Source organism: Neolewinella agarilytica (assembly GCF_900110645.1).
Lineage (GTDB): Bacteria > Bacteroidota > Bacteroidia > Chitinophagales > Saprospiraceae > Neolewinella > Neolewinella agarilytica.
Map to the genome: position 1 here is coordinate 1 of NZ_FOFB01000027.1, position 87,811 is coordinate 87,811.

The window sequence follows — 87,811 nt, forward strand, 5'->3', positions numbered from 1 at the left end:
TGAGCATGATTTGGAAGTTTGGTCGCTAACAAGTTAGCAACTCTGCTTCACTGCCATTTTGAGTAATACTTCACCCTTACATTTGATACACCGCCCAGACCATAGTATTGATGCCGAAGATAGTAACTGGCCAATTTTTTATGCGCTGAAAAAATCAGATAAAGCTTTTATAATTGTGAAAAGGTATTTACTAAATAGTAAGTATAAGTTCCCCCGATCCTTCGCTAAGGGACGTTGGTTTGGGGAGGCTGGCTGGCTGGTACGTGCGATATTCGATTCGATGGAAGAAGAAGAAATCAAACTTATTTCAGAAAAGAGGATGAAGTATTTTAATCAATTTATAGAATAAGCTCATGGGGAGGTTTAATCGAGCAATTTTGTAAATGTCCGGCTAGGATTGTGGCTACTTTGGACTGATATCAAAATCATGATGAATTTATTAAAAAAGAGCAGTATGTGTAGAGTGTTAATAACGATTTTGTTGGCCAGTACGTAGTCGTCGTCTGGGATTACGAAGAAACCCAAAACCGCGTTCTTTTTCGTGAAGACGGAATAATGATCGAAGACCGGGGTTTTCAGATTGACACCTGTACCTGGTTCTATGCTGCAGATCCTCCGACCTTAATTTTCGGAGACGATGCTGGAACTTTTATTTATGGTCCTGCCGGAATCTTTGCTAAAACGTTTGATGTGATAGAGAAGTCAGAAGGATATTATTTACTAGGAGCTGAAGCATTCATTCAGGATTCAATCGGTAGAGAAATTCACGTTGTTGAAAGGTGGGAGATGTTCGACTGAGTAAATGTCGGAGTAATAAGTGGTTTTATGGTCGCCTGAAACACCCTACCTTCGCGCCCCCATGCAAATCATCATCCAATCCCACGCCTCCGTCTCTGCGGCAGGCTCGACGAAAGAAGCCGCGCTGGCCTCCTATCGGGAGGGGCGGGTTTGCTGGTCAATAGACGAGGAAACGGGCTTACCGGTGTATCGGGTAAAAGACTTACCACATAGTCATAAAATTCAAGCGTTCGCCGAAGAACGAGGTGTAGACCGAACGACTCTGCTCGCCCTCCACGCCGCCGACCAAGCCGTAGCTGAAGCTGGTTGGCAAGACAAAGACTTCAGTATCCTGATGGGCTGTTCTCGTGGTCCGACGGGGAATTGGGAGGAAGCTTTTGCTGAATTCACGGAGACCGGTAAAGCGGGCCCTAAGACTTCCCCGAGCACTACTTTGGGGAGCATCGGCTTCGCGCTGGCGGATTACTTTGGTACCAGTGCACTGGCATCGAGCCTGAGTGTTACCTGCTCCTCGGGGATGCACGCCATCCTGCATGGGGTAGCTTTGCTGCGGGCAGGAATGGCCGAGCGGGTGCTGGTAGGCGGCGCGGAGGCGCCGCTGACGACCTTCACCCTCCGCCAGATGGAAGCTCTGCGGATATGTGCCCCCATTCCCCCCGCCGGCGAACACGCCTGCCGACCGATGTCTACCCCTGCCTCCGGCATGGTGGTAGGGGAGGGCGCCGCCTTCCTGGCCCTGAGCCTGGAGGACGATGCTGCGGGTAAACCCGTGATCGAAGGCATTGCCTTCGGCCGCGAGCGGGCGCGGTCATTGACGGGGATTAGCCGGCAAGGCGCAGCGCTCCATCATTGCATGAGGGAATTGATCGAGGCCAACGGCTACCCTGATCTCATCGTCGCCCACGCCCCCGGCACCCGCCGGGGAGATGCGGCGGAGCTGACGGCCATTCAGGCGCTCTCCGAGAACCAGCCGGAGGATCCGCTAGTGACGAGCTTCAAATGGGCGACGGGCCATACCTTCGGGGCGAGTGGTCCGCTGGCGGTCTGTGGGGCCTTGCTCGTTATGCCGGGTAAAAAGGTGTTGGTAAATGCAACTGGGTTTGGGGGGAATGGGGTCAGCTTGATGCTGGGGTAAAGGTTTATGAGTGGCGCTGCGCGCTTTTGCCGGAACGCTGGAAGGTTCCTGGAATGCCTACCTCGAAGCGTCCTGGAAGGACCTTCGAGCATAGACACTCCTAAAGGCCCTTCGGGTATAGATGCCCTCATGGATAGTTAGACCCTTCCACTACAGCTGTGCCCCGTTGCCCCATACTCCCTATATTAAAAACCATCCCGTACCTTTCCTGTCCTATTGATGAACTTAAAAAATTATCATGTCCCCAGACCAAAATTTTGCCGCCCTCGGCCTGACCCTTCCCCCAGCGCCCAAGCCACTGGGCGTGTACAAGCCCTTCCTGATCGTGGATAAGCTGGTCTACGTCTCCGGTCACGGGACGGTGCAGGAAGATGGCAGTCTCATCATCGGTCGGGTAGGGGAAGATATGGACATCGAGGCGGGTAAAGCCGCCGCTCAGCAAGTCGGCCTGGCGATACTGGCGACCCTAAAGGCCAACCTGGGATCTTTTGATCGCATCGAGCGGGTGGTTAAAGTCCTCGGTATGGTCAACGCTACCCTGGATTTTGAACGTCACCCCTACGTGATCAACGGCTGCAGCGAATTGTTTGCTAAGGTCTGGGGGCAGGAAAAAGGCGTTGGTGTCCGCTCCGCCGTAGGCATGGCCACGCTGCCCGATAATATCCCGGTGGAAATTGAAGCTTGTTTTTTGCTGAAAGATTGATGTTTGTACCGCCGACTTCAGTCGGCGGATGATCTTAATCCGCCGACTGAAGTCGGCGGTACAAAATACCCATATGAATTTTTCTCAGCTAGATACCCCCGCCCTCCTCATTGATCGGGATAAGGTCGAACACAACATCCATCTTGCCCTGGAGTACGCCGGTGCCCCGGACCGCTTCCGCCCCCACGTGAAGACCCATAAAATGCTGGAGGTGGCCCGTATGCAGGTAGCCGCCGGTATTTACAAATTCAAGTGCGCTACCATCGCTGAAGCCGAAATGCTGGGGATGGCGGGGGCGAAAGACGTCCTGATCGCCTATCCCTTACAGGGCCCTAAGGTGAATAGGCTACTGGTGCTGACGGATAAATATCCCGGGACAATGTTCTCCGCCCTGATCGATAATCCGGCTTCAGCGGAACACTTCAACTGTGTCTTTGCCGAAGCTGGTAAAACCGCCCGCGTTTACATCGACCTGAATAACGGACATTTCCGTACGGGCATTTCGGCTGCTTTGGCCTACGATCTGGCGCTGAGCTGTGAGCCGCTTGACCACGTCGAGCTGGTCGGCCTGCATTGCTACGACGGGCACATTCGGATGTCTTCGCTGGAGGAGCGAACTGCCGCTTCCCGGACAGCCTTTGAGGAAGTGACGGACCTCCGGGAACGACTGGCGGAAGCCTTACAGAAAAGACTCCCCATCGTTGCCGGTGGCAGCCCGTCCTTCAGCGTTCACCGGAAGCACCACGAAGTGGAATGCAGCCCGGGTACCTGGATTTTCTGGGACCAGCGCTACGGCGAAGTGTACCCCGAGCAGGCCTTCCAGAAGGCCGCCATGGTCGCTACCCGGGTGATTTCCAAAACGGACGCCCATACTTATTGCCTCGACTTAGGGCACAAGAGCATCGCCAGTGAAATGACCTTTCCCAGAGTCGCTCTGCAAACGCCTCATGAGCTGACGCAGATCGGTCATAGCGAAGAACACTTGGTGATCAAGACGGTGGAAGCTGATGTTTTCCAGCCCGGAGAGGTGTTGCTTGGTTACCCCTACCACGTTTGCCCTACCGTGGCACTCTACGAACGCGCCCATGTTTTTAGGGGTGGAGAGCTGGTGGATGAGTGGAAAGTTATCGCTCGTGACCGAAAAATAACGGTATGAAGCAACAGCCCTTAATCATTGATGGTCACCTTGACCTGAGCATGAATGCGATGGAGTGGAACCGCGACCTGCGGCAACCCGTTTCCCGAATTCGCGAGCTGGAAAAAGGAATGACGGACAAGCCCGATCGAGGTAACTCCACCGTGGCCTTCCCCGAGATGAGAGCCGGCAATGTAGGCCTGTGCTTCGGCACCCTGATCGCCCGCTACGCCAAACCGACGCATCCGCTCGGCGGATGGCGCTCCCCCGAACAGGCCTGGGGGATGGTCCAGGCCCAGCTGGCCTGGTACGAAGAAATGGACCGTCAGGGAGCATTGCGGATGATTAAAAACGAGCCAGACCTGAACGATCATCTTGGCCTTCACGGACAAGAGGATAGCGGCCCGATTGGCTTCCTCCTCTCGCTGGAAGGGGCGGATTCCATCGTAACCTTTGACCATTTACACCAGCTGCAGGCGCGCGGGCTCCGGGCCACCGGCCCGGCGCACTACGGCCCGGGTACTTATGCCTTTGGGACCAACAGCGAAGGAAGTATCGGCGAAAAGGGAAAGCAACTGCTGAAGGAAATGGAAAGTCTGGGCATGGCCCTGGACGTGACGCATCTCTGCGATACCAGCTTTTGGGAAGCGATGGCGTGCTTCCGGGGCGTCGTCTGGGCCAGCCACAGTAACTGCCGGGCGCTGGTGAACCATAACCGGCAGTTTTCCGACGAGCAGCTGAAGGCCCTCCTCGAACGAGACGCCGTGATCGGTATGCCACTGGACGCCTGGATGATGGTACCGGGATGGATACGGGGTAAATCTCATCCGTCCAACACAGTCGTCACCCTACAACAGATGATTGACCACATGGACCACATTTGCCAGCTGGCGGGCAATGCCAATCACGTGGCGATCGGCACGGATCTGGATGGAGGCTTCGGAACAGAGCAGGGACCGTCGGACCTTGATACCATTGCTGATTTGCAGAAGCTGACGGGGCTACTGGCCGAAAGAGGCTACTCGGCAACGGAGGTGGATGCGATCTTCCACGGGAATTGGTTACGGAAGATGCGGGAGGTGCTGCAGTGATGGCTTATTTAATGATCACTGGTATTTGTACATTGAACGACTGCCGAACCCCGTTCCCGTCCAGTGTGTCAGCAGCACAGACGAGCATCAACGGTTCGCCGTTTTCAACGTACAGCTGGGGGCGCTCAAGGTGGTCCACGTCGGTGATGGAGCCATCTTCCCAGAAAATCTGCGTGTCACTAAGGAGAGGTTTTTCGGAAAGCGTCCAGTCTAATCCGTCATCAGAATTGAATAAAGCCAGTGATCTTCCGGCCTCAGTGAAGATCCCCCTCATATCTTTTACAATGGCACGATAAGCACCCCGGTGGTGCCAGATGAAAGGGTCTTCAGCCGGAAAGTCATCTCCTTCAATGGTGAATACCTCTACGCCGGCTTGTTTGTAGAACGGTCCGGTTGGGGAATTACTAACGGCCACGCCATGGGCAACCGGACCGCCGAAAGGCATTCTCTTCTTTTTGGCTACTCCTTTATAGATGAGTAAATAGCTGCCGTCAATGAGCTGGGTGATGGAAGGATTACTGGTCATGAGCGCATCGATCGCGTTACTGTCCGGCGATACATCGATCAGTGGCTCATCAAACCTTTCCCAGGGGCCATTGGGGTTATCGGCTACGGCCACTCCAATCCGCTGCAGGTTACGGTGGCTCCAGTTCAGATGGGCGTTGGGATTCTCTGCACCGGGGATGGAAGTCACTCGTTGATCCCCCGTATTGCCCATGTAATAGAGATAGTACTTTCCGTTGTATCTCCTCACCGTAGGATTGTGGGTGCACCAACCGTCCCAATAGTCTGCTCCCCGGCGGGGTAGGGTGACGTCCTGAAAGGTGAAGGGGCCAAAGGCCGTAGGGGCCGTGGCGTGGGCAATCTCAGAATCGGTGACCCAGGCCCAGCCCAGTCGGCGTGGCCATCGGGAATAATACATATGATAAATGCCTGCATCATCTTTCACGACTGAGCCCCCCCAGATGCTCATGGAGTCGTTGCGGAAAATGGATTTCTTGGCCACTTTCCCCAGCGAAACGGTATAGACAGCCGGAGATGATGGCGGCGTATTTTGCGCGTGCCTACTCTTGCAGGTAACCAGCAACAGAGAAACAATTGCTAAAAGGAATAGGGCAAAATGTCTGGGCATATAATTGTGATTTAGGGAATAAGAAAATCCTGTATCAAATAGGCGTAAATGAAGTCGGGGTTTTGTGCTGCCTCCTCCAGGTTGTCACGGACTTCAGGGGGGAGTTGCCCACCGCTTTTCGCCAGCTGTTTCAGATAGATGAGTAGCTGATTCCTGCTCATTTCAATCAGGTGATCAGACAAAGGGGGCGCGGCCGCAGGTGCAAGGGGAAGTTTTTTTAGCAGCAGGGTTTTGCTGCCGTTGTCCAGATCCGGAAACATTTCGTAGAGCGGACCGTAGATATCAGACTGTTGCAGCAGGCTGTCGGGCAATTTCTTGAGGATATGTTTTCTGACCAGGGGGTTGCCCTCTTCAAAAACGTTCATCACCGGGGCGAAGTCCGCAAAGTCTGCTCCTTCCATTTGCCGGACGGCGTAGTAGCGGTAAGTGCTCTGGCCGGAGCGAAGAAACTGTCTCGCCAGCGTATCGGAGTAAATGGCAGGAAGGTTCTCCCGGATTTTCCGACTCGCATCACCGTGTGCGAGGTACCAAAGCCGGTAACAGGAATAAAGAGCCCCGCTGACGATGGAGGCCGTTATCTCCTTTTTCGTCGCACCGCTGATGCCATCAATCTCTACCCCGTTATAAGCGATCTTATCCTGACTTACGCCCCTCAGGTCGTAGAGGTCATCGAGCGACTTGCGGTCCAGAATTGAGTTGCGGTCCAGCAGCAGGCCGTGCAGCTTTTCGTGGTCTTCTGAGAGAAAAGGATCATGGTCGTATTTGGTCAGGGGTTGGTTGGGGTATTCTCCGTAACCAACGTAGTCGCCCAGCAGGTCCCAATACATCTCCACTAATACGGGCTTACAGATACCATCGATGCAAACCGGCGTATTAATGGCCGCGTAGTAAAGCAGTGGTTCCCCCTCCGACGAATAAAGCAGATTCATCTGATGAGTAATGGAGGTGTCCGGGTTGAGGAACAGAAACGCTCCTTCACTTTTGCTTACCGTTTCAAGTTTGAAGCCTGACCGCAGATGCGTTGGCTTATTTACCGGCAGGCCCGCCACCAGCATCCACCATGCCCCCAGCCCCCAGAGTAAAAAAGCGCTTAGGCAGGGCTTTCTATACCGTTCCGAAATAGACTCCAACAGATTCATCGTTTTTCGGGCAATTGGGTTTCCTGCTGATCTTCAATTAGCTGCATGTACTCTTTTAAATGAACTTCATAAATGGCCCGGGGGCCAACGCCGTATTTCTTGCACAGAGAAGCTGCGAAGCCAACGGCTGCTCCCATTTGTCCGCAGGTATTCATTACCCTGGGGCCGCCCAGGCCAATGTGGGAGCAACTGAAGTTGCGCCCCGCCATGAACAGATTACTGATGTTTTTAGAATACAGGCTCCGGTAGGGGATGAAGTAGACCCCGTTCCTGTAAAACAGAGCTTCGGAGAGAAAGTCCGGGGTGTCTTCCTCAAGCAGATTACGCTGGTAATGGACGTCAACTGCCCGGATCTCCTGCACTACAGAATCCGGAAAAGGTGTATTGTTTCTTACATCGTTGAAGGTGAAAATATGATCACCCACCAGGCGGCGGCTCTCGCGTTTACCCACGAGGTACCCAACCCAGTCAATGGCGTAGTTGGCGTTTTCGGGCAGTTTTTTAGCATTAGCATAAGAACCGTAAATGGCTCGTAGCAGATGATCCCGGATTTCTTCTGCATCATCGATCTGGTGAAGGTCGTCTCGGGTAAACTCCCAGTACCATTCTCCAGCCACTGCTGCGTGCTCACCGGCTACCGGTGCAGCCCAGGGAACCTCGGGAAAGGCTACCGGCTTCTCGGCTACCCGGGTCTGAAATAAAATGGAGGAACCCATCACGGCATTATCCGCTTCTTCGGGACTCCAGACTTCACCCCATTTATCCCATTCCTCGCCGTAGGTGTCCACACTTTCCCGGCCGTAAGAGAATTCTGCTCCGGCCCAATATCCGATCCACCCGTCGCCGGTGGCATCTACGTAGAGCGGTGCCGAAAAGCGGATACGCTCGTTTGTTCTGGTATGCCGGGCATCGACGTGCCGGATCTGATTGTCTGCAGAAACCGCGTCATAGGCACGCCAGTTGAGGTAAAGGTCTATGTTGGGGAAGCTGGCCATATTGTCGTCCCGCTTTTGCTGGTCTTTGATGGCATCCGGATGGCCATTGGGGTATTTCTCAGTGTCGATCAGTTTTAGCAGGCGGGCAAACTTCCCGTATATCCCCAGGGTGTGTACTCTGATTTCGCTACTGGCATTTCCACCCAACACGGGGCGATCGTGGATAAGGGCGACCCGTAAGCCACGCTCTGCGGCGGCCATCGCTGCGGCGCATCCGGAAATACCTCCTCCGGTTACCACCAGGTCATAGGCTTTGTTGGTTTCCGGGGCCTCGGGGCTTCCGTCTTTTTCTTTGCGCCATTCGGCCAGCGCTTCTCCGCCATCGGGTAGGACCGCTTCGCGGTCCTGGCTGAAGTAGATGGCGTCGCAGCGGCCATCAAAACCGGTGAGGTCACGTAAACTGATGCGCAATGTTTTGCCCCGGTTTTTTATACTACCGGCATACTCCCACCCCCATCCAGGGCTCAGCCCCAGTTCATTACTCAGGCTTTTTCCATTGATCTCAATGAGGAAGCGCCCCGGCGCTTCCCAATTTCCCGGAACCCAGTTTTTCGTCCGGGCCCAAACGTGATACAGACCTTTTTCGGAGAGTTTGATTTCCGCAGATGCATCCTGAACGGGCTGACCGGAGCCATGGGCAATTAGATAAGAAGAGCCCATTTGTTCCACGAATTGCTGGTCTGTCAGCCATCCCCCGGGAGTAGGGAAAGACTCCGCCTCCAGCAGGAAATCCTGCTGTCCGAAGACGGTAACGGGGAATAATGCCAGTAGGAATAAAAAGAGGAATTGATTCATGATCGGACAGTTATACGCTTAGTTCTTTAAAAGGGAAACTAAAACTAGGATGTCCTTAAGGCTGTGTGTAGACCTCATCGGTTAAATGGTAACACATACCTGTTTTTTCTTCTGTTCGGCGTGTAACCACCCCCGCTCACACAGTAGATCAATTGCACCTGCCCGATAATGTCGGTATGTCTGGGCTCCTAATAGTAATCTTGTCTTACTGCTCTTTCAGGCTGGCTTAAGCTAAAGTATTAAGTTGCTTCAACCGCTGATTTTTACCTTACCTTAAAGTCGGATTTAACCAACATCCTTACTAAGAAAGATCAACATGAAATTCAGCCGCTTTGCCACTTATACGGGGATCTTTTCTCTTGAGTATAAAATGATCTTACTAACGGTATTGTGTATTTCAATCTCACCATTCTGCGAGGTCTCTGCCCAGGAGATAGCCAAAGAACGCCTGATTGTTCTGACCGATATCGAAGCCGATCCCGACGATACTCAATCTTTGGTACGTTTATTTCTTTACGCCAATCAATTGGACATTAAGGGCCTCGTGGCCACAACCTCATGCTGGATGACCGCAACGATCAATCCCGCTTCCATTCAAAAGGTAATCGATGCCTACGGTAAAGTTCAGCCTAACCTCCTGAAGCATGAACCCGGATACCCGTCTGCGGAGCGTTTGTCAGCTCTCATTAAGCGTGGCCTGCCAAAATACGGCATGTCTGGCGTGGGCAAAGGAATGGATTCTGAAGGCTCTGATTGGATCATCAAAGTTCTCGAAGAGGACGACGAGCGCCCACTCTGGATATCCGTCTGGGGTGGCGTTAATACCCTGGCTCAGGCACTGCATAAAATCCGGGAGACGAAAAGTAAAGAAAAGGCTCAGGAGCTAATTGCCAAACTGCGGGTGTACACCATCTCCGATCAGGACGACAGCGGCATCTGGATCCGGAATAATTTCCCCGACCTCTTCTACATCGTCAGCCCTGGAGACTACTACGCTGACGCTACCTGGACCGGAATCAACGCCTTCATTAAGGGTAACGATAACGAGGAAATCAGCAATAGCTGGATTGCGGATAATATTCAGCAGGGGCACGGCGCCCTTGGCGCCGTTTATCCCGATGTTGCCTGGGGAGTAGAAGGAGATACGCCCGCTTTTTTATCTCTGATTCCTAATGGCCTCAATCAGGCAGAAAAGCCTGAGTGGGGAGGCTGGGGCGGACGCTACGAACTGTATCAGCCTGACTTCAGCAAGACCCGAAAAGGAGGCTCCATCGTGGAGATTTCTCCGGAGACGCGCCCCATTTGGACAAATGCAACTGACCATTACGTTCCATACCTTCCTAAGGAATACGGGCGGACGGTCTTGCCGGACACGGCAAGTTTTACCGGTTATCGGGAGACACTCTGGCGGTGGCGGGATGACTTCCAGAACGACTTTGCGGCGCGAATGGACTGGTGTTACCAATCTTTTGCTGCCGCCAATCACCCGCCGGTGCCCGTTCTCAGCCATCCGGAGAAGCTGACGGTTACCGCAGGAGAACAGTTTACCCTGGATGCATTCGATTCTACTGACCCGGATGGAGACAACCTTAGCTTCCTCTGGTTTCATTATCCGGAAGCCGGAAGCTATAAAGGTGACTTTAGCGTCGGAGCCGCTAATAATGTTCACCTGGTTCACCTGACGGCTCCCGAGCTGGAGCAAGAGGCCAGTCTGCATATTATTTTGAAGCTGACGGACAAAGGAGTACCTGCCCTTAGTCGCTATAAGCGGGTCATGGTGACGGTGAAGCCTAAGTAAGTGCTAAAGCCAAAGGGAATCTTTCCGTTCTGACCACTGTGCAGAGTACAGCCCTAACAACCATAGCCCGGCCAAACCAGCCACCCCCGTGAGGTTGGATGGATCCGGCCGGCCGGCGTATCTCCGGGGATTTGGGCTTTGTATCCACTCCAAAGCGCTTCGGGGAGATTGTCGTTGGGCAGGCCATTGGGGAACCAGGTGAGACGGGGCTCCCAGTGCGATCCGTCTTTTGTCCGATACATCTCATCTTTAGCGGAAATGACGTAGAGGTAATCTCCTCCGGTAAGGAGCTGAGCGAAAGCCCATTCGGGTTGCACATCAGACCAGCTGATGCCTTTGTCCGTCAAAATTCCAATACCGTTCTGCCTGGCCACGAAGAGTCGGTCATTGTGAAGAGACAGGGCATTGATCGGAGTCAGGTCGGTGCTGTGGCGTTTCCAACTATCGCCATTATCATAAGACTGCCAAAGGCCACTGTGGCTGGCGGCCAGTAGCAGGTCATCATTGAAAATGAAATCGCTTACGGTACTGTTGATGTTAAACATCGCCCGGCGCCAGTAAGCGCCGCCGTCTTTAGAAATGTACACGCCATGCTGGTAAGTACCCAGCAGAATAATCTTACCGTGTGCCGACAGTGCAGTAGGAAAAAAATCTTTGCTGCCAAGGGGAAGCCCTTTACTGCGGTTTTCCCAGGTACAGCCATCCGCTGTCAGTACGTAGATGCCTTTGGTGTTACTGGCCAGGAAGAGGTCGCCCTGATGATCCATCACGTTGCGAACCTGCAGTTTCTCCGGAAGGCCTTCGGCAAAATTATTCCAGTGCTGTCCATTGTCCGTACTTACGTAAAGGATGGGAGGAGGGGCGCTCGCCGCGGGTACAGGGGCTGTTGAAAACAGCAAAGTGAATAGCAGGGGAAACAGGTACATCGGACAATTATTTGGTTAGCCGCAAGGTAGGATCGGGGCTGCACCAAAGTTAATAACGAATGTAAAAGGATGTAAAAGCTGGCTGGCCCGGCGTACGCTGCTTCCAGCAGCGATCGGCCAAAGCTGCTTCCAGCCGCGCTACGCAATTACTGCACGAACGGAGTACGCTTCGGCGACCAGGCGCAGAGCAGCGCATATAGCGGTATTACCCCAGCAAAATGCGCAAGGCCAGTTCCACATCACCCCGCTCCAGAGAGTCCTTGGCCAGGGTATGGAGAGATTCCCGACCTTGTGACCTGGCCTGCGCTACGGCAGGGAGCTTAGCGGCTTTGGCGATTTCTGCTTCGGTTGGCAAGCGCTCGGCGTTGCCGAGCCGACCGAGGTTGTTGCCGGACAAGACAGTGCTGTTCCGGATGTGCGGAGGCAGGGCGTCAACGCCAATGCCCAGGCTGCGAACCGGCTTGGGAATTTCGAATAGTGATTCCGGGATGGCGCGCACGTAGTCATTGCCCCCCATGCGGCCCACCAGGTCGAGCAGGGTAGGGTCAAAGGTTCCGCCCGGGGCGAACTCGTCGCGGACGTGAATACAAACCACGCGAGCCAGCACCAGATTGCCGGCCATAGGGCCGTCACCCAATGGAATCACCCGGTCCACTACACACTCGAAGGAAACCGGTGATTCCCCCACCCGGGGCGGACGCACAGACTCACTTTGCACCTGCGTCAGCGCCGCCTTCTCAAACTCATTCACCTCCGGTGGATAAGCGGTCGAGGTAAGCGACATCTGCTCCACCATAGCATGATCAACGATATTAATGACCACCTCCGGCACCGCTAATACGTTATTGAGCGTATCCTTGGTCTTCCCATCCCGCCCACTGCGTAGGGGAGAAAAAGCCAGCATCGGCGGATCTCCACTAACCACATTAAAGAAGCTGTAGGGGCTCAGATTTACCTTGCCTTCAGCGTCTATCGTAGAGGCAAAGCAGATGGGGCGAGGCGCTACAGCCCCGGCAAGAAAGGAATAAGTCTCACGGGGAGAAAGGTCGGTGGCGGTCAGGATCATATGATTTGGGCAATACCCGCTCTTCGGAGGGGTTTTAGTGAGCTCAAAGGTAATCAAGCTACTGTGTTTTCACTATCTCTTGACCGTCAGATGGTTAATCAAAGATGTGCGAGTTGAAAATGAATAACCGTTTTTTTTGTGCCCGGGACGACCCGGACGGAAGACTAAATTTTCGCAAAAACTGGTTGACCAATTTTGCAGACCCACTTATTTGGGGTAATTTTCCTCCATGAAAAGAGGTTCACATGCAAAAATAAGGGATGAAGAAACATCCTTTCAGGACATATCCAATTTTGGGAACCTGAACAATCGTGCCTAAGTCAAAGTAGGTTTAACCATGCTGTTTCTTCGGAATGAAGAATGGTGTCGCACGGTTTACCCATTGATTGCAAACTTCCCATTGGTGGTTAGTAGTTAAGGGCGAGCAGTGCTATGAAACTTGAAAACTGCTTCGACTCAGGTATGCTTTCATCAAGACTAAATTTTTAATCGAGGGAGGGGGACTTTCCCCGCCTGGATTTCATCAAAACAACAATAACTAAACAAGACAAATTACATTTCATGAGTAACAATGGAAAAGTGGCTATAGTCACAGGTGCCACTGGCGGTATTGGTTTCGCAGTAGCCAAGAGACTAGGTGAAGACGGATATACTGTCGTACTAAACGGTATTGACGATGAAAAAGGAGCTGAAAGAATACAGGAGCTCACCGCTGCTGGAATTAAGGCCGAGTACTACGGCTTCGACGTAACGAAAGAAGATGCCGTAACTTCTAACATCAAGGCTATTGGTGAAAAGTACGGAAGGATTGACGTGCTGGTAAACAATGCCGGTGGGTTAGGAGGAAGATCCCGCTTTGAAGAAATGACTACGGAGTTTTACCGCTTTGTGATGGCACTGAATCTTGATTCTGTGTTTTTCGCTTCAAGAGCTGCCATCCCCTTCCTGAAAAAAGGAGATAACCCGACGATCATCAACTACACGTCCAACGCTGCCTGGAATGCAGGAGGGCCGGGAGCTGGTATTTACGGTACCTCAAAGGCAGGCGTACAGACCATTACCAGAGCTCTCGCCAAGGATTTGGCGGAGTACGGAATCCGCGTCAATGCGGTATCCCCCGGTACTATCGATACGCCTTTCCACAAGCAAATCAAGTCAACAAAGCCGGAGGTGTTCGCTTCATGGGCGAACAACATCATGCTCGGCAGACTGGGGCAACCGGACGACGTAGCCGGCGTAGTCTCTTTCCTGGCCAGCAAAGATGCGGCTTTCCTGACGGCAGAGACCATTCAGGTCGGTGGCGGACAGGCATTGGGCATCTAAGCCAATGGCTTAAGACCGAGGTCTTAAGTTGAATAGACTTCCTGCTAAAAACGCGAGAAGTAATCAGTGGACTAACCAGGTATATTTCCGGGTTAGTCCACTTGTTTTTATAAACCAAGCCACGGCAATATTTCCTGATAATGGCAATCACTAAAGATAAAGTACTCAAGGGTTTAGCGGCCTTTCTTCCGGGCATTTTCCTGCTGGGGTTTAATATCGGAACCGGAAGTGTAACTGCCATGGCGAAGGCAGGTGCCTCCTACGGAATGTCCTTACTCTGGACGATTGTCGCTTCCTGTCTGACGACCTATTTTATGATCAACCTCTACAGCCGCTATACCCTGGTGACGGGGGAGACAGCGCTGCAGGCCTTTCGTAAGCATATTCACCCGGCCGTTGGCATTTTCTTTATCGTGGCACTGACCGCCGGCGTCATGGGCAGTGTGATGGGCGTGATGGGGATTGTGGCGGACATCTGCTATGAATGGTCCAAAAGCTTTGTTGCGGGCGGGATTTCGCCCGTCGTTTTTGCGGCATTCTTTATATCACTGGTCTACTTTATTTTCTGGAAAGGGAAGACCCAATTCTTTGAGCGGGCCTTAGCGGTCATTGTGGCCATTATGTCGGTTTGCTTTGTGGCCAACTTCTTTATCCTTATGCCCCCGCCGGTAGAGATAATAAAGGGCTTGATTCCCAATATGCCACAACTACCCGTTGATGAAGGCCGCGGACCATTTTTAGTGATTGCCTCCCTGGTGGGGACGACCGTCTTTTCGGGCCTCTTCATCATCAGAACAACCCTGGTCAAGGAGGCCGGTTGGACGCTGAAGGATAGTAAAGCGCAGCGCAAAGACGCCATCGTCGCGGTGTCTCTGATGTTCATCATCAGTATGTCCATCATGGCCGCCGCCGCAGGAACGCTCTACCTGGAGGGCATCAGCCTGACCCGAGCTTCCCAGATGATCGAATTGCTGGAGCCCCTGGCGGGGCCATTGGCCACCGGAATTTTCGCCTGTGGCATCATTGCCGCGGGCGTGTCTTCTCAGATACCCAACGTCCTGATGCTCCCCTGGTTGCTCTGCGATTACAACCAGTCCGAGCGGGAAATGACACTGCCCAAGTACCGAATCATGGTTTTCCTGATTTCTTTACTGGGGCTTGTGGTTCCCATCTTTGATGCCCGGCCGGTATTCGTGATGATCGTCTCCCAGGCCTTTAATGCCGTGATCCTGCCGGCTACGGTGCTGTGCATTTTCTACCTGGGGAACCGGAAAGACCTGATGGGGGCTTACCGGAATGGTAAGGTCACCAATGGTATCCTGCTCCTGATTTTACTGTTCTCCATCTTTACCTCGGTGGTGGGGGTGAGAGGGGTTTGGCAGTTGATCGGCGGGTAGGGCAAAAGCAGGCGCGGCCGCAGGTGCGGACTATGCTTAGGGAGCAGTGTAGGCTGTAGGGCGGGCTAGTTATTCTGTTATCTGTCCGCTGACTGCCCCAAAGCCTATCCGGATGTCTCCTTTCTCCCCCCAACCCCGCATCACCACCGTATCCCCATCCTCCAGGAAAGTGCGAGGGGTACCATCCGCCAGGAGGAAGGGCTTTTTGCCGCCTTCAGAGATCTCGAGTAAGGAGCCGTAGGAAGCTGCATCCTTGCCCGAGATGGTGCCCGACGCCATCAGGTCGCCCACCCGGACGTTGCAACCATTGACGGTGTGGTGGGCCAGCTGCTGGGCCATGTTCCAGTACATGTAGCCGAAGTTGGAGTGGGAGACGATAGTCTCCGGGCCGCCTTTAGGGGTGATGCTGACTTCGAGCTTAATGTCGTAGTTGTTGAGGCCTTCGGTTTGCAGGTAGGGGAGTACTTCAGGGTCCTGCACGGGTCCTGCGATGCGGAAAGGTTCCAGGGCCTCCAGCGGGACGACCCAGGGCGACATTGAGGAAGCGAAGTTTTTACCGAGGAAGGGGCCGAGGGGGACGTACTCCCACTTCTGGATATCCCTTGCACTCCAGTCGTTGAAGAGAACGAGGCCGAAGATGTAGTCTTCGGCTTCAGCGGTGGAAATCGGCTCGCCGAGGGTGGAGTCTTTGCCAATGAGGAAGCCCATTTCGAGCTCGAAGTCGAGGTTCTGGGAAGCTCGGAACTCTGGAGTGTCCATGGCCTTGGTCTTGACCTGGCCTGAGGGGCGGCGGATGGGCGTTCCGCTGACGACAATCGAGCTCGCCCGCCCGTGGTAACCCACGGGCAGATGCCGCCAGTTGGGCAGCAGCGCATTGTCGGGGTCGCGGTAAAGTTTGCCGACGTTGGTGGCGTGCTCGATGCTGGAGTAGAAGTCGGTGTAATCACCGATCCGGACGGGGAGATGCATCGTGGCTGCCAGTCGGTCTTCGAAGAGATCGGGCCGGTTGGTCAGGGGGCCATCTTTGCTCCTTAACCACTCTTGCACCTGCGTCCGCGCCCCGTTTGTTACCTCCTTTCCGAGCGCCATAAAGGGGTTGAGAACGTCTTCGTAAAACACGCTCGTGTCGAAATCGAAGAGGCCCATCTCGCCAACTTTGGACATATCCAGAATCTGATCGCCAACGGCGATGCCGACGCGGGGCGATTCGCCGGGCATGGAGAAGATGCCCCAGGGGAGGTTGTGAAGGGTGAAGTCGGAGTTGGGGGGAATGGGGGACATATTGCTCACGCTTTGCGTTCGTGCTCCCCGGATTACGTCGCGACTTCGTCGGCGACTTCATCCGGGGCTAAGGATGTTTGACTTCCCCGGATTACGCCCGAGGCTACGCCTCTTGCTTCATCCGGGGCTAAGGATGTTTGACTTCCCCGGATTACGCCCGAGGCTACGCCTCTTGCTTCATCCGGGGCCAAGGATGTTTGACTCCTTCGGAGTCGGTGGTTAGATGGCTCCCCTCTCCTCCGGACCTCCGGAGGAAGCCGCGAAACGAAAGGGGTTGGGGGAGAGGTTTTTTATGGACTTCATCCGGGGCTAAGGATGTTTGACTTCCCCGGATTACGCCCGAGGCTACGCCTCTTGCTTCATCCGGGGCCAAGGATGTTTGACTCCTTCGGAGTCGGTGAGTTTTATAACCAGGACTGATGATAATCCCCCGTATCAATCTTCACGGCTTCTTCAGTGATCTGCAGTGGTGCGAAGGTATCAATCATCACGGCCAGCTCCTCGGTGCCGGTGTGGCCGATGCTGCCTTCGTATGTACCCGGGTGCGGCCCGTGCGGGATGCCGCCGGGATGAAGGCTGATGTAGCCCGGGCCAATGCCCGTGCGGCTCATGAAGTCACCGTCGACGTAGTAGAGCATCTCGTCCGAATCAATGTTCGAGTGATTGTAGGGCGCCGGGATGGACTGCGGGTGGTAATCGTAGAGCCGGGGCACAAAGGAGCAGACGACAAAACTCTTCGTTTCAAAGGTCTGGTGCACCGGTGGCGGCTGATGGACCCGCCCGGTGATGGGCTCGAAGTTATGAATGCTGAAACCGTAGGGGAAGTTGTAGCCGTCCCAACCGACGACGTCGAAGGGATGGGAAGCGTAGATCAGGGTATGCAGCACACCCTGTTTCTTGATCTTCAGCGTGAATTCTCCGGTTTCATCATGGGTTTCCAGCTCCTGCGGAAGCTTGAGGTCGCGCTCGCAGAAAGGGGAGTGCTCCAGCAGCTGCCCGAAGTGGTTGCGGTAACGCTTCGGGGTATAAATCGGGTCAGTGGACTCTGCGAAGAGCAGGCGGTTGTCTTCGGTGTCGAAGCTGATCTGGTAGATCATGCCCCGGGGAATAACGAGATAGTCGCCGTACTCGAAAGGGATGTTACCGACCAGCGTCCGCAGCGTGCCGCTGCCCCGGTGAACGAAGAGGAGTTCGTCCGCATCCGCATTTTTGTAGAAGTAATCGGTCAGGCTGTGGCGTGGCGCTGCCACGCCGATCTGGATGGTGGAGTTGACGAGCAAGGCCTTGCGGCTGTCGAGAAAATCATCCTCCGGAGCTACGTCAAAACTGACCAGCTTACGGCTCTTGATCGTTTTGGCGTCCGCAATCTTCGGGCTGACGTCGACGCTGCTGACAATGTCCCTTACCTGGGTCGGCCGCCGCAGGTGATAGAGTAAGGAAGACATGCCGTCAAAGCCGATCGTGCCGAACAATTGCTCGTGGTAGAGCGACCCGTCCGGCTTCCGGAATTGAGTGTGCCGTTTGGGCGGAATTTGGCCAAGTTGATGGTAAATGGGCATGATGGAAATATTTGTTGCAAATGTAATGGTTGTCGGGGCAATGTTGTTGTGGGGGGTAGGTTGCAAGTTGCAGGGTGCAGGTTGCAGGTTGCAGGTTGCAAGTTGCAAGTTGCAGGTTGCAGGGTGGGGAGTTGCAGGGTGCCAGGTTGCAGGTTGCGGCCGGCGACTGAAAGTTTGCGGGAGAACTCAGGAAGGCCGTAACTTCCACCCACCCCGAAAAGATACCATGCTTCGTCCTCTTCTTGCGCTGTTTTTATTGTTACTCCTTTGCGTTGGCTGCGATGATATCCCGCGGACGGGAGGGCAGGTGAACGGTCCTAAGCCTGTATTGGTGGGGCCGGCTTTCACGGAATTTAACAGTAATGGGCCGGAGGCCGGTCCTCTGTCTATCAGTGACAACTCCCGCCTGCACAGCTACCACGCGATGTTGGATCATCCGGATGATTTCGGCTGGGCGGTCAATGAAGATGGTCCGGCATTTGTAACGACAATCGAGCATGACACCGAAGTGTCCTTACACCAGCGTGGCTACTGTCTTTTTTTGGGCCGGAGCCGGGTGCAGGGGGCGCCTGCTGACGCCGAGCCGGATTTGCTGACGGCCATCGTCTTCGAATGGACGGACCGTTGGGAACTCAGGATGGCCGCGAATTTCTCTCCGCCGGATTATTACGTAGTGGAGGAACTACTAAAGCCACCGGTAAAGAGCGATCGGCAGGTACTTTTCGGCAGCCTCTCCCGCCGCCGGACGGGCAATGGCTATCGCCGTCAGGTAGATGTTTTTCTCTTCAACGGCACGCAACTACGGATGGCACTGATGGAATTCGGAGATGCCCGAAAGTCAAAGCCCTTGCTGGAGGGAGAAGGCGAGCTGCCACCGATATACGAGGTAGCTAATGAGTACGAGCATTATCTCATCATTGATGGTGATTCAACGAAAATCCTCCGGCACCTCAACATGGGCTTCTATGAAGCGGAAGCGGATGAACTCAGCCGGGAATCAAGCATACTGCGGGATTACCTCAACGACGTCCGGAAAGAAAGATGGGCCTTAATGATGACGGGATACGGCGAAGAAATTTTTGGATACAACGGAAGCGGCTCCATCAGCCGTGACTCCATGCTGAAAATTGACCGGGCCTTTGGCGATAGCCTGCAGGTGCTGCATCTGCGCTCGGGCAACGAACAACGTTCGGGTAGCCAGCAGGGCTACACGCAACGGTCGGGGCTGGTATACAGCATCGGGCGGCAGAAAGAAAGCGGACGCTTAACGGCTGGTATCTGGGACATTGGCCTGACGGTGGATAACAACAGTAAAATCCGGGAAATTCGCCGCCGGCTGATTAAACCGCTGCCGGTGGATCCCTTTTTTGCGGGAGTGGAGTAGGGTAGTGTACGGCTGTTCCTTTTTAGCGATGGGTTCCCTTGTCGGCTTCGCCGACTCCCTCAGCCATCGCTACCATAGACGCCCTTTCAGGGCTGGTGAGTAGGTGGTTTTTGGATGAATAATTTGCCCTCCCGCCCGAAAATCCCTCCTAACCTCTCCTCCTCTCTGCGCCCTCCGCGCGCAAAATCCCCGCAGCTGCGAAGCAGCCCCTCAGCAAAACTGACCGCTTAGGGCAAACGCATCAAATCTAAAACTGTAATCCAATAGTTGGTTTTTGTTCTGATCGAACGCAGTGAGCTGTCACTTGCGGTAGCAAATCAAGAATCAAATATCGAGAATCGCCAATCGCCAATCAAAAACGTAGCAAACGAAGTTTGATGCGTTTGCCCTTACTGACCGCTCAACTTAGTCGTACAGCAACCGCCCAATATCTTACCTTCGCCCCCATGACAAAGCTCCTCGTAACCCTCCTCTGCACCTGCGTCAGCGCCTTCCTGTTTGCCCAGCAAAGCGACACCTTATTATTGTATGATATCCCGACGACGACCGTTACCGCCTACGGTGCCAAGGCCATTGAGCCCATCGCGGCCCCGGTAAGTCGGCTGACGGAAACGGAGCTGGATCGTTACGACAATTCCTCTTTGCTCACCGGCCTCAACCGACTGCCCGGCGTTCGTTTTGAAGAGCGGGCTACGGCCAGTTACCGGATTGCGATCCGGGGCGCCTCGCTGCGGGCACCCTTTGGCGTGCGGAACACGCAGGTGTACTGGAATGGTCTTCCGTACGGAGAGCCAGGCGGCGACGTGCCCCTGAATTTTCTGGATGCAGTGAACGTGGATCAACTCGAAGTCATCCGTGGTCCGAGCGGCGGATTTTACGGTCCGGGCACCGCTGGCACGCTGCTGCTGAATACGAAACGGCTGACGAATGAGCAGAAAAAAACGGCCGTGGAAGCTGGCCTTGCGGCGGGGTCTTACGGCTATTTTCGCGGGGAATTGAAGCTGGAGTCTGCCAATGAATACGGCGGCTACCGCCAGTTTCGGATCGGCTATCAACGCACGGACGGCTACCGGGATCATAGCGCGATGGAGCGGACGACGATGCAGTATTCTTCACTACTGGGTAAGAGTAAGGAGGGCAGCGAGACCCGCCTGCATGCGCTCTACACCAAGCTTGATTATGAGTTACCGGGTGGGTTGAACGCCGGGCAATATGAGGAGAATCCCCGGCAGGCGCGGCCGGGAAGCGCGGAAACGAACGCTTCCATTCACTACCATAATATGCTCATTGGCGTGACGCACAACCAGCAGCTGGGAGGCTGGCGTTCGGAATTCTCGGCCTACGCCACGGGCTTTTATTTTGACCATCCGTTCAACTTCGATTACAAGCGGGAGGCCAACCTGGGCGGAGGAACCCGGGCAGCGTTTACCCGTGATTTTACGGATGATTTGGCGCTCACCGCAGGTGCAGAGGCGCGCTTTCAATACCGCAATGGGCAGAACTTCGGCAACGACGCCGGGCAGCCCGCCGACCTGAATTTCTCCGACGAAATATTTTCGGAGCAAAGCCTGCTGTTCGGCCAGCTCGTGTATAAACCGGGGGCATGGGACTTCACCCTCGGCCTCAGCTCCAGTGCGCTGGAGTATACCGTCGACCGCACCTTTTCCGCCAACGGCGGAGCGGGCAAAACCAGCTTCTCCGCCAACCGCCCCCTCTCCCTGCGCCTGGCCGCCGGCCGGCAATTGGGCAAGGGCCAATACCTCTACGCCAGCCGCGCTGACGGCTTCAGCCCGCCTACGCTCGATGAGTTCCGCACCAACGAGGGGAGCCTTAATGTGGACCTCGACCCCGAAGTAGGGACCAACTACGAAGTCGGCTACCGCTACGCGCAAGGCAAGGTCAAAGCGGAAGTCACCGCCTTCCACTTCGCCCTCGACGAAGCCATCACCAGCTTCACTGATGAGCGCGGCACTCAGCTTTTCCGTAACGCCGGCCAGACCCGCCAGCAGGGCCTCGAAATCGGCGCGGGCTACCGAGCCCTGGATGCTACCCAGGGACCGATGAGCCTCAACTTCTACGGCAGCTATACTTACTACAACTTCACTTACCAGGATTTTGAGCAGCGGGGCACCAACTTCAGCGGCAACAATATCCCCGGCGCCGCGCCGCATACCCTGAACCTGGAAATAAGTGCAGCGCTCACAAGCGGTCCCTACCTCAATGTCTTCCACACCTTTATGGACGCGATCCCCCTCAACGACGCCAACGATGTTTTTGCGGAGAGCTTCCAGCTGCTTCGCCTGCAGATTGGCTTCCGGCGCGGCCGCTACGACGTCTTCCTTACCGGGGCTAACCTGCTCGACGAGCAGATGAGCTTTGGGAACGATCTGAACCCTCAATTCGGGGGGCGGTACTTTCAGCCCGCGCCGGGGCGGAATTGGCAGGTTGGGGTGCGGTTTGTACCGCCGACTTCAGTCGGCGGGTATAAAAGATCCGCCGACTGAAGTCGGCGGTACAAACCGTAAATTTACTCCATGAAAAACCGCCCCCTCCTTCTCCTCCCGACGCTGTTTCTCCTCGCCTTCTGCCTGGAAACCTGCACTCCCAGTATCTATAGCCGCCTGGTAGCGGAGTCTCAATCCGCCTACGTAGGCGGCTACACCCGGGATGAAGGCTGGGTAAACGGTAAGGGCAAAGGCGTCTATCGCATTGAGCTGGATAAGAAAGGGCGGATCACCAATCAGGAAGTGGTGGCGGAGTTGATTAACCCTTCTTTCGTGAAGGAATCAGCTGACGGCCGGTACCTGCTGGCCACCAGCGAACTGTCTCAGCCGAAGGAGCGGACGGGCTTCATTCACGTGCTCGACGTGAGGGACGGTTACCGGGAAATCTCTAAACTCCCCAGCGGGGCGCAGGCTCCCTGCCACATCGAGCTGGTCGGCAACCAGATCCTGATGTCCAACTATAACGGAGGCGTAGCCAGCGTGTACGTCCAGTCTCCCAACGGAGAGATTACCCTGACGGACGAGTTCAAGGTGCCGGCGGATTTCGATGCGCGGGACAAGCCGCACCTGCATTCGGCCAATGCTTCTCCGTGGGGCAGCCTCATCGCCATCGCCGATCTTGGTAGCGACCGGATATGGTTATTCACGCTGGCGGGTGGCAAGCTGACGCCCTACGCCCAGCCCTTCGTTGAGCTGGCCGCCGGGGCCGGGCCCCGGCACGCGACCTGGTCAGCCGACGGACGCTTCCTCTACGTCATCAATGAACTCAACTCCACCATCAATGTACTGAGCAACGACGCGGCGGAGAAAAAAATGACTGTCCTCCAAACCATCTCCACCCTGCCCGAAGGCTGGGAAGGGAAGAACTCTACAGCCGACATCCACCTGAGCCGCAACGGGAACTTCCTCTACGGCTCTAACCGGGGGCACAACAGCATTGTGATCTACTCCGTAGATAAGGTCACGGGGAAAATAACCTTCGTTGATCACGAATCCACCCGCGGCAAAACACCCCGGAATTTCGCCATTGCCCCTACCGGCCGCCTTCTGCACGTGGCGAATCAGGACTCGGGCAACATCACCACCTTCACGCTCAACGAAAAGTCTGGCAAGCTGACGTTCACCGGGCAGGACTACCAGATCGGGACGCCTAGTTGTATTGAGTTTTAGTAGCCCCTTTCAAAAAAAAGGAGATTTACTTCGTGGCTGCTTCGCGGTAGGATTAATGGTGTTTCGATAGGATTAATAGAATTGATTACAAATTTGGTGGTTAATCTGTGCGATACCGCGCAGCAGTCTCCTTTATCTCCTCCACTCCTCTGCTCTGCGGGAAAACTTCCGAGCTGCGCAGCAGCTATAGGAAGAATCTGTACCTAAATCTGTGTTAATCCGTGATAATCTGTGGTGTATCCTATCTGCTGCGCAGCAGCCAGTTGCAACTATTCCCTCCCGCCGTATAGTTGACCTCAGCGTACCACTGTGTTGACCTCCGTGAACCTCCGTGGTTAAACGTCCTGCTCATGTCCAAAAAACTCCGCACCAAAGACTTAGTCAAACTTGGCTGGCCCAAGCGCGCTGCCGGTCTGGCGATCAACGTGCTGGCCACCCGGTTCAAGCGCGAAAGCGACGAGTGGCGCCACGCCACGCTGGGGAACCTGTTGGCGCACCCGGACAACTTCGTCAGCGACCAAAACTGGGGTGGGGTAGCCACCGCCCTCGGCGGGCGAGCCCCGGAGGAAGCGGGCAGCTACATCACGCCCGAGATACTAAAGTCTCCGGGAGACTTCAGCATCTTCGAGAGCAAAGCCGGCATCGCCCCTAAGGCCGTTCAGCAGCTGTACGACGCCATGCGCCTGCCCGTCGCTGCCGCGGGTGCACTGATGCCCGACGCCCACCACGGGTACGGACTGCCCATCGGTGGGGTACTGGCGACCGTTGGCTCAGTCATTCCCTACGGCGTAGGGGTAGACATTGGTTGCCGGATGTGCCTGTCGGTCTTCGACCTGCCGGGGGAGCTGGCGGACAATGACCAGTCCCGCCTGGCCAGCATCCTCCAGCGGGAGACCGCCTTCGGGCTGCAGACCCACGACCGGGCCAACGACCACCCCGTGCTGGAAGATGACACCTTCCAGCTACTGAAAACGGCTAAGGCACTGAAGGGCAAAGCCGCCCGGCAACTCGGCTCCTCCGGCGGCGGAAATCACTTCGTGGAGTTCGGCCAGGTAGAGCTGGAGACCAACAACGCTTTCGGCCGGCCGGCGGGCAGCTATCTGGCGCTGCTGTCCCACTCCGGCTCCAGGGGCATGGGCGCTAAACTGGCCCTGCACTACACGGACCTGGCGATGAAGGAGTGTCGCCTGCCGAAACATCTAAAGAGCCTGGCCTGGCTCGACCTCGCCAAAGACAGCGGCCGCGAATACTGGGCGGCCATGACGCTGGCCGGCGACTACGCCAGCGCCTGCCACGACGATATTCACCAGCGCATCAGTAAAGCCCTGGCCGAAAAAGCGATGGTCCGCGTCGAGAATCACCATAACTTCGCCTGGAAGGATCGTCTGCCCGACGGCCGCGACGTCATCGTTCACCGCAAAGGCGCTACGCCCGCCGCGAAGGGCGAGCTGGGCATCATTCCCGGCTCGATGGCGGATCCTGGCTTCATCGTTCGGGGGCTGGGGAACCCGGCCTCGCTCAATTCCGCCAGTCACGGTGCCGGTCGGCAGTTGTCTCGCTCGGAGGCGAAGAACTCCATCACCGGGGCGTCCCTGCGCGATCTGCTGAAGGAGCGCAAAGTCCACCTCATTGGTGGCGGCATTGATGAAGCACCCCATGCCTACAAAGACATCCACGAAGTGATGGCCGGCCAGCAGGAGCTGGTGGAGGTGTTGGGGGTGTTTCGGCCGAAGGTGGTAAGGATGGCGTAGTTTTTCGGTTGAGGAGCTCCGCTCCGAAAAGCCAGCTGCGAAGCAGCGTGCCATTAGCAACGGAGTCGGCCCGTGGATGCTGCTTCAAATATTGGATGCGCAGCAGCTTTTTTCTCGGCTTGCGCCTCGGGTTTTCGGAGCGGAGCTCCTCAACCGGGGACTACCCTAACTCCCCAACTTCTGCACCCCCAGTACCCGCGCATCATTGATCTCCAGCCAGTAGCCATCGGGGTCTTTGAAGTATACCTGGCGGGCACCATCGGGCCGGCTGTTGGACTCCATCGGTACGCCCTGCCAGCTGAAAAACTGCAGCTTGATGTCGCGCAGATGCTGCACGAACTCGTCGAAGCGGTTCACGGAGATGGACAGGTGGACGCCCTTCTGGGTCCGCACCTCGCTGTTGTCTGACTGAATAACGTGCAGGCTCATGCCGTTGCCGAGGCTGAGCCAGCGGATGTTGTCTTTTTCGGTGCCGTCATAGATTTCCTCCAGGGCCAGCACTTTTTGGTAGAAGGTGACGCTTTCGTCCAGATTATCAACGTTGATGGCGTAGTGGTCGAAGCTGGCGCCGTAAAGACCGGTTTCCTGACCGAAGGGGATGGCCTTCGGGGTGCAGGCAGAGAGAAGCATCAGGCTGATGCTAAGGAGGAAAAAGATTTGTTTTTGCATGACGATGGCTTTGGGGCTAAGGTAATCAGGATTGGGTAGGTGGGGGCTTGTTTTCCGACTAAAGTCGGTGCTGTGTTACGAAGGTCTACGAGCTCTTCTTTCGTCCTTTGCTCCTTTTACGCTTTCATTGCACCTGCGGTGAGCGCCCCAAAAAGCCGTGTCATTTGGGCGCTCACCGCAGGTGCAAAGAGGAGTCTATAAAAAAGCAGTGTGCCTCCATTCGTCGAAAATTGTTCCTCCGGATTGCCGCTAAGAGGTGCTGCACCCTATCTTGCTCACAGAAGCCTCCCGTTTTGAACGACCCACTGCCACCAGAAGACCACCGAATCTGCACCTGCTGCGGCGAGCCCATGTGGCCCGCTGATCGCTATTGTGCCGACTGCGGGCAAAAAGCATTCGACGGCCCACCCGGCTTCTGGCAGATGCTGGGCGAGTTCTTCGAAACAGTCTTCAGCCTCGATAATCGCTTGTTCCGCACCCTGCAAAACCTGCTGTTCCCCGGCCGGCTCACCAACCGCTTTCTGGCCGGAAAGCAACGCCCTTATTTTCAGCCACTGCGCTTGTTTTTCATCAGTTCTGTCCTGATGGTCGGTGCTTTCACGATCGTAGCCACTGACGCGATTGGGGATAGCCTGGAAAAGGAAATGGAACGAAAAAAGGCATCGGCCTACCATGATCTCTATGCGGATAAACTGAAGGTGTATGCCGATAGCCTTCTCGTGTCTTTTCCCAAACTGGCCCACCCTGAAGTAATGGACAGCCTGGAGAACCTGTTCGGTAGAAACCAATCGGATTCTATGCAGTTAGGATACATGGACTTTTATAGCGACAATGAAATGGAAGTAGGTATAATGGTTTCTACTGAAGACGCCAGGTTACTTACTCCCGATGAGCTGGTGAAAAAATACAAGGTCAAAGGATGGCTTAACCAGTACCAACTTAAACAGATTGTTCGCCTCGAGAGCCGTTTGAACGTAAATATCATAGCGGCTGCGATGGGGCAGTTGGTGTGGGGCTTAGTTCTGCTTGTGCCAATTGTTACGCTGCTGCTGAAACTGGTTTATATTCGCCGTAAACGCCTTTACGTTGAGCATTTTATCTTCTCGCTGCACGTCCATTCTTTCTTCTTCTTGCTGATGTTCTTATCGGCCATCGAGCTTTATTTTTTCAGAACGGTATACCTCTTATTGGGTAGCCTGGTGGTCAGTGCCTTTTACTTTGTGAAGTCCTTAAAGAATGTCTATCAGCAGGGCTGGTGGAAGACGATCATCAAATCTGTTATCCTGTTTTACGGCTATTTTGTGGCCTTGGTAACCATCCTTACGTTATCCGTAATTGCAGCCATTGCCCTGTTTTAAATCCTGAAAGTATGCGTCTCCTTCTCCTTCTTCTACTTTGCCTGCTGTTCAACCTTGGGCTCAACGCTCAGGATAGTAGCGATAAATATGCGGCGGTAAGCCCCGTACAGACCCAGCTCGACGGCTACAACACCGGCGACATCGACCTCTTCCTGAGTGCCTACGCGGACACCGTGAAAATTTACAGCTTCCCCAACGAGCTGACCATGGAAGGCAAAGCCACCATGCGGGAACGCTATGGCTCCATGTTCGAACGGATGCCCGACCTGCACTGCCGGCTCATCAACCGCACCGTGATGGGCAATCGCGTGCTCGACCACGAAAGCGTGATCTGGGAAAAAGGCAAACCCGCCTCGGAAGTAGTGGCTATCTACCTGGTGGAAGGTGGGCTGATCACGGAGGTGCGGTTTTTGCGCGGCACCAATTAAAGCTGATGATGAAATTTATTGCTCCCTTACTGCTATTACTTAATCTTTCCCTCATGGCTCAGTCTCGCCCACGGGCGTTTGGTATTCCATTTGGCGTCATGCCGACCGGAACACACAACGCCATCACCGACGTCAAGGGCGTCAAAGTTGGGCATTTTACCCTCATTCAAGGCGACAGCATTCGAACGGGGATCACGGCCATTCTTCCACACGACGGTGACCTGTATCGGGAGAAGGTGCCCGCCGCCATTCACCTCGGAAACGGGTACGGCAAATTGGCGGGCTACAGCCAGGTGAGAGAACTCGGTGAGCTGGAAACACCGCTGGTGTTGACCAATACCCTCAACGTCGCTACGGGCATGAACGCCCTCATTAGCGATTGTCTCCGCCGACCGGGTAACGAAGAGGTTGGCAGCGTAAACGCCGTCGTGGGCGAAACCAACGACGGTTTCCTCAACGATATTCGCGGTCGCCACCTGCAGGAGCAACACGTATTCGAAGCCCTCTCCGCTGCCGCCTCCGGGCCCGTGCAGGAAGGCAACGTTGGGGCCGGAACGGGCACCTCCTGCTTCGGCTGGAAGGGAGGCATCGGTACCTCAAGCCGGGCCTTACCGACCAGCCTTGGTGGCTATACCGTCGGCGTGCTGGTTCAGACGAATTTCGGCGGCGTCCTACAGATTGCTGGCGTGCCGGTAGGCCCCGAACTGGGGCAGTACTACTTCAAAGATGAACTGGAATCCCACGCCGATGGCTCCTGTATGATCGTGGTGGCTACGGACGCGCCGCTCGGCCCGCGCAACCTCGAGCGACTGGCCAAACGATGTATGCTGGGGCTGGCGCGGACGGGCGGTATCGCCAGCAATGGTAGTGGCGATTACGTGGTTGCTTTTTCCACCGCCCCGGAGAACCGAATCACGGGCAAAGACCGAATCCGCTCCGTGCAGGAACTGGCCAATGGCCGTGTCTCTCCGCTCTTTCTGGCCGCCATCGAAGCCACCGAAGAAGCCATCATCAATTCCCTCTTCGCCGCAGAGACGATGACCGGCAGAGACGGCCATCAGCGGGAAGCCCTGCCGGTGGAGGAGGTGATGGAGCTGTTGCGGAAGCGAGGGGTGGTGAAGGAATGATGGTGGGAGGAGGAGCTCCAGCTCCGACCGGGCAAGAGAGCGTAGCGATTTTGCCAAGTACAGTTATGCAATTAAGCTGGCTTAGTACACTTACACGCTCCGGAAGCCTGCGGCCCCGTTCGGGGTCGGAGCTGGTGTGTATCACGAGATGCACGATTCATTAGAAAAACCTCTCCCCCGGCCCCCAGGGCTAACGCATACTCACCGGACGCTCAAAGGAACTCAGCAATTTCGCCTCCGGCTCCATGGCTGAGCACACTTCGAGGTCCTGGACTGCCAATTTAGGACCTCGAAGTGTGCATTTTCCGTAGCGGAGCGAAGGATAAAATGTTCCTTTCCCTTCGGGGCTGCTTCGCGGTGAGGGTCCGGCTTCGAGTATGCGTTAGCCCTGCCCCCGGCCCCTTTCGCTTCGCGGCTTCCTCCGGAGGTCCGGAGGAGAGGGAAGACGTCTCAGGCGGCTTGACCGTGCATTTCGTGATACACACTCGGAGCTGGAGCTCCTCTGCCCCACAAAAGAATTCCCGATATTACCCCAAACCTGACCAACATGAAACACGCTTTCGGACTATTCCTCTTCCTGCTGGCCACCTCCACCTTGTCGGCGCAGTACTATCCGCCGAAACTCAACTGGGAAACCCGTACCCCCGCCGAAGTCGGCCTCGACCCCGCTGCCATCGACAGCGCCGTCGCCTTCGCCCTGGCCAACGAATACAGCGGCGCACGTGACCTGCGCCTCGCCATCCTGAAAAGCTTCAGCCGAGAACCCGACCACGGCCTGCGCGGACCCACCAAAGAGCGGGGTGGCCCCGCTGGCCTCATCCTCAAAGACGGCTACATCGTCGCCCAATGGGGCGACATCGACCGGGTAGACATGACCTTCAGCGTCACCAAATCCTACCTCTCCACCACAGCCGGGCTGGCGCTGGACGACGGCCTCATCCAGTCCGTCAACGATCCGGTCAAAGACTACGTCTGGGACGGCACCTTCTCCGGCGGGCACAACGCCAAAATCACCTGGGAACACCTGCTGCAACAGACCTCCGACTGGTCGGGCCAGCTCTTCGGCCTCGACGACTGGGCCGACCGCCCCGACCGCGACGGCAGCTACGACAAATGGCGCTATCGCGAACTGCACGAGCCCGGCTCCCACTTCAAGTACAACGACGTGCGCGTCAACATCCTCGCCTACAGCCTGCTGCAGGTCTGGCGCAAACCACTGCCCATGGTCCTCAAAGAGCGCATCATGGACCCCATCGGCGCCAGCAGCACCTGGCGCTGGTTCGGCTACGACGACAGCTGGGTCGATCTGGACGGCGTCAAGATGCAGTCCGTCTCCGGCGGCGGCCACCACGGCGGCGGCATCTTCATCAACACCACCGACCACGCCCGCCTGGGCCTCCTCTTCGCCCGCCAGGGAAAATGGAACAAGGACCAGCTCATCTCCCGGGCCTGGACCCAGGCCATCCAGACCCCCGCCGCCGCCAACGCCAGCTACGGCTATATGTGGTGGCTCAACCAGGGGCCCCGCGCCTGGGCCGGCCTGCCCGACCACCTCTACTACGCCGCCGGCTTCGGCGGCAACTTCATCGTCGTAGACGAGCAGCAAGACCTGGTGATCGTTACCCGATGGCTGGAGCCCGCCAGGATAGGAGAGTTGGTGGGGTTGGTTTATGGGTTGTAGGGCTTAGAGGAAGCAGTTACTTAGGTAAGTTGTATTGTTGAATTAAAAATTCAACTTTGTTTCCGCTAGTAGCCTAAAGCGCTCCATCATTTGATTACTAATAGCTTTGGGCATGTCGTTAAAATAAAAATCTTAGATGAGGTGCCTACTGATAATCAGATCTTCGACTTAATAAACTCAAACATCGGCCGAAAAACTTCAAAATGCTCAGGGGCAATAGCTGGAACAATCTTTTCCGCAAATTTGGTTTTATTTGCTGATACTTCAAGTAAGGTTCCACCCCCAGGTTGGTCAACGGACTTAAAATATTCCGGTATACCAGGGGCTCCATAAAATAGGTGTTCTATCCCCATCCTTGAGTTATGAGCAAATGTCGTCTTCGTAGGTTTATCCTTAATTACTTGACGCTCTATCTCAGGAACTTCAGGCACTGGTAGCATCAGCGCATAGCTGTTTTTTGTGCCAACCTGAGTTGCTAATCCTTTATAAGGATCAGACTCAAGCATAGTTTTGTCGCCAAGAATATGCTTCCACTCGTTATAAGCCTTGTCAAAGTCAAACATCCCAAAGATGGGCATTCCCTTTGCCTCATTCAACACCCGTTCGTCCTGTAGTAACCTGCGCAAATAATCGCAACTGAACGCATATAGAATGTGAAAAGGAGGTCGGGTATCATACAGCTTCCGCCATGCGGTTTTCAAAATTTTCGGATCAGTAGAGCCTTCGGTGAAGAACACCGGCTTGTGTTCAACCTGCACTTCTTTTATGATACTCAGTATCTTTTCATCCTCTCGATACTGGATCATATTTTTAGAAAGCGTGTCGATAGCTTTCTTCTTTTCGATTGGGTGACATACGATCTTTTTCTTCTTAAGGTTGAAGATGTTGATCTTTTTCTCTTGATGTGGGATAAGCGTAATCGCACTATGACTCGTCACCAACACATGGTTGTTAACTACCGAATCATCTGCAATCTCAAACACCTGCTTTAAGAAATCAAACTGCCACTCCGGATGTAAAAATGAGTCGGGCTCATCCAGCAGAGTAAGACAATTCTTACCTCGAAATAACTCTACAACTGTATAGATATAAATCGACTGAAACTGGCCATCACTAAACTGGTCAACGTCTATCTCTGTGCCATCTTTCAGCTTAATTGCCAACGAGATATGGTCCAGCATCTCAATGGTCTTGAGATTGTCCAGGTTACTGAACAACTCTTGAGAACTTACTTTTTTGAACTTTTTCTGAAAATCTTTTAAATCTAAAAAGAGCTCATAGCGATCCTTATATTCTTCTTTCCCCTGCGGTATGTATCCCTCGTCCCTAATCCGCTCACTTTTACTTTTGGCAACGGTGTCTAAATGATCCAGAAAGGTCTGGGTAATCCCCAGCGCTTTCCAATAGCGACTTTCCGGGACAAAAGGATCAACATCATAATCTTTTTGTCGAGCGTAGCGTGGCCGCTTCAGGACCAGATGAAGTTCTTCTCCTACAGAATCAATCCCAAGTTTATCACAGATGAATTTCCGAGCTTTACACCCTTTGGGCTGTAGAAGCAGCACTGACAACAAAAGGGACTTATAAGTTTTACCGATTCCAATAAACTCACGGGTATCTCCTTCATTTGCAACCTTTAGCGTTCGCTTAAACTCAGTCTCATACTCCGCTATCAATCGAGCCACTTTCTCATTATGCCCAGAGTAATATAAGATCACATTATCGGGTAGATCTTCTTTGGCGACCTTCTTGACATCTTTTCTCTCTCCATCTTCAGTCTTATAGTAGCGCTCCGCTATCCATTCCCAACCAACGAAGTGGTCACTTCCGTCGATTTCATATTCCAGCTCAAAGTCAAATCCAACCTGAAAATCTTTCTCATAGAGCTGCCGAAAAATCTCAATCAACGCTTCAAACATATTAGACTTCCCCGTCCCGTTCTTCCCCACGAAAACGTCGATGAAGCTACTCCCCGTGAAGTTGAGCGCAAAGTCATTCAGGTTCTTATACTTACTCAGGTATAGGCGTTTCAATCTCATGCTTCCTTATTTTCTGTAGCCACCAACAACTCCCGGACCGAAGCCCGCAAAAAATCCGCCCCAACATCCTCCCGATGCTCAATCCGCTCTTGTAGCTGATCGCATAGGGCCATCAACTCGTCCACGATCTTTACGATGGCGCGTTGCTCGGAGAGGGGAGGGAGGGGAACCTTAAACAGTTTTAGTTTGCCCATACTTAAGCCCTCTCTTGAAACTCCGACTTGAACATCCATTATGATGGACTGGAAATAATTCGAGGTGACTAATTTGTGAATGTATTGACGGCATTCCAATTCTATCATTCTTACGATTGCTACATGTTGACTAACATTAGCAGTGTCAAAGTCATCAGAGATGAGCGTTGACCTCCCAATTGATCCTCCTGTGATATTCAGAAGAATGTCTTTAGGCCGAACATGAGTGTTCTTCATCTTACGATGAATTTCAGGAGTAATAAATACTATTCCATCCATTTTTAGCCCCCAGTTGTAAATGTTTTGTGATCGAAAGAATTTAATTCCCGTCTGAGAATAAGCTGTTTTCCCGCCAAGAGGTGTACTACCTGCTCCGAGTTTTTTGGCTAGATTTCCCATTCTACACCACTCCCAACTATCAGGAACAGCAAAAGGCACCTCCTCCAAATCCACCTCCGGCAACTTCTTATCCTTCCTTATCACCTTCTCCCTTACCAACCTTTCCTTCTCCTCCTTTATCCGCTCCAACAAAACACTAGCCGGCTCCACCTCCGGGTTCTCCTCTCGCCACCGCGCCGTCAGCTTCCCCTGCACCGCCAGCTCCAGAACCGCCTCCCGCAGCCGGTCCACCCCGTTTTGCTGGTCGAAGAAAGCCTGGAAGTACGGCCGCAGGGCCGCCCAAGCGCCGGATGAGTCTTCCCCCGTCAGCGCCCGCAGACTGGCCGTTACGTAGTCTTGCCGCAGGGCTTGGAAACGGGTGGTTTGTTGTTCAAGTTCGTCTACTTCGGCCAGGAGGCGGTTGACGGTGGCGACTATGGCTTTTTGTTCAGGGAGAGGTGGGAGAGGAAATGCTAATGCTTTTACCGTGCCGGTTCCAAGTTCAGTTTGCTTTGTAGATCCAGATACTTTACCGAGTACGTTGATCTGGGTTGAAGGAGCTGCTGTAAATAACCATAGGTAATTAGGTGAGATTAATTCTTTGAAGGGGCGAACTACCGTTACGTGTGAATCCGCCACAACCTTTTCATAGTCTGTTTCTGGAAATAAGATTGTTCTTCCAACTGTACCGTCACCAGTAGAATTCCAGAGCAAATCATCTACCTGCAAAAAACGTTCATCGGCATATTTTTCAAGTGATTCTTCTGTGATAAACCGTGCTCTGTCTAATTCAAACCCATACCACTGAACGCACTTTTGAGATATTACTGGCACAGGTGAAACTTCAGCGTATTTTGGCGATTTTCCTCGTTGAATATAAGAACAGATTTCTATCAATTGGCAGTGATCCCAAGTGGATGGAATTTTCGATAGATCGTTGGCAATTTCCGGAATTGATCTCTCTTTTTTGATCACCTTCTCCTTCACCAACCGAGCCTTCTCCTCCCGAATTCGCTCCAATAAAACACTAGCCGGTTCCACGTCCGGGTTCTCCCGCCGCCACTCCTCCGTCAGCCGCCCACGGATGGCCAGCTCCAGGATCAGTGCCCGGATTTCCTTGGCGTTTTCGGGGCGGAGGCTGAGGGTTTTGAAGTATTTGAGGAGGTGTATCATTAGCAAGGGATAAAGTGAGTAAGGAGATAAAGGCGCGCAGCGGACGAGCTAGGAAAGCGCCTTATCCAGCACGGCCATGATCTCCTCCTGAATCTTACCGATTTTCTTCTCGGATTTCTTCAGCTTCTTCAGCAGCTTTTCGGGCGATTCCAGGTTGTCGGCCTCCACGTAGGGGTTCTTGATGTCCAGGTTGTAATTGCGCTCCCGAATCTCGTCGATGCCGACGCGCCAAGCCTGTTTGGTTTCCTTGCGGTCGGTCCACCAGGCTTTCTCGGTGTTGAACTCCTCTACCGTGATCGGCTTCGACTTATTGTAGCTTTTATAGCCTTCCGGGTAGGGGTGCTCGTAGTACCAGATTTCCTTCGTCGGCTTGCCTTTCTCGAAGAACAGCAGATTGGTCTTGATACTGGTGTAGGGCGCGAATACGCCATTAGGCAGGCGGACGATGGTGTGCAGGTTGCACTTCGTCAGCAACTCTTCTTTCAGGCGGGTTTTGACGCCTTCGCCGAACAGGGTACCGTCGGGCAGGACTACTGCCGCTCGGCCTCCTTTGTCCTTCAGCAGGCGGATGATGAGGGCCATGAAAAGATCGGCTGTTTCTTTGGTTCGGAACTTCTGGGGGAAGTTCGTTTCCGTCCCGTCTTCCTCCACGCCGCCGAAGGGTGGGTTGCTCAAGATGATGTCCACCTTATCCTTCTTGCCCCAGTCGGTGTAAGGGTAACTCAGGTAGTTGTCGCGTTTTATTGCCGGTACGTCGAAGCCGTGTAGCATCAGGTTGGTGGTGCAGAGTAGGTGGGGTAGGGGCTTTTTTTCGATGCCGCGTATCCCCGCTTGTAAGGTCTGACGCTGCTTTGGCGTCTTCACTTTTTCGCGCAGGTGATCGATGGCGCAGGTCAGGAAGCCGCCGGTTCCGCAGGCGGGGTCCAGGATGGATTCGCCGAGCTTGGGGTTGATGATGTCGACCATAAATTGGGTTACGCCCCTTGGGGTGTAGTATTCCCCCGAGGAGCCGGCCGATTGTAGTTCCTTCAGGATCGTTTCGTAGAGGTCATTGAACAGGTGGCGCTCGCCCTGGTCGTTGAAGTCAATCTTATTGATCTCATTGATCACCTGCCGGAACAGCGTCCCGTTTTTCATGTAGTTGTAGGTGCCTTCAAACACCGAACGGATGATGGCGGCCTGTGGGTTCAGGCTCACGTCGAGCTCCTTCAGGGTGGGAAATAGCTCGTTGTCCACGAATTCCATCAGCTGGTCGCCGGTGAGTCCTTCGTCGTCAGCCGCCCAGCTTTCCCATTTGAGTTGTTCGGGCAGGGGGCTTTCGTAATTATCGATCGTCACGTCCCATTCCTCCTCCTTATCGGCGAAGATCTTCATAAAGATCATCCACACCATCTGGGAGATGCGCTGGGCGTCGCCATCTACGCCGGTGTCTTTGCGCATGATGTCGCGAATGCTCTTGATGATGCCGGTGATGCTTGCCATGAGTAAGGGGGTAAAGGGTGAAAGAATTAAGGTGCGCGTACGCGGGTGCAATGATAAGGTTTGAAGAGCAATGGTTGAGACGCTGTGCGTCGAATCTTAGATTCGACGCACAGCGTCTCAACCAAGAATATCAACCCGTCCGGTAAATCTCCCCCTCCAGCTCTTTCACCGCCGCGATGAAATCCTTTTTCTTCCCAAAGGCACGCACCAACTGAACGGGGGAGCCGAGTTCGTTAAGTGGTTTTACTTTTAACACTGCGCCCTGTTCCAGCGGGCCAACGCCTGCTTCCTCGTACTTATCGAGCAGCTTATGGATCACCTGCTGAGCGAGTTCACTGTATTTAGCGAAGTAGTTGCTTTTTCTCACATTTCCTGCTCGTTCTTTTCGGGTCAGCGGCGGCTGGTCGTAGGCAACGTGGCAGATCAGGTCAAAGGGGTCCAGGTCCTGGCCAACGTCTTCGCGCAGGGCTTCGATCAGTACACCCCGGTCGGCCAGGTCGGCGATCAGGTCGGCCTTTTTCTCGGCATCGTTCCAGTGGCGGATGAAATCGGTGGAGGTGGGGAAGTTGTCTTTCACCCGTTGGCGGGTGTAGTCTTTCAGGGATTCGGTGATCAGCTTTCCGTCACCGCTCAGGTACTGGACGCGTTCGTGGGCGATGGTCACCCGTACGCCGTTGACGTAGAACTTGCGTGGAGCTTCCGGATCTTCAAGGATGTCGACGTTGGGCGGTGGTCCGTAGCCGGGCGGCGGCAGGTTCACCTCTGCTCCTTCACCTTCCTCTGCACCTGCGTCCGCGCCCTCTTCCATAACGTCTGGCGGAACAATTGAATCGTTTGGCCCAGGCTCGTAAATCTGCACGGGGTCACCGTCAAACTCCGGGTCGGCGAATAAATTGGTCGCCTTGCGGAAATCCATGATAGTGAAGTACACTTTCCCCTCTGGCTCCCGTAAGCGCGAGCCCCGGCCGATGATCTGCTTGAATTCCGTCATCGAACCGATGTTGGTGTCCAGCACGATCAGTTTTACCATCTTGGTGTCTACGCCGGTGGTCAGCATTTTGGAAGTGGTCGCGATGACCGGAAAGGTCTCTTCCACATCCATAAAGTTATCGAGTTCCTGCTTGCCCACTTCATCGTCTCCGGTAATTTTAACGATGTAGTTGGGGTGTTCGGCGGCCAGGTCGGCGTTGGCGTTAATGAGGGCCATGCGCATCCGGTTGGCGTGGTCGATGTCCACACAGAATACGATGGTCTTGTCGTAGCGATTGGTGTCTTTCAGGTATTCCGTAATGCGACTGGCCACCAGCTGCGTCCGCTCGTCGATGGCCAGGTTACGGTCGTAGTCTTTTAGGTTATAAATGCGGTCGGCGACGGCCTGACCGTACTTGTCGATCAGCCCCTGGGTAGGTCGCCAGCCGTCGTCGATGGTGGTCGTCACCCGTACAACTTTGTAGGGGGCGAGGAAACCATCTTCGATGCCCTGCTTGAGGGAATAAGTGTATACCGGTGGGCCAAAGTAGTGAATGTTCGAGACGTCTTTGGTCTCTTTTGGCGTAGCCGTAAGGCCAATCTGGGTAGCACTGCTGAAGTAGTCCAGTACTTCCCGCCAGGCGGAGGCTTCGGAGGCACTTCCCCGGTGGCACTCATCGATTACCACGAGGTCGAAGAAGTCGCGACTGAATTCTTTGTAAGCGTTCTTGGATTCATCGTTGCTGGTCAGGCCCTGGTACAGCGCGAAATAGATCTGATAAGACTTATCGATCTTGCGGTGCTTGATGATATGCATGATGTCTGAGCCGAAAGGAGAGAAATCACCGGTCTTGGTCTGGTTAAGCAGCACATTGCGATCGGCCAAGAATAGAATGCGCTTCTTCAAACCGCCCTTCCAGAGTCGCCAGATGATATTGAAGGCGGTGTAAGTTTTACCAGTGCCCGTGGCCATCACCAATAGGATGCGTTCCTGCCCGGTCGAAATGGCCTCAATGGTCCGGTTAACTGCGTTTTGCTGGTAGTAGCGGGGCGACATGCCGGAGGTGTCCGTATAGTAGGGCAGTTCCACCACCTCGCGCACGCTTTCGTCTTCCAGACCTTTGTGAGCGAGGTACTTGCTCCACAATTCGGTGGGCGAGGGGAATTCTTCCAATTTAATTTCTCGCTCGGTGCCTGCAGTCATGTCCTTAAAGACAAACGAATCGCCGTTGCTCGTGAAAACGAACGGAATCTGGAGCGCTTCGGCGTATTTCATGGCTTGTTGCATTCCGTCCCCAACCGGTCGGTGGTTGGCCTTCGCCTCAATAATGACCAACGGAATGTTGGGCTTGTAGTAAAGGATGTAGTCGGCTCGCTTTTGCTTTCCTCTTGCGTAGAGTTTGCCCTGAACGATAATGCGGCCATCGGTAAACGACACTTCCTCCCGCACCTGCTTCCTCAGGTTCCAACCGGCCGCCACTACCGCTGGAGTAATAAATTGAGTGCAGATGTCCCGTTCTGAGAGTTGTTTTTTGTTCATGGGGGTAATGGGCCGTTGGTGCGTTGATGAAGAACGAAGTTAGGCTTTGGTCAAATGTAGGAAATATATGATTAATGCCTTTGGGTGGAAATGGGCACTTGATACTCTTATGGGTGTTAACTTTGAAGGAAAAGAAAAGCCCTTTGCTGAACAAATAATTAACTCATCATTGCTTTTCACCTCAGAGTCATTCCGATTCGAGGATTATGTATGAAATAACCTTCTTATTTAATGGCCGAAAATAACTTAATCTACACCCACGAAGAACACCTCCACCGCTTCGCTTGCTGGACGGCCGCACGCGCAGCTCAGCGTGGTTGGGGTGGGGGTACTACATTAGCCATCACTACGGCCATAGACAAAATGGGATTTCGTGAAAAACTGGAAGACCTTCATCAATCGTCTCCCTCAAAGGAAGAGTTTGATATCTGGCACGCAGACAGGGTAGAGGAACTGACGGAAGCTTTAGCTGGTCAACTAACACATCCAGGGAAGAATATTTATGGATGCATTGCTAAAGTTATTGCCATTTATATTAAGACAGTATATGTGTCTCAATACCCGCACTCAGCTCTTAGTAAAGTTGCTCACCCTCCTATCGATGGGATATTGCTGAAGGAAGTCAAAGACAAAAACCCGGACTATAAATACCCTCCTAAGCTCGGCTTTCACTGGTCGACCTTTGATGGGAAAGCCTATCAGAAAGCATTAGATTATCTGCGTTTGGTAAATGGCGATAAAGCTTTTTGGGAAATTGAAGTCTTTTGGAAAGCGGCTACACCTGACAGCAAATAGAATGTAGCCTTTTGTTATCTTTATCCACTCTCCCTTTAAGGAATTGTCCCCTAAAGTCCCGTCTCACCTACCTTCTTTTTCTGAGTATAGTACTCTTCTCTTCCGTGCTTTTAGCCTAAGCAGACTTAGTTGTCAGGTAGGCAAGCTCCGAACCCCAACTAATAGACAAGAGCGATGTCCAGTCCCCAATCATTTCTGCTTAATTATATCATTTCAATAACTTCATATGCTCCAAGATATCACCTACGATCAACAATTATCAATCCTCCCACACTACCACCATTACCCTGAAATGCTCCCCCTCATCGGTTCGCACTATCGGCAAATGAACAAGCAGGTACTGGTGATCGGCGAAAGCCATTATTTGCGAAAAGACAGTGAAGAAAAGAGAACCGTAGCGTCTTGGTATGATGGTTCTGCTGCAGCCATGCTCGATGATGAAGACCGGAGCTGGATACATACCCGAGGCACTGCGGGCTCAGGAATTAACCAGAGATACGGAAGCAGAGCATTCAGTATTTACCGAAACGTAGAGAACGCGATTAAGGATCTGATAAAAAACGAAGATGTACAGGAAGACAACTATCTACGCTACGTTGCTTACTACAATTACTTTCTCCGGCCGGCTAAGACTGGATTAAGTCTGGACTTGACCCCTCAGGACAGGTTGAGGGCATACGAGCACATTGTTGCGCTGGTTGACATTCTGCAGCCTACTCACCTGGCCTTCGTAAGTAAACTGTCTTACAATGCTTTCTGGAAATTTCACGGAGAAAGCCCAAAGTTTTACCGGAGGGAAATATTTGGCACCGCTCATCCTGGCTGCCCTTGGTGGAACGCTGTTCACAACCATGATTACTGGGGAGAGAAAGACCGAATGACTAGTCGTGCCTGGTTTTTGCGGCGAGTGGGAAGGCTGTCTCTGGTTTAGGCTTACTATGATAAATTTTTGGTGGTAGCCCCTTATTTCTCTAAAAACAGAAAAACCCTTAAATTTACTACCCAACACGTTCTTGACCCTGTTATGATACAATACCTTGTAGCCTACGAAATTATTCACTGCCACGACGGGAAGTTCTCGCGCGACATTGCCGTTCGATCGGTTGATTTGATAAAAGACGAGCGTTGTGTGGGCTACCACTATGACCCGGACGATGAGCGGCCGATTGCCTACATGTCGGCTTATGAAGTATATATCCGGGTGGGGTTGGCGGACCCAACGGATATGTCTCCGACGGCGGAATTAATCTATTATGCTGAGCCGGTCTGCCCGCTGGGGTAGGATAGGGGGAAGGCTGATGAGCTAAGCCAGGGTTATCTTCCTGATCGTATACATCGCATAGCGATGTCACTGGCCCCTGCCCGGTAGCGAAGGTTTTTCGGAGCCGTTGGGCGTTCGGTAATGACTATGCTTTAAATCCTCTGGCCCATTGCACGGCCTTGTTGCGGTCTAAACGGCATTAGGCAGGGGTGACATGAGCGCGGACGCGTGGCTATATTCGGTAATGTAATTAATCCACTGCTTTAGGCATGGATTATCGGGAATACAATCATCTTATTCCCTAAAAAAGAAATACTACCGAACTTCAGTCAGCGGATACTGGTATCCACTGACTGAAGCTGGTAGTACGTCTTGCTTCTTTACTGTTATTAATTGTTCTTCTTTATCGCCTGAATCGCTTAGCGATTTTAATCGTCCGTTCTCCGTGGGGCGGAGGTTGGGGCAGTGCGACAAAGTCTAAGGTAACGAGCAGGCGCTTACTTGCTCGGCGGCCGGCTGGGCCGCACCTCCACCTTACTCGGCAGCGTCCGCGCCGGCATTTTGAGGAGATCGACGACCATCTGCCCGATGTCTTCGGGCTGGATCTTCCAGTCGTCGGCGGGGTTGGGGGTGTGTCCGTTAAAGAAAGTCGCTACGCTGCCGGGCATGATGGTGGAGACTTTGACGCCCTGCTCGCGGAGATCCATCATCACCGCCTGGGTAAATCCGACGAGGCCGAACTTCGAGGCGTTATAGGCGGAGCCTTTGGGGAAAAAGTTGGTGCCGGCCAGGCTGGCAATAGTAATAAGGTAGCCTTCGTGCTTCGTGAGTTGCTCGAGGGAAGCCTTCACGGAGTAGAAAACGCCGGTCAGGTTGATGTCGATGGTCTCCTGCCACTGTTCGGGGGTGAGCTCCTGAATGGGGGCGAAGTGGCCAACGCCGGCGTTGGCGATGACGAAGTCAACCGAGCCGAAAGCCTCCACGCCGGCGGAGACGGCGGCTTGCTGGCTGTCGAGGTTGCGCACGTCTGCTTCCACCCCGAGGGCTTTGCCGGCGTGGCCGGCAGCGTTGAGCTTTTCTGCAGCTTCTTCGGCCGCTTGCTGGCTTCTGCTGGTAATGACGGCATTAGCGCCGGCTTTCATCAGTTCTTCGGCTACGGCGTAGCCAATTCCTTTCGTGCCGCCGGTGATGTAGGCGGTCTTATTCTGTAGATCGTTCATGCGGGGGGAACGCTGCCGGGGGGCGGGTTGTTTGAGGAACGGTCACTTTGGCGGCAGGAATTAACGATGCGTTTATTGCTCCGTTTTTCATTTTCTTTTGGGCTGGCATCTTATCTTGTCTCATCCTTATTCGCCGCAGAGTTTTGGCGACACCTTAACCGTAAAAAAATATTTGTGAAGAATTTCCCCACCATCGCCTTCTGTTTCTTCTGTCTCTTATGCCTGACCGGCTGCGCCGGCCCGCAAACGGCTGCTGCGCCGGAAGCGGATGACCGGCCGAATGTCGTTTTCTTCCTGGCCGATGATCAGGACATTTACGACTACGGCGTGTACGGCAACGAGTGGGTGCATACGCCGGCAGTAGACCGGCTGGCGCGCGAGGGGATGCGCTTCGTCAATGCCTTTACGCCGCAGGCCATTTGTGCCCCGAGCCGCTCGGCTACGTTTACCGGCCGTTACCCCCTCAAGAACGGTTGCTTCATGAATCACAGCCGCACGAAAGACATCCGGAGTGTGACGGATTATATGTCGGACCTGGGCTACGAGGTAGTGCTGGCCGGCAAGAGCCATGTACAGCCCGCTAAAGTGTACGACTGGGATCTTAGCTGGGAAACCGTGCCCGTGGAGGGGAAGCCCCGTAAGCATATCCCTCTGGACAGCATCGAGGCCTATTTCGCCCGGGCAGACCGGCCGTTCTGTATGTTCATCACCTCCATGTATCCTCACGGAAAGTGGTTTGATGTGCCCGCCCGACCGGCGGACTCCCTGCTCTGGCACCCGCACAACGAACACAAACGCTCCGACGAAGTATACCGCAAGCAAAGGTCCGGTTACTACCGCAGTATTGAGGAGGACAATGCCCAGCTGGAGTCCGTTCTCGACCTGGTGGACCGTTACCAGTCGGAAAACACCCTGTTCGTTTATGCTTCTGATCATGGGGTGACGGGCAAGTTCTCCCTCTACGACCGGGGGCTGAATGTGCCGCTGGTGGTCCGCTGGCCGGGAGTGATCGAGGCGGGGCGGGTATCCGACGTACTGGTCAATTTTGTGGACGTCCTCCCGACCCTGGTCGATCTGGCGGGCGGAGAGCCTGACCCGGATTTTGACGGCGTGAGCTTCCTGCCCGTCCTGAAGGGCAGCGAGCAGGAGATTCACGAGTATGTCTACGGTGTCCGGACGAGCCAGAACATCATGGCGGCAGCCGTGTTCCCGTCCCGGATGGTACGTAGCAAGGAGTACAAGTACATCCGCAACTTCAACTCAATGGAGGTCGTGGAGCAGAATATGCAAGGCAAGCCTTACCTCAACGAATTTATCCGGATGGGTGCGCAAAAGTTCGCCGGTGTACCCTTTGAGGAGTTGTATCACGTGACGGAAGACCCCTTTGAGGAGGTGAACCTGGCCAAAGACCCCGCCCATCAGGAACTCCGGGAAACCCTGAGTCAGGAGATGTTTGCCTGGATGAAAGAGCAGGGGGACATCCTGCGGGAGGAAGCCGGCTGGATGCCCATCATCTGTGCTGAGCGGTTTCAGCTCGACAAGGAGGAGACCTTCCGGGCCGTACCCGATCATCTGGAAGGAACGATCACTTCCGCCGATTGCCTCCCACTGGAGTACTAAGGAAAGATCGCTGGCAACGAGCACGGCCCTCATGGCTGTGTTCAACAATAATCGGATACGACTTTATACTGTCTTGAGAGAGTGTTGTAAAAGACTATTAAAAGATAACGTTCAATTCGGGCGTGAGTAGATTTGTCCCAGACACACCGTAAATGCTTTCTCCTTGTTTTTACTAAAAAAGTGGCTCGTGCCTTCCTGTTTTCCAGACACCGCCACCGACGAAGCCATCCGCGAAACGCACCCTTCCTGCCATCGTGCTCCATTTTGAGTTCTGCTTATCATTTTAAGTTATTGGGAGCAACGGGGCAAACTGTTGACAACGCACTTGTTTTCAACGTGCTGTCAAAAGCTAAAAATGGTGCACTGCCCACAAGATTTGTACTCTCAGAAACCCAGGTTTTGCATTGTATTCGCACGAAAGCAGCGTAGGATGAAACCCAAAGCCCGTTGCTTTTCGGAGGACGGCCCTTGTCACTGGCCGGTAGAACGGAGCAACATGAGTCATCCCTAATTTTCGGAATAGATGACGGTGTTTTCTGGCAAAAAATAGGATTTTTAGCGATCAGCGGACAGCATTCAGGCAAAACGGCTCTGAATGCTGTCCGCTGATCGCTTTTTTATACCGACCGAACCAGGTTCCATCCGAGAAAACACAGAAAAGGCTGCCCAAACTCCGGGATGAGCCATGTTTGTTGCGTTCTACCGATAAGCCAGTGACACAGGCCAGGGGTTTGGCTACTTTTGCCCTTCAAAAGTAGGCCGCCGGCAGGCATGTAAGACAGGAAGCTTAACGGAGGATAATGAATAAATCATGTCTACAATCCAAAATCGTAGCGAACCATTAATCTAATCAACCAACCCTGCACCCGCGCACCGTCGCCCTGCTACTGCTTCGCGCCAATCGGCAGCCGCGCGGCCAGTTCTTCCACCAGGGGCAGATAGGCTTCTTTCTCCGCCAGATTATTGATCTCCAGCGAATCCGTCTGGTGGTCAAACAGGGTGCGGGCATAGCGATTGCCCTCGTCATCATACCATTCGGTGTAGGAGTAGCGGCTGGTGGTAATATTGTCGGCTTCTTTCCAGCGGGTAAGCACGTGGTCGGTCCAGTCCCGTTCGGGTTCCTCCATCAGCGGCAGCAGGCTTTTACCCTGCAGCTGTTCCGGTTTTTCGAGTCCGGCCAGATCGCAGAGGGTGGGGAAGATGTCAACGTATTCCACCATGGCCGCCGGCCGTCCGGAGCGGAAGCCCGGAGCGGAAAAGATGAGTGGCACGCGCAGGGAAGTATTGAAAGTGGTGTGCTTGCACCACATGGCGTGGTCGCCGAGGTTCCAGCCATGATCGCCCCAGAAAACGATGATGGTATTATCAGCTTCTCCGCTGGCCTCCAGGGCGTCGAGCACACGCCCCAGCTGCGCGTCCATATAACTGACGCTTGCGTAGTAGCCCTGAATCAGGTTCCTGGCGTACGCTTCGGGCAGTATTCTGTCTTTGGGTACGCCGGTGTAGGTGCGCAGCTCCCCGAAATTATGGTGGATGGCGTCCGGCGTTCCTTCGGCCCGGTAATAAGTGGCCGGCAAGGATATATCGGCTTCGTCGTAGAAGGCCCAGTATTTCTCGGGCGCGTTGAAGGGCAGGTGGGGCTTCATGAAGCCGACGGCCAGGAAGAAAGGCTGGTCTTTGGGGGCCAGTTCCTCTATTTTACGGATGGCCTCGCTGGCTATTTTACCGTCCCAGTAAGCGGTGTCGGCCACCTGCCCGCGTTCGAAGGCGGGGCCCAGGCCGTCCTGATTTTTCGCTTTTACAACTGCCATGTTATCCGGCATCTGGTAGTCGCGTCCTGCTCCATTGCCTACTCCCGGTTTCCAGTTGGCTTCGCTGTAGTCTTCGGCCCGGTCACTGGCGTGGTGCAGTACTTTGCCAACGGCGGCGGCATAGTAACCATTAGCTTTGAAGTGGCCGTGTAGGCTGATGGCATCGGGGGCATCCTGGTTTATGGAGGCTCTGAAATCCCAGAACCGGTCGCGTAACGGTCGCAGCCCCGTCATGATGCTGGCGCGCGAGGCGCCGCAGACCGGCACGTTGCAGTAGGCGTTCGTGAAAGCGCTTCCCATGGCCGCCAGCCGGTCGGCGTTGGGGGAGTGGACCACGTGCCTGCCGAAGGAGGCGAGCTCGGGGCGCAGATCGTCCACGGCAATAAACAGCACATTGGGCTGCCTGTCGGCCTGCGCCATTTTTTCTTCATTGGGCGCGGGGCCGCAGGTGCAGAAGAAGGTTAAAAGAGCAAGGGCGGTAATACTTCGGATGATCGGTGAGTGTTGCATCTGGCTAAATTAAACAGACAGCCGCTGAGAGCTGTCCGGTGGTTACCTGCCTGGCTCTTTTACCGAACATCCGGTAGTGGCATTACATTATAAGGTGTGTAAGGATGGAGGTGAGCCCCCCATAAAGCCAGTGTTTACGGGGTTTTGAAAGAAAAAAAGAATAAAAAGTAACCAACCTTGTGACCTTTTCTGTACCCCTCCGTCAGAAGAGCATTGGAATAAAGAGTGTAATTTAGTGTGTGAAATTGCCGTCCTCCCCGACTATTGCGGGGGGGACGGCCTTTTTTATGGCCGTTGCCCGATTGGCCCTTACAGAAAGGCACTTTTGTGCTCCTTCAGCGCTCCGGGAGCAATAGCCTTACCCTTTAATGGCCAGACCGATTAAAAAAGCCTCAGGGCAAACGCATCAAATCTAAAACTGTAATCTAATAGTTGATTCTTGTTTCGATCGAACGCAGTGAGCTGTCACTTGCGGTAGCAAATCAAGAATCAAATATCGAGAATCGCCAATCGCCAATCAAAAACGTAGCAAACGAAGTTTGATGCGTTTGCCCTGAAAAAAGCCTTAGTGTAGTTAGTATAATAAGATGGGGTAGTGTACCTTTGCGGCTTAATTGGGAAGGCCCCGAAAGTTTCTATCTATGAAATTGCTCCTGCGCGTAATGCTTCTGTTGGTTTTTTGCGGTGTTAACACTGCTCTTAGTGCCCAACATGATGATCATGATTCTGGAGATCATTCCAGTCACGATGGCCACGGTCATGCTACGGAAGTTCACGAAGGCTGTGCTCACGATGATTCCTACGATCCGGCCAGCGTGATCCTGCATCACATTGCGGACGCCAACTACTTCGAGATAATTCACGGCGTCAATCTTCCCCTCCCTCTTTTCCTTTACGCTCCCGGCCACGGTCTTACGACCGGCCTGAGCAGCATGCTTGGCGACGATCACCACCTGAAAGCCGTTGATGGCTACGTGATGAACCACGGCCGCGTGAACCGCCTGGCGGACAGCGCCGGTGACGCGATGCTCAGCGGAGAATACGACGTGGAGTGTATCCTGCACAAGACCGAGGTCAATGAAGCCGGTAAGGAGAAAGACACTTACTACGCCAAGATCAACGGTCAGGAATACCTGCTCAACGCTGCTTCCGTAGGGGACGGCGGCCTGCTCGGCGGTGGTATCACTAACTTTTACGACTTCAGCATTACGAAGAACGTCTTCACGATGTTGCTGGCTGCGCTGCTGCTGATCCTGCTCTGGACGGCCGTTGCCCGCGGCTACAAGCGTAATGAAGGACAGGCACCCAGTGGCATTCAGTCCCTGATGGAGCCTTTCTTTGTTTTCCTGCGCGACGAGATCAGCATCCCGATGATCGGTGAAAAGCACTACGAGAAGTTTCAGCCCTTCATTCTGACGGTCTTCTTCTTTATCCTTTTCTGTAACCTCTTCGGTCTGATTCCCTTCATTCCGGGAAGCGCCAACGTAACGGGCAACATTGCGGTAACGATGGCCCTGGCCGTTATTGCTGCTATTGTGGCTTACGTACACGGCAATGCACACTTCTGGGGCCACGTACTCTGGATGCCCGGTGTACCGGTCTTCGTAAAGCCGCTGCTTACGGTAGTGGAGGTACTTGGCCTGGTCATTAAGCCATTCTCCCTGATGGTGCGTCTTTTCGCTAACATCACGGCGGGTCACATTATCATCCTGTCACTGGTCAGCCTGATCTTCATCTTCGGTAATAACGGAGAGAGCGTATTCGGAGCTGCTGCCGGTGGTGTGGTGGGCGTTGCCTTTACCCTCTTCATGAACTGTATCGAATTGCTGGTAGCATTCGTTCAACCCTTCATTTTTGCTATTCTGACGGCCAGCTACATTGGCGCAGCAGTTGAAGAGCACGAACATGAGCACGGGCATGAAGGAAGCCACGACGTAGAGTACGAAAACCTCAACGACAGTAACCCGGCTTACGCATAAACACAATCAATCTGCCGCCGGGCTCATCCGGTGGTGCATTATACATCTTTTTTTAATCCACAAAATTCCAATAACATGGGAGCTTTAGGAGCAGGTATTGCAGCACTCGGTGCTGGCATCGGAATCGGTCTCATCGGTAGCAAAGCTACTGAGTCCATTGCACGTCAGCCAGAAGCTGCTGGTGATATCCGTAGCGCAATGATCCTCACTGCCGCCTTCGTCGAAGGTGCGGCACTGTTTGCAATCGTTGTAGGTCTTCTGGACAAAGTACTCTAGTAGTTACTTCTGTCTCAGACAGCACAGCGGCCGGAACCGAACCGCGATTGGCGGCGGTTCCGGCCCATTTTAAAGAAAGAAAACGGCCCCTGCGGGCTGAGCAGTATTAAGCCTCCGGGCAACCAAAATTTACCCGAACGATGTCCATGCTTTATTTAGCTGACTTCAGCGTTATCAAACCAGACTTCGGTCTGATTTTCTGGACGGTACTCATCTTCCTGGTCCTTTATTTCGTCCTGGCCCGGTTGGCCTTCAAGCCCATTCAAAAGGCCTTGAAGAAGCGGGATACCGAAATTCAGGATTCCATCGACGAGGCCAAGCGCGTCCAGGCTCAGATGGCCCAGTTGAAGGACGACAACGCCAAGCTTCTTGCTGAAGCCCGTGAAGAAAGCACGCGCATCATCGCTGAAGCCGAAGCCTACGCCAAGAAGCGTAAGGAAGAGGCCGTTAACGAAGCCAAGGAAGCTGCCCAAAAGGTATCTGCTGATGCTCAGCGGGACATCGCCAACATGCGCGACTCCGCCATGGCGGACCTTAAGAAGGAAGTAGGTACGATGGCATTGGACATTGCTGAGAAGGTACTCCAGAAGGACCTCAAGAGCGACGTCAATCAGACCAGCCTCGTTAACGAATTGGTGAACAACCTTAACTAAGCAAGCGCATGACCAATCAGCAAGTAGCGGATCGCTACGCTAAATCATTGTTGGACCTGGCCGTTGAGACCAATAAACTGGACGCCATCCGTAAGGATGTCGATGAGTTGATTGCAATGGGCGGTAACCGTGATTTGGCGTTGTTGCTCCAGAGCCCGGTGGTCAACGCCACCAAGAAAAAAGCCGTCATGACCGAACTCCTCGGTCAGGTTGGTGCCGATGAGCTGACGAAGAGCTTCGTCAATGTCCTCATCACCAAAGGCCGGGAAGGCGACCTGCTCGGTATTATGTCTGCCTTCGACGGGCAGTACAATAAGATGAAGAAGGTTACTTCGGTTTACGTAACCAGCGCTACGACGCTGTCTGCGGAGTCCCTCGCTGCTATCCGGCAGCAACTCGTTGCCGCCGGTAAGACGGAGGCCAACGTGGAGATCTTCACCCGGGTAGACCCGAAACTGATGGGCGGCTTCGTCCTTGAGTTTGACGGTAAAGTGTACGACGCCAGCGTTGCGCACAAGCTTAACCAAATCCGTAAAGAATTGGCTAAGTAAGGCTCTTCAGAGTCCATCAAAGAAATAAAGATTAGCTAAGCATTTTTAAAGTATAGTAATCATGGCTGGAATCAAGCCCGACGAAATCAGTGGAATCATCAAGCAACAGCTCGCTGGCATTACCAGCGCTACCGAGTTGGAGGAGTACGGAACCGTACTTCAGGTTGGTGACGGTATCGCCCGTGTATACGGTCTCGAGAACGCACAAGCTGGTGAACTCGTAACTTTTGATAACGGAACGGAAGCGATCGTACTGAACCTGGAAGAAGACAACGTTGGTGTTGTACTGATGGGTACGTCTATCGGTATCCAGGAAGGTAGCCGTGTTTCCCGTACCGGTCGTATTGCCAGCATCCAGGTGGGTGAAGGCGTTGTTGGTCGTGTAGTCAATGCACTGGGCCAGCCGATCGACGGTAAAGGTGACATCACCGGAACTACTTACGAAATGCCACTGGAGCGTAAAGCTCCCGGTGTAATTTACCGCCAGCCGGTAACGGAGCCGCTGCAGACGGGTATCAAGGCCATCGACGCCATGATTCCAATCGGTCGTGGACAGCGTGAGCTCATCATTGGTGACCGCCAGACGGGTAAGTCTGCCATCGCCATTGACACCATCCTGAACCAGAAAGAGTTCTACGATCGTGGTGAGCCCGTTTACTGTATCTACGTAGCTTGTGGCCAGAAGGCTTCAACGGTAGCACAGATTGCTAAGACGCTCGAAGACAACGGTGCCCTGGATTACTCCGTCATCGTTTCTTCTTCCGCAGCCGACCCCGCTCCGCTGCAGTTCTACGCACCCTTCGCCGGTGCTGCCATCGGGGAGTTCTTCCGCGATACGGGCCGCCCCGCACTGATCATCTACGATGATCTCTCCAAGCAGGCCGTTGCCTACCGTGAGGTATCCCTCCTGCTTCGTCGCCCACCAGGACGCGAAGCTTACCCCGGTGACGTATTCTACCTCCACAGCCGTCTGCTCGAGCGCGCCGCCAAAGTCATCGATGATGACAAGATCGCTCAGGACATGAACGACCTTCCCGAAAGCCTCAAGAAAGCAGGCATCGTGAAAGGTGGTGGTTCTTTGACGGCTCTGCCGATCATCGAAACCCAGGCCGGTGACGTTTCTGCTTACATCCCGACCAACGTGATCTCCATCACCGACGGCCAGATCTTCCTGACCTCGAAGCTCTTCAACAACGGTATCCGCCCCGCCATTGACGTAGGTATCTCCGTATCCCGCGTAGGTGGTTCCGCACAGATCAAGCCGATGAAGAAGGTTTCCGGTACGCTGAAGCTCGACCAGGCTTCTTACCGCGAACTCGAAGCATTCGCCAAGTTCGGTTCTGACCTGGACGCCTCTACGCAGAACATCCTCGAAAAGGGTAAGCGTAACGTGGAAATGCTGAAGCAGCCACAGTACAGCCCGGTACCAGTGGAGAAGCAGGTTGCCATCATTCACCTCGGTACGAACAACCGAATGAAGGATGTTCCCGTAAACAAGATCAAGGAGTTTGAAACTCTCTTCCTCAGCGAAGTTGAACGCCAGCTTCCTGATGTTCTCGAAAACTTCCGCAACAAGAAGTACGACAAGGCCGACCTGGCTAAGCTCGACGAAGTGGCGGCACAACTGGCTCCGCAGTTTTCTTAGTAGGATAGTATGGTAGTAGTGCTCGTATGATAGTAATCATGCCAGCACTACTACCAGACTACTATCATTACTATCATACTCTAATTACTATCATACTCTAAGACATGGCTAACTTAAAAGAAGTACGCGAGAGAATCGGTTCGGTGAAAAACACTAAACAGATTACCTCTGCCATGAAGATGGTTTCTGCTGCGAAGATGTCCCGTGCCGCACAGCGGATTACGGAGATGCGCCCCTACGCAATGAAGCTTAGCGAAATGCTGACTAACATCCTGTCCAACCTGGAAGGAGATGGCTCTACGGTATTCAACGTTGAGCGTCCGCTGAACAAGGCTTGTATAGTAGTGGTTACCTCCAGCCGTGGTCTGGCCGGTGCTTTCAACACAAACGTGATCAAAGCTGCCGAAGCAAGCATTCAGAATGAACTGAAAGGCTTCAAGGAACTGGAAGTGATCTGCATCGGTAAGAAAGGCGCGGAATACTTCCGCCGGACCTACGGAGACAATGCTGCAGTAACCGTGAACACGGAGTACCAGGAGCTATTGTCTGATCTTTCTTTCGAAGTAACGAAAGAAGTGCCGGAGAAAATCATGAACCGCTTCAAAGCTGGTGTTTACGACCGCGTTTTTGTAGCCTACGCTCGCTTCCGCAACGCAGCGGTGCAGTTTGCTACTTCAGAGCAGTTCCTGCCGGTGGTGGATGATAAGAAGACGGAAGATTCCGCTACTGCCAAGTCAAAAATAAAGGCTGACTACATCTTCGAGCCCAGTAAAGAAGCTTTGCTGGAGCAGTTGGTCCCTACCATTCTCCAGACGAAGTTCCAGTCTTTCCTCCTCGATACCAATGCTTCCGAGCACGGTGCCCGGATGACGGCCATGGATAAGGCTACGGAAAATGCCGAGGAACTGCTGAAAGAACTCAAGATTAGCTACAACAAGGCTCGTCAGGAAGCGATTACCACGGAAATCCTGGAGATCGTTTCTGGTGCAGCAGCCCTGGAAGCCAGCTAGGGTAACAGCAACAACGAAAATCAACACCCCGTTCCTCTGTTTGAGGGGCGGGGTGTTTTTTTGGTTGCAGGTTGCGGGTTGCAGGGCGCGGACGCAGGTGCAATGTAAGGCCCGGCGTAAGCTGTTTCCAGCAGCGACCGGCCAATGCGTGCTCCGCACGCGCTACTAAAGTATTAAATAGCGCGACTGAAAGTCCGCTTTGGTAGGTCACACGCGGAGCGTAGCGTACGCCAAATTTGCATGTTAATAGCAATATAGCTATATTTGCATTATCAAAATAATTCAGCTATGCTTTTGAGCGAACTCAAGTCCTTTCTTTCTGCCCGCGACAACTTCCTGATCCGCCTGCCGGACGGCAATGCCGTGGAGAGTCACTTCCACGTTACCGAGGTAGGGGAGGTGACGAAGCATTTCATCGACTGCGGCGGCAAAGTCCGCCGGGAGCGCGTAGCCAGCCTGCAACTGTGGAGCGCGGATGACTACAATCACCGCCTCGAGCCCGGTAAGCTGGTCAAGATCGTCGGGATCGCCGAGCGGGAGCTCGGGCTGGGAGATTTACCCATCGAGGTGGAGTACCAGGGCACGGAGACCATCCAGAAGTTTAACCTGGAAGCCGTTGACGGTGAGCTTCGTCTGCAGTCTAAGACCACCGCCTGCCTGGCGCTGGAAGAATGCGGCTTTCCCGTCGCTGCTAAAAAAGTGGTCTCCCTGGCGGGCTCCATCTCGAAGGGCGGAGGAGCTTGTACACCGGGGGGCGGGTGTTGTTAGGGGGGGCAGGTTGCAGGTTGGAAGTTGCAGGTTGGAAGTTGCAAGTTGCAAGTTGCAAAATAATGCCCTTTCCTTCCCTTTTCCCTTTATTCTCTCATTCTCTCATTCCCTCATTCCCTCATTCCCCCATTCTCTAATTCTCTCATTCCCTCATTCTCTCATTCCCTCATTCCCCCATTCTCTCATTCCCTCATTCCCTTCCCATGGGCGTCACCAAATCAGACATCTACACTGACCGCCAGAACCGGTTGGCCGCAATTTTCAAAGCTATCGGGCATCCTGCCCGCGTGGCAATTCTGGAGCAATTGCTTACGGCGGAGTGCTGCATCTGTCGGGATTTTACCGATGAGATTGCTTTGTCTCAGCCAACGGTTTCCCGTCACCTGAAGGAGTTGAAGTTGGCTGGCCTCATCTCCGGAACGGTAGAAGGTACCAGTGTAAGCTACTGCATTAACCCCGAGCGTTGGGCGGAAGTGAAGGAAATTATTGACATCCTCTTTAAGGTTGAGGGGAGCCAGGGGAAATCCTGCTGCTGACGGCCTGACGTCTATGCTAAAACTAAGCGTAAGACGTTATTCAGCTATGCGCTTTTTACTCTTTTTAGCCTCCTTCCTCACCAGCCAGTTTCTGTTGGCTCAGGTAGACGTCAGGGTTTATTACACCGAAACTACTGACGGTTTCGAGATTTACATTGATAACCATGAGCATGCACCGGTAACGGTCGCGCTTGAGTATGAAGTGTTGAACCTGAGACTGGACGTTAGTGACCGTCGGAAGGTAGTCGTTCCGGCTAATCACAAAGCCTACCGGGCTGGCCGGCTCAGGGTCATCAATCCACGCAAGGCTTATCGCTTCAGCTATTCCTATGAAACCAATCTGGGCGACCACGGGAAGTCTGCCTATGACAGAGATTACCTCTACCGATTACCCTTTGCGGAAGGCAAAAGCGTATTGGTCAGCCAGGGCTACAACGGAGAGTTTTCGCATAAAGACGTGTTGGCCCTTGACTTCAACGTGCCGGTAGGCACGCCCGTGCACGCCGCCCGGGGCGGCGTGGTGGTCACCGTCACGGAGCGACACGACCGAAACTGCACCTCCGCCAAATGCATGGATTTTAATAACCTCATCATCCTCCGCCATTCCGACGGAACCTTTGCCGAATACGTTCACCTGCGCAAAGACGGCGCTTTTGTGGACCCCGGAGATACTGTGGTGCAGGGGCAACTCATTGGCGAGAGTGGTAATACGGGCTTTTCGGACGGCCCGCATCTGCATTTCGCGGTCTTTCAGCCCAAAATGGAAGGGAGAACCTACCTGCCAACCCGTTTTATGGTGGAGAAGTACCCGGCGGGGACGGAGCTGAAGGTTGGTATGACCTACCGATAGGGTTTACCGCAGGTAGTGCCCGGAGGTGCATAGCCAATCCCATTGCTTTTAAGAACTTTTCATGGCACCTGCGGTCGCGCCCTATTTTGATTGGTCTGGCAGAAAATTTAGAAGAGCGGGTAACCTATTTGGGATGGCTCAAATGAAGGAGGTACTAAACTACCTCAAATGAAATTCCTACCTTCTTCTATCCTCTTTTTGAAAGCCGATCATGTTTACACCCAAATTTTCCTTTCCGACGGGCGTAAAATCCTTCACCGGGGCTCTCTTTCCGAATTCCTCCAGAATCTGAACGTCAACCAGTTCGTGAGAACACACCGCAGTTATATCGTCAACCTCCGGCGGGTTGACGGCTATAGCGATGAGAAGATCCATATTGGGAAGCACGTCGTTCCGATTAGTCGCAGCCGGAAAAAGGAAATCGTACAGCGTTTATCCTGCTCTGAGTGAGAGTTGCGTACCGAGACCCTCAGTTAGAGCATGTTTGGATAAGTTAATTGACCGATTGCTCGTCTTGTGATACACACCTGCATTTTGACTTGCGGCCTAATTTCATATTTTGTGGATGGTTAAACTATCGATCATGCACAAATTATTTCTGGCAGCCATGCTGCTTACGCTGAGCTCCCTGTCTGCTCAGTGCCCAAATCTGATCTGGTCGGATGAATTCAACGGCAGCTCCCTTAATGAGGAAGACTGGAACATCCAGATTGGAGATGGCTGCGACCTGGGAATCTGTGATTGGGGAAACAGCGAACAGCAATGGTACGCCCGGGAGAACCTGGTGGTGGAAAACGGCATCTTGAAGATCAACGCCCGCCGGGAAAACATTGGTGGGAAATCCTACACCTCCGGGCGGATTACGACCAAGGGCAAACAGGACTTCAGATACGGTTACTACGAAGCCCGGATCAAAGTTCCCGCCGGAGGTGGCCTGTGGCCCGCTTTCTGGATGCTGTCTACCGATGAGGTATACGGCGGCTGGCCCGCCAGCGGAGAAATTGACATTATGGAATGGATCGGTAACGAGCCGGAGGTGCTTTTTGGTACACTTCACTACGGGCAGGATTTCCCCAACAACTCCAGTACGGGAGATCAGCTGCTGCTGACTGACAAGGCTTGGTCAGATGATTATCACATTTATGCCATTGACTGGCAGGAGGACTACATCAGCTGGTTCGTTGACGGGCACCGCTACGGTATCAAACGGCCTGGAAATCTGAGCCCGGAGCGCTGGCCCTTCGATCAGGACTTTCACTTTCTCCTCAATCTGGCCCTGGGGGGAACTTTCGGTGGCGCGCTGAGCAGCACCGCCATTCCGGCCACCATGGAAATCGACTATCTACGGGTATACGACCTGCCACCGCCCAGCCTTCGCGGTCCGGTAGAAGTAGAAACAGATGCCACTAATGCTGCTTACGTCGTTGACGGTCTTCCGGATGGAGCCAGCATTGAATGGGGCTTGCCTGACGGAGCGGTAATTACGGATGACAGCTCGCCAAACGGTATTATTGTCGACTTTGGAGAGACGGGAGGGCGAGTTACCGCTACCATCACGGGAGGCTGTGAAGACCGGGTCCTGGGGATCGAGGTTTACGTTCCTCCAACTTTTGCCCTGACCAAAGAATTCAGCTTCGAAAACTTTGATCAGGAAGCTCAGGCTGTTTTTGAGTTCTCTACGGGCTCCCTCACTGAAGTGAATAACCCTGCCGCCAACAGTGTCAATAACTCCGCTCTGGTAGGGAAGTACGACCGGGATGGGGGAAGTGAATTTGACGTCATTGTCTATGATGTATCCAGCATCGGAGATGTTGCTGGTTACGTGGAAGGAACCCGCGCTTTTTCGCTCGACGTTTACACCGATGCGCTGCCCGGGCAGGAAATTATCCTTCAACTGGAAACGCCCGCTGCCCTGCCCGAAAACTATCCCACCGGGAGGCACAGCCGCTACCGCGCCCAAACGGCTAAACAAGGAGAATGGCACCGACTCAGCTTTACACTTTTGGACGAACCCGATGGTGGAGCCAGCGATCGGGGTGTCAGAAAGATGGTTATTCTCTTCAATCCCGGCCGGTTTAACAACAACACTTACTACTATGATAACCTGGACGGATACTCCGACAACCCGAACGGCCTGACGGGAGCGGGGCAATTGAATATTCCGCTGAGTCTGTCCCCTAATCCGGTAAGTGAGGTGGCTTTCCTTGACTTTAGCTTACAGGAGCGGTCCACGGTCTACGTTCGGCTGTTAGACGGCAGGGGTAAGGAGATCATGGAACTACCAGCATTTGGTGGTCTTACGGGCGATAACCGCCTGCTGTTACCAGTTACTGAGCTGCCGTCTGGAGTGTACTTCGTTCAGCTGCGGATTGCCAATAAATCGCAATTGATCAGGATGATCAAACCGTAAGGTCCATCTTTAAAAGGAAGGTGTTACTACTTGATTCATCCGACAATTTGACGTTGAGCGAGCGAAAAATGCAACGAACAGGGGGGGCACTTGTTGGCTATTACAATTGACTAACCCAACACAAAACGATGAATACATCTGCTTCAGCACTTTTCTCGGCCATACGCGATAATAAACTGATGGAAGCTAAAGCACTAATAGAAGCTAATCAGGATCTACTGAAGGCGCGAGATGAGAGAGGGACCTCTCCACTGATTCTGGCTAGCTATTCAGGGCTACTGCCAATGACGAAACTGTTGGTAGAGGCCGGTGCAGACATTAATGCCAGTGGTACGACCGGGACTGCGCTCATGGGAGTTTGCTTCAAAGGACATGCAGATATTGCCCGCTACCTTATCAATGCTGGCGCAGATCTGGAAGCCTCTTTACCTAACGGAAGTACGGCCTTACATTTTGCGGCCATGTTTAACCAGGCAGAGATTGTTGAGTTATTAGTAGCGGCGGGCGCAGACGCAGGTGCAAAGGACGTTGACGGGCTTGCGGCAGCGGATCACGCTAAAAAGCGAGGCTTTATGGAATTAGCGGAGCGCTTGGGGTAGTGGTTGTTGTGGTCTGGTTGGCTGCTGCACGCTGGAGGCCTTTGGGGGCTTCAATAACTGCGAAAGCTGAAGACTGAAGGAGCTACATACTGGCCGCTTTATAACGAGATTTAGAGTAGAAAGTAGAATTTTTGTAGCATTGTTTTCCGAAGGAGGAAAGGAGTGGGAGGAGAAGGAAGAGAGACTTTCTTATTGACCAAATCCAGTACCTTATAATTAAGAGGCTTTAGCTGTAAAGCATACTATTGGGAAGGTTTCTTGTCGATCAATAAGTAATGCATAAGAGAGGCTTAAATAAGTAAGGAAACCTTCTAAACAGATGCGATTTGATAACCACATCGTGAAAATGGCGGAAGTGATTCCTTATCATTTAGGACAGAACAGAGTTGACATGCGTTTTAGTTGCTGTTTAACCCCTACCACCTCCAACATGCGGTAGCCTACCAGCCTACCAGACTACCGAACTACCAGACTACCGAACTATCATACTACTCCTCCTCCTCTTCCTTCAACAAGTCCGTCCCCATCCGTTTTTTCGTTTTAGCGCCCAGCTGCCGCAGGCGCTCCGCCCGGCCAACCAGCGTTTTACCGTAAATACCTCCGGAGGAGAGTTTCTTCAGGGCAGTGCCGTAGGCGGATTGTGCCAGATCAAGCTGGCGGCCGATCTTTTTCATTTCTTCCGTAAAGGCGACGAAGCCGTCATAAAGCAGGCCACTCTGCCGGGCAATTTCCAGTACGTTTTTCTTCTGGTTATCCTGTTTCCAGATGAAGCTGACGGTGCGCAGGGTGGCGAGCAGTGTAGAGGGAGTTACCAATACGATGTTTCGCTCCAAAGCCTCCAGAAAGATGCCCTGGTCCGTCTGCAGGGCCAGGCCAAAGGCGGGCTCGATGGGAACGAACAGGAGCAGGTAATCGGGGCTGCTGATCTGATAAAGGCGCGTGTAGTTTTTGCCGGCCAGGTCACTGATGTGTTGCCGAAGGGACCGCAGATGAGCGGCGGCGTGCGTGCGTCGCTCGGGATCGTCTTCTGACAGGGCGCAGAACCGGTCGTAAGCCGTAAGCGATACCTTGGAGTCAATGACGAGGTGTTTCCCTTCGGGAAGATTGATAATGAAATCAGGGCGTTTCATCTTGTCTTCTTCGTCGCGGAAGGTACCCTGTGCGTTAAAGTGGATCCCTTTTTGCAAACCGCTGGCTTCGAGCAGGGTGAGTAGTTGCCATTCGCCCCAGTCGCCCTGCGTTTTGCTGTTGCCACGAAGGGCGCCGGCCAGATTGTTGGCTTCCGTACTGATTTGCTGGTTAAGTTGTTGCAGGTGTTTAATCTCCTGGCGCAGGGAGACGCGGTCTTTGGTTTCCTCCAGAAAACGCCGCTCGATCTGTTGCTCGAAGCCCTGGATTCGCTCCCGGAGGGGAGCGAGGATGCCCGTCAATTGCTCCGCATTCCTGGCGGTGAAATGCTGGCTTTTCTCGTGGAGTAGCCGGTTGGCAGTTTGCTCAAACTGAGCGAGGCTAACTTCCTGTAAGCGTTGCATTTCAGCGGCCTGACCATTGATTTTTTCACCGAGATGACGCAGGTCCGCCTGCGTTGTGGCCAACTCTTGTCCCAGCCGGATTTCGGCGGCGGTTTTCTCCTGCAGGTTCTCGTAGTGCAGGTCAGATTCCTGCCGTAGCTGATCGTGAATTTCACGGCGGATGTAATCACGCTCTACGTCCGTGAGGGGCAGGTGACTGCTGCGAATTCTCAGTTGCAGGACCAGCCAGCTGAGCAGGGCTCCGATCAGGAAGGCCAGGAGAATAAGGATGGTCAGTAGAGAGTTCGTCATAGGCATCGGGCGTTTCCGGCTCTTCGGTAAGCGCAGGAGGGCGCAGCCGCAGGTGCAAGGGAGAGGATAGCGGCAATGCGGCCTGGCTATTGACCAGCCTTGCTTTTCCACCTATCTTTGCACCTGCGACAGCGCAAAATACACTTTTTGTTGGTAAAACATAAATTGTGAAACGTAAACAGTAAGGTTTTCTTTACAACAAGACCAAAACTATAGTCGTTGTTTTTGTTGAACGCTATCTATACACCGGCCCATTTTTGAATTAGCCCCGAACTGAATGAAATTTTATTTGTCGACTTTTTTACTGGCAGGCTTTCTCCTGAGCTCCCAGCCCGTGCAGGCAGGGAGTTGGGCCGAAGACATCATCGACTGGTTCTCCGGGTTTTTCTCCTCGGAGGAAACATCTACTACAACCTACAGCCAGGCTGAAATGGATAGCCTTAGCGTTACGCCAACCGGTTTGCTACTCAATATTGTCCCTGAATCAGATACACTGCCCGTTGAATTCTCCTGGCCCTACGAAAGCCTCACCGTATCGACTGACCTGGAACGTCATAACCGCCTTCTGAGAGAAACGGTAGTGCTCACGAATCCCACCGGTAAACTGCCCCTGGCGGGTACTCCCGCCATCCGGGTCCTGTACCGTTCTGATCAGCGCCCCGCTCGTTTTCTTGATCTTGCCCGCCGCTTCGCTGACGTGCAGGAAGTTGCTTATGACGAGCTGGTCGCTCAGGTTTTACCCTCAGCGCCTGAACTTCCAACCATCGTTATGGCTGATGATCCGATTGGCCTGTCTTCGGCTAATGCCGATTGGTATTCCGGGCTGTACCCGCTTGGGCTGAGCAACGTTACGATGATTCATTTCGGTGACCCGGCGCTGCTGACCGGGCTGCCGGAGAAGTGGACGTTGATCAATAGTCCCCTTCGCTGTAAAGAAAGCGAGGCCTTTCTGGCGCAGGCTGTTTTCGGTGCAGAACTCTTAGACGGGCGTTTGTCTGAATCTACTGCCGTCTTCCCCGCTGGGACGGGCTATCGTCTGGATGCCATTACCAATGGCTTTGCTTTACCGGAACTGCTCGGGATTGACCGGGAAAAGTTTGACCATATCGATTATCAGATTAACCGGGGCATCCGCTATCGCGCCATGCCGGGAGCGGAATTGCTGGTGATGAAAGACGGTAAGGTTGTCTACGAAAAAGCCTACGGCCACCATACTTACCGGCGACAGAAGGTCAACACGGGCGACTTATACGACTTGGCCTCCATCACTAAAGCGGCAGCGACTTCTTTCGCCGTCATGAAGCTTTATGATGAAGGTAAAATTGCGCTGGACGCAAGAGTGAAAGACTATCTGCCGGAGTTTAAACGAAGAACGATTGGCCGGTATAAAATCGAGCAATTGCTCTCTCATCATTCGGGCTTACAGTCTGACCTTCCGCTAAACGGTTTGATTGGCCGTCAGTTTGTGGCGGATTCCATCCGCGAAGATTTTCAACTAGCCATTGGCCCCGACCGCTGGTTAGACACAAAGGTGCCGGGGCTGGTCCGTAAAGGCCTGAGCGGAAAAATTGATTATACCCGACGGTTAATGTATCGCTACAGCGACCTGAACTACTACCTGCTGCAGCTCATCGTTGAGGAAATAGCTGAGGAACCCATGGAAGAGCTGCTGGAACGTGAGTTTTACGCTCCGATGAGACTTGGCCGACTGACGTTCAACCCCGCAGCCAATGGTGTACCGTCTAATGTTGTGGTTCCTACCGTTGTTGACACATGGATGCGCGGCGGTTTACTCCGTGGCTACGTTCACGATGAGGGAGCGGCGCTGCTGGGTGGTGTAGCCGGTCATGCCGGCTTGTTCGGCAACGCCCATGACCTGGCCCGCCTGTTTCAGCTGCTGAACGACGGCGGAACCTTCGAAGGGGAACAACTGCTGACCCCTGAGACGGTGGACCTGTTCACCAGCCGGGGGCGTTATAATTACCGGGCATTGGGCTTTGATCGCCTGGCCGGAGGCTGGGGCAACGTCATTTCTGCCGGTGCTTCCAACAAAACATTCGGGCACCTTGGCTTCTCCGGCACTTCCGTGTGGGCGGATCCGGAAAACGGCCTGGTTTTCGTACTGCTAACCAATCGCGTTCATCCTGACCCGAAGAATGAACGCTTCATGAGTATGAACATTCGCGGAAAGGTGTACCGGGGCATCTACCGCGCGCTGAATAGCTGGGAACTGGATAGTTAAGCGTACAACATCCACTTCAACTCAGGGTGTTTATCCATCTGCCCGGCAGCATTCGACCTTTGTGGGTAAAAACAACAGTAGCGACCAGGAAAGCCTGGTCGCTACTGTTGTTTTTATATCAAGCCCTTGATTTCTCCTTAACCAAAACAGGTTAGAGAGAGAAAGTTTCAGGCGGGAAAATTGGCTAAGTCCTTAGTTTTTGATTCCCGGACTGCGATCCAAAAACTCATCATACAGCAAGGAGTGCCGGCTATTCATGGGAATTTCCCAACCGCTGATGAAGACCTGTTCAATCTGCGTTTTGGTTTCCAGGGGGTCACCGTCACAGATGAAAAGGTTGGCGTCTTTGCCAACCTCCAGGGAGCCAAGGCGATCTTCGAGGCCCATGATCTGTGCGGGCACAATGGTAATGGCCTTCAGGGCTTCTTCCCGGCCCATACCGTAGGCGGCTGCGAAGCCGGCGTGGAAGGGCAGGTCGCGTACATTTTCCGTGTCGTTGGAACGAATGGCCACCGTAACGCCGGCTTTAGCCATAAGGCCGGCATTGGCGTAGGGCCGGTCGTAGCGATCAGACTGCCTGGTGGGCATACCAATCACCGGGCCGGTAATGACGGGGATCTTCGCTGCAGCGATGGAATCCGCCACCCGCCAACCTTCGGAAACGCCGGTCAGTACGGCCTTTACACCGGTTTTCTTAATCCACTTCAGGGCAGATAAAATATCGGCAGACCGGTTGACCTCAATAAAGAGCGGAAGCTTCCCTTCCACTACGGGAATCATACCCTCCAGGGTTGGGTTGTATTCCTGCATGATGGAAGCGTCGGTAGCTTTTGCAGCCTTGATTTTGGCGAAGAGCTTCGTCTCGTCCCACAGCTTCGTAATTTCCTTGAAAGTCTTTTCCTCAGCTTTCTTCCGGTCTTCTTCGGAGCGGCGATCGCGGCGGCCACGGGCTGCGGATGAGGGGAAGTTCATCCGCATGGCCTTGAAGCCGGCGTACATCTCATCCGGGGAGTACCCCACCAGGTTGATGAGAGCTGCCTTTCCGGGAATTAAGCCTCCTTCGGGCATGGCGATCACGGTCGTTACGCCACTCACCCGCGTTACCGGAATGGCGACGGAGCTGGGGTTAACGGCAGTAAGCGCTTCCAGAAATGGCTTTATGTCGCCGCCTTCGCGGGCGTCCTGGGTCAGAGACACAGAACTGACTTCAATCAGGCCGAGGTTAGTGCCGCCATCGATGAAACCAGGGTAAACAAATTTACCGGTACAGTCAATTTCCTTGGCACCGGTAGCAGATAGGCCGGAACCGATATCTGCAATCTTACCGTCTTTGATCAGTAAGTCTCCCTTTACGGAGCCTTTAGTAACGGTTTCAATGGTAGCATTCTTCAGCAGGAAGCTGCCTTTGGTGGCTTTGCCCACTACCTGGGCGGAGAGGCTGGCGGTGGTCATCAGTAAGACGACCAGGACCAGCATAAATGGTTGGATTGTTAAACGCATGGTGCTGGTTTTAGTGGTTGTGGAATAGGGCTTCACCGGTGCCTTCCATGCAGCGGTGGTCTTCGTCATAGTTAAGCATCATCATGTCAACCTTCTCGGGGTCGGGAGCCAGACGTTGATCATTACCGTCTTCTTTAATGTCGAAGCGGACAATGCCGTCAACGATGGTCATTTGTGGAATAGCGTAGACAGATAATGGATGAGCGTTGAAGATGGCGACGTCTCCATCTTTTCCTTTCTCCAGTGATCCCACCCGGTCATCAATACCAAGCTGAATGGCGGGGTTAAGGGTAATGAGGCGCAGGGCTTCATTATCGGTCAACTTGCCATAGCGCTGGGTCTTACCGGCCTGGTGGAAGAGGTGCCGGATGTAGTCGCCGGAATCCGAGTTGATGGACGTAACCACACCGTTCTTCGTCAGGATGGCAGCATTGTAGGCTGTAGAGTAGTATACCTCGAACTTGTAGGCCCACCAGTCCGCAAAAACGGACGCGCCAGCGCCGAATTCTGCCAGCTCGGGAGCAACTTTAAAGCCTTCATTAACGTGCTGGAAAACGAGTCTTTTGATGCCGAAGTCCTTACAGACGTTCATCAGCATCAGGATTTCATCGGCCCGGTAGGAGTGACAATGAATGATGATGTCTCCTTTCAGGATGTCGCCCAGGGCTTCCAGGCGGCGGTCATACATGGGAGGCACGGCAGATGGGTCGGAGGCTTTGTTTTTATTGTAAGCCTCCTGCGCCGCCAGGTATTGCTGTGCTTCGGAGAAGCCACGACGGAAGACATGCTCGATGCCCATCCGGGTGCGGGACATCAGCCCGCCACCTTCACCGTGAACCCGCATGGGGTTTTCTCCCAGAGCGAACTTAATGGTACGCGGAGCGCCTTCCATCTTCAGGTCGTTCGGGTTAAAGGTGCCGTAACGTAGTTTGATCGTCTCACACTGACCACCAATGGCGTTGGCTGAGCCGTGCATGGCGTGCGTGGCGGTTACTCCGCCGGCAAGAGCCCGGTAGATTCCGACGTCGAGGGGGTCGAGCACGTCGCCCGTCCGTACCTCAGCGGTAATCGGGTGGGTGGCCTCGTTCACCGCATCGAGTGCGATGTGAGAGTGAGCGTCGATGATGCCCGGCATCACGAACTGTCCGGTAGCATCCACCGTCTTCGCCCCGGAAGGGGTCTTCAGGTTTTTACCGATGCGGGTGATGATGCCATCTTCAATCACGACATCAGCATTCTCCAGAATGCCATTGGTAACCGTCAGTACGGTTCCGTTTTTTATGTGGATGCTGCCTTTTTCTACCTGGGCAGAGAGCGCGCTCACGGCCAGTAGTAAAAACAGCATCAGGCTATGCTTGTACATTGATTTATATATTTGGTTCCTGGCCATCAGGCCGGGGGAGGTTTTGATAGTTGCAGGTTGCAGGGTGCAAGTTTCAGGGTGCAGGTTGCAAGTTGCAGGGTGGGGGGAGACTGGTTTTGCGTCCTATTTTTTGGGTTCCCGACTTCCTTCTACGTCGAAGGAACCGAAACTGCCGGCGGACATACTGCCTTCGAGGCTGTCGCCATCGATGGTTAGGTCAAAGGATACCGTGACGGTTTGTCCGCCACCTTCAGTGGTATAGCTGAAGGTAAGATTGTCTCCTTCAAGGCTCATGTTACTGATGTCGTTGGTGCCCATGCCACTAACGAGTTTACCACTCAGACTTCCGTCCTCATCGGTGATCGTCAGGGTAGGGGTGGCCATCTGCTCCATCGGGACGTCGATTTCGAGGTTCCACTCACCAGCGGCCATTACTTTGGCGTCCGGATCCCCTGGTTTTTTCTTCTTTTTCTTCTTTACCTCATACTCGGAGGGCATTCCGTCTACAAAGACGTAGCGGATGTTAGCACCTTTGGCAAAGTAGGGCTGGTCAGTAACGACGAGGTTGGCAATCTTACCCTTTTCCACGGTGCCCATGATGTCGGACAAGCCGAGCATTTGTGCCGGAGTAGTGGTAAGTGCGGCCAGCGCCTGGTCTTCCGTGAGTCCGGCCTTAATCATACGTTCCAGGTTAGGGCGTATATCTTTTGCTTTGGCGTTGAGGGTCGAAAAACCGAAGGCTAGCCCTGACTTACTTAGCATGGCTGCTTGCTCTTCGTGCAGTTGCTGAGCGGCGGCCCGCTGCTTTTCCAGCATCATTTTTTCCTCGTCGGTTTCCTCTTTTTCTCCCTTCTTGGCTTCCGCCTTGGCTTTGGGCAGGTCGAGGGTCAGGAAGATGCTGGCTCCTGAAGCTTTCAGAGGAGCGATGGCTTTCTGCCCCATCGTTACTTCAGCAAGGGCGAGTGGGAAGCCGAGTTCTTTGCTCAGGGTCAGGGCACGGTGCATTTCCTTGATGCCGTCTACGGCGAAGAAAATGGCACGCTGCCCGTCAATACTTTCTCCAAAGGCTGCCAAGACATCATTTTGGGCGGGGCGGCTCATGCCCCGGGCATTCTTAGCGTAGCTCTCGCTGTGGGTTTTGTGCTGGCGGGCCTGGGTGTAGAGTTCGCGGAACTTCGACATGATGGCCATGTCTGTATTAGGATAGACACCCGAAGCTCCCTGAAATTGGGCGAAGAGGGAACTTCCTTCGCTGACGATCATTTTGCCCGCGTCGTCACCGCCCAACAGGATCACCGCTCCCTGGCCGGGAAGCATGCCGCCCCGGGGTACTACGTGAGCAGCCGTAAAGCCGATAGCCCGCATTTCGGAGAGGGCTTTGTCTTCGGGCGAAAGCATATCGACAACACTGCGTTCGGTTTGAATGCCGGCGCGTTCATATGAGGGGTTATACTCCCGTTGGCCGCGGCCACGATTGCTCCTGTCGTCTTCTTTTGGCTTGGGTACGCCGAGATTGGACAGCCCGTCAATAAAGCCAGCGTAGATGTACATGGAGTCGGCTTTCATCACTTTGGCATCAGCCGGGGCCTTCAGGTCTTTTCCTACGGCCTGGATGAGTCCGTCGCGAATCAGGACACTGCCCAGGTCAATCACCTTGCCGGGAGACTGGACCACGTAGGCGTTGTTAAGGAAAAATGTCCTGGTTACCGGTGGTCGTTTCTCGTCGCTCCCCTGAGCGCCAAGGCCAGATGGTAACAGCAGGAGCAGGCTGCAAATACAGCCGAACAAATACTTCATCATGTTGATTTGGTTAGTGGGTGTGGGAATAAATGGTTGGGGGAAGTTAAGAATAAAGATTGGTGAAGGCGCTATGAGTCGAGCCGGGTAAGGAAGCGAGGCGACTTTGGGCGTGGATTTGGTGCGGCTACTTCGGAAGGTTTAGCGGGTGCCGCAGGTGCAGGGGGGAGGCAAATAGAAGCAAGGTGTCCTGAAACGGAGACTTCCACTCTGATTAGCGGTGCTTTTAGAGAACAAAACCCGCCCTTTTTGGTACTTAGTGTAAGATATTAAACTAAGGTTTGTAATTCCCACAAATAAGCGGCAAATTTGCCCGCTCATATTTCACACGACCCAAGCGGACTATACGACCGCTAACCAAGAAAGAATTTATTATGGCTGAGGTGATTCGGATGCCGCGCATGAGCGACACGATGGAAGAAGGAAATATCGTTGATTGGCTGGTAGCTGAAGGGGACTCCGTGGAGCCTGGTCAGACACTCGCCGAGGTAGAGACGGATAAGGCGACGATGGAGCTTGATTCCTATTTCGAAGGTGTGTTGCTTCACATTGCCGTGAAGGAAGGTGCTGTGCCGATTGATGGTGTTATTGCCGTTATCGGAGAAGAAGGCGAAGACTGGAAAGCGGCGATTGCCGCCGCCGGCGATGGCGCAGCTGCTGCGCCCGCAGAAGCCCCCGCTGCCAAGGAGGAGGCCCCTGCACCCGCGCCAGCGCCCGCTGCTGCTCCTGCTCCCGCACCGGCCGCACCGGCTGTCGCTTCTGATGACCGGATTAAAGCCAGCCCTCTTGCTAAAGCGATGGCTAAAGAAGCCGGTATTGATCTTTCTACGGTAACCGGCTCCGGAGAGAACGGACGTATCGTGAAAGCAGATGTTGAACAGGCTAAAGCTGCTCCTGCAGCCAAGCCAGCTCCGGCTCCTGCCGCTGCTCCGGCAGCTGCTGCCCCGGCCGCCGCTCCTGCTCCTAACGTACCGGTCTTTGCCTTTAATGCAGGTGGGGATAACTTCGAGGAAGCGCCCGTCAGCCAGATGCGCAAGGTGATTGCCCGCCGTTTGGGTGAGTCTAAGTTTACGGCGCCCCACTTCTACGTGACCGTTGAGATCGCGATGGATAAGGTGTGGGAATTCCGCAAGAAACTCAATGAGGTGGCTCCAGTGAAGATCAGCTTCAACGACCTGGTGGTAAAAGCCTGTGCCATTAATCTACCTAAGCACCCCGTTATCAACTCCAGCTGGATGGGCGATAAGATTCGTACCAACCACGACGTAAACATCGGAGTGGCGGTTGCTATCCCGGACGGACTGCTCGTTCCCGTAGTTCGCTACGCTAACATGAAGAGCCTTAGCCAGATCAACATGGAAGTCAAAGAACTGGCTGGCCGGGCGAAGAACAAAAAACTCAGCCCCGATGAAATGAGCGGAAACACCTTCACGATCTCTAATCTGGGGATGTTCGGTGTGGAAGAGTTTACGGCCATCATCAATCCACCAGATGCTGCCATCATGGCCATCGGCGGTATTCAGGACAAGGCGGTCGTTCGTGACGGCGCCGTTGTTCCCGGCAAAGTGATGAAGGTTACCCTGAGCTCCGATCACCGGGTGGTAGACGGCGCTTCTGCGGCGGCTTTCCTCAACGACGTGAAGGCTTGTTTGGAAGATCCGATTCGCCTGATGGTGTAGTAGTTATTGCTTCGCCGCTGCGCGACGCATTTTACACACAGGTACACAAAGGCACAAAGTTCACCAAGAGACTTTCCATAAAGGAGGGAATCTTGATGGGTTTTGTGCTTTTTTCGTTATTGAAAGCCAACACCGACGCTCAAAGGTTCTTCCGGGACGCTTCAGCTCTGAGTAAGGGACCTCGAAGCGTCGCGGAGCGACCTTCGAGCGTTCCGGCAGTGATGCTTCCCAAAAACAGATTTTTACTACCTTGTTGCAAACAAAAGAAATCATGCAACAACGCTTACTCCCCCTGCTTATTTTAACCCTCCTTTGCACCTGCGTCCGCGCCCAGATAACGGACCCGAAAGCGACGGAATTTTATGAGCCGGTGCCTCCGAAAGTTCAGTCTTCTCCGGTGCTGCTGCCTCCACCATCTGATGCGATCGTACTGCTTGGTAAGGGGGCTGATGCCGCCGAATGGGTGAACGCCAAAACGGGCGCTGCCACTGACTGGACCAAGGAAGGCGATGCCTTAGTGGTGAAGCCCGGCAGCGGTACCATCAAGACCCGCCGCACCTTCGGCGACGTACAACTACACGTGGAATGGCGCAGCCCCAATGAGCCCGACAAAAAAGGGCAGCAACGGGGAAACAGCGGCGTTTTCTTCCACGAACGCTACGAAGTACAGGTGCTGGAAAGCAACGGCAGCGATACTTACACCAACGGACAGGCTGCCTCCATTTATAAGGAAAGTCCTCCACTGGTCAACGCCACCTCCGTGATGGGAGACTGGAACAGCTACGATATCATTTTCAGCTCGCCGGTTTTCAACGCAGACGGGATGTTGATTCGCCCGGCTTACGTCACCGTTTTTCACAATGGCGTTTTGGTGCAAAACCACTGGGAAATCAAAGGGACGACTGCCTACATCGGCCTGCACAAATACACGGCGCATCCGGAAACGGGGAGCATCATGCTGCAGGACCATTCCAACAAGGTGGCTTACCGGAATATTTGGGTGAGAGAACTATAGTTTGATAGTAGTGGTAGTATGGTCGATTGATAGTAGCTGCCGCACGTCACAGGGTTGCCTACTACCATACCACCATTACTATCACTACTACCATACTACTAAAAATGCGCATCCTCATCGCCCCCGATAAATTCAAAGGTAGTCTTACCGCCCGGGAGGTGGCCGCGGCCATTGGCCGCGGTGCCAGACGGGTATTCCCGGAAGCGACCATTATTGAGCAGCCCATGGCCGACGGGGGAGAGGGCTCCCTGGAGTTGTTACAACAAATTCTGCCGCTGCAGACTTACCGGCTGGAAGTAACGGGCCCGCTGCGAAAAAAGGTAATGGCGGAATATTTAATGGGGGAGGGGAAGGCCTTTATTGAAGTGGCCCGTGCCTGTGGGCTACAACATCTGCCCCCTCACCGGAGAGATCCGGGACGGACCACCACCATTGGCGTAGGGATGCTGATTGAAGATGCGCTGGCCCGGGGTGCCCGGGACATCAGCCTTTTTCTGGGAGGAAGCGCGACCAATGACTGTGGCGCCGGGATGGCGGCCGCTCTTGGGTATCGTTTTTTCGGGAACCGGCCGGAAGACTTCGTGCCTACGGGGGATTCGCTGGGCTACGTGCTGCGCATTGATGATGCTGAGGTGATGCCGGCGGTAAAGGATGCTCGCTTTACGGCGGTTTGTGACGTAGATAATCCCTTGTTGGGAGATCGGGGCGCGACGATGGTGTACGCTTCGCAAAAGGGGGCAAAGCTGACGGATCTGCCTGTTTTGGAAGAGCATATGGAACGGTTTTCCGGGGTGTTGGCGCAATTTTCGGGTACATCTGTACTTGTACCGGGTTCTGGCGCCGCAGGCGGTTTAGGCGCAGGCATTCGCGCCTTTTTGGGGGGTGACATTCAGTCCGGTATCGACCGCATGATGGAAGTAACCGGTCTGGAGAAATGGCTGATTGGCGCTGACCTCGTCATTACCGGCGAAGGTTGTATTGACGATCAAACACCCCACGGTAAAGTGGTGAGTGGTGTGGCCGGGCGGGCGCAGCACGCAGGTGCAAAGGTGCTTGCCGTAGCCGGGCGATGTACGCTCGATCAAGCTGCTTCCCGGATGCCTGATGTCCATCAAATCGCTGCCCTGATGGACCAACCCGGAATGACAATAGAACGCTCGATGGGAGATACTGCGTTGGAGCTGGAGGGGATGGTAGTGGGGCTGCTGCGTAGCTTAAAGATTTAACCACGGAGGTACGGGGAGGTAATCACAGAGGTTCACAGAGTGGCTGCTGCGCAGCTTGTTGACCACGGATTTTCACGGATTAGCACAGATTATGGCACAGATTTTTAGGCCGCTGTACATCCGGCTGTACTCAATGGGCCCCGCGAGGAATTATCTCCCACAGAAGAGGAAGGGAGACAGAGGAGGCAACTTAGAAGACTAACCGCAGATTGACCGGGATGAGTTGAGGGATGTATATTCACACCGGACAAGAAGTCGCCGCTCCGTAACATTCACTCATTTGCCCATTCCTTCATTCTCTCTTCAATGACTGCCAAACGCATCGGTTTTGTTCTCGGCCCCCTGCTTTTCCTGCTGGTCATGCTGTTTTTTCGGCCGGAGGGTGCGCCACCCGCAGCCACGGCGGTGCTGGCTACAACGGCCTGGATGGCGGCCTGGTGGATTACGGAGGCTATCCCCATCGCCGTAACGGCGATGTTGCCGATGATTCTTTTTCCCCTGACCGGCGTCTTACCGGCAGCCGAAGCAACGCGGTCCTACGGCAACTATCTTGTTTTTCTGTTTTTGGGCGGCTTTATGCTGGCTATGGCCTTTGAGCGATGGAACCTGCACCGGCGCATTGCGCTGGCGACGATCTATTTCATCGGGTCTAATCTGCGCATGATTATCCTGGGGGCGATGATTGCTACTGCCCTGTTGTCTATGTGGATCTCGAACACCGCTACTTCCGTGATGATGTTACCCATCGCCATGGCCATCGCTAAACAACTTAAGGATGACCCTGCCACCGAAGAAGACGAAAACGCCACCTTCGGCAAAGCACTGATGCTTTCCATTGCCTACTCGGCCTCCATCGGCGGCATGGCCAGTCTGATCGGGACGCCGGTAAATATGGTGCTGGCCGGGCAGGTAGAGACCGTCTTTGGTATTGAGATCGGGTTCATCGACTGGATAAAGATCGGGCTGCCCGTCTCGGTGCTGCTGCTATTCATCTGTTGGTGGTACCTGACCCGGGTGGCTTTCACGTTTAAAGCAACCGGCTTTTCTGGTGGCCGCGCCGAAATCCGCCGCCTGCAGGACGAGCAGGGGCCGATGACCACCGAAGAATTTAAGGTTCTGGCCTTGTTTGTCGCTACGGCACTGGCCTGGATTTTTCGCAAATCGGTCCTGGCGCCCCTGATTCCCGGTATCAACGATACGGTCATCGCCATGATCGCTGCTACCTTGTTATTCCTGATACCCGGTAAAGAAAAAGGGGAGTCGTTATTGAGTTGGGAGGAGGCCGTTAAACTCCCCTGGGGCGTAGTGCTGCTCCTGGGCGGGGGCTTCGCCCTCGCGGACGGCTTCGGGGCCAGCGGCCTGGCGGAGTACATTGCGGGCAATCTAAGTATGCCCGAAGGAGTCGGTCTGTTACTGGTGGTATTGGTCGTGGTGGCCGTAGTGAATTTTTTGACGGAGGTAACCTCCAACGTCGCCACCACCTCCATGCTGATGCCGGTTCTGGCCGCGGCGGCCATTCCCCTGGAGGTACACCCGTATGCTTTGATGGTGCCAGCCACCCTGGCGGCTACCTGTGCTTTCATGCTGCCCGTGGCCACTCCGCCCAATGCGGTGGTCTTCGGCTCCGGCTATCTGACGATCCCGGATATGGTCCGGGCAGGCTTTCGGATGAACGTGATCTCGATCATCATTGTGTCGTTAGCTTGTTACTTCCTGTTGCCCTTGATCTGGGGCTTTAGTTTGGGGGTGGTGCCGGATTGGGCTTTGTAGGGCTTTAACCACAGATTTCTGGTCGCTTCGCGACTTTTTTAACCACAGATTATCACGGATTCACTTCGTGGCTGCTTCGCGGTAAGGCACAGATTTTAGCCGTTGTGTGACGGTATTTCCCGGTCGACGCTGTCTCCGCGCGCAGACTAAGTCGCTTCGCGACGAGGGGGGGCTGCAGAGTGGGTTTATTCTCTCATTCAATCATTCTCCCATTCAATCATTCTCCCATTCAATCATTCTCTCATTCAATCATTCTCTCATTCTACTCCCCACCGCTTTCCTGCAGCAAATAAATCGTCGTGAACCACGACTCTACTCCGCCGAACTCAGAGCCGGAGGTAGTAATGGAAGCATGCAAGCTATTGCTGTCGTATAAGAGGTAGCCGTCCAGATCCAGAATAACGGGTACGCAGCTAACGGACTTCAGATTGCTGAGCGTACGCCCATCTAGTTCAAAGGAGGGAATGGAGGCGACGTAATCTCCCGTAAACTTTTCGTTGCCGTTGAAGAAGACGCAATCCTGATAGTTTAATTCGGCTACCGGCTGGGCGTCGAGGCGAATGCTGTCAGAACCATAAAAATAGAAGAGTCGGCTGCCCGCCCGTTCCTCGGCGCTGATGAGCAGGTTACCAGGCACACGCTCTGCGGTGTACACATAGGGATCAGTAAGGCCGGAAGATTGCTCGGAGAATTCGATCTCTTCGTCCGTTACCGCCGTGATGGTTAGCGTTAGATCACTGGAGGGAGCGGGGACTTCCTGACCACACTCAAAGGAAAGCACATCGAACGTATTGAATTGCCCGACAACGGGATTCTGAAAGCTAACCCGGTCGGGATCCACCGGCTGCGGGCTGGGCTGTGGAGCAATGGGGTCTGGGTCACAAGAGGTGATAAAAAGCAGAACCAGGGACAGGGAAAAAAGAGTTTTAATCGGGGACATTGGCAGGTGGATTTGCTCGTTAAGACGCGTACCTTTTTTCCGTCGTTGGTGCAATCATCACTTTTTTCAAAAAATAAGAGTCGCTAACCGTAGTCAGCGACTCCTTTACAGAAATTTAAGCACGAGTGCTTACTTACCTACTTCAGCTTTTAATGCATTACAATTCCATTGCGTTACGCCCTAAGGACGTTTAGTTGGCAAAATTCCATAAAGGGTAAGCGGGAAATGAGCGGGGAACCGTGGTCACTGAGTCTGCCGAATGTGCAGGTACAAAGGGAAAGAGCAAAACGACACACTCAAATCAAAGACCGCAGCCTGAATTCAACAATGTTGTACTTCCCATCCCGTTCGTAGCGGATTTTAATTTTCTTGCCCACCTTACCCTCCAGTTTACGAATGAGGGTTCCGAGGCCGATGAAACTGACCGAGGTGCCATTCATCGCTACAATTCTGTCGCCAACCCGGATGCCGGCTTCATCGGCGGGGCTACCGGGCACAATGTTGGCTACGTTGTAAGTGCGCAGGTTCTGCCCGCCGGCAATAATGGACATACCCGAGCGGTCAAAGCGAAAGCGTCGTTTCCAGTAGCCGCCTTCGGGTTTGAAATAGACCTTGTTCCGGATATAATCAATGACAACGTTGAATCGCTTGAGAATTCGATTGCCGACGATCCCTTCCCGATCGTTGAGGAAGGCCATGCCTGCAGTGTCCAGTGGCTGGAAATAGGTCACTACGCCGTTAAGCTCACGCCCAGCGAGGCGGACGGCCCGGGAGCGGCCGACGCTCCCTTCCAGGCTTCCACCGAGGCCATTACCGATGTAAGTGGGGACGGTCAGGGCCGGGAGGTCCGTGGCTGTGGAGGTGGAATCCCCGAAAGTATGGATGAGCAGGGTCAGACCCGCTCCGGAATCCAGGAGTAGTTTTCTGGGAGAAACCTCATTGGCACTAACGGCAATCGGGAGGTTGAGGTAAGCCCGGTTGCGGATAAAACCAGCAGGGACTTCAACGTGGCGAGGCCCCGGTTTGTAGGAGCGGGGCTCATGAAGGGTGATATATCCTTTACGGTAATCGATCTCAACGACGAAGCGCATGAGGAAGTCTGCCCCGAGAATTCCCTGAATGTTACTGCCGATGATGCGCTGGAAGTTGAAATAATTCTCTTCGAGTACGAGCATGGAACGGTTCCGCGCCAACAGCGCGTCGGCCAGCCGAAGATCAACCCCTGTGGCCAGATAGGCGGTCAGTTCCGCGTTCACATCAGCCCCCCGGATATTGAAAGTCCGCTGGTAGTTAACCTGCAGCAGGTCACTAATTTCCTTTTCCAGCAAAACGGTGTTCTCAGCGCCGGTGTCTACGATGAAGCGTAAGGGCATCACATTGTCCAGCAAGACATTAATGACAATGAAGTCATTGACCAACTCAAAGGGGAGTTGAATAGTTTTACCTTTTCCCAGCCGTTTCAGGTCCAGTCTTTGCCCCTTAACCCAGCCTGGCACCAGCGTCAGCGCCGCCAATATGACCAGTACACTGAGTCGGGCGGTCAGCGCAGAAGGTAGAGATAACTGATGAAAGTCTTTTAACGACATCGCCACAAGATAATGAGAAAATGCAGGGCAGCGTTTTATGAACCATTACGTTAAAGAAATGTTAGACGCCATGTTGCAAAGTAGCCATGACGGTTGCCCTGACAATTAAAAAAAACTGGAATAATGACACGTTTTTTTTGTTGTTAGCTACTGTTTTTCACACCTTTGCATACGATTGTTTTTATCCGTTCATGCAATGCCGACCTTAAAGCGGCATCTCGATCATTCAAAAAATCCCCCATTAATTGATGTACCTACAGAAGGGCATCCTATCGATTTTTCTCAACTCGTTAATACGCGCGATTGGCCTGCTCCCCGGAGCAAAGCAACCGCTATACATATACATCATTTTTATTCACTTCAAGTAGTAGTATGAAGCTTTTCTCCAACCATTTCACACGTGGTTGCCTGTTTCTAATGTTTGCTCTGTTCACCGGTGCCCTTATGGCACAATCCACGGTGTCCGGAACAATTACGGACGCAGACAACGGCGACCCTCTCATCGGGGCCAGTATCCTTGTAACGGGTACTTCCACCGGTACGGTGACGGACTTTGACGGTAAATACACCGTGAACGTTCCCGCTAACGCCGAATCTCTCACCATTTCTTACACGGGCTACGCTACCCAAACTATTGCCCTTACCGGACAGTCCACACTCGACATTCAACTTGCTTCAGGTGAGTTGCTGGACGAGGTTGTTGTTGTCGGTTATGGTACGGTAACCCAAAAAGAGGTTACTTCTGCAGTCACCACCGTTGAGGCTAAAGACTTCAACGTTGGCGATATCAACGATCCTACCCAGCTGATTCAGGGTAAGGTTGCTGGTTTGAGCATCTCTAAAGCAGGTGGCGACGTTAACGGCGGAACGGATATCCGCCTGCGTGGTCTTTCCAGTTTTGGGGGTAACACCCAGCCGCTTATCATCATTGATGGTGTCACTGGTGCTGACCTGCGTACGGTAGACCCTTCTGACATTGAGTCTATCAATGTACTAAAGGACGGTTCTGCCGCAGCCATTTACGGTATCCAGGCTTCCGCCGGGGTAATCATCGTAACCACCAAACGTGGTACGGAAGGAGGTGGCCAGGTTGATTACCGGGGTTACGTATCCGCCCAGTCTATCGCCGCCCAGCCCGAGCTGGCCGGACGTGATGAGTACCTGCGTATTATTGGTGCTGCTGCGGATCTTAACCGCACGCTTCGCCCTGATATTGCTGACCTACCTACCGGTGCAGAAGTTCAGGCTGCTAATGATTATGGAGGCGAAACGGACTGGGTTGATGAAGTGACGCGTACGGGCATCAGCCACGTTCACAACCTCAGCTATTCTGGTGGAGCTAATGGAACAACCTACCGTGCATCCGTTAACTACCGTGATATTAAAGGTATTGGCTATAGAAGCGATGGTTTTCAGCAATTGAATGGTCGTTTGAGCGTTACTCAAAAGGCCGTCAATGATCGCCTGGAATTAAGCCTGGACGTTACGGCTACCGACAGAACTGCTGAGTTTTTCAATGGTAACATTTACAAGTTTGCCACTACCTACAACCCGACCGCTCCCGTTTTTGCTAACGACGCTGGTTTCTCTGTGCCACAGGAAATTGCTGATAAGTCAAATGCGGTGTATGGTGGTTATTTTCAGGTAGATAACTTTGATTATGTTAATCCAGTATCAATTGGAGATCAATTCACTAACACTCAGCAACGTGCTGACTTTCTTTATTCTGCCCGTGCCGCTTTTGACGTAACGGATGATTTTACCATTCAGGCTTCTTACTCACGCACTCGTGAAAATACTACGGGGGGCACCTACGCTTCTCGGACTGAACTTAGTGCTGGTGGTGCAAATGGAAACCCTGCCTTTGCTGGCTCGGGCAACCGCTTCGCTAATGACAATCGTAACGAACTTTTTGAGGTAACGGGTACTTACAACCTAGATCTCGGAGGAAATGACCTGCAGTTATTAGCGGGCTATTCCTGGCAGGAGTACAACTTCCAGAGTTTTGGTGCTGGTGGCCGTGGAACACCTACCGATGCATTTGGTTTTAATAACCTCAGTGCGTTCCAAAATTCAACAGAGGCTCCTTTGGGAATCAACAGTAGCCAGTTTGCAAACCGCATTATCGGCTTTTTCGGCCGCGCTCGTCTGAGCATAGGTTCGGCCTATAATATTACGGCTTCCATTCGCCGAGATGGTACGAGTCAGAATGGACCAGAGAACCGTTGGGATATCTTCCCCGCGCTTTCTGCCAGTGCTGACCTCGTTGACGCCCTTGACCTGGCCGGTCCTGATCAGCTGAAGTTCCGTATCGGTTATGGTATCACCGGTAGTTTGCCTCCCGGTAGCTATGACTACCTGGCAACCTTTGCCCCAGCTCCAGGTCTCTTCTTTCCTTTTGGAGAGTCTTACGTCGCTACTATTGGTCCAACCTCTAACCCTAACCCGAATCTACGATTTGAGAAGAAGGGTGAGTTTAACACAGGTATTGATTTTGCCTTTATGGACTATAAGCTTACCGGTACGCTTGACTTCTATATCCGGAATACGGGGGACCTTCTCTTTAACGCTGAAGTACCTACCCCTCCGTTCCTGTTTCGTAACGTACAGGCCAACCTGAATAACGTTGATCTGATCAATACTGGTGTAGAACTGAGCCTTGGTTACAACGTAGAGGGGAGTAATTTCACCTGGAACCCTAATCTGGTTTTCAGTACTTACAATACCCGATTAGAGCAAACGGATGAGGTAGCTGACTTTAACTTTGGTGATGGAGGTTCGGTTGACTTAACCTCTACTGTTCCCGGCGCACCTGGTCAAAATGGTTTCCCCGTAACGACAATCGCGATTGGTGAAGAATTTGGAGGTTTGTACACCCTCATAACTGATGATGAAGCTACTGACGCAAGTGGTGAGTATGTATTTCTTGACGCAGAGGGTAACGCCATTGAAGGTCGTGATCCTAATAACGCTGATCGGGTTTTGGTTGGTAATGGCTTGCCGGATTTCAGCATTGGTTTTGCTAACTCCTTTACGTTTGGTGATAGCTGGGACTTCAGTTTCTTCCTGCGCGGTGACTTCGGTCATGACCTGGTGAACATGCCCCAGAACTTCTACGGGCAATTCGGTAACGCTGTTGCGCGTCCGATTGACAACATCATCACGACGAACCTCAACGAAAACATCATTTCCGCTCCGATTCTCAACAGTAACTTTGTGGAAGATGCCAGCTTCCTGGCGCTGGACAACGCTAACCTCGGGTACACCTTTGACCTGGGGGGCAATTCCGGTTTCCGGAACCTGCGTCTGTACGTTGCCGGTCAGAACCTGTTTTACATCACAGGTTACTCAGGTGTAGATCCTAACGTACGCTACACGGACGGCGGGAACGCCCTGGCTCCGGGTATTGACCGCCGGACTACTTTCTTCCGTACGCGTACCGTCACCTTTGGCGCGAGTGTAGGCTTTTAATATCCGTAAACTATCAATTAAAACTCAGAGGCTGGTCGGCCTGCGGATGACCGACCAGCCTCTCAACTTCAAACTAATTTCAATATGCGTTTTTTCAATAAAATGCGGGTAGTTGGTGCCGTCCTTGCGGTAGCACTATTTTTACCCTTCCAGTCCTGTACGGACCTGGAACCGGAGGTCTTCGGTGACCTCACCCCAGCGAACTTTCCCGGTTCAGAGGCTGATATTATCTCGTCTTACCTCAATGTGTACACCAACCTGTACCCGATGATGAATCACGGGAGCTATATGTCCATTCAGGAGGTGTCTTCCGATGAAATCATGATCCCACAGCGTGGTTCTGACTGGTTCGACGGTGGTATCTGGCTGAGAACCCATCGCCAAACCTTTGATCCGCAAGATCCTCAGTACAACAATGCATGGTCTTTCCTATACCAGGGTGCGCTGAAGGCAAACATTGTAATCGATGCCATCAACCAGTCTAGTTTGCCAGAAGCGGACAAGGCCGTATTCCTGGCTGAATTACGTACGTTGCGTGCCTACTTCTATTACCAGTTGACGGACTCTTTCGGAGACGTGCCACTGATTACCGAAGAAAGTGATCCTTCCGATACAGAACCTGCCGCTACTCCACGGGCTGATATCTTTAACTTCGTAATTTCAGAACTGGACGCCGTTGCTTCAGATTTATCTCGTGCTACCGGAGGGGATACTTACGGCCGGATCAATTTCTACGCCAACCGTGCTTTGGCCAGCCGCTTCCTGCTCAACGCAGAGGTAATGACCGGAACGGCCCGCTGGGCGGACGCAGCTGCAGCTGCTGATGAGGTAATCAATGCGAACGCTTACAGCCTTACGGATAGCTACTTCGAGAACTTTGACCCCAATAACGATAATGGTCTGCAGGGAACTGCGGAGAACATCTGGGTCATTCCTTATGATGCACCCGCTGTTGCTGGTGGTTTTAATATCCCACAAATGACGCTCCACTATTCCAGTCAGGCTACCTTTAACCTGGTAGATCAGCCCTGGAATGGTTACTGTACCCTGCAGGAGTTTTACGAAAGCTACGACGACGATGATCTTCGGAAGGGGGTCTCCGGAGACCAGCAGACTCGGGGTAACTTCCTAGCTGGCCCACAGTTTGCCGTTGATGGCGTAACACCCATCGTGGACGGTTCTGCTGATGACCCCGGTGGTGTAGAGCTTGTGTTTACCCCCGAAGTGAACGCGCTTGAGCCAAACGCATTCCGTCAGGCAGGTGCCCGCGTATTCAAGTATGGCTATGCCATCGGTTCCCCTAATACGATTACTAACGACTTCCCCGTCATTCGTTATTCCGAAGTATTGATGAATAAGGCAGAAGCCATGATGCGCCAAAACCAGGGTGGTTTCTCTATGTTCGTTAACATGGTGCGTAACCGTGCGGGACTCGATGACGTAGATGATAGCATGAGCATGGACGAATTCCTTGCCGAGCGCGGTCGTGAGTTCTTCTACGAAGGTACCCGTCGACAGGATCTGATTCGTTTCGGCCAGTTTACTTCTCCCTGGTTCGCTAAAACAGGATCCAATGCTACAGCTGAAATCTTCCCGATTCCACAGCCACAGCTTAACGCCAACCGGAACCTGTCGCAAAATCCTGGTTACTAAATCATTTACTTGATAAATCGCCCGTGCTGATGCTTCAGTACGATGAGAAAACGCCTCTCTTCAATTAGATGAAGGGGGGCGTTTTTTTAAGAAATTTTCCACAATTTTTTTTTCTCAGGTTTTGCCCTATAATTGTGATGTCGAAATCATATTATCTTTTAAACACCCTAAGATGAAATACCTAATTAACCTCTGTGCACTTGTGTGCCTAATAATCATGTCTTCCACTGAAATTGTAGCTCAGCTAAATGTTAGGTATGCTGGAAATGTAGGGGTAGGTGCTAATGCTCACGCTAACTACAGAATGTATTTGTTGAACTCAAGAGAGTACAATGCCCTAAGGATCACCTCCAACCAATACACATCCGCAACCCGGATAGGCTTGTATAATTTGACTGTGTCAAAAGGGACCGGTGCAAGGTTCGGCATATTTAATGAATTACGTGACGATTTTGCAAACGCAAATTCTTCGGCAACCAGTTATGGGATTTACAATAAGATGTCTATCACAAATAGGTCAAGATCAATTGGATTTACAAATTCAATTCTTAACAAGAATAATAATGGTAACGAAGCCATATATGGGTTTTACTCTGTTGTGAATGTTAACAGTACTGGAAATGCGAAAATGTATGGTGTCTATAGCGACATCCAAGGCGATAACAATTACGCCGGATATTTTACCGGTAAAATGCACATAAATGGCGACTTTACGTTAACCTCTGATGCTAGTTTAAAGACCAATACTGCTGACGTTACGGATGCCATTGCAATATTACGTGATCTTAAGCCGCAAACCTACAAATTTAAGAAAGGGAATAGGTTTGGGTATAATCCTGACCAAATGTATTATGGCTTTATGGCGCAAGAAGTCGAGTCAGTGTTGCCGTCTATTGTATCTGACATCAATCACCCTACAGTCTACCTTGAAGACGAGAAAGGTACTCAGTTGGATGAAGAGGGCAGCGTTATTGAACAGGAGGAGAAATCCGAAGAGGAACTAGCACCAACCAAAAAATACGAAGCCGAAACCTTAAAAGCCATTCGCTACCTTGACCTTATTGCTATCCTCACACAGGCGGTGAAAGATCAGCAGGAAATTATTGAAGACCAAACGTTCAATTATGAGGCCCTGGAGTCAGAAGTGGATGAACTGCGTGCTGAAATGAAAGAATATCGTGACGTTTTGTCAAAGCTAGCCAATTGTGCTGGTTGCGCAGACACAGGTTCGAAGCCAATCATTGAGGAGGAAAAACCTACCGACATCCAGTTCTTCCCCAACCCGGCTAATGAGGTCTTCACGATCCAGAGCGCTAACGATACTGGGTTCGGTGCCCGTTTATTCTCTGCAGACGGAAAGCTAGTACAAGAAATTCCCTATGATATTGGTAGTAAGCGAATCAATACTTCTGTATTGCCCGCAGGAAATTACATCGTGGAGGTGTTTGATGCTGCTAACAAGACTCTTGAGAAACAGATTGTAGTGGTGGTAGTGCATTGATGTCACCTTTGGAGGTGGCATTGTGAGTTGACCATAATTGTTATAAGTCTATATGTTATTAATAAGTAGTTGCAAATGCAACCATGCTAATGGCTGTTTTATATTTTTTTCCGCGATTATATACAACTTTATTAAATCATGGATTAGGATATATTGTAAAAAAAACACTATGAAAAACCTTACTGTAAGAATAGTTCTTTTCATTTTAGGGCTCATTGTTGGTGGTGCAACTTTTGCTCAAGGTAATGATAATAATCATATTGAAGGAACTATGGTTCCTTCGCCTGAAGCAGCTGCATTTGCTAAAAATGTTGATATTCCAATTGGACATTATACCGGGGCTTCATCATCAAGCGTTCCCATTTACACGCTAACAGAAGGTAAAGTTTCACTGCCAATTAGTCTCAATTATAACAACTCTGGGATTCGTGTTGCAGAAACAGCTAGTTGGGTTGGATTAGGCTGGAACCTTAATTATGGAGGCATTATAAGCCGAATAGTACGTGGTGTCGAGGATGATATTGAGAATAGAGGCTATATTGATGTAGCTAGTGTTCTTGATGGAGCTGATTTTAATGAATTGAATTCAGTTGGAGCAAGAAATAATTTATCAATTGATTCTGAGCCGGACATATTCACTTTTTCTGCCGGGCCTTATTCCGGGAAATTTTTTTTCGATGGTAGTTCGCCAAATGAAGTTGTGATGGTAGAACAACAGGATATTAAAATTATCCCACATTGGAGCACATCTACGGTAAAAAGATTATCAGGTTTTACGGTTATAACTCCGAATGGTACAAAATATATTTTTGGCAGTCAACCTGATTTGCCCGGAGTTAATTTTACTGTCGGAACTATAACGAATAATAGGTCTATTGATCAAACCAACTACAATTTTAGTTCCTGGAATTTGATTGAAGTGAGTTCTTATGATGACGTGAGTAAGATATCTTTTAATTATGTAAGTGAGCTATATGATTATTATGTACCTGCTGGAGCTTCTTTGTCATGGGGGCAAAGGCCAAATGCGACAAGTAGTGGATTGATTCCACCAAGTTATGATGACCCACTAAATAGTGGACACTATAGAATGGAGGTAGATGGAGTACGATTGACCCGTATTGAATCAAGTAATACTACTATTGACTTTATCCCAGGTGCAAGAAGAACAGATATTGGCGCTCAGATTCAAGACCCCTTTTCTTTGGGGGAAATTGTAGTGTCTACTGGTTCACAAGGTGAATATTGTAAGGAATTTATATTTGAATATGATTATTTCGGAACAGCTAACCCTAGCTCAAGTCTTTCAGGTACTAGAACAAGGTTGAAATTATTAAGTCTTGAGGAAAGGGCATGTAATGATATGTCATTGAGTATTCCAAAACATCAATTTACCTATAATGACCATCCTCTTTTTAAGATGCCTAATCGTTTAAGTAAGCGAATAGATCACTGGGGGTTTCATAATGGAGCTAATGGAAATGATAATCTGGGGATACTATGCCCACCATCCGTTCCATTTGGTCCTTATAGCAGCTATTGCACTGCTGACAGAGAGACGAATGAAGAAGCTATGCTCATCGGTTCTTTGAAGAGACATACTTTCCCTACAGGAGGATACCGCGAGTATGTTTTGGAAGCGAATTCAGTACTCAAGACGATTGAAAATGTATCTACTTCAATTCCTCATACCCTTAAAGATAATGATTGTAGAACTACTCAGCTTGATGGTGCTAATTGTTGTGGCCGTAATTTTGATAGCAAGCTAATTACTATTACTCAGGGAATTCTTGATGCGAATAAATACAGAATAAAGGTAGAGCGCCCTATTTTTGATCAGGGAAACCCTATTTGTGGTTATAACATCTATACAAGCATTAAAGTCCGTAATGCTGCTGGAGATATAATCGGGTCAACTCCGGAAGATTTTCAAAATAGATTTCACGAATTACCCTTTGAACATAATTATGATTTAAATGACCTTTTTGATTTCGTATTGGGAGAAAGCTATACTTTCGAATTTGAAACCTATAACTCAGGTAGTGAGTTTAGCTTATTTAGTCAAGTTACAACAACAACGCCTGAAAACTACAATGTGGGTGGGCTTAGAACTAAGGAAGTAATTTTATACGATCCCGTAGCCAATGTCGAGATCAAAAAAGAGTTTACCTATTTGAATGAAAGTGGATATTCCAGTGGCCTGTTGGCAGCTAATCCCATTTACTTTTACTCTATTTCAAACCCTGACCCTAATGATGTCAGTAGCCTTGATATTACGAATAATTCAATATGGGATTTTCATTACTATAAGGATCACTCAGTGACACAGTTAGCAGATAATAGTGGGTATCATATTACTTATACACATGTACAGGAAAGTCAGAATGGTGTGGGAGAAACGCACTATGAATTTATGAACTCCCCACCTCAGCAACAAAGTTATGGGTTTCCACGAGCGCCTTCAAGGTACGACTTCTTTAGGGGACTTTTATTAAAGAAAACAGCATATTCAGAGGGGGGGGCTAATCTAAATAATATTATTTCTGAATCAGAATATGAATACAATGTGGAAATTGAAGTGCAACCTAATAAGGCATACTCTCTTTTTTACATGCCGATAGTTGAAAATTGTGGAGGTGTTAACGGAGGTCCAGATCAATGTAAACTCAGGCTAAGGTACTTTTACAACATTGACTTTGGTTTCGCTGAATTAACTAGAGAGACGACGACGACAGATGGCGTAACCATCGTTCAAGAACATAAATATGAATCTGATGATGGGTATAGGTACAAGACTGAGCAGTCCATTATCAACAGTGATGGGGATTTATATACAACCAAATTATTCTATCCTGAAGATTATGATGATCTTGTTTATAGAGAGATGGAAGAACTAAATATTTTGACTCCCATTAGAACAGAAAAATTTGCAGACGGTCAAAAGGTAGACGCTAATGAGACAAGATGGAGTTTATTTAATACAATTCCTTACCCTTCAGAGTTCTGGCGAGAAGAATTAACCGCCCAAAGTATGGGGTCTTTTGCGGGTAACTGGGAAAGACAGGCAAAAATATACGAGTACCTTAATGGATGGCCAACCAGATATCAGAGAGATGGTGGTTGGGGATTTGAGGAGTTTGATTGGTCAACTAATGGATTGATTCAGGAAAAACGGTACATTCCCAATAATCCATCTTCTCCAACTTTAGTTTGGGGGTATGAATATGAAGACGGAACAAGTTTAGTTAAAAAAATAACTAACATAGACGGCCAATTTGTTACCTATCAGTACGATGAATTGATGCGGTTTAATCGGTCATCTGCCCGTAACGGTAAAGTCATCTCCACGGTTGATTATTCTTATCAAGGACAAGATCCTAATCGTCCTCAAAATTATCAAAAAAACACTACCGTCTTTACGCCATCAGATGGAAGTACTTTAGTGAATCTGACGACCTACCAATATTTTGATGGGTTAGGCCGCGGAATACAAACTGTCAAGCAAGGATATTCAGATAATAATCTGGATGTTGCAACCGCAATGAAGTACGACGCTATTGGTCGTGTCTGGAAATCATTCGACCCGGTAGAAATAACTGATGAATTGAATGATGGTAATTATTTTCCTATAAATGAAGTGAATTTTCCTGATTATACAGAGACGGAATATTACAGCGACCCTTTGAGTCGGACTTTTAAGGTGACGGCCCCCTCCTGGCACCCCATCGAAACCGCCTACGGCACCAATGAGACTAATAGTGTTACTGATCCCGCAACGGGCTTCATGTATCCCGAAAATTCATTGATCAAACAAGAGATCAAAGACTCCGACGGTAGAATAACCCAGGTTTTTGCTGATAAACTTGGTCGAAAAATACTGACCCGACAAATCGATGTTGATGGAACTACCATTCTAACGGATACTTACACCTCCTATGATCTTAAAGGAAGGGTGCAAAAAGTATTCCCTCCTGGTGCCAGTAACAGTACCCCAGGTCTAATCTACTCTTATCTGTACGATGGCGCCGATAATGTATTAGAGAAAAAAATGCCCGATCAAGGGGAATTTACCTATGTCTATGATGATCGGGATCTTCCGGTAGCCATGTCTAATGCTTCTGTTCCCACCCCTTTTGATTTTGTAGGCTCGGTTTATGATGATTATGGACAGTTAATCGTACAAGGATTCGTAGATGATGCTCTATCCAGTAACTTTACGATTGAACCCGGTAACGAATTAATTCGGAATACTTACGGAACGACAGGAACATCAATCAATAAAATCACCGAAGCAAAAGTGAGAGTTCTTACTGGAACGGCCTCCAGTGAAGGTTTGGGAGATTGGATCACTACGATCAACACCTATGATCCTGAAAATGGGCGATTAGTAAATTCCACCGGTAACTCCTATTTCAATCTGACAGCAGGTAGTGAAATTACGGACTTTACCTACGATGAAGCGGACAATATCACCAAAACCATTTACCAGCACGCAAAAACAGGAACGGACATCAGCTTGGTTTCTGTATCAGAAACGCTAGTTGATCATTCAGGTAGACCTAAAGCAAATTTTCATCAGTTGACAGTCGATGGGGTGCAAAACCCAAGAACTAAAACTGGTGAAATGTACTATACCGCCAAAGACCAAATGAGCATCAGGAAAATTGGTGAAGCTGGCAGCGGCTTTTTGCAGGAAGTAAACTATACTTATTTGCCAAACGGCTTTCTGAGTAAGATTAATGACCCTACCATGAGCACAGGTAATGATTTGTTTAGCCTGGAGCTAAGGTATGATTCGCCGGCTAACGGAACCGCTCAGCGAAACGGAAATATCTCAAGTTCCATTGCCAAAGTAATGGGGGGGACATACTTTAGTTATGACTACAGTTACGATGGATTGAACCGATTGACTGGTGCCGCCTATAAAGATATCCAGAACAATAGTAGCGGTCAATATTCCACCAGCTACAGTTATGATGAAAGAGGGAATATTGGTTCCATCATTAGATCAGGACTTTACGCGGACGCAGGTGGCCCGTTACCGGTATTTGGACAGATCGATAACCTTGACTTTGTTTATGTTGGGAATGGCAATAATTCTAACCGGTTGCAAAGAGTTGATGATACTGCCCCGCAATCTGACCGAGAGAACGGATTTAACGCACTTACTACTAACGACTACATGTATGATACCCAAGGTAATATGACCTATGACCCCTCAAAGGATCTCACCATTACCTACAATTACCTAGACCTGCCCTTTCTTTTTGAGTTTGCAAGTACTGCTCAAATAGTAAACACCTATTTGGCCGACGGCACTAAAGTGCGGGAAACAAAGAAAGACGATAAGCAGGATGAAGTTTCCCGAAGAGACTACGTTGGCCCTATTCAATACCTGACCATTGATGATGTTTCCTCGATCGCTTTTGTAAATCATGCCGATGGACGCATCGTCCAGGAACTGGTCTGTGATGACTTGTATATTACGGGGAACATAAGCGGGACCAAAGTGTATGACGGAAAGACCATAGAATCTGACGCGAACATTTTGGATGGTGCGGATATTGACTATAATGGCGAATCTATTTCCCTGGAAGACGGCTTCAGCGTGGCGCAAACTGCTACCTTCTCTGCGGATAATACCCCCTGTACGGGGACGCTTATTGGGAAATGGACCTACCAATACTATATCACCGACCACCTCGGCAACAATCGAGTCCTATTCTCCGACCAAAACAACGACGGAACCGTAGCGGCTAACGAAATCCTCCAACAAAATCACTATTACCCCTTCGGAATGGAAATGGACGGTGGCTGGAACCAAGGCGCTGCTGTGGAGCAGCGGTATCGGTATAATGGGATCGAACATAGTGAAGAGTTAGGGCTGGATTTGGCAGTATTCCGTAGTTATGATCCTGCTATCGGGAGATGGTTGCAGGTTGACCCAAAGGCTGAGGCATTTACTTGGGCTTCTCCCTACAATGGAATGCTTAACAACCCTATTTCGAATATTGATCCGCTGGGAGACACTACCAGAGTGTACAATTTGGCAGGAGAACTACAAAGAACTATTAATGATTCTCATATTAATCAGGAGCATTACTTGGGAACCACTGCTCTAAATCTTTTAAACGGTTCTGGTGTCGGATCTGATATGAACCTTGCTGGATCATTAGCGCGTGTTCTATCGTCTTTTTTTGTTGGTCATAACACCAAACAAGATATGTCTACTATTTTTGCTAATTCTGAAAGTGAAAATTTAGAAAGATTTTTTTTACTAGTTACTGGTACTGGTTCTAAAGAGTTGCGAGCGGTGGACATATCTGAAAAGGGAAGTAGGATAAGAACACAGAGAAAGGTTGAGTTGAAGTCAGAGAGTGTTCTAAGAGGTTTGACTCCTGAAGGAAATACACTTATCGGTTTGGGCCATACCCACCCTAGTTCCGCCTTAAATCCTGGAAGTGAATTCTTTTGGGGACTTAGGCAACCTAGTTCTAGTGTTGATTTTGATAATCACCTCGGTTTAGAACTGCCATATCCCAATATAGTAGCCAGCCCTACAGGCTATACACTTTACTCTAATAGGAAAATTTGGTATGGAAGTAAAACGAGAGGGGTCATGGCACCATCAAACTATGGGCAACATTTATCTTGGCTTAGAAGCGTAATACTAGACGATGATGTCAGAAATTAAGATTATTGTAACTTTTTGCCTCTGTATGGTGGTCTTTTCATCTTGTTATAAAAACAAGGAGGATGAAAGCCCTATCAAATCAAATAGTGATTTGTCTTTAGAGTTGATGGATTACTATTATTTCAGTAGGAATTATCCACTCAATAATTCTCCCCGAGAGGTCGGAAAAATATGTGGCTATCACAAGATTCCGGGGAGAGTTGCTTGCAAAGGTGTTAGTATAGATATTTTGGACAGGGCTTATGAATTTTCAACTTCTGGGTCAAGTGCTGAACAGGTGACTAGATTTAACCAAATAGATAAACTAGAGGCTAAGGAAAGAATGGTCAAATTGAAAGAAGTGATGTTTTCTGATTCTACTAGGCACAACCCTTACCAGCTAAATCATCCTCATGTAGATCATTTTATTTTAACGGGTGAGTATTGGTCGGAAAGCCAACAAATGAAACGAGTAACGTGGATATTTTATGATATTTTAGATTTACCAGATGAAGTTGTCGATTTCTCAAAACTTTTCCTTCCTGACTCTTTATGGCATAGTTCTTACGATGATGAAGCTTACTCAGTGCCTCCTGAGAGACATTAATTAAGCTACTATTAATAATTTAGAGAGTTAAGACGCATAACTTAATCTCGTTATCGTATCCCGAACCAGTGCCTCTAGCGTGAACAAGATGTGCTCTTTTTCCTTCTGCGGAAGTTGCTGCAGAGAGATCATTTGCTGCATCAGTTTGGGTTCGATAGCTTCGTCAACCTTACCGGTTAGGTAGTCCATTGAGACATCGAAGACATCCGCGATCTTTAGAACCTGCTCGATGGAGGGCTTAGCCTCTCCACGTTCGTACCTGCCGACGACGTTGGCATGAATCCCGATTTTCTTGGCTAACTCGCTTTGAGAGAGGTTGTGCTCTTTCCTCAGCTGTACGAGGCGTTGGTT

64 protein-coding genes are annotated in these 87,811 nt (G+C 52.2%); 43 read left to right on the plus strand and 21 right to left on the minus strand.

From position 1 onward, the window contains the following. The first annotated feature begins 58 nt into the window (after positions 1-58). From BM123_RS19390 to BM123_RS19415, 6 genes are all read left to right on the plus strand, one after another. Positions 59-349 (plus strand): hypothetical protein, encoded by a 291-nt coding sequence (locus BM123_RS19390; RefSeq protein WP_139211974.1) that lies wholly within the window; start codon positions 59-61, stop codon positions 347-349. A gap of 206 nt (positions 350-555) precedes the next feature. Next, positions 556-798 carry a hypothetical protein gene (locus BM123_RS19395; RefSeq protein WP_090171992.1) on the plus strand — a complete coding sequence of 81 codons (243 nt, stop codon included), beginning with the start codon at positions 556-558 and terminating at the stop codon, positions 796-798. A gap of 61 nt (positions 799-859) precedes the next feature. Then, positions 860-1,933 carry a beta-ketoacyl synthase N-terminal-like domain-containing protein gene (locus BM123_RS19400; protein WP_090171994.1) on the plus strand — a complete coding sequence of 358 codons (1,074 nt, stop codon included), beginning with the start codon at positions 860-862 and terminating at the stop codon, positions 1,931-1,933. Positions 1,934-2,171: 238 nt separating this feature from the next. Then, positions 2,172-2,636, plus strand: coding sequence for a RidA family protein (locus BM123_RS19405; protein WP_090171995.1), 465 nt, complete (start codon positions 2,172-2,174; stop codon positions 2,634-2,636). 73 nt (positions 2,637-2,709) lie between these two features. Further along, entirely contained in the window at positions 2,710-3,792 is a 1,083-nt protein-coding gene (locus tag BM123_RS19410; protein WP_175489470.1) for a D-TA family PLP-dependent enzyme, read from the plus strand. Continuing rightward, positions 3,789-4,862 carry a dipeptidase gene (locus BM123_RS19415; protein ID WP_090171999.1) on the plus strand — a complete coding sequence of 358 codons (1,074 nt, stop codon included), beginning with the start codon at positions 3,789-3,791 and terminating at the stop codon, positions 4,860-4,862. Before BM123_RS19410 ends, BM123_RS19415 begins: the two co-directional genes overlap by 4 nt. Positions 4,863-4,866: 4 nt before the next feature. Here BM123_RS19415 and BM123_RS19420 read toward each other — a convergent pair whose 3' ends face one another. From BM123_RS19420 to BM123_RS19430, 3 genes are read right to left on the minus strand one after another with little or no spacing between them, the layout of a single operon-like run. Further along, positions 4,867-5,994, minus strand: a complete 1,128-nt coding sequence (locus tag BM123_RS19420; protein ID WP_090172001.1) for a glycoside hydrolase family protein — start codon at positions 5,992-5,994, stop codon at positions 4,867-4,869. An 11-nt stretch (positions 5,995-6,005) separates the two neighbouring features. After that, entirely contained in the window at positions 6,006-7,124 is a 1,119-nt protein-coding gene (locus tag BM123_RS19425) for a hypothetical protein (protein ID WP_139211976.1), read from the minus strand. A 5-nt stretch (positions 7,125-7,129) separates the two neighbouring features. Further along, the gene (locus BM123_RS19430) at positions 7,130-8,923 is read right to left on the minus strand and encodes an FAD-dependent oxidoreductase (protein WP_090172004.1); all 1,794 of its coding nucleotides are present in this window, start codon (positions 8,921-8,923) and stop codon (positions 7,130-7,132) included. A 370-nt stretch (positions 8,924-9,293) separates the two neighbouring features. On the opposite strand from BM123_RS19430, the gene BM123_RS19435 reads away from it, so the two are divergent. Beyond that, entirely contained in the window at positions 9,294-10,721 is a 1,428-nt protein-coding gene (locus tag BM123_RS19435) for a nucleoside hydrolase-like domain-containing protein (protein WP_090172112.1), read from the plus strand. 53 nt (positions 10,722-10,774) lie between these two features. Here the strand turns inward: BM123_RS19435 and BM123_RS19440 are convergent, their stop codons facing one another. Further along, positions 10,775-11,647: a WD40/YVTN/BNR-like repeat-containing protein gene (locus tag BM123_RS19440; protein WP_090172005.1), complete on the minus strand. Its 873-nt coding sequence runs from the start codon at positions 11,645-11,647 to the stop codon at positions 10,775-10,777. Between the two features lie 205 nt (positions 11,648-11,852). Continuing rightward, entirely contained in the window at positions 11,853-12,713 is an 861-nt protein-coding gene (locus BM123_RS19445) for a flavin reductase family protein (protein WP_090172007.1), read from the minus strand. A 561-nt stretch (positions 12,714-13,274) separates the two neighbouring features. Between BM123_RS19445 and BM123_RS19450 the strand changes: the two genes are divergently transcribed. Both BM123_RS19450 and BM123_RS19455 read left to right on the plus strand, forming a co-directional pair. Beyond that, positions 13,275-14,036: an SDR family NAD(P)-dependent oxidoreductase gene (locus BM123_RS19450; RefSeq protein ID WP_090172009.1), complete on the plus strand. Its 762-nt coding sequence runs from the start codon at positions 13,275-13,277 to the stop codon at positions 14,034-14,036. Between the two features lie 140 nt (positions 14,037-14,176). Continuing rightward, complete coding sequence (locus BM123_RS19455) at positions 14,177-15,433, plus strand: Nramp family divalent metal transporter (RefSeq protein WP_090172011.1); 1,257 nt, start codon at positions 14,177-14,179, stop codon at positions 15,431-15,433. A gap of 69 nt (positions 15,434-15,502) precedes the next feature. Here the strand turns inward: BM123_RS19455 and fahA are convergent, their stop codons facing one another. Then, positions 15,503-16,714: a fumarylacetoacetase gene (gene fahA, locus BM123_RS19460; protein WP_090172013.1), complete on the minus strand. Its 1,212-nt coding sequence runs from the start codon at positions 16,712-16,714 to the stop codon at positions 15,503-15,505. Positions 16,715-17,118: 404 nt separating this feature from the next. After that, positions 17,119-18,273: a homogentisate 1,2-dioxygenase gene (locus tag BM123_RS19465; protein ID WP_090172015.1), complete on the minus strand. Its 1,155-nt coding sequence runs from the start codon at positions 18,271-18,273 to the stop codon at positions 17,119-17,121. A gap of 226 nt (positions 18,274-18,499) precedes the next feature. Between BM123_RS19465 and BM123_RS19475 the strand changes: the two genes are divergently transcribed. The 4 genes from BM123_RS19475 to BM123_RS19490 all read left to right on the plus strand — a co-directional run bounded on the left by BM123_RS19475 (position 18,500) and on the right by BM123_RS19490 (position 25,082). Then, a complete protein-coding gene (locus BM123_RS19475; protein WP_090172017.1) occupies positions 18,500-19,657 on the plus strand; it encodes a hypothetical protein in 1,158 nt (385 codons plus the stop codon). A gap of 446 nt (positions 19,658-20,103) precedes the next feature. Next, the gene (locus BM123_RS19480) at positions 20,104-22,161 is read left to right on the plus strand and encodes a TonB-dependent receptor domain-containing protein (RefSeq protein ID WP_175489471.1); all 2,058 of its coding nucleotides are present in this window, start codon (positions 20,104-20,106) and stop codon (positions 22,159-22,161) included. A 30-nt stretch (positions 22,162-22,191) separates the two neighbouring features. Then, on the plus strand, positions 22,192-23,331 hold the full coding sequence (locus BM123_RS19485; protein ID WP_090172022.1) for a lactonase family protein: 1,140 nt from the start codon (positions 22,192-22,194) through the stop codon (positions 23,329-23,331). Between the two features lie 350 nt (positions 23,332-23,681). Next, on the plus strand, positions 23,682-25,082 hold the full coding sequence (locus BM123_RS19490) for an RtcB family protein (RefSeq protein WP_090172024.1): 1,401 nt from the start codon (positions 23,682-23,684) through the stop codon (positions 25,080-25,082). A 165-nt stretch (positions 25,083-25,247) separates the two neighbouring features. Here the strand turns inward: BM123_RS19490 and BM123_RS19495 are convergent, their stop codons facing one another. Next, positions 25,248-25,751 carry a VOC family protein gene (locus BM123_RS19495; RefSeq protein ID WP_090172026.1) on the minus strand — a complete coding sequence of 168 codons (504 nt, stop codon included), beginning with the start codon at positions 25,749-25,751 and terminating at the stop codon, positions 25,248-25,250. 293 nt (positions 25,752-26,044) lie between these two features. Between BM123_RS19495 and BM123_RS19500 the strand changes: the two genes are divergently transcribed. The 4 genes from BM123_RS19500 (at position 26,045) to BM123_RS19515 (ending at position 30,345) form a co-directional block, all read left to right on the plus strand. Further along, positions 26,045-27,109, plus strand: coding sequence for a DUF3667 domain-containing protein (locus BM123_RS19500; protein WP_139211978.1), 1,065 nt, complete (start codon positions 26,045-26,047; stop codon positions 27,107-27,109). 11 nt (positions 27,110-27,120) lie between these two features. Then, positions 27,121-27,537: a nuclear transport factor 2 family protein gene (locus BM123_RS19505; protein WP_090172030.1), complete on the plus strand. Its 417-nt coding sequence runs from the start codon at positions 27,121-27,123 to the stop codon at positions 27,535-27,537. Between the two features lie 8 nt (positions 27,538-27,545). Next, positions 27,546-28,664 carry a DmpA family aminopeptidase gene (locus BM123_RS19510; protein ID WP_090172113.1) on the plus strand — a complete coding sequence of 373 codons (1,119 nt, stop codon included), beginning with the start codon at positions 27,546-27,548 and terminating at the stop codon, positions 28,662-28,664. A gap of 547 nt (positions 28,665-29,211) precedes the next feature. Then, the gene (locus tag BM123_RS19515) at positions 29,212-30,345 is read left to right on the plus strand and encodes a serine hydrolase domain-containing protein (RefSeq protein ID WP_090172032.1); all 1,134 of its coding nucleotides are present in this window, start codon (positions 29,212-29,214) and stop codon (positions 30,343-30,345) included. A 155-nt stretch (positions 30,346-30,500) separates the two neighbouring features. Here BM123_RS19515 and BM123_RS19520 read toward each other — a convergent pair whose 3' ends face one another. From BM123_RS19520 to hsdR, 4 genes are all read right to left on the minus strand, one after another. Then, positions 30,501-32,384 carry an AAA family ATPase gene (locus BM123_RS19520; protein WP_090172035.1) on the minus strand — a complete coding sequence of 628 codons (1,884 nt, stop codon included), beginning with the start codon at positions 32,382-32,384 and terminating at the stop codon, positions 30,501-30,503. After that, complete coding sequence (locus BM123_RS19525; protein ID WP_090172036.1) at positions 32,381-34,129, minus strand: restriction endonuclease subunit S; 1,749 nt, start codon at positions 34,127-34,129, stop codon at positions 32,381-32,383. Before BM123_RS19525 ends, BM123_RS19520 begins: the two co-directional genes overlap by 4 nt. A 48-nt stretch (positions 34,130-34,177) precedes the next feature. After that, a complete protein-coding gene (locus BM123_RS19530) occupies positions 34,178-35,611 on the minus strand; it encodes a class I SAM-dependent DNA methyltransferase (RefSeq protein WP_090172038.1) in 1,434 nt (477 codons plus the stop codon). 130 nt (positions 35,612-35,741) lie between these two features. Then, positions 35,742-38,120 (minus strand): EcoAI/FtnUII family type I restriction enzme subunit R, encoded by a 2,379-nt coding sequence (gene hsdR, locus BM123_RS19535; RefSeq protein ID WP_090172040.1) that lies wholly within the window; start codon positions 38,118-38,120, stop codon positions 35,742-35,744. Positions 38,121-38,351: 231 nt separating this feature from the next. On the opposite strand from hsdR, the gene BM123_RS19540 reads away from it, so the two are divergent. The 3 genes from BM123_RS19540 to BM123_RS19550 all read left to right on the plus strand — a co-directional run bounded on the left by BM123_RS19540 (position 38,352) and on the right by BM123_RS19550 (position 40,197). Next, the gene (locus tag BM123_RS19540; RefSeq protein WP_090172042.1) at positions 38,352-38,915 is read left to right on the plus strand and encodes a hypothetical protein; all 564 of its coding nucleotides are present in this window, start codon (positions 38,352-38,354) and stop codon (positions 38,913-38,915) included. A gap of 226 nt (positions 38,916-39,141) precedes the next feature. After that, a complete protein-coding gene (locus BM123_RS19545) occupies positions 39,142-39,846 on the plus strand; it encodes a hypothetical protein (protein ID WP_090172044.1) in 705 nt (234 codons plus the stop codon). Positions 39,847-39,939: 93 nt separating this feature from the next. Then, positions 39,940-40,197 carry a hypothetical protein gene (locus tag BM123_RS19550; protein ID WP_090172046.1) on the plus strand — a complete coding sequence of 86 codons (258 nt, stop codon included), beginning with the start codon at positions 39,940-39,942 and terminating at the stop codon, positions 40,195-40,197. Positions 40,198-40,673: 476 nt separating this feature from the next. On the opposite strand, the gene BM123_RS19555 is transcribed toward BM123_RS19550, so the two are convergent. After that, positions 40,674-41,396, minus strand: a complete 723-nt coding sequence (locus BM123_RS19555; protein WP_090172048.1) for an SDR family oxidoreductase — start codon at positions 41,394-41,396, stop codon at positions 40,674-40,676. 174 nt (positions 41,397-41,570) lie between these two features. Here BM123_RS19555 and BM123_RS19560 point away from each other — a divergent pair, with 174 nt between their 5' ends. Then, positions 41,571-43,016, plus strand: a complete 1,446-nt coding sequence (locus BM123_RS19560) for a sulfatase family protein (protein ID WP_175489472.1) — start codon at positions 41,571-41,573, stop codon at positions 43,014-43,016. An 884-nt stretch (positions 43,017-43,900) separates the two neighbouring features. Here BM123_RS19560 and BM123_RS19565 read toward each other — a convergent pair. Beyond that, entirely contained in the window at positions 43,901-45,337 is a 1,437-nt protein-coding gene (locus tag BM123_RS19565; RefSeq protein WP_217642192.1) for a sulfatase, read from the minus strand. A 641-nt stretch (positions 45,338-45,978) separates the two neighbouring features. On the opposite strand from BM123_RS19565, the gene atpB reads away from it, so the two are divergent. From atpB to BM123_RS19625, 12 genes are all read left to right on the plus strand, one after another. Continuing rightward, a complete protein-coding gene (gene atpB, locus BM123_RS19570; RefSeq protein WP_090172052.1) occupies positions 45,979-47,316 on the plus strand; it encodes a F0F1 ATP synthase subunit A in 1,338 nt (445 codons plus the stop codon). 75 nt (positions 47,317-47,391) lie between these two features. Further along, positions 47,392-47,592 carry an ATP synthase F0 subunit C gene (gene atpE / locus BM123_RS19575; RefSeq protein ID WP_090172053.1) on the plus strand — a complete coding sequence of 67 codons (201 nt, stop codon included), beginning with the start codon at positions 47,392-47,394 and terminating at the stop codon, positions 47,590-47,592. A gap of 140 nt (positions 47,593-47,732) precedes the next feature. Then, positions 47,733-48,245 (plus strand): F0F1 ATP synthase subunit B, encoded by a 513-nt coding sequence (gene atpF / locus BM123_RS19580; protein WP_090172055.1) that lies wholly within the window; start codon positions 47,733-47,735, stop codon positions 48,243-48,245. 8 nt (positions 48,246-48,253) lie between these two features. Beyond that, a complete protein-coding gene (gene atpH, locus BM123_RS19585) occupies positions 48,254-48,796 on the plus strand; it encodes an ATP synthase F1 subunit delta (RefSeq protein WP_090172057.1) in 543 nt (180 codons plus the stop codon). 61 nt (positions 48,797-48,857) lie between these two features. Beyond that, positions 48,858-50,441, plus strand: coding sequence for a F0F1 ATP synthase subunit alpha (atpA, locus tag BM123_RS19590; RefSeq protein ID WP_090172058.1), 1,584 nt, complete (start codon positions 48,858-48,860; stop codon positions 50,439-50,441). A 104-nt stretch (positions 50,442-50,545) separates the two neighbouring features. Then, positions 50,546-51,451 carry an ATP synthase F1 subunit gamma gene (gene atpG, locus BM123_RS19595; RefSeq protein WP_090172060.1) on the plus strand — a complete coding sequence of 302 codons (906 nt, stop codon included), beginning with the start codon at positions 50,546-50,548 and terminating at the stop codon, positions 51,449-51,451. Between the two features lie 288 nt (positions 51,452-51,739). Beyond that, on the plus strand, positions 51,740-52,219 hold the full coding sequence (locus tag BM123_RS19600) for a DUF6428 family protein (protein WP_090172062.1): 480 nt from the start codon (positions 51,740-51,742) through the stop codon (positions 52,217-52,219). A gap of 203 nt (positions 52,220-52,422) precedes the next feature. Then, positions 52,423-52,755: an ArsR/SmtB family transcription factor gene (locus BM123_RS19605; protein WP_090172064.1), complete on the plus strand. Its 333-nt coding sequence runs from the start codon at positions 52,423-52,425 to the stop codon at positions 52,753-52,755. A gap of 46 nt (positions 52,756-52,801) precedes the next feature. Then, positions 52,802-53,605 (plus strand): M23 family metallopeptidase, encoded by an 804-nt coding sequence (locus tag BM123_RS19610; RefSeq protein ID WP_175489473.1) that lies wholly within the window; start codon positions 52,802-52,804, stop codon positions 53,603-53,605. A gap of 168 nt (positions 53,606-53,773) precedes the next feature. Further along, positions 53,774-54,055 carry a LytR/AlgR family response regulator transcription factor gene (locus BM123_RS19615; RefSeq protein ID WP_090172068.1) on the plus strand — a complete coding sequence of 94 codons (282 nt, stop codon included), beginning with the start codon at positions 53,774-53,776 and terminating at the stop codon, positions 54,053-54,055. Between the two features lie 133 nt (positions 54,056-54,188). Continuing rightward, positions 54,189-56,015, plus strand: a complete 1,827-nt coding sequence (locus BM123_RS19620) for a family 16 glycosylhydrolase (RefSeq protein WP_175489474.1) — start codon at positions 54,189-54,191, stop codon at positions 56,013-56,015. Positions 56,016-56,143: 128 nt separating this feature from the next. Continuing rightward, positions 56,144-56,614, plus strand: coding sequence for an ankyrin repeat domain-containing protein (locus tag BM123_RS19625; protein ID WP_090172070.1), 471 nt, complete (start codon positions 56,144-56,146; stop codon positions 56,612-56,614). A 488-nt stretch (positions 56,615-57,102) separates the two neighbouring features. On the opposite strand, the gene BM123_RS19630 is transcribed toward BM123_RS19625, so the two are convergent. Next, a complete protein-coding gene (locus tag BM123_RS19630; RefSeq protein ID WP_090172072.1) occupies positions 57,103-58,437 on the minus strand; it encodes a DNA recombination protein RmuC in 1,335 nt (444 codons plus the stop codon). Positions 58,438-58,714: 277 nt separating this feature from the next. On the opposite strand from BM123_RS19630, the gene BM123_RS19635 reads away from it, so the two are divergent. Then, positions 58,715-60,679, plus strand: a complete 1,965-nt coding sequence (locus BM123_RS19635; protein WP_090172073.1) for a serine hydrolase domain-containing protein — start codon at positions 58,715-58,717, stop codon at positions 60,677-60,679. Positions 60,680-60,871: 192 nt separating this feature from the next. Here BM123_RS19635 and BM123_RS19640 read toward each other — a convergent pair whose 3' ends face one another. The 3 genes from BM123_RS19640 to BM123_RS19650 form a co-directional block, all read right to left on the minus strand. Beyond that, on the minus strand, positions 60,872-62,179 hold the full coding sequence (locus BM123_RS19640) for an amidohydrolase family protein (protein WP_090172075.1): 1,308 nt from the start codon (positions 62,177-62,179) through the stop codon (positions 60,872-60,874). A gap of 10 nt (positions 62,180-62,189) precedes the next feature. Next, positions 62,190-63,542 carry an amidohydrolase family protein gene (locus BM123_RS19645; RefSeq protein ID WP_090172078.1) on the minus strand — a complete coding sequence of 451 codons (1,353 nt, stop codon included), beginning with the start codon at positions 63,540-63,542 and terminating at the stop codon, positions 62,190-62,192. 123 nt (positions 63,543-63,665) lie between these two features. Continuing rightward, positions 63,666-65,342: an amidohydrolase family protein gene (locus BM123_RS19650; RefSeq protein ID WP_090172080.1), complete on the minus strand. Its 1,677-nt coding sequence runs from the start codon at positions 65,340-65,342 to the stop codon at positions 63,666-63,668. A gap of 371 nt (positions 65,343-65,713) precedes the next feature. Between BM123_RS19650 and BM123_RS19655 the strand changes: the two genes are divergently transcribed. The 4 genes from BM123_RS19655 to BM123_RS19670 all read left to right on the plus strand — a co-directional run bounded on the left by BM123_RS19655 (position 65,714) and on the right by BM123_RS19670 (position 71,029). Beyond that, a complete protein-coding gene (locus tag BM123_RS19655) occupies positions 65,714-67,018 on the plus strand; it encodes a pyruvate dehydrogenase complex dihydrolipoamide acetyltransferase (RefSeq protein ID WP_090172082.1) in 1,305 nt (434 codons plus the stop codon). 271 nt (positions 67,019-67,289) lie between these two features. Further along, positions 67,290-68,033: a 3-keto-disaccharide hydrolase gene (locus BM123_RS19660; RefSeq protein WP_090172117.1), complete on the plus strand. Its 744-nt coding sequence runs from the start codon at positions 67,290-67,292 to the stop codon at positions 68,031-68,033. 104 nt (positions 68,034-68,137) lie between these two features. Continuing rightward, positions 68,138-69,259, plus strand: coding sequence for a glycerate kinase (locus BM123_RS19665; protein ID WP_090172083.1), 1,122 nt, complete (start codon positions 68,138-68,140; stop codon positions 69,257-69,259). A gap of 306 nt (positions 69,260-69,565) precedes the next feature. Further along, complete coding sequence (locus BM123_RS19670) at positions 69,566-71,029, plus strand: SLC13 family permease (RefSeq protein ID WP_175489475.1); 1,464 nt, start codon at positions 69,566-69,568, stop codon at positions 71,027-71,029. Positions 71,030-71,291: 262 nt separating this feature from the next. On the opposite strand, the gene BM123_RS19675 is transcribed toward BM123_RS19670, so the two are convergent. Beyond that, positions 71,292-71,969, minus strand: coding sequence for a hypothetical protein (locus BM123_RS19675; RefSeq protein WP_090172085.1), 678 nt, complete (start codon positions 71,967-71,969; stop codon positions 71,292-71,294). 296 nt (positions 71,970-72,265) lie between these two features. After that, on the minus strand, positions 72,266-73,555 hold the full coding sequence (locus tag BM123_RS19680; protein WP_090172099.1) for an aspartyl protease family protein: 1,290 nt from the start codon (positions 73,553-73,555) through the stop codon (positions 72,266-72,268). 444 nt (positions 73,556-73,999) lie between these two features. On the opposite strand from BM123_RS19680, the gene BM123_RS19685 reads away from it, so the two are divergent. The 5 genes from BM123_RS19685 to BM123_RS19705 all read left to right on the plus strand — a co-directional run bounded on the left by BM123_RS19685 (position 74,000) and on the right by BM123_RS19705 (position 87,460). Beyond that, positions 74,000-77,026, plus strand: coding sequence for a SusC/RagA family TonB-linked outer membrane protein (locus BM123_RS19685; RefSeq protein ID WP_175489476.1), 3,027 nt, complete (start codon positions 74,000-74,002; stop codon positions 77,024-77,026). An 84-nt stretch (positions 77,027-77,110) separates the two neighbouring features. After that, positions 77,111-78,679, plus strand: a complete 1,569-nt coding sequence (locus BM123_RS19690; RefSeq protein WP_090172103.1) for a RagB/SusD family nutrient uptake outer membrane protein — start codon at positions 77,111-77,113, stop codon at positions 78,677-78,679. A gap of 217 nt (positions 78,680-78,896) precedes the next feature. After that, positions 78,897-80,180 (plus strand): tail fiber domain-containing protein, encoded by a 1,284-nt coding sequence (locus BM123_RS19695; RefSeq protein WP_175489477.1) that lies wholly within the window; start codon positions 78,897-78,899, stop codon positions 80,178-80,180. Positions 80,181-80,349: 169 nt separating this feature from the next. Further along, entirely contained in the window at positions 80,350-86,874 is a 6,525-nt protein-coding gene (locus tag BM123_RS19700) for an RHS repeat domain-containing protein (protein ID WP_175489478.1), read from the plus strand. Continuing rightward, positions 86,858-87,460, plus strand: coding sequence for a hypothetical protein (locus tag BM123_RS19705; RefSeq protein WP_090172109.1), 603 nt, complete (start codon positions 86,858-86,860; stop codon positions 87,458-87,460). The genes BM123_RS19700 and BM123_RS19705 overlap by 17 nt, the downstream gene beginning before the upstream one ends. Positions 87,461-87,487: 27 nt before the next feature. On the opposite strand, the gene BM123_RS19710 is transcribed toward BM123_RS19705, so the two are convergent. Then, positions 87,488-87,811, minus strand: a 324-nt coding sequence (locus BM123_RS19710; protein ID WP_090172110.1) for a helix-turn-helix domain-containing protein, incomplete at its 5' end; no start/stop codon positions are given.

Excerpts from the sequence above, each read along its gene's own strand:
- BM123_RS19400 (WP_090171994.1), top strand. The coding sequence starts at position 860 with ATGCAAATCATCATCCAATCCCACGCCTCCGTCTCTGCGGCAGGCTCG.
- BM123_RS19655 (WP_090172082.1), top strand. The coding sequence starts at position 65,714 with ATGGCTGAGGTGATTCGGATGCCGCGCATGAGCGACACGATGGAAGAA.
- BM123_RS19545 (WP_090172044.1), top strand. The coding sequence starts at position 39,142 with ATGCTCCAAGATATCACCTACGATCAACAATTATCAATCCTCCCACAC.
- BM123_RS19685 (WP_175489476.1), top strand. The coding sequence starts at position 74,000 with ATGGCACAATCCACGGTGTCCGGAACAATTACGGACGCAGACAACGGC.
- BM123_RS19395 (WP_090171992.1), top strand. The coding sequence starts at position 556 with ATGATCGAAGACCGGGGTTTTCAGATTGACACCTGTACCTGGTTCTAT.
- BM123_RS19555 (WP_090172048.1), bottom strand. The coding sequence starts at position 41,396 with ATGAACGATCTACAGAATAAGACCGCCTACATCACCGGCGGCACGAAA.
- BM123_RS19550 (WP_090172046.1), top strand. The coding sequence starts at position 39,940 with ATGATACAATACCTTGTAGCCTACGAAATTATTCACTGCCACGACGGG.
- BM123_RS19630 (WP_090172072.1), bottom strand. The coding sequence starts at position 58,437 with ATGACGAACTCTCTACTGACCATCCTTATTCTCCTGGCCTTCCTGATC.
- BM123_RS19475 (WP_090172017.1), top strand. The coding sequence starts at position 18,500 with ATGCTTCGTCCTCTTCTTGCGCTGTTTTTATTGTTACTCCTTTGCGTT.
- BM123_RS19490 (WP_090172024.1), top strand. The coding sequence starts at position 23,682 with ATGTCCAAAAAACTCCGCACCAAAGACTTAGTCAAACTTGGCTGGCCC.
- BM123_RS19600 (WP_090172062.1), top strand. The coding sequence starts at position 51,740 with ATGCTTTTGAGCGAACTCAAGTCCTTTCTTTCTGCCCGCGACAACTTC.
- BM123_RS19625 (WP_090172070.1), top strand. The coding sequence starts at position 56,144 with ATGAATACATCTGCTTCAGCACTTTTCTCGGCCATACGCGATAATAAA.
- BM123_RS19420 (WP_090172001.1), bottom strand. The coding sequence starts at position 5,994 with ATGCCCAGACATTTTGCCCTATTCCTTTTAGCAATTGTTTCTCTGTTG.
- atpH (WP_090172057.1), top strand. The coding sequence starts at position 48,254 with ATGACCAATCAGCAAGTAGCGGATCGCTACGCTAAATCATTGTTGGAC.
- BM123_RS19450 (WP_090172009.1), top strand. The coding sequence starts at position 13,275 with ATGAGTAACAATGGAAAAGTGGCTATAGTCACAGGTGCCACTGGCGGT.
- BM123_RS19435 (WP_090172112.1), top strand. The coding sequence starts at position 9,294 with ATGATCTTACTAACGGTATTGTGTATTTCAATCTCACCATTCTGCGAG.
- BM123_RS19480 (WP_175489471.1), top strand. The coding sequence starts at position 20,104 with ATGACAAAGCTCCTCGTAACCCTCCTCTGCACCTGCGTCAGCGCCTTC.
- BM123_RS19415 (WP_090171999.1), top strand. The coding sequence starts at position 3,789 with ATGAAGCAACAGCCCTTAATCATTGATGGTCACCTTGACCTGAGCATG.
- atpF (WP_090172055.1), top strand. The coding sequence starts at position 47,733 with ATGTCCATGCTTTATTTAGCTGACTTCAGCGTTATCAAACCAGACTTC.
- BM123_RS19455 (WP_090172011.1), top strand. The coding sequence starts at position 14,177 with ATGGCAATCACTAAAGATAAAGTACTCAAGGGTTTAGCGGCCTTTCTT.
- hsdR (WP_090172040.1), bottom strand. The coding sequence starts at position 38,120 with ATGAACAAAAAACAACTCTCAGAACGGGACATCTGCACTCAATTTATT.
- BM123_RS19610 (WP_175489473.1), top strand. The coding sequence starts at position 52,802 with ATGCGCTTTTTACTCTTTTTAGCCTCCTTCCTCACCAGCCAGTTTCTG.
- BM123_RS19530 (WP_090172038.1), bottom strand. The coding sequence starts at position 35,611 with ATGGCAAGCATCACCGGCATCATCAAGAGCATTCGCGACATCATGCGC.
- BM123_RS19650 (WP_090172080.1), bottom strand. The coding sequence starts at position 65,342 with ATGATGAAGTATTTGTTCGGCTGTATTTGCAGCCTGCTCCTGCTGTTA.
- BM123_RS19510 (WP_090172113.1), top strand. The coding sequence starts at position 27,546 with ATGAAATTTATTGCTCCCTTACTGCTATTACTTAATCTTTCCCTCATG.
- BM123_RS19645 (WP_090172078.1), bottom strand. The coding sequence starts at position 63,542 with ATGTACAAGCATAGCCTGATGCTGTTTTTACTACTGGCCGTGAGCGCG.
- BM123_RS19615 (WP_090172068.1), top strand. The coding sequence starts at position 53,774 with ATGAAATTCCTACCTTCTTCTATCCTCTTTTTGAAAGCCGATCATGTT.
- atpA (WP_090172058.1), top strand. The coding sequence starts at position 48,858 with ATGGCTGGAATCAAGCCCGACGAAATCAGTGGAATCATCAAGCAACAG.
- BM123_RS19440 (WP_090172005.1), bottom strand. The coding sequence starts at position 11,647 with ATGTACCTGTTTCCCCTGCTATTCACTTTGCTGTTTTCAACAGCCCCT.
- BM123_RS19445 (WP_090172007.1), bottom strand. The coding sequence starts at position 12,713 with ATGATCCTGACCGCCACCGACCTTTCTCCCCGTGAGACTTATTCCTTT.
- BM123_RS19430 (WP_090172004.1), bottom strand. The coding sequence starts at position 8,923 with ATGAATCAATTCCTCTTTTTATTCCTACTGGCATTATTCCCCGTTACC.
- BM123_RS19660 (WP_090172117.1), top strand. The coding sequence starts at position 67,290 with ATGCAACAACGCTTACTCCCCCTGCTTATTTTAACCCTCCTTTGCACC.
- BM123_RS19515 (WP_090172032.1), top strand. The coding sequence starts at position 29,212 with ATGAAACACGCTTTCGGACTATTCCTCTTCCTGCTGGCCACCTCCACC.
- BM123_RS19675 (WP_090172085.1), bottom strand. The coding sequence starts at position 71,969 with ATGTCCCCGATTAAAACTCTTTTTTCCCTGTCCCTGGTTCTGCTTTTT.
- BM123_RS19495 (WP_090172026.1), bottom strand. The coding sequence starts at position 25,751 with ATGCAAAAACAAATCTTTTTCCTCCTTAGCATCAGCCTGATGCTTCTC.
- BM123_RS19620 (WP_175489474.1), top strand. The coding sequence starts at position 54,189 with ATGCACAAATTATTTCTGGCAGCCATGCTGCTTACGCTGAGCTCCCTG.
- BM123_RS19635 (WP_090172073.1), top strand. The coding sequence starts at position 58,715 with ATGAAATTTTATTTGTCGACTTTTTTACTGGCAGGCTTTCTCCTGAGC.
- BM123_RS19410 (WP_175489470.1), top strand. The coding sequence starts at position 2,710 with ATGAATTTTTCTCAGCTAGATACCCCCGCCCTCCTCATTGATCGGGAT.
- BM123_RS19640 (WP_090172075.1), bottom strand. The coding sequence starts at position 62,179 with ATGCGTTTAACAATCCAACCATTTATGCTGGTCCTGGTCGTCTTACTG.
- fahA (WP_090172013.1), bottom strand. The coding sequence starts at position 16,714 with ATGTCCCCCATTCCCCCCAACTCCGACTTCACCCTTCACAACCTCCCC.
- BM123_RS19690 (WP_090172103.1), top strand. The coding sequence starts at position 77,111 with ATGCGTTTTTTCAATAAAATGCGGGTAGTTGGTGCCGTCCTTGCGGTA.
- BM123_RS19485 (WP_090172022.1), top strand. The coding sequence starts at position 22,192 with ATGAAAAACCGCCCCCTCCTTCTCCTCCCGACGCTGTTTCTCCTCGCC.
- atpB (WP_090172052.1), top strand. The coding sequence starts at position 45,979 with ATGAAATTGCTCCTGCGCGTAATGCTTCTGTTGGTTTTTTGCGGTGTT.
- atpE (WP_090172053.1), top strand. The coding sequence starts at position 47,392 with ATGGGAGCTTTAGGAGCAGGTATTGCAGCACTCGGTGCTGGCATCGGA.
- BM123_RS19700 (WP_175489478.1), top strand. The coding sequence starts at position 80,350 with ATGAAAAACCTTACTGTAAGAATAGTTCTTTTCATTTTAGGGCTCATT.
- BM123_RS19680 (WP_090172099.1), bottom strand. The coding sequence starts at position 73,555 with ATGTCGTTAAAAGACTTTCATCAGTTATCTCTACCTTCTGCGCTGACC.
- BM123_RS19405 (WP_090171995.1), top strand. The coding sequence starts at position 2,172 with ATGTCCCCAGACCAAAATTTTGCCGCCCTCGGCCTGACCCTTCCCCCA.
- BM123_RS19705 (WP_090172109.1), top strand. The coding sequence starts at position 86,858 with ATGATGTCAGAAATTAAGATTATTGTAACTTTTTGCCTCTGTATGGTG.
- BM123_RS19605 (WP_090172064.1), top strand. The coding sequence starts at position 52,423 with ATGGGCGTCACCAAATCAGACATCTACACTGACCGCCAGAACCGGTTG.
- BM123_RS19695 (WP_175489477.1), top strand. The coding sequence starts at position 78,897 with ATGTCTTCCACTGAAATTGTAGCTCAGCTAAATGTTAGGTATGCTGGA.
- BM123_RS19565 (WP_217642192.1), bottom strand. The coding sequence starts at position 45,337 with ATGCAACACTCACCGATCATCCGAAGTATTACCGCCCTTGCTCTTTTA.
- BM123_RS19520 (WP_090172035.1), bottom strand. The coding sequence starts at position 32,384 with ATGAGATTGAAACGCCTATACCTGAGTAAGTATAAGAACCTGAATGAC.
- BM123_RS19505 (WP_090172030.1), top strand. The coding sequence starts at position 27,121 with ATGCGTCTCCTTCTCCTTCTTCTACTTTGCCTGCTGTTCAACCTTGGG.
- BM123_RS19665 (WP_090172083.1), top strand. The coding sequence starts at position 68,138 with ATGCGCATCCTCATCGCCCCCGATAAATTCAAAGGTAGTCTTACCGCC.
- atpG (WP_090172060.1), top strand. The coding sequence starts at position 50,546 with ATGGCTAACTTAAAAGAAGTACGCGAGAGAATCGGTTCGGTGAAAAAC.
- BM123_RS19670 (WP_175489475.1), top strand. The coding sequence starts at position 69,566 with ATGACTGCCAAACGCATCGGTTTTGTTCTCGGCCCCCTGCTTTTCCTG.
- BM123_RS19540 (WP_090172042.1), top strand. The coding sequence starts at position 38,352 with ATGGCCGAAAATAACTTAATCTACACCCACGAAGAACACCTCCACCGC.
- BM123_RS19525 (WP_090172036.1), bottom strand. The coding sequence starts at position 34,129 with ATGATACACCTCCTCAAATACTTCAAAACCCTCAGCCTCCGCCCCGAA.
- BM123_RS19465 (WP_090172015.1), bottom strand. The coding sequence starts at position 18,273 with ATGCCCATTTACCATCAACTTGGCCAAATTCCGCCCAAACGGCACACT.